Raw genomic sequence first — 115,343 nt, 5'->3', positions numbered from 1 at the left:
CTAACTTTTTACAATGGATTGGTTTTTTTCTAATTATTTTTTCGGTCCTATTGTATTCAAAAATAGGAAAAAAAGAAGGTATTCATTTTAAAAGTAACAAATGGATCTACGCCATCATTGCGGCTACATTTTTAGGAGCATCTAGTGGTTTGTATGATAAATTTCTCATTCAGACTTTACATTTAAATCCACAAACATTAATTTTTTGGTTTTGCTTTTATGTTATTATTATTTTACTGGTAATTTTATCCATAGTATGGTTTCCTTATGCTGAAAAAAGAAGGGCTTTTATATGGCGATGGTCTATTCCGGCCGTTGGTATTTTATTACAAGCTGCTGATTATTTCTATTTTAAGGCGCTACAAGATCCCGATGCTTTAATAATGTTATTATCGGCAATTAAAAGGAGTCAAATATTAATTGCCGTTGTGGTTGGTGGTCTCATTTTTAAGGAACAAAATAAACGCAAAAAGTTAGTTCCCCTAATAGGTATTTTATTGGGGGTAGGTTTAATTTTATACTCCAATTAGAGATAGAAATGGATTGAAATTCGGATTTTAGTACATTGTTTTAAGAATCCTTTCTTAAGAACAAAGCACATTAAACCCTTTATTAATCCACTATTTTAGTCATTTCATTTAAGGTTACCGATGCTACTGCTCCTTCGGTTGCTTTTTGAAATGCAGCGATATGACTGTTTTTCATATGTTCTTGCCACAGGGCCCTGCTTTCCCAATTCTCAAAAAACAAGAATACATTTGGATCTTCATTGTCCTGATGCAAATCATAGTCAATGCAGCCCTTTTCTACCTTAGTAGCTGCTATTAGTTTTAGCAATTCCGATTTTACAAGTTCTCTTTTTTCTTCCTTTGCGAATATCTTAGCGACAATAGTTAAAGGTGTGTTTTTCATGTTGTAATAAATTTTAGAATTAGAAGCCTATAAAGGTATGAGACATTTTTTAAAATGTAATACTAAGCTTCTTATAAAATTGATATTAAAGGTAACTAAGGCTAAAGCTTCAAATTTTAATTTACTCCATTGCAGCACAGACCATTTTATGTAAGAAATATTCCTACCCTATTTTTAAAAATGGAGAACAAAAAACCCGGCTATTTGATAAAATAACCGGGTACTTGTGTGTAAAACTACCGTAGTTCGCTTTATAAAGTGGACCTAAATCCCATTCATTTAATCTTGCAAATAATTTGTTGCTGCCGCAGCTCGTGCCGTTGCGTGATTGTTTAATTCGCTTACTGCTGCTTGAAAATCTGAACTAGAATTCAAGAATGTATAGCCAGAAACTTCAGTGGTAGCATAAGGCTCTAACAAGCTAGCGTATGTTGCATAGGTAGTTTGTGTGCTATTCGATTCAAAAGAAGTTTCAATGGTATTTTGCACATAGGCATCATAGGTCGCCTTATATGTCGCGTCCTGATATAAATATCCAATTAATGGCCATTCTGTTGTGTTTAAATCAGTGAAATCTAAAGCAAGGGAACCCTCCATATTACCATCTTGCAAAGCTTCATTATTGTCCCATGGAATCCAAGTCAGTTGTTCCGTATCAGGGCTGTTATACAAGAAATAATTATGGGTCATTCTGCCATAGGTATCCCAATTCTGTATGACTGTGTTTACAGCCAAATAATTTAAAAAGGTATCCGTATCAAAAATTGCTTCTAGATTAGATCTCCAAGCTTCAGGGTCTGAAGTTCTATTTTCTGCATGTAATACCTCAAACAAGCTTTGAATATCTGTAAAATCGGCTTCATCTTCATTTGTTTTCTTTACAAAAACATCCTCAGAAAATGTGCCTACTGCAAAACTAGCACCAGTACCATCTGGTTTATATAAATTACCATTGTCACTAGAGAATTGCGTATCTATAACCGTATCATCAACTTCTTCTACCAAAGTATATACACCAAAATATATAGGACCTTCTCCATGATCTACGTATACGGTATAAAAAGCAGTATGTGAACTTGCTAAACCGGCATTTCTAAAAACATCCGCTGCTACTTTCTCTCGCAACATAGACTTGTCTAAATAGTTATTTTTAAGACTCAACTTTTTAAAGCCGTAAAAACGTTGGTTTTTTATTTGAGGATAATAGTCTTCAAATTCATCAAAATCCAGTTTCATTGAGAGTTTTAAAATACCACCAGACCAACTAGATTGCAAGCTTGAGTTTCCTTTAAAGCGCACACCTACCTTATACCATTCATTTCCTTCATAAAAGACTTGTGCAGGAACAAATATTGGGTTTTCCTCGAACTCAATTAAACCGGCTCCACCACCATTACCTCCAGGAGGTGGGCCTCCACCAGCATTTCCTCCAGTATTTCCACCAAATTGACCATATGTTTCGGTCATATCGTCTAGCATACTTTGCCAACGTGCGGCTGTAATTACAATATCTAAACGCTTTACGGCAGCATCTTCAAATACTTCATCAAAATTGGGATCTCCATCTTTGCTATGGCTAGATACCGTCCAATCTGTTGCCTCAAAATCTGCATCGGCATAAGTTTCTTCATACACCTCTTGCTCTTCTGTTGCTACGATTTCATCGGTTGCATTCGCTTCATCTTTTGAACAAGAAAATAAAAATAATACGGGTATTGCAAGTGCAACTAGTATTCTGATATTTTTCATTTTTAATCTATTATTTAGGGTTAAAATTATAATCCAAAGATGCACATAAGAACATTGCCAAATTTAAAAAATCAGTGAATTGGGTGCTGCTTTCAGCGAAGTCATAGATCTATTCAACATAAAAAAAGGAGCTATTAATATATTTTTAACCTAAAGACTTTGGCCAAGATGTAACAATGCTTAAAAATGGAGGAATAACATAAATTTAAGCCTATGGTTTACTATTTTGTATAGTAATAAAAGTAGTTTTACCCTCTTAAACTAAAAAATAAGGGCTAATTTCTAAAACAAAAAAAGAGGCTATTGCTAGCCTCTTTTGTATTCCTAAAATAAGTTGCCTTATTTCTTTTCTTTCTTACCGCCTTTACCTTTGCCTCTATTTTTCTTTTGGTAGGCCTTAATTTCTTCAAGACTTAAATTTGCATCTTTATCCGTATCTATTGCAGCCCAATTTTCTGTGAATCTTTTTTCCATTCGAGATCCTTTTAGTTCTTCTTTGCTTAATTTTTTATCTTCATTTTTATCAAGCTTTGCAACCATTTCTTCTAAGGTTGGACGTTCTTTTTTTTGTTCCTCTTGCGCAGTAACGCTTCCTACTGCTAACAAACAAACTACAGCCAATGCTAATCCTTTAATTTTTTGTGCTTTCATAATTTTATTTTATTTGTTTAATAATTACCGTTTGAGAATAACTTAAAGATCCTGTTAAAATATTCTACATTTATAAGACTTCAAAAGTTTAAAATAGTTTAATCCCAATGCTAAAAAATTATCCTTCTTTTTGTAAAGTTTTAATATCCGTTATAAGTTGTTGTATAGCCGCTTTATTTAGCCCGTTGTAAATACCTCGGATATGTTTGTTTTTATCGATGAGCACAAAATTTTCGGTATGGAGAAAATCATCTTCTGTTTTTATTTCCCCTAAATCCTCTTCCACAAAATAAGATTCGCGACCTAAACTGTAAATTTCACTTCTATCTCCGGTCGCTAAATACCATTTGCTGGCATCAACCCCTTTTTCTTCAGCATACTTTTTTAATACAGCTACTGAATCTATTTCAGGTGTTACGGAATGCGACAATAGTAGCACGGTATCATCTGCTTTAAAGGCTTCTTGTAACACAGCCATATTTGAGGTCATTTTAGGACAGATTCCTGGACAGGTTGTAAAGAAGAAATCGGTCACATAAATTTTATCTTCAAAAGTTTTATCTGATATGATTGCGCCATTCTGACTCAAAAGTTTAAAACCAGGTATTTTATGAAAATTAGCTAATGCTTGATCATCAGCTGTGAACCATTCTGGAGTAAAACTGGCGTCCTTATAATACGGAAGGGCGTCTACTCTACTTGTTTTTTCTGCATTTTTTTTGCATCCCATTGCGAGGATAACTAGAAAAAAAATTGCTACTATTTTAATTGTACTGTACTTTTTCATCTTTTAATTTATAACATAAATTTGATCTTTTCAATCCAAAAAAACGACCATTTTTAGCTTCGTAATTCACATACAAGCTTCCGTTTTCTAACCATGCTTGTTGTAGCCCATTTTCTTTCCCATTCGCAAATTGTGTTTTACGAGCAAGTTGTCCACTGGCATACCATTTTTGTTGCTCCCCTTGACGCACACCTTTTTTATAGAACGATGTTTCACTTTTAGTGCCGTTGGGCCACCAGCTCGTAAGGGTGCCGTCTAACTGATTTTCTACATATTTAGAAGTCCTTAAAAGCGTACCATCTTCATACCAATATTTGGTAGTGCCTTGCTTTTTTCCGTTGTAATACCCAATTTGTTTTGCTAGGGTTCCATTTGGATGATAACTGACTGCATATCCATTAAATGGAGTTTGCTTATAGTACCACTTCCCTTCAAGAGGTTGTAAGCGTAATTCCGTAGCTGCTACTTTTAAGTTGCTAATCTCTTTAGAATTAGCAACTTTAGTAGTACAGCCAGTTAATACCATTACGCCAACACCTAAAATAAATTTAGTTAATAGAACTTGGCGTACCCTGGTAATTCCCTGGAAAAATAATATAGTATTGATTGAGATATAATTCATTTTCTATATGGTAATGATATTCTGCTTCCGTTGTATGTTGTGTTGTACTTGTATGACCTCCAGAGGCATCCAAATCTGTTGGATACGTTGCTGTTGCATTGCATTTTCTGCCATAAATGAAAAATCCATCGGCTAAAATTCCAACCAGCTTTTCATCATCATTTGTCCAAGCCTTTGGCTCCAAATGGTAGTGGTATTCATGTGGACCAATGTGCCCCCCAGTATAATCTAAACTAGCCGCTGCCTGATCTAATGCCCCATTACCTTCTTGATCGTTAAAAATTGCCGCTCCACTTACTGCAATTCCAATAGCTCCCAATTGCGTTGCTGTTGAGGAACTTGCCAATTGAGGATTTTGAGAAACTGTTAAAGTCGCTATTCCCTGATAATTAGGAATAATACTCGGTGTTAAGGCCACTTCGGGTTCTTCTATATACAAACTATGCCCTTCACCCCAATATACAGAGGTATGGTTTGGATTACCAGTAGCTTCAATGACAACATTACTGCCACTTAGGTAAATTGAAGTTTCATCGGTATCAAATGCTGCAAATGCTGCATGCAGTTCTCCGGTTGTCAATTCGTCTACATCATCATTGGCATCACTACTACAGGCAGCAAAAGCAACGATGCTAAAAACTATCGTGCTCACTATTCCTATTCTATATTTATTTGTTTTCATCATGTTGTGAATTCAGTAATTGTATGTTATTCATTATTTTTTTGGAGGTCTTTTTCCATCGGGCTTGGGTGCTTTTTCCATTTCTTTTTTTGTAATAAACCCGTCTTTATCCGTGTCTATTTTGGAAAAATCATCTTTTATTGGACCTTTAATTTCTTTTTTGGAGAGCTTTCCATCTTCATTGGTATCCATCTGTTTAAATAATTCATCAATTGTAGGTCGTTGCTTAGGTTTTTCTTGGGCATTAACTCCCATAACTTCAAATGTTACCATAACGGCTACCAATACTCCTTTTCTAACTATTGCATTTTTCATTTTTATATTTTTTAAAGATTATACAGGTCAAAGATGCAGTTTAGATGAATACAGTAATTGCGTTTTCTGTGAGTGCCAGCAACTTTTCAGTGAATGCAGTTTGTAAGCGGTTGGACAGTTCTTTAGCCTAATTAAATACCATTGGTTTTACAATTTAATTGATTTTTATTTCGCTTTATTTGTAGTATGAAAGCAACAAAACGTTTTATTTTACAGATTCTATTTTGGCTGGTTATATGGTTAATTCTTTGGTCTCAACAGCAATGGGATAGTAATTTTATAAGCAACAATGTATTTGTATTTATTGCGCAAATTCTACTGGTAGGCTCCTTAATTTTTTATGCTGTTCCTAAATTTTTGTTTTCAAAGAAGTACACAATCTTTGTATCCTTTTCCATACTTATAGTAATAGCATTTTCTTTTTTAGCGATTAAGTCACCCCAGCATCCAATTCCATTAAATGATTTCCCACAGAACAGGATGCCTCCCTCTTCTATGACACCCCCAAGAATGGATGCTAATCGTAATAGCCTTGAACAAAAACAAACCAGAAAGCCACCTTCTCATGAATTCACAATGGTTTTATTATTGGTTACTTCCTATAGCTTGGCCATTGTAATTGAAATATTATTGTTTGCCCGAAAAAAAGAAGAAGAGGTTATCCTTAGTAAAAATGAAAATTTACAAACAGAACTTAAGCTCCTAAAATCACAGATTAATCCACATTTCCTTTTTAACTCTTTAAATAATATTTATGCCTTATCTGTGATAGATTCTAACAAGACACAGGAAAGTATTAGTAATTTATCTAACATGTTACGCTATGTCTTGTATGAGTGCGAATTGCCTTTTGTCCCATTACAAAAAGAAATAGATTATATTGAGAACTACATCAAATTATTTTCATTAAAAAGCAGTACTGCATATCCCATAAATACCATATATAAGGTTACAAATCCACAAGCTAAAATAGCTCCCATGATCCTTATCCCATTTGTAGAAAATGCCTTGAAACATAGCAATATTGAACGAATAAAGGATACTTTTATCAACTTGGAATTGACAGAAACTGAAGGTTTAATTACCTTTAGTCTAACAAACAGTATTGCAGCAACTGCAGTGTCAAAAGATAGCGTTGGCGGTATTGGTTTAGAAAACGTAAAAAAGAGATTGCAGATTATTTATCCTCATTCGCATTCATTGGCAGTTGAAGCGGAAGCTACTGTTTTTAAAATCGATTTAAAACTGAATATAAATGGCTAAATGTATTATTATAGACGACGAAGAGTTGGCAAGGGTATTGCTTAAAACCTATGTGGATAAATTAGATTATTTAGAATTGGTCGCGTCATTTGACAATCCGTTGGATGCTATTTCTACACTGGAATCTGAGCCTATTGACGTGGTTTTTTTAGACATTCAAATGCCCGATTTAAAGGGTACTGAATTTGCAAAAATAATTCCAGCTGCAACTAAAATAATATTTACAACAGCTTATTCTGAATATGCCTTGCAAGGCTACGAGCTTAACGCATTAGATTATTTGGTAAAACCAATAACTTTTGAACGTTTTTTGCAAGCAGTAGCTAAAGTAAAGGCACATAGCGGTACGGTAGTTTCCCCTTCCAAGGAAGGGACTATAACGGTTAAATCGGGTTATGATTTACACAAATTACTCTTGGAAGATATTACACATATTGAAAGTGATAGTGAATATGTACTATTCCATACTACCGATAAAAAAATAATGAGTCATCAAACATTAAAGTCTCTCGAAAAATCTTTAGATTCTTCACAATTTATGCGTGTTCATAGGTCTTTTATTGTAAATAAGGCTAAAGTCACTGGTCTAAAAGGAAGAGACTTGATACTTACAACTATTACCATACCTGTAAGCGATAGTTATTATGATTTGGTTAAACGAGAATTGTTTGAAAGCTAAAACTATCTTAAAAAAATTCCCTTGTTTAAGGACTCAACTATTTGGTTAATACATGCTCAAATGTTTTGGAAGAAGCGGCAACTACAGCTCGTTCCCAGTTCTTTGGTAATTTTTCTCTAAGAAGGTCCCCTGGTTTAAGTGCTGGATAAATTTCTCCGTAATGCTTTATGACAGTAAAATCTGTTCTACGCATTCTATGCCAAGGTCTTAATTGTCGTGTAGAATGTAAGCCCATAGACCCAATCATTTCCGCTACACTATACATCGTTTCCTCATGGTAAGAGGCTGTTCTTTTTGCCTTATGATCAACATCTAGGCCTTTTACTAATTTAGGATCTTGAGTAGCAACACCTGTTGGACAGTCGTTTGAATTACAACGTAGGGCTTGTATACACCCAATGGCCAACATCATTCCTCTTGCAGAATAACACAGGTCTGCACCTATAGATATATTCTTAATAACATCAAAAGCTGTAATAATTTTACCGCTACAAATTATTTTTATCTTATCGCGTAAATCGTATCCAACCAAAGCATTATGAGCAAAAATAAGAGCTTCTACCAAGGGAGTACCAACACTGTCTGAATACTCTATAGGAGCCGCACCAGTACCACCTTCTGTACCATCAATAGCGATATAATCTGGCATAATATTGGTTTCAACCATTGCCTTACAAATTGAAATAAATTCTCTACGTTTTCCTATACACAACTTTATTCCAATGGGTTTACCTCCTGATAAATCGCGCAATTTTTTTATGTAATGCATCATTTCCAAGGGAGTTTGAAAAGCAGAGTGTCCAGGAGGGGAAGCTACTGTCTTACCTATTGGAACGTTCCTAATTTCAGCAATTTCTGCCGTTACTTTCTGTCCTGGTAATATTCCTCCATGACCAGGTTTGGCTCCTTGAGAAAGTTTAATTTCAATCATTTTTACATTCGTATGCTTCGCCTTTTGCGAAAACAAAACCTCGTCAAAATTACCTTCAAGGGTACGGGCACCAAAATATCCTGTACCTATCTGCCAAATAATGTCTCCTTCGTATTCCAAATGGTATTTTGTTAATCCGCCTTCCCCTGTATTATGAGCAAAGCCTCCCATTTTTGCGCCTTTGTTTAAGGCCATTACTGCATTTTTACTCAAAGATCCATAACTCATGGCTGCAATATTTAAAATACTAGAATCATAAGGTTGCTTACAGTCTGGACCTCCTATGGTTACACGCAAACTTTTAGGGGCTACGCTAACAGAACTCAGGGAATGGTTGACCCATTCATATCCAACCTCATAAACGTTTAACTGAGTTCCAAAAGGCAAGGTAGAAAGCTCTTTCTTTGCCCGTTGATATACTATGGAGCGCGATTGTCTTGTAAAGGGTACCCCACTGAAATTTGTTTCAATAAAATATTGGCTAATCTCAGGTCTAATGCTCTCCAAGATGTATCTAAAATTTCCAATTAGTGGGAAGTTTCTACGGATTGTATGTTTTTTTTGATAAAGATCTTTTATCCCTATAATAAGTAAAGGGCCTATTAGCAAGAAACTCCATAAAATAGGGGGCCAAAAGATGGTAATGCCAAATATCACCAAAATTATTACAGTCGAATAAATAATAAATTCTCTTCTCATACAAATATTTTTTAAATGAAAAATAGATTGCAAAGGTAGCGAAATAAAGGAAAATAAATACTTGAAAATAGGGCTTCCGCTTCCCTATAAGCCTTATTCCTAATTATTTAATCGTTTGCCAGAATTACTAATTTCTTTCTCGATTTGCAGGAAAAAAACGGCAGTATTCTCTTCCTTTTTTTAATTTTCATAAAATAATGGCAAACCACTTTTTGTTTCTATGCTAATGAATTAGTTAAAAAGTACTTTATTTTTTGTTTTTTACCAGCAATTGTGATTTAGAATTAATGTACTTTAGAGGTTTATGGATCTCGTCTCAAAATATATACAACTACAATTTCAAGGGTATACAAATACACCCGCGCTATGGGTGGAGGATGTTGTTTGTGGGCTCTCACAGTTTGAATGGAATCGTAAAAAAACGATGCTTTTTAATGAGGCCTTAGCTGATAGTTTACGTCTTGGAAAACGCGTAGAACGCTTTGTAAGTGCAGAATTAACGAATGATAAAGAAATTACAATCCTCGCAGAGAATGTACAAATACAGGACAATAAGCTTACTATTGGAGAAATTGACTGCCTTTTAAAAAAGGGTCCTATTGTTTTTCATATTGAAGTTATATTCAAATTTTACTTGTATGATAAAAATGTGGGAACTACCGAAATTGGACATTGGATTGGACCAAATAGAAATGATACGCTGCTTAAAAAATTAAATAAATTAAAAGAAAAGCAATTGCCTTTATTGTATAATACCCATACAGCTTCCGTTTTAAAAGGCATAGGAATTGCTGCTTCCGAAATACAACAAAGTGTTATTTTTAAAGCGCAATTATTTATTCCCTATAAAACAAAAGAAGACATTGAATTTAGTTTAGTTAACAAAGACTGTTTAACCGGTTTTTATATTCACTTTTCCGAGCTTTTTCAATTGAATAGCTGTAAATTTTACATTCCGGAAAAAATAAATTGGCTGTTAGACGTACAAACCCAAGTAAATTGGATGCACTATCCTGAATTTTACATTAAAATGGAGGATAGTGTGCTTCATCAAAGGTCTCCACTCTGTTGGATAAAATTCCCTAACGGTAGTTCCAAAAAAATGTTTGTAGTCTGGTGGGATTGTTAAGCGTAATCAACAACCACTACGCAAGGGAATGATGTATGATTCTAAAAAAACATTTTATATTTCCGAGGCAAGCCTCGGCCAATTAAACCCTCAATGAGGTATTAAAACTCTCGCTTACCAAATTCACTATCAATAAACTTCGATTTGTTCTTAGCTGCGTTAAAGGTGTAGGAGAGGTTTAAAGAAACCATATCTACCTCATATCGATAATTGGTAGTGGTGTAAAATTGTCCGGGTCTCGATGTAGTAATACGTTGTTCATTGGTATTTAAAAGCCCCATATCTATATTCTGCCACTGCAAAGTAGCTGACAATTTATCATTTAAAAACGATTTTCTAAATGTTAGGTTTGGCGAATAAAACCTAGAGTCTTCGCCCATTGCTGTATTTCTATCAGATAAATAATTAAAAGAAAATTGTACAGCGGCATTTTGCCAAAACGAATAGGTAGAATTTAAGTTTATAGAATAAATAGTTGCCTTAGTGTCAATTGCATACGATCTTTCTACTCCATCTCTGTGTCTAAAATCTAAGGAACCCGAAATATCATAAGTGTATATATTAGCCCCAATAAAATTGGTCCAGTTTTCTGTTGGTTTTAAGGTTGCACCGATCTCTAAGCCAAGAGAATTACTCTTACCTACGTTTGAGTATACTCTATTAATAATACTATCTAGAACTGCTCCGTCTGATTCATAGGCCAAGGTATTTACACGATTAATTACATTTTCTACATGTCGGTAATACGCAGTTGCAAAAATAGAATTTCCTTTTTCTAGCTTCTTGGTTACTCCTACTTCAACTAAATCTATAAATTCTGGTTCTAAAGTATTATCACCCTGCTCAAAAACTTCAGAATGTTCCCGTTCTGCAAAACTATTCATTTTAAATGTTGTGGTTCGCTCTACCCTTTTACTATACGCAGCCTTCCAATTGGTTTTTTCACTAACCGAATACTGTACAGATGCAGAAGGAAACAATTTCACAAAATCGTAGTTATAAACATTGGGTGTTGATTCACTTCGTAAGGACTCTGTATATTCACGATCCATAGCTTCCAATCGTGCACCAGCAGCATAATTCCACTTATTTTTTGCACCCGTTAATTGTGCATATCCAGAATGTAAAATTCTTTTTAAAGATACATCACTTGAAAACTCAGGAACCAAAACAGCATCACGCTCGTATACAAACTCCCCAGTATGGTCTAAATCACGGTATTGATACCCTGTTTCTAGTAAACCAATTGAAAATGGTTTCCATTGGTAGTCCAAGTTAATACGGGTACCATATAGTGGATTATCGTTGGTATTGTACTCTTGTTGGTATACGATACTATGGTCTGGATGGCCTAAATTATCATTTACCGTTGGTCCGCCTAAAAATGTATATTCGTATAAAAAGGAGGTCGATAATTTAGACGCATTAGAAAATTGATGAGCGTAATCAAAACTACCCAAGGCAAAATCACCCTTTCTAATTCTCAAATTGTGATTGTAGTAATCAAAGGTATATAACCTAGTATCACTATTTATAGGAGAAACAGCGTGATTGTCATAATACACAATATCGGCAAGTCTATCCTTAGTGTGTTTGCCTGCAAAAAAGCCTATGGAATAGGTGTCGGCCTTATTAGGAGTATAATCAACATTAAACCTTCCATTATAACTTATTTCATCAAAACTACGCTCCCCATCTGACGGTAAAAAAGTTGTTTTGTTTTCGGCTTCATTGATTATGAACATATCTCCTTCCCTTCTACCGGTTTTATCATTCCGTTGATAACTAGCACCTAATGATATATTCCAGATATCGGTTCGCTTATTTAAGGTAGCATCTATTCCGTATCTTTGGGCAGCAACCTTAGTATCATACGGTTCAATGGAGGGTAAACCTCCCCGAACATTTATTTGTGTAAATACACCATTGGTTGCTCCTTTTTTTGTGATAATATTTAAGATTCCCCCTTTACCTTCAGGATCGTATTTTGCAGATGGTGCGGTAATTAACTCTACTGATTCTAATGCATTTGCCGGTAATTGCGCTAAAATTGCTGTAGCATCTCCTTGGGTAGGTTTTCCGTTGACTAAAACCGCAAAACCTTGACTGCCTCGAACACTTATTTCCCCTTGGCCGTCTACGGTAACAGATGGTAAATTTTTAATCACATCTACGGCAGTACCACCTTCACTATTTTGATATTTTTTGGTATCAAAAACTTGCCTGTCAATTTTATGCACCACAGTTAAACGATCTCCTTGTACTACCACTTCATCTAACTGATTCCCTAAGTTTAATTGTATAGTTCCTAAATCTTTAGCCGCTCCTTTATTAGCAATACGAATTGCTTCTATTTTTTTGGTATCATACCCCATAAATGAAGCTTCCAAAAAATAGGTTCCAGCTTTTATATTAGGAATAGAAAATGTTCCATCTAATTCTGTTATAACACCTGTTACCAATGTTCCGTCCTGTGTTTTATACAAGGCAGCAGTTGCATATTCTAGCGGTTCACCGTTATTGGCGTCTGTAATTTTCCCACTAATCTGGGCTGAAGTTAGTTGTACGATAAAACAGAATACGATAAAGAATAGAAAATTTTTTAATTGCATCAAAAAGTATATTTATAATTTTTGGCTAATATAATACGCCTATATATAATGAAATGGTTTATTTGAAAATAAATTGGTTTAATCCCTAACCTTGAGATTTTTTATACTGCAAGGGTGTTTGTTTTACAAAACGTTTGAAATATTTAGAAAAATGAGAAGTATCTTTAAAATCTAGGTCGTAAGCAATGTCACTAATAGGTCTACTAGTGTACAATAGTTGCCTTTTTACTTCTTTAATAATATGCTCGGCAATAACATCGGATGCCGTTTTATTAAAAACACGATTACATAAAGCATTTAAATTTTGTGATGTTGTATGTAACTCATTAGCATAAAAAGCTACATTATTTTTTAACTTTTTTGATAACAATTCTAGAAATAGGGTTGCATTATCCGTAGTTTCAATTGAAGAAACTGAAGCATAGTTAACAAGTTTCGCTAAAATAGCTTTTATACCACCTTCTACAACTTCTTTATTAATAGATTCCTGCTTTATTTCCCAACACAATGCTTTAAATAAATTACCTAAGGACTTATCCTTTGGTGCAATATTAATCTTTTGTACATTTTGCAATTTCATCAATTGGGAATTTATAAACTTATCTAATGTTTTTTCAAGAAAGGATTCCTTTATTATAATAACAAAACCTTTGGGCACTATATCTATTTCCCAGTTATGTACTTCATCTTTTTTAATTAAAAATACGACAGGGGGTTTTATTTCAAAACTTTTAAAGTCTATATGATGAAAACCGGTTCCTTGTACAAAATAAACTATTTCTAAATATTTATTGTGTCTATGCGGTTTAGTATACCGCTTTCTAATATCGAAGACTTCTATTTTAACATCAATCTGTGAAGTAATTTTATTATATGTACTTATTGTATTAATCAATTTTTATTGCATTAAAGTATGGTAAGTAAATCTAGACAATTATGAGATGAAATAGCGCTGATTATCATTTATGATTTAAGTTGTGATATTTTTTTATCCCCCAATTGCTTATAAATCAATGGTAGACATTATATTCTTCATAAAAAAAAGTAAAAATTCCTATAAGAAGTAGTATTTTCATTGCATAAAACCAATAATTGAACCCATGAAATATAAGTTATTATGCCTCGTATTCGGGTATTTATCTATGGCAAGTTCCATAACCCTATTTTCTCAAGACAACTATCGAACCCACCAAACAGTTACTGCCAATTTAAAAACGTTAGTGGCCCAAAATGCAGCGAATGCAACTATGGTGTCTTTAACAAAAACCATTGGAGGCAAAGATATTTGGTTACTTACATTATCTAATGGAAAACCAGATAGTAACCCGGCAATGGCGGTTGTTGGAGGTGTAGATGGCTCCCATCTTTTAGGCGTTGAGTTAGCTGCTAAATTTGCTGAAAACGTACTTCTTCACCATAAAGAGGTCCTTGAAACAACTACATTTTACATTTTTCCAAACATGAGTCCAGACGCCTCTGAACAATATTTTAGCGCTCTAAAGTATGAGCGACAAGCCAATGCAAAAAAAACGGATGATGATAGAGATGGTGCTATAAATGAAGATGGATTTGAAGATCTAAACAAGGATGGGTTAATTACAATGATCCGAATTGAAGACCCCACTGGAGCATATATACCCTTGGAAGAAGATCCTCGAATTATGGTAAAAGCAGATGCTAATAAAGGAGAAAAAGGAAGTTATAAAGTATTTTCAGAAGGGATAGATAATGACAAGGACGGTGCATTTAACGAAGATGGTGTAGGGGGCGTTTATTTCAACAAAAACTTTACCTATGATCCTCCGTATTTTAAGAGCGGTGCTGGAGAACACCCTGTTTCCGAATTGGAAAATAGAGCCCTCTTAGACTTTTTGTATGAACGGTGGAATTTGTACAGTATTTTTACTTTTGGCCCTACCAATAACTTATCAGAACCCTTAAAATACAACGCTGCTAGCGCCAAAAAAAGAGTGGTTTCTAGTATTTTGGAAAATGATGCCAAACTAAACAAACAGCTTTCAGAGAAATATACCAAAATCATAAAAGCTAAAAATGCACCAGCTTCAGGCACACAAGGAGGTGGATTTTTTGAATGGTCTTACTTCCATTTTGGAAGATTAGCAATGGGAACCCCTGGCTGGTGGGCTCCTAAATTTGAAGGAGACTCTATTAATAAAGCCCCAAAAAATAAGGATGCAAACTTTTTAAAATGGGCAGAACAAGAAAATATTTCCAATGCCTTTGTTGCTTGGAAATCGATTTCTCATCCTGATTTCCCAAATAAGAAGGTTGAAGTTGGTGGTATTTCACCATTTATTCAAAAAAACCCACCTTACGCTATGGTAGACAGCATTGCCACGAAGCACACTGCGTTTATTTTAGAGGTGGTTAAAATGCAGCCCAGTTTATTATTTACTAACCTAAAGGAAGAACAGTTAGGATCTGGACTTACCCGTATTTCAGTAGACTTACATAACCATGGGATGCTACCTTCACATACAGAAATGGGAGCTAAATCTAGATGGGTGCGTAAAATAAATGTCTCTTTAGAATTAGCCAAGGGTCAAGAAATTATATCTGGTAAAAAACGCCAAGTGATTTCAAAAATTAATGAAGATAGTAGTATCCATCTCAGCTGGTTAATTAAAGGCAGAGGAAAACTGAGTGTAAAAGCAGGAGCGCCGCAAACAGGAACCAATGAAATAACCATAAACCTATAAAATACTTATAATGAAATCATATATCTATTTAATGGCACTCGTAGTTTCTGGGTTAACGTCCGCTACTGTAGAGGCTCAAAACGTCAACGATTTTTTCAGGGCTGCTGGCTCGCCTCATAACCCAAAAGTAAAAATTGCCTTTAACAAATATTATACGTCAGAGGGTTTGGCTGCCATTAGCAAACAAATAGCAGATGCACATCCCAATTTAGTGAAAAGGAAATCAATCGGGAAATCTACCCAAGGTAGAGATATTTGGATGCTTGCAATTACTGATTATTCTGTTGGTGATGCCAACCGAAAACCAGGGTTTTATGTAGATGGAAACATTCATTCCAATGAAATACAAGGGGGTGAAATATGCACCTATACAGCATGGTATTTAACTGAAAGTTTTGCGGATGTTTCCTATATTAAAGAAATGCTCAAAGATCGGATCTTTTACATTGTACCAACGATAAATCCTGATGCTCGAAACAATTATATGAAAGAAGGAAATACAGCGCACAGTCCAAGAGCGGGTATGATTGCCTTGGATGATGATAGTGATGGGTTGTTTGATGAAGATGGGTATGATGATCTCGATGGCGATGGTTCTATCACCATGATGCGTAGAAAAAATCCAAATGGAAATATGATCGTAGACCCTTTAGATCCCAGAAAAATGATTCAAATAGGACCTGATGATATCGTTACTACCCAGCGCTATGAATACTTAGGAGGTGAGGGTTTAGATAATGATGGTGATGGTCGTATTAATGAAGATGTGCCTGGATATTATGATCCAAATAGGGATTGGGCTTGGAAATGGCAGCCAGATTATGTGCAGCGCGGTGCTTATAAATACCCCTTTTCTGTTCCAGAGAATAGAGCTGTTGCAGATTTTGTACTCAGCAGGCCAAATATTGCAGGGGCACAGAGCTTTCACAATTCTGGTGGAATGATTTTAAGAGGGCCCGGTGCGGAAGAAGATGTGGCTACCTACAACCGGGCAGATGTAAGAATCTATGATGCCATAGGAAATAAAGGTGCTGAATTACTGCCAGGATATCGATACATGACCGTTTACAAGGATTTATATTCAGTTTTTGGTGGCGAGTTAGATTGGTTTTATGGAGCAAGAGGGGTTTATACATTTACCAATGAAATCTTTACCGGATTTGCGTATTACAAGAATAAAGATGGCGACCGAGATCAAGCCTATAAAGCGGAGAAAGACCTGCTATTAGGAGATGGTTTTACCAACTGGAGTACTTACAACCACCCAACATTTGGCGAAATAGAAATTGGCGGTTTTAAAAAGAATGTGGGCAGGGCTACTCCTGGTTTTATGTTGGAAGAAGAAGCACATCGGAATATGGTCTTTACGTTTTATCACGCACACCATATGCCCTTATTGTCTGTAAACAGTATTACGGAGAAATCATTAGGAAACGGGTTAAAAGAAATTACAGCCATTATAAAAAATGAACGACTTATGCCTACTCACGCTAGTCAAGATCTAAAGTATAAAATAGAACGCCCAGATAATATCTCTCTCTCTGGCGCAGATGTTTTGGCAGGAATGATTGTAGACAGTGATGACTTTAATATAACTACAGAGCAAAAAAATAATCCCAGTATACTTAAAGTGTCGAACATTCCCGGGAATGATGTTATTAAAGTGAGGTGGATTGTAAAAGGCGGTGGTAAAGTTACAATTACCGTAGACAGTGCAAAAGGAGGGTTAGTTTCTAAAAAACAAAGTTAAATAGGTTCTCATACAACCACACAATAGCCCCTTATATTACGGGGCTATTTTTTTGTTACAATTAATAAAGGATAAACTTGTCCGTTATTAAAATATGTTTTAATTTTGCCTGTATAAATATAGTGTATGTTTTCAAAATCTTGCGAATACGGACTTAGGGCAGTACTCTTTATTGCGCAACAATCTACAGTTAATACTAAGGTTAGTTTAACGACAATTGCTGATTCAATTGATTCACCCCAAGCATTTACGGCTAAGATTTTACAACAATTGACAAAAAGTGGTCTGGTGCAGTCTTCTAAAGGACCATATGGTGGGTTTTTTATAGAAATAGAGGCCTTGTCTACTATAAAATTAAGTGATATTGTCGCTGTCCTAGATGGTGATGCCATCTATACTGGCTGTGGCTTGGGCTTGCAACAATGTAACGAAAAAGAACCCTGCCCTCTTCATTTTAAATTCATTAAAATCAGAGACGATCTAAAACAGATGTTAGAAACCAACACCCTTGCTATTGTTGTTAAGGATATGGATTCTGATTTATTTCATCTTAAATTATAATACTTTTATACTAATACCGGATAAAAAGGTATTCTTATCCCTTAAATACAATTAAACCCTATAAAAATTAAAATTATGAAAACAGCTTCCTTAACAAATGACAAAATTTACAAAGAAGACAAACCTTCCTTACAACTCCTTATGGAAACAGAAGTAAGCAAAGAGATTCGAATATTGATGCGCAAAGATCAAGTTATGAAAGAGCACAAAGCACCCCACCCTATTGTGGTTGAATTGTTTGAAGGCGAAATAGAGTTTGGGGTTAACGGTGCCATTCTACATTTAACAAAAGGCGATTTAATAAGTCTAGGCAGTAATGTACCCCATGATCTAGTATGCAAAGCAGATGCCATAATTAGACTGTCTATTTCTAAGACCGATTCTATAGATAGAGTACAAAAAGTAGTAAACAATTAAAGTTAATTAAAGTCAACTAAACAGTTATACAATGAGAAAAATTTGGATCGCCTTTACAAGTGTGGTTACACTGTCTTTTATAGTCCTCATATGGATTGGAACAGAGATTTATCAGACGCAACCCCCACTACCCGATCAGGTAGTTGTAAAAGAAACAGGAGAAGTGTTTTACAGCAAAGCAGATATACAAATAGGACAAAATGTTTGGGAATCTATTGGCGGTATGGAAGTTGGCTCCATTTGGGGACATGGAAGTTACGTAGCGCCAGACTGGACAGCCGATTGGATACACAAAGAAGCTGTGTACTTGCTAGAACATTGGGCTCAAGAAGACTTTAATACCAATTATGCCAGTTTGGATGTAGAAAAAAAGGCAGCCTTAAAAGCACGTTTAATTAAAGATATAAAAACCGACTCCTACAACCCAGAAACAAGGACCATTACCATTTCTAAGGCTCGTGTTGCGGCAATTCAACAAAATATAATACACTACAGTGGCATTTTTGCCAATGGTAATGAGCGGTATGCCATTCCTGTAGGCGCCTTAACCGACGAAGCTAAGCTAAAGCAGTTGAATGCTTTTTTCTTTTGGACCTCATGGGCCGCTAGTACCAACAGGCCTGGTAAAGACTATACCTATACCTCTAACTGGCCTCATGAGCCATTAATAGATAATGAAATTACGGACGACTCGCTTATTTGGTCGGGTTTATCTATTGTATTGTTGCTCCTATTTATTGGGATTCTTACCTATTATTACTTAAGAAATCACGAAAAAGGAGAATCGGTTACCAAACCCGATAGTGATCCGTTGACGGGATTAATAATGTCTAAATCACAAAAAGCCGTTTTAAAATACTATTTAATAATTTGTTTCTTAATTGCATTGCAAGTTATTTTAGGAATCATAACGGTACATTATACGGTGGAAGGTCAAGCTTTTTTTGGATATGATTTATCTAGCTTTTTACCCTATTCAATTACCAGAACCTGGCATACACAATTGGCTGTATTTTGGATTGCTGCAACCTGGCTAGCCACGGGATTATTTTTGGCTCCTATGATTTCAGGAAAAGAGATGAAATACCAAGTATTTGGTACAAACTTCTTGTTTGTTGCCTTATTGGTTATTGTTCTAGGTTCTATGTTAGGAGAATGGCTTGGTGTTCATCAGTTTTTAGATCTAACAACCAATTTTTTCTTTGGCCACCAAGGATACGAGTATATGGATTTAGGTCGGTTTTGGCAGATTTTCTTAGGAATTGGACTTGTGCTCTGGGTAGTTATGGTCAGTAGACATATTCTGTTTGCCATTAAGAAGAATGATGAATCTAAGCACTTATTGATCATATTACTTTTGTCTGTAATTGCAATTGGTATGTTCTTCTTTTCTGGATTAATGTATGGTGAAAATAGTAGTTTGCCTGTTATTAATTATTGGAGATGGTGGCTAGTTCACCTATGGGTTGAAGGTTTTTTTGAGGTTTTTGCTACTGTAGTTATTGCATTTATATTCGCTAGAATGAAAATTATTTCTACAAAAACAGCGGGAAGAGTATCTATTGCCTCTGCCACGATATTCTTAGCAGGAGGTATTATAGGCACCTTACACCACTTATATTATTCTGGGACACCAGTACAAGCAATCGCTTTAGGAGCTACTTTTAGTGCACTAGAGGTGGTACCACTAACATTAATGGGATTTGAAATTAGAGAACATTGGAATTTATTAAAAAGTAAAGATTGGATACAGAAATACAAATGGCCTATATTTTTCTTTATTGCTGTAGCATTTTGGAACTTTGTTGGCGCAGGAGTTTTTGGTTTCTTAATTAACCCTCCTATTGCATTGTATTACATACAAGGTCTAAATACTACTGCCGTGCATGCCCATACAGCCTTATTTGGTGTTTATGGTATGTTAGGCATGGGGTTCATTATTATTTGTTTGCGTTTTTACTCGGACAGAAAGTGGAACAGCACCAAACTAAAAAGAGCCTTTTGGTTTTTAAACATTGGATTGGTTGCTATGGTTTTACTAAGCATGTTGCCTATAGGAATTATACAGGCATACACGTCCATCACACAAGGATATTCGTTTGCTAGAGATTCTGATTTGTTGTATTCCCCAACAATACAAACTTTAAAATGGCTTCGTATGGTGGGTGATACCATATTCTCTGTCGGTATTTTTTACTTCTGTTGGTTTACCGTAAAAGAGACCCTATATTGCTTTAAAAAAAAATAGAATTACAAACTTCCAACACATAAAAAAAGGAGCCTTTAACGGGCTCCTTTATAGGTATAGGTAAAAAGGTTTATTGTAGGCCCCTTGCCTTTAACATAGGTTCTATTTTAGGATCGCTCCCGCTCCAATCCTTATACATTTGTTCTAAATCTACCGTATTACCTCTAGACAATATCATATCTCTAAATCGTTGCCCATTTTCACGTGTTAAACCCCCATTGTTTTCAAACCAATTGTAGGCATCATGATGTAGCATTTCTGTCCATAAATAAGAGTAATACCCAGCAGCGTATCCACTACCAAAAATATGTGCAAAATAGGTAGATCTATAACGTGGTGGTACGGCACTTACAACATCTAATTTTGTTTTGTGTAATGCCTCTTTTTCAAACTTATTAGCATCTATAATAGTTGCATTGGAAGCTATAGTATGCCACTGCATATCCAAATTAGAAGCTGCTAGGTTTTCCGTTAAGCTATACCCTTGGTTAAACGTAGCTGCTTTTTTAATTTTATCTAATAAAGCCTGTGGTATTTGTTCTCCTGTTTTATGGTGTAAGGCATAATTCTTTAAGATCTCTGGGTATAAAGCCCAGTTTTCGTTAAACTGAGAAGGAAATTCTACAAAATCCCGAGCTACCGCAGTTCCGGATAAAGAAGGATATTCCTGATTAGCAAAAAAACCATGTAAGGCGTGTCCAAATTCATGAAATAGGGTACTAACTTCATCATAGGTCAATAAAGCTGCATCTCCCTCGGCAGGTTTAGGATAGTTACATACATTATAGATCACGGGTTTTTTATCATACAAATGAGACTGGGTTACAAAATTACTCATCCATGCGCCACCACGTTTACTTGGTCTAGCAAAATAATCGCCATAAAATAAGCCTAGCTGCTCCCCATTTTCTTCAAACAACTCATATACCACTACATCTTTATGGTAAGTTGGTATGTCTTTACGTTCTTTAAAAGTAATACCGTATAGTTTCTCTGCAGCGTAAAAAACACCTTTCTCTAATACCGTTTTTAACTCAAAATAAGGTTTAATTTCATTCTCATCTAAATCGTATTTTTCTTTTTTTACCATATCAGCATATCGATTCCAGTCCCAAGCTTCTAACGTAAAATCTTGACCATTTTTGGCAATCATATTTTGTATGTCCTCAGCTTCATTCTTTGCCTTAGCCGTAGCAGCAGGTATTAAACCGTTAAACATATTAAAAACATTTGCTGGTTTTTCTGCCATTGTTCCTTGCAAGCTCCATGCTGCATAACTATCAAACCCCAATAAAGCTCCTTTTTTAGCTCTTAAGGTAGCTATTTCGGTAATTATTGCTTTGGTATCTTGATTTGATCCATCTGCTCTCATCCAAGCAGCCATAAATATTTTTTCTCGTGTAGCTCTGTTTTCTAAACTTTGTAATAACGGCTGTTGTGTTGTATTCAGTAATGGAACTTTCCACCCTTTACCCTCTTTATTTTCTAAAGATTTTAATTGGACATCAGATAAACCAGCTAAATCAACTTTATTTTCAAATACCAAAGCGCCATTATTATTAGCTTCTAATAAGGTTTTGTTGAACGAATTTATAAGTGTCGCTATTCTGGTATTGTAAGATTTTAATGTTTCCTTATCGGCAGCACTTAAATTTGCACCCGATTTTTCAAAGTTTTCAAAATAAGTCAACAATAGTTTATAAGATTCAGGATCTAAAACTAAATTATCTCTTTTTTCATACAATTCTTTTACACGCTTAAATAAGTCATCATTTAAATAAATACCATCTTGTAATTCAGAAAATTTCGGGGCCATCTCCTCTTGCACATTTTGTAAGCTATCATTGGTATGTGCAGCCGTTAGTCCAGAAAACACTTGCTGTACATTCTCTAATTGAGTACCACTTTTTTCTAAGGCTAATATGGTATTGTCAAAGGTTGCAGGTTCTGTATTGCTCGCTATTTTGGAGACAATCTCCTTTTGTGTAGCGATACCATGTTCTAAGGCAGGCATAAAGTGTTTGTTCTTAATTAATCGAAAGTCTGGTGCACCATACGGCAATTTGCTTTCTACCAATAAAGGATTTTCTGAGTTATTCATAGTGTTTGGAGTTGTCGTTTCTGTTTTAGCATCTTTACAAGAGGCAAACATAATAGTAACGAGTGCTACTGTGTATATTTTTTTCATTACAGTGCCATTTTAAAGTGGGTTATAAAGATAGCGTTGTTCCCAAAATTACCCTCTTAAAATTTACTTAATATTTGGTTTGACCTAAAGGATAGCGCTAATTGCAACGAAGGTCTAATATTCTTATTATTTTTACATTTTATTTTAAGTATGCAAAAAAAGAACCACCTTCATTACAAAATGTACAAGCCTTATGGGGTTCTTAGTCAGTTAGCTACGAATGACCACAACCAACTCAAAAAGAAATTTCTATCAGAATGCTATAATTTTCCAGAGGGTACAATGCCTATTGGACGTTTGGATGAAAAATCAGAAGGATTACTATTACTAACTACAGATGGTAAGCTAAGCGATACCATCAATAGAAAGGGTATAGAAAAAGAATATTTTGTACAGTTGGATGGATTAATTACCGATGAGGCTATACACGCTTTATCCCTTGGTGTACAAATTGGCATTCATGGAAAGAAGTACACCACCAAACCTTGCGAAGTAAAAAACAGTCAATCTCCTTCTACCCTCCCATTTCCGGATCCTGCAATAAGAATTGCACGACACAGACCCAGTTCTTGGATAAGTATTACCATCACCGAAGGGAAATTTAGGCAAATTCGAAAAATGACGGCTGCGGTAGGATTCCCTACATTACGTTTGGTTCGCGTACGTATTGCCGATATTACTTTAGACAACCTAAGGGTTGGGGAAGTAAAGCCTATGCAGCTATAATTATACTTTTAGGGCAATATTGTTAATTCCGTATTAAATAGTGTTAAAAAAAAGAATGAACATTCATTTTTATGTAACTTTGTCAAGAATTAAGACAATTATGGCCAAATTACAGAAAAGTATAGACAAGCGTAACGCACTTATTAAAGCAACAATAGCCCTTGTAAATAACAATGGGTTTCATGCAACACCAATGTCTAAAATAGCGAAAATGGCAAATGTGTCGCCTGCAACTATTTACTTGTATTTTGAAAACAAGCAAGATTTAGTAAACAAAACTTATATCGAGGTAAAGGAAAAATTTACAGCCCATGCTTTTAATCACTATAAAGCAGATATGCCTGTAGCAGCAGGTTTTAAATTGATTTGGAATAGCATAGCCGATTTTAAATTCAATAATTGTGAAGAAGCAATTTTTTTAGCGCAATGCGATAATACACCCATGGTTGATGAACCGAGTAGACAAAAAGGAATACAACATTTTCAAACCCTTTTAGAATTATGGGAACGCGGTAAAGAAGAAGGTATCATTAAGCCTATGTCCAATTATTTACTGTATGCTTATACAATTATACCCTTATCGTTTTTAATTATTTCTCAAAGAAGAGGTGCCATACAACTCACCAAGGACCATGTAGAAGAAGCCTATAACGCCGCATGGAATAGTATTAAATTATAACTAAAATTAAAAAGAACACAAAGCAAAATATATGGAATTATTAGATAAATTAAATTGGAGATATGCTGCCAAAGCTATGAATGGCGAAAAAGTAGCTGAAGAAAAAATTGACAGAATTATTGAAGCTGCCCGCTTGGCTCCTACTTCCAGTGGATTACAACCCTTTGAAATTTTTGTAATAAAAAATCAAGAGGTAAAGGAAAAAATTAAACCCATTGCTTGGAACCAATCTGTTATTTCAGACTGTTCCCATTTATTGGTTTTTGCTGCCTGGGATACTTATACTCCAGAACGCATCAATTATATGTTCGATTTAACTAACGAAATCCGTGGTTTTAAAAACGAAGGTTGGGAAAATTACAGACAAATGTTGTTGGATACCTATCCTCAAAAAGACGCAGAAGAAAACTTTAATCACGCTGCAAAACAAGCCTATATTGCTTTTTCACAAGCCATAAGTGCAGCCGCTTTTGAGGGTGTAGACGCAACTCCCTTGGAAGGCTTTGATCCTTCGGCCGTTGACGAGATATTAGGTTTACGTGAAAAAGGATTGCGCAGTGCCGTTTTATTGCCCTTAGGCTATAGAAAAACAGAAGAAGATTGGTTGGTAAACCTTACTAAGGTACGTAAGAGCACTGAAGATTTGGTAACCGTAATTGCATAAATTAAAAATATGACACAGACAATATTATTAAAAAACAGACCTATTGGTAAGCCTTCAGTAACAGATTTTGAATTTGTAACTGATGAGTCAGAAATAGCGATTAGCGATGGCGAATTACTTCTAGAAACCACCTACGTATCTGTAGATCCCTACCTAAGAGGAAGAATGAGTGACGCCAAATCATATGTCCCTCCTTTTGAATTAAACAAACCGGTGCATTCAGGCATAATCGCTAAAGTACTTGCTTCTAAAAATGAAAATTTCGAAACAGGAGATTTTGTTTCTGGCATGTTAGATTGGAAAACAAAACAAGTTGCTACAGGCGAAGGCCTTTTAAAAGTGGCTGCTTCAAAAGCCCCTTTAAGTGCATATTTAGGGGTTTTAGGAATGACAGGTTTAACAGCTTACTTGGGTTTAACCCAAATAGGGAAGCCTAAAGCTGGTGAAACCCTTGTTGTTTCTGGTGCGGCAGGTGCCGTTGGTAGTGTAGTTGGACAAATAGGAAAGCTTCTTGGACTTAGGGTTATTGGTATTGCAGGTTCCGATGAAAAAATAGCCATGTTAACTTCTAAATTTGGCTTTGACGCTGGTATAAACTACAATAGCAGTACAGATATAAGAGCAGACATTGCAAAGGCTGCACCAAATGGTGTTGATATTTATTTTGATAATGTAGGCGGACCCATCTCTGATGCCGTACTTTTTAACATCAATAAGTTTGCTCGGATGATTATTTGTGGCGCAATTTCTCTGTATAACAATACAACACTACCACAAAGTGTTAGTGTACAGCCTTTTTTAGTTAAAAACAGTGCTTTAATGCAAGGGTTTATTGTATCTAACTATGCAGATAAGTTTCCAGAAGCAATAAAGCAACTATCAAGCTGGTTAACAGAAGGAAAACTAACCTATACGGAAACAATAGTAGAAGGTTTTGAGAACATTCCGAATGCTTTTATCGATTTATTCGATGGGAAAAACAAAGGAAAAATGATTGTTAAAATTTAAGAAGAATAATTTTTTATCAACTTAAAAAACAAAAGAAATGAACAATTTTGAATATAAAAACCCAACTAAAATAATATTTGGGAAAAATACAATAGAAAAATTAACTACAGAAATACCCGCAGATGCTAAAGTTTTAATGCTTTATGGTGGTGGTAGCATTAAGAAAAACGGAATTTACGATCAAGTAAAAAAGGCATTAGCTACCGTAGATTTTAAAGAGTTTGGAGGGATTCCGGCAAACCCTGAGTATTCCATTTTAATGGATGCCTTAAAGGTCATAAAAGAAGAAAAGATCACTTATTTATTAGCCGTTGGTGGTGGTTCTGTAATTGATGGCACTAAATTTTTAGCAGCTGCTGCCTTGTATGAAGGCGCAGAACCATGGGATATGTTCAAAAACAAAATCCGTCCAAGTGAAGGATTGCCTTTTGGAACGGTATTAACATTACCTGCTACAGGTTCTGAAATGAATTCAGGTTTGGTGGTATCTCGAAAAGAAACCAAAGAAAAACTTTCAATAGGAGGGCCGGCATTATTCCCTGCCTTCTCCATATTGGATCCACAAGTCATCCAATCTATTCCTCAACGTCAATTGGCCAATGGGATCACAGATGCCTTTACACACGTTTTAGAGCAATACATGACCTACCCTGCTGGCGGCTTACTACAAGACCGTTTTGCAGAAAGTATATTACAAACTTTGGTAGAAGTTGCACCTACAGTAGTAGAAGATCCTACAAACTACGAGGCAGCATCTAACTTTATGTGGAGTTGTACCATGGCACTAAATGGTTTAATTCAACAAGGTGTTCCTGGAGATTGGGCGATACATATGATGGGGCATGAATTAACGGCCTTGTTTGGAATAGACCATGCAAGAACATTAGCTATAGTAACTCCTAGTCATTACAAGTACAATTTTGAAGCTAAAAAAGAAAAGTTAGCACAGTATGCAGAACGTGTTTGGAACGTAACCGAAGGTAGCCAAGAAGACAAAGCATATGCCGCAATAGAGAAAACAGAAAACTTTTTCCATGCATTAGGTATAGATACTAAACTATCTGACTATACAAAAGATTACAAAGGTACTGCCGAAGAAATTGCTAAACGTTTTAAAGAACGTGGTTGGAAATTAGGAGAGCGTCAAGCTTTAATGCCTGAAGATGCTGAGAAGATTGTAAAAATGGCATACTAAATAAGTGAAATGAATTTTATTAAAACAACTGTTCTTGCACTCCTAATACTAACGGTTACAGCTTGCAATAATAAAAAAGAGAAACAATCTTCTGAAAAAGTTTCAGTAGAAAAAACAACACTTAAAAAAGATAAAAAAATGAAAGTATTATTTGAATTAACATCTCATGATAAATTAGGAAATACGGTTAAAAAAACGGGGTTCTGGGTTGAAGAATTTGCAAGCCCTTACTACAGTTTATTAGATAAAGGAGTTACAATTACCATAGCAACACCAAAAGGAGGAGCAGCACCAATAGATCCAAGTAGTGCTGCCCCTGATGCAGCTACGGAGGCAACAGCGCGATTTAACAAGGATGAAGTTGCCAAAGAAAAAATTGCAAACACCGAGGTTTTAGCGGATATGAAGTCAGAAGATTTTGATGCCGTATTTTATCCCGGTGGACATGGGCCATTGTGGGATTTGGCAAACGATGCGAATTCTATTGCATTAATCGAAAAATTTAATGTAGAAAAGAAGCCAATAGCATTTGTATGTCACGCTCCTGCTGCCTTAAAAGGGGTTAAAGGAATTGATGGAAATCCATTAGTAAAAGGGAAGAAAGTAACTGGATTTACAAATACTGAAGAAGATGCTGTACAACTTACAGCGATAGTTCCATTTTTAGTTGAAGATATGCTTACAGCAAATGGCGGACTCTACTCTAAGGCAGCAGATTGGTCTGCATATGCCATACAAGATGGAAATTTAATTACTGGGCAAAACCCAGCATCATCTGAATTGGTTGCTGAAAAATTAATTGCTGCGTTAAGCAATTAAACCATTATAATTTATAAAAAAAAGCCTGTAGACCATTTGTCTATAGGCTTTTTTTATTTCTTACAAAACAATAAAAAAAGCTATTATATAGATATTAATATTCTATATAATAGCTTTTTATGAAATAAATATAAACTAATACATTAAGATACTTCTTGAGTTGTTTTCTTCGATTTACGATACATATAGGTACCAAAAATATTTCGTTTTGCAAAACGGTAAATCTTGTCTGAATTGATCATTTTTATATACACCTTTTTTGGTACTCCAAAATATTCGTAGGTAGTTCCATCCAAAAAAGTTATTTCTAAAAGCAGACCATTGTGCTGAAAATCTAAAATACCGGAAACAGAAGTAAGTGTTTTATACTCCTCCGCATTCGTTGCTTTAGTTTCAGGAGCAATACTCACTAGAAAATGATAGCCATCTATAATTTGCCTACTCTTTATCTCTGCCTCTTCACGTTTGGCATCTCCTTCTTGAAATTTATCTGGGTGCCATTCTTTTACTAAATTTCTATAACTAGATTTTAATGATTTTAATTCTATGTCATTTTCAACAGAGAACATTTTTTTATATTCATTAATACGCTTCATAAAGGTGCTTTTTTTAAACCAGCCGCGAAAGTACACCTTTTTTAATTGACAAACACTAATTATAGATTATGCTTTAAATTCGTTTTCTTTTTTAGCAAACGGTCTTATTATTAACCCCAAGGGTTTATCATAGGTAAAGTAACTTGTCATCCACCCAATAAATGCCGATAGTTTATTCCTAAAACCCACGAGCGACATTATGTGTATAAACATCCATACCAACCATGCAAAGGTTCCCTGAAATTTCCATTTGGGCAAATCTACTACTGCCTTTTTTCTTCCAATGGTAGCCATTACCCCCTTATTTTTAAAAATAAAAGGAACCAAGGCTTTACCAGAAACTCTATTTAAAATATTCTTTGCCAACTGTTTTCCTTGCTGTTGGGCTACAGGAGCTAGCATGGGCAATCCATGCGGATTATCTTCGGATATACAAGCAGCAACATCTCCAATAGCAAAAATTGATTCTGTTTGCATCACTTGGTTGTATGCATCTACAGCAATCCTATTTCCTCCTATGATAGCATCCTTAGGTAAACCATTAATTGGTGCTCCCTTTACCCCTGCCGTCCAAATAACAGTATCCGTATCAAAGGTAGAACCATCTGCGAGTTCTAACTTACGGTCTGTATACGAACTAACCCTAGCATTTAAATTTACATTTACCCCAAGATTTTTTAAATACTCTAAACTTTTAGCAGAAGCTTCTGCTGACATAGCATTTAATAAATTGGGGGAAGCTTCGTACAAATTAATACTCATTATTGAAATATCTAGGTCTGGAAAATCCTTGGGAATCACATGTTTTTTCATTTCTCCAATGGCCCCAGCCAATTCTATCCCAGCAGGCCCACCGCCAACAATGGCAATATTTAAAATTTCATCCAATTGTTTGGATTCTTTACTTGCCAATGCCTTTTCTAAATTTTGAAAAACAAAACTACGCAGGTTTAAAGCATCAGGAATAGATTTTAAGGTTAATAGGCTATCCTTTACAGGTTCAAAGTTGAAGAAGTTTGTCTGACTTCCTGTGGCAATAACCAAATAATCATATTGAATATTTCCAATAGAAGTGATTACTTCCTTTGCTTCCATGGCTACAGAAGTGACCTTGGCCATTCTAAAAGTTATATTTTTATAACCTCTAAAAATACGACGTACTGGGTAGGCTATACTATCTGGCTCTAAACCCCCAGTGGCAATTTGATACATTAAGGGTTGAAAATTATGGTAGTTATTCTGATCGATAAGAAGAACGTCGACCTCCTTGTTTTTAAAAGATTTTGCAATGGATATTCCACCAAAACCAGCGCCAATAATCACAATTTTTTTTCTATCTGCCATACCTTTAAAATGTAAAGTAAAGATACGAAACTATGTACTTTTGTACATTTAAAGTGGAATCTATTTTTAAGATATTGGTTATGGAATTCTTCCGAATTTGCCATAAAAAAAGAGCCTATCCAAATTGGATAGGCTCTTGGTACAAAGCTTTAGCGTATATGTTATATAACTTTTACGTTTACTGCGTTTAAACCTTTTTTGCCTTCTGTAAGATCAAATTCAACTTCGTCACCTTCGCGAACTTCGTCAATTAATCCAGAAATGTGTACAAAATGGTCTTTTTCCGAACCTTCTTCAGTGATAAATCCAAATCCTTTAGAATCGTTGAAGAATTTTACTGTTCCTTTACTCATTGTAATGTAATTTAAATAATTTAATAAGTTGCAAATATACAACGAAACCACCAGTGTACCAAAATTAATTTAAATAACTTAAAATCAGTTAACTTAAAGTTAATATAGAAACAATATTCATGTTCTACATTGTAAATTTATTAGCCTTAAATCTTTTACAAATGAACCAATTAAGTATAAGGCTAATTTAATTGTAGCTTCAAAATAAACTAAGCCTCTCCCCTTGCAGGATAATCTGCTTTTAAAATATAATCTATTCCTCCTAAAACAGCGGGAAATTCTGGTCGGCCAAAAGGCATAGATTGAATTGACTCCCAATATACGGTTGCATCTGCAGCTAAAAGGAATAATCCGGGCTCTGTAAAATATTCTGGTTCTTGTTTTATTCCTTTGGAAATAAATAAACCCCATTTTCTAGCCTCGTCTATTGGTTAACCATAACCTAATGGAATATCTTTTATAGCCCATTCCTTAAACGTTTCTTTAGCGACTTCTTCTGTATCAGAACTAACTGCTATAACATTAACACCACGCTCTGTAAATTTAGTAATAGTAGCCTGTAGATCTTCTAATTGCTTTTTACAAACTGGGCAATGCTTACCTCTAAAAAAAAGGATCATTGTGAAATTTTTGGGTGATTGCTCACTTAATTTCCAACTTGTATCATTTACTAATTGAATATTTAAATCGGGTGCTTTTTCTCTTGGTTTTATCATAATTAACTATCGTTTTATTACTAATAGAATTAACAATTTGATTTTCAAATTGTACTTAAACTTAATGAAAACCAAGCACTGTATCACCCTGTTTAACTAAACCTAACAGAACTTTAACACACTTTAGGAATACTCCTTTTTTACCTATTTACCAGTCAATGGGTCTGTAATCCTTTAAGAATTTACCACTCCAATGTTTCCCTGTATTTATCCCGTCAATTAAAGGATCCATCACCCTTGCCGCTCCGTCTACAATATCTAAAGGCGGTTGAAAATCATGCAACTCTACTTTCTTTTTAGATAATTCTGCGGGGTCTTCATCTGTTACCCATCCTGTATCAACGGCATTGATATAAATACCATCTTTTGCTAAACTACCCGCAGCTGTATGCGTAAGCATATTTAAGGCGGCCTTCGCCATATTGGTATGTGGATGGCGATCTTCTTTAAAGAATCTATGGAATTTACCTTCCATAGCAGATACATTGATAATGTGCTTTTTACCTGTATTTTCTTTCTTCATTACTTCCGAAAGCCGATTGCACAATACAAAGGGGGCAACAGAGTTCACCAATTGAACTTCGATCATTTCGGTAGTTTCAATTTCACCCAGCCTTAAGCGCCAGCTATTGGTTTTACGTAAATCTACTTGCTGTAAATCTGCATCTAATTCACCTTCTGGGAAAACTTCCGCTGCTTTTAATGAGTTATCAAAGCTATACGGAATTTGAGACAATTTTGCAGAAGCTCTTATCCCTATTCCAGGTTCTGGTCCATGCCAGGTTACCGGCATATTTTTATTGGGCGATGCTCCAGTTGTCAATGTTTTAAGCTCTTGCATACAACCCACGTGATCTTGCAAAAGATCTGCCGCATACTTGGGTAGATCAGCAATAGGCCGATCTTCATTAGCCATTAAATGCGTATAAAAACCTGCTGGCCTACGTACAGTTTGTGCTGCATTATTTATTAAAATATCTAAATTCTCGTACTTCTGTTCTATAAAATTACAGAAAATTTCCACACTGGGTATGTGCCTTAGATCTAGACCGTGAATTTTTAGTCGGTGACCCCATTGCGTAAAATCATCTTCCTTTGAAAAACGCAAAGCAGAATCTATAGGGAACCTTGTGGTGGCCACTACGGTTGCCCCTGCTCGCAACAACATTAAAGTAATATGATAGCCTATTTTTAAACGGGATCCTGTAATAACTGCTGTTTGCCCCTTTAAATCGGTAGTTTGAAATCGTTTTGCGTAATTAAAATCACCACAACTGCTACACATGGTATCATAAAAATGATGTAGTTTGCTAAACATCTCCTTACAAACATAACAGTTTCTAGGGGATTGCAACTCTTGTTCTTCTCTATTAGACAGATCGGCTTGTGGTAATAATTTGGGGGCGACAAAAACTACCGCTTCACGTGCACTACGAATACCTGTCACTTTGCGGGCGTTTCTATCTCGTGCATCTTGTTTCCGTTTTTGTGCTTTTTTAGCATCCTTTTTTCTACGTGAAAATTCCTCCCTACTGGGTCTAGAAAATAAACCTGCTGCCTTTATTAAGGCCGTTCTTTTGCCTTTAGGAATCTCAAAAATTTCATCCGTATTTTCAACCAAATATTCGAGTACAGAAATACACCTTTCAATCTCTTCTGTACTTAATGCTTGCACCGCATTATTTTGTTCTTCACTCATCCTATATAATGCTAATTCTAACCTTCTTTTTCTTTAACCTTGTATTATTTAATTCTTCAACTAGTTTTGGTGCTATTGCCATTGGTACAGATACAAAAGTACAGTCTTGTTTTAACTCTATAACCCCCAATTGATCTTTGCTGATTTTTCCTTGTTTAAAAAATAAACCTGCAATATCTCCCTTTGAAATTTTATCTTTTCTACCTCCCGAAATAAACAAAGTCGTCCAATACGGCGCCTTTCTTGTATTGGTTTTTGTTAATTTTTGAACCCCTACATTTTTAATAAAATCAGGTAAATTTTCTTTGTCCCATTTTAGTATGTACGCTGTACCTTTAGAGTTTACCCGGGCCGTTCTTCCGTTTCGATGTATAAATTCTTCATTTTTAAACGGAAGTTCATAGTGAATTATATACTTCATTTCTGGAATATCTATACCACGAGCCGCTAAATCTGTAGCTACAATTACATCATAGGTTCCGTTTCTAAACTTAAGCAACGCCCGTTCCCGATCTTTCTGCTCCATATCGCCATGAAAACAACCATGTGTAATATTATTTTTATCCAAAAAAGTACTAACCCCTTTTATACTATCTCTTAAATTACAAAAAATAATGCCTGGGTTATTTCCAATCTGATTTAACAACTGCAAAAGTGTTCCCAGCTTATCTTTAGAGGGTGATACCACAATTTTAGTGGTTAACTTGTACGATATTTCTTTGAGGTAATTTATGGTTTTCGCCTTATCTAAACGCACAAAACTTGGAATAGAAACCCCTTGAGTTGCAGAGGTTAAGATACGTTTATTTAAACTAGGTAATAAACTAATAATATATTTCATCTCTTCCTCAAAACCGGTTTCTAAGGATTTATCAAATTCATCTAAAACAAGGGTTTTAATAAAGTCAGTAGAAAATCGTTCATTGTCAAAATGATCTGCAATTCTGCCAGGTGTTCCTATAAGTATAGCTGGCGTATGTTTTAACTCAATTTTGTCTTTAGACATTGCTCTACCACCATAAACCGCATTTACTTTGTACCCAGAACCCATAGAGCGTATTACTTGTTCTATTTGTATAGCTAGTTCTCTTGATGGTACCAAAATTAAAGCTTGGATTTCTTCAAGTTCGGGATCTAACCTATCTATTAAGGGCAACAAAAATGCAAGTGTTTTCCCAGTTCCTGTTGGTGATAACAATACCGTATTGGTTGTGTTTTCTATAACAGACAAGGCTTCTTCTTGCATAGGATTTAACTGCTGAATATTCAACTTTTGTAAAATATCTGCCCTATTCTTAATTGTATTTGCCATACTCGTTTTGTGCTATTAAAGCGTGATTTTATTATCTTCTGTTGAATTAGAACCTATATTTTTAGTTTGTCCCAAATGATGTGCTAGTAATTTATCAATTAATTCTTCCTTGGTTAAATGATGAAATACAGTGTGTATTTTTTCTCTGAATGCTGAGGGAATGGTATGATTGGGTTTTGTTTTAAAAATTTTCTTAGCCCAAAGCAAACTATTATTTTCTTCTATACTCGCTGCATCTGCTTTTTTAAACTTGGTAAAAGTTAGACCAAGTTCCTTTTCAAATTCAGGAATATCTTTTTCTTCTTCTTTTTGCAATACGGTTAACGAAAATCCGCTTGCCCCTGCTCTAGCAGTACGCCCACTTCTATGAACATAGGTCTCATAAACATCTGGCAAATGGTAATTTACAACATACGATATTTCTTTAACATCTAAACCACGAGCTGCTAAATCTGTAGCTACCAATATTTTTATATGGCCTTCTCTAAACTGACCCATAATTCGGTCTCTTATAGGTTGCGTTAAACTACCGTGCAAAGCTCCTGAAGGGAATTTATGAATCGCTAAATTTTTGGCTAATTTATTAACGGCAGCCTTTGTTTTGCAAAAAATAATACCACTCTGCCCTTCTTTTGAATTCAAGAAATGCATTAACACTTCTAACTTTTCAATAGGTTCTACCACCACATATTGGTGATCTATGGCGGTATTACCAACCACCTCCATATTTACACTAACATGAACTACGTGCTTAGACAAGTAATTTTGCACCAATTGTTTTATGGTACCGGGCATGGTTGCCGTAAATAAAATGGTTCTTTTTTCTTTAGGCAAGGCGGCCACAATAACATCCAATCCCTCTTTCAGTGAAGTCACCATTTCATCGGCTTCATCTAAAACCAAATACTTTGCATTTTTGATGCTTATTGCGTTTCGTTTTAACAAATCGATTAAACGACCAGGGGTTGCAATTACTATATGAGTCTTTTCGGTTAAGCGTTCTATTTGTGGTTTTATAGGAGTTCCTCCGCAGACAGACGCTATAGAAACTTGCGGCACATACTTACAAAAGGAAACTAAGTTGGCATAAATCTGTTGCCCTAATTCTCTTGTAGGCACCACTATAACCGCTTGTATAGAATCATTATCAGTATCTATAAGTTGAATTAACGGCAAACCAAAAGCAGCAGTTTTTCCTGTTCCCGTTTTGGCAAGCCCAACAAAATCCTTATTAGATTCTAATAAAACAGGTATAGATTTTACCTGAATTTCTGTTGGCGTCGTAATTTCTAAATCGGCTAAGCTTTTTTGTAGCTGAGAACTAACACCTAGCTTAGAAAAATGTTTTGACATAATTTAATTTTGCGCAAAGATAGTTACTATTTTTTGCTACAAAGCATAAAAAAAGGGGGATCTTTTAGATCCCCCTTTTTACAAATTGGTACTCGTATATGTTATAAAACTTTTACGTTTACTGCATTTAAACCTTTTTTGCCTTCTTCAAGATTAAATTCAACTTCATCGTCTTCACGAATTTCATCTACTAATCCAGAAATGTGTACAAAAATGTCCTTGTTTGAACCTTCTTCTTTGATAAAACCAAAACCTTTGGCATCATTGAAAAATTTAACTGTTCCTTTACTCATTGTAATCTATTTAATTTATTAATTATTAGATACTATTCAAATATGATGCCAGTAATTATTTATCCACTTACATTTGCAATAAATTAGTGTATTGCATATTAGAAACATACATAACAATCCATATCCTTTTAAGGAACTCTGTAGTGCCAACCCACTACTGAAGAACTTTGTATTTGTAAACAATCACAATACCTCTACCCTAGATTTTTCCAATCAACAAGCGGTATTAGAACTAAATAGAGCGCTATTAAAGTGGTATTACAAGGTAGATTTATGGAGTATCCCCAAGGGATATCTTTGTCCGCCTATTCCTGGACGCGCAGATTATATTCATCATATCGCTGATATTTTAAAGGAAGGCCAATTAGAGAAACCCATAAAAGGCTTAGATATTGGCGTAGGTGCAAATTGTATTTACCCAATTTTAGGCAGTCAGATCTACAATTGGAAAATGGTAGGTTGCGATATTGATACCCAAGCTGTAGCTTCAGCAAAACAAAATGTAAGCAACAATGTTAAGTTAAAAACTGAAATTGATATTAGACAGCAGGGAGATAAGGCAAACATTTTTGAAGGGATTATCAGAACTGATGAATATTTTAGTTTTACAATGTGCAACCCTCCTTTTCACGCATCCGAAGCAGAAGCGAACAAAGGAACAATACGTAAATTGAAAAACTTAGGTATTCCTATAAATAGGGAACTTAATTTTGGAGGAATGGCTAATGAACTTTGGTGCAATGGAGGGGAAGCCTTGTTTTTAAAACGGATGATCAAGGAAAGCGTATCCTTTAAAAATAGGGTTCACTATTTTACGAGTTTGGTATCTAAGAGTGAACATCTTCCGAAACTAGAAAAACAACTCACAAAATTAAAAGCGACCTATTTTACAGTCCCAATGGCACAAGGCCATAAAAAAAGTAGAATTCTTGTTTGGAAATTTTAAACAACCTATTCCCTGAAAAGAAAAAAGTACCTAAAAACAGTTATGTGCTTCTAAGTACTTTTATATAACGTAAATCTATTTATTTTACTCTTCTGGTGGGTACCCGTGGATTTTTTCAAAATCTTCGTCAAAATTTTCACGCAAATACGTCATCAGCCTCTTTTTATAATCGTCCTTTAACCAACTTAGAAAATTAAAGGTACTTCTGCTAATACACTTGGCATACATTTGAATACGGTGATCAATATCATCATCTAACAGTTTAGCCAATGCTAAGGCATCATAAACATCTTCACTATTTTCGATACATATTTTAGCATGTTGCTCAATGGAGCGTTCCAAAACAACCTTTGATGATTCTCCACCAGAAACTGCATCGGTATAGGTTGCTTTAATGTCAAAATAAACTTCTTCAGATTTTTCAAACTCTTTACGGAGTTCTTCTGGCATCTCATGCCTAAAGGTACTTTCTATATCTTCGTCGTTCTGTAAACGATCCATATAGAAATTAGGGTTACTAAAGATGGTTTGCCAATCTAAATCTGCTCCCCAAGGTCCAAACCTATGATAGTTATTCCCTAAATCTATTACTGTAAATTTAGATTTGTTATTTAAAATACGAGACCCACGCCCTATCATTTGATAATACAAGGTTAAGGACTTTGTTGCTCTGTTTAATATAATAGTGTCTATGGTTGGCTCATCAAAACCAGTAGTTAAAATACTAACAGATGTCAATATAGCGTCTGGCGTTTCTTTAAACCATTTTAATATTTGTTTTCGTTGCTTCTTGGTCGCTGTATTATCCAAGTGCATTACTGAAAAACCAGCATCCTTAAACGTATGATATACCTGAATAGAGGTATTAATACCATTATTGAAAATTAAAGTCTTTTTGTGTAAAGAATTCATTTTATAAGCTTCCAATAATTTATCTAGCATAGCAGAACTAGAATATAAATCTTCGGAAGATTTTACCGTATAATCCCCATTAGACCCAATTTCTAAGGATGTTAATCCCATATTGTATTGGTACACTTCTGCACGAGCTAAAAATTCGTTTTCAATAAGGGAACCAATACTTTCACCAGCAATTAATTCGTCGTAATTATCTTTCATTGGTAAGTTCTTGTTAGAACTCAAGGGAGTAGCTGTAACCCCTAATACGAAGGATTTATCAAAGAATTTAAAAAGTTTTGTAAAGGAGTTGTAGTGTGCTTCATCAATAATAACCAATCCAATATCCGAAATATCCAACATATCGTCATTCAAACGATTGTTTAAGGTTTCTACCATAGCCACAAAACAACTGTAGCGTTCCTGGTCATCTAAATTAGCGGTACTATTGATAACTTTGCTAATGACTCCAAAGCTGGTAAGCATTTTAGACGTCTGATTACAAAGTTCTACTCGGTGCGTCATAATAAGCACCTTTTTTTGATGGTGTTTAAGATACTGTCTTACTATCTCAGAAAAAATAACAGTTTTTCCACCTCCGGTTGGTAATTGATACAATAAGTGATGGTCGTCTGGAGCAGTTTCAAATCGTTCGAAAATTTCATTTAAAGCCCCTTTTTGATAACTATAAAGCTCTTTATCCGTCTTTTTTTCTTGTAATTCGAAAGCAACCTTCATCATAATATCCATTTCTTGTAGGCTGCAAAAATAAGGCCTTTACTAGATTTTAAACGTATAAATAATAAAAAACTGTAATTATTTTTAAAATTTCAACATTCATCTTATTTATGATGACTTTTGTCCAATTTTACTTGAAAATCTAGAAAAAATCACCATTTTTTTCTTGGTATTTATAAAATAAACACCCGTTAAAAGAATACCGGCAGCAATTACAGACTGTAAGGTGATCTGCTCTTCTAAGAAGTACCAACCTAAAACCAAGGCTATAATAGGATTGACATAGGTAGAGGTGGCAACTTTTTCTGGTGACACAATTTTTAATAAATAATTAAAAGAAGTAAAAGCAATAATACTCCCAAAAACAATTAATAAAACCATTGAAATTTGTACCCCACTACTCCATACAGCAGGTGAAGACCACGACTCTCCAAAGAGCATACTAGCTATTAGAAGCAAAAGGCCCCCACTAATCATTTGATACCCCGTATTCACAAAATAGTTGGATGGTAAATCGGCCTTTGAGACAAATAAACTGCCATAACCCCAACTAATCATACACACAAATATCATAACCATTCCTAGAATAGAATTTTCCTGACTTACAATTTCCTTTTGACTCACCAACAAATAAATTCCAATGACTCCTAAGATAACTCCTACGATAGACATGGGTTGTATTTTTTTTCCTTGGAGAATAAGCATTAACAATAATACAACCAAAGGTTGAGCTGATATCTCTAATGCTGCAAAACCACTATCCACATACTTTAACGCCCATACCACTACGCCATTGCCAAAAGCAAGGAATAGAAAACCCGCTATTATAGTATTAATCAACTGTTTTTTAGTAATTGCTATACTTAGTTTCATCACCTTACATATACAAAATATTAAAACCCCTGCGGTAATAAAACGTATTGAAGCTAACATAAATGGTGGTAGTTCTGCTACCGCAATTTTATTTAATAAATAGGTAGATCCCCATATTACATAAATAGAAAAAAAAGCGAGTACAACCAGTGTTGTATTTGAAGATTTACCCATGAAACTATTTCCAATTTTATACTGGGGCAAAAATACGGATAACTTTCTGTTATAGAAACTATAAATTATAGGAGCTTCTATTTTTAGCTTTCTTATCATACATCAATGCGCACTGCATTTTTGTAATTTATCTTTGTTAAAAACAGAAGCCTTATGGATTATAAAATTTATAATAACACTGATAAAAAAAGGTTTGAAGTGCATAGCAATGGATTCATTGCTTTTGCTGAGTATAAACTTGCAGGTAGCATTATTTCTTATACGCACACAGAGGTTCCCAAAGAACTTTCCGGAAAAGGGATTGGTTCTTTTATGGCCAAAGCTGTATTGGACTATGCCTTAGACAACCACTTAAATGTTAAACCCTATTGTCCTTTTATAAAGGCCTATATAGATAAACATCCTCAATATCAGGAAAACTCAATTTTTCACAATAAAAATTTAAAGTAATGAGTACAAAAAAAGTTGAATTGGTAGCGGCACCAAGAGCGCCACATTTTGTTGGAGACGGATTTCGAGTACACAATTTTATACCCAGTGGGTTTCGGTTAGATATGGAACGTATGAGTCCTTTTATAATGTTGGACTATAATTCCAAATTTTATTTCCCTCCGTCAGAAGAACCCAAAGGTGTAGGTGTCCACCCTCATAGAGGTTTTGAAACCGTAACAGTTGCCTACAAAGGCAAAGTAGCTCACCACGACAGTAGTGGCGGTGGCGGGGTAATTGGTGAAGGCGGTGTTCAATGGATGACAGCTGCATCTGGGGTATTGCATAAAGAATATCATGAAGAAGAATTTAGTAAAGCAGGAGGAGATTTTCAAATGGTACAATTGTGGGTTAATCTACCCGCCAAAGACAAAATGAGTAGCCCCAAATACCAAGGTTTCTCTAAGGAACAAATTAACAAACACACCCTAGATGATGAAGCAGGGGTTGTTGAAGTTATAGCCGGAAACTATAAAGGTACCGCTGGATCTGCGAGTACATTTACACCCTTACACATGTACAATGTAAAACTTGGAAAGGACAAAACTGCCCATTTTTCGTTTCCTGCTGAATACAATACGGCTCTTCTCGTAATAGAAGGGAGCATCCTTGTAAATGACCATGAAAAAGTACCTACAGATCATTTGGTTTTACTAGAAAATAAAGGCGAAGAATTTACAATTAAAGCCATTGAAAATTCCACAGTTTTAGTGCTAAGTGGAGAACCAATAAACGAACCTATTGCGGCACAAGGGCCTTTTGTGATGAATACAAGAGAGGAATTAGTACAAGCCATAAACGATTTTAATATGGGGAAATTTGGCTATTTAGAAGATTAAAAAATAGAACTATGAAAACAATACTACATAAAGCAAACACAAGAGGACAAGCAAATCACGGTTGGTTAAACTCTTTCCATTCTTTTAGCTTCGCTAATTATTATGATCCAGAGCGTATGCATTTTGGTGCATTACGCGTATTAAATGATGATACCGTAAGTGAAGGCAGAGGATTTGGCGCACACCCACATCGCAATATGGAAATAATTTCTATTCCACTAAAAGGCGATTTACAGCACCAAGATGATATGGGAAACGCTACTATTATTAAAGAAGGTGATATACAAGTTATGAGTGCTGGTACGGGAGTAACCCATAGTGAATATAATAAAAACAGGGATCAGGAAGTACAGTTTTTACAGATTTGGGTAGTTCCTAATACAGAAAATGTAACACCGCGCTACGGTCAAATTTCAATGGTAGAATTGTATAAAGAAAACCAATTGTACCAAATTTTATCACCCAACAAGAATGATGTCGGCGTTTGGATTTATCAAGATGCTTGGTTTCATTTGGGAGAATTTACAAGTAAAACTGTAACCAACTATTCGCTACATAAAAAAGGGAATGGAATATATGCCTTCATTCTGGAGGGCTCTATTGAAATTGAAGGTCAAAAATTAAATAAGCGCGATGGTTTTGGTATTTGGGAAACAGATAGCATTTCTTTAAAAGCAAGTGCAGACAGTGAAATTTTACTTATGGAAGTTCCAATGGAATTTTAGTAAATTAGATGGTATAACTTAAACTTTAAACAAATGTCCAATACCCTATTAATAATTGAAGAACGGGCTGCTAGTATTGGCAACTTTATGGTGGGTCGTCTATTGCCATTTCGGCAAAAAAGGGCTGTAGGTCCTTTTGTTTTTATTGATCATATGGGCCCAGCCACTTTAAACGAAACTGAAAATTTAGATGTTCCTCCCCATCCACATATCGGCTTATCTACCCTAACCTTTTTATTTGAGGGTAGCATAATGCATAGAGATAGTTTGGGCACTGAAATGGAAATAAAACCTGGCGCTGTAAATTGGATGACCGCAGGCAAAGGGGTGGTACATTCTGAACGCACACCTGTTTATTTGAGGAATAAAAATAAAACCATACACGGACTTCAAATATGGATTGCATTACCCAAAGAACTAGAGGCTATAACGCCCAGTTTTTTTCATATCAACAAGGAAAACCTTCCACATTGGAAGGAACATGGCGTATCTATTAAACTAATTGCTGGTGAAGCCTTTGGAAAACAATCACCCGTACCTGTGCACAGTAATTTATTTTTTATAGAATTAAAAAGTACACACAAACAATCTATGGATATAAGCCAACATTTGTTTGGAGAAAGTGCTTTGTATATCTTAGAAGGAAGTATTACCAATGATGGACACAGTTATGGACCTAAACAAATTTTGGTTGCCAAGGAAAGCAATTTATGCGCCTTTGAAATGAATAAAAACACTACCGTATATATTTTTGGAGGCGATCCTTTTCCTGAAGAACGTTTTATCCATTGGAACTTTGTTTCCTCAAGCAAAGAAAAAATAGAACAAGCAAAAACAGATTGGAAAAATCAAAAATTTCCAAAAGTACCTGGAGAAACAGATTTTGTTCCTTTACCAGAAGTAAAACCAACAAAAAAAAACTAATAGTATGAAAACAGGAAGATTAGAAGCTTTTAGTGACGGTGTATTAGCCATTGTAATTACCATTATGGTCTTAGAAATGGGAGCTCCCGAAGAAACGACCCTAGAAGGGTTATTATCTGTTGCTCCTGTGTTTGTAAGTTATTTGTTGAGTTTTATTTATATTGGAATTTACTGGAACAATCACCACCACTTACTACAGGTTACGCAAAAGGTAAATGGGACTATTTTATGGGCAAATTTACATTTGTTGTTTTGGTTGTCATTGGTGCCATTTGCAACCAGCTGGGTAGGTGAAAACTATGAGTCAGCCTTACCTGTAGCGCTATATGGGACTGTCCTTTTAGGAAGCGCCATTGCCTATGCTATTTTAGAAGTTTGTCTTATCAAAAACCACGATGAAAACTTTCCATTGCGAAAAATAACAAAAAATGGCCTGAAGGAATATGCCTCTATATTGATATATTTAGCCTCCTTGCCTCTTGCGTACGTTAATACTTGGATTGCAATTGGCTGTTTTGCTCTTGTTGCCATCTTATGGTTGATTCCCAGTAAAAAAATAGAATCTGCAATAACTAATTAATAGGGCGCAAAATTTTCCTTGGCCAGATCCTTTCGGATACGGCTTAAGCTCTCTGGGGTAATTCCAAGATAGGAAGCAATCATCCATTGTGGTACACGCAACATCACATCAGGATACATTTTTATAAACTCTAAATACCGTTTTTTTGCAGAAGCCCCTAAAAGCAAATGGATCCTTTTGTTTAAATGTCGAATATGATTGTGTAATAATTTTTCATTCTTTTTCCGAAAGGACGGTGTTACCCTAGCTAGTGATTCAATAAATTCTTCATCCAACAGAACCACCACAGCATCTTCTAAAGCGTCAATATAATAGTTTGATGGTTCTTTAAAATAAACACTATCACGATCACTTACGAGCCAGTTTTCCGTTCCAAATTGTAGTATGTTTTCTTTTCCGGCTTCATCCAAACCAAACAATCGCAATATCCCTTTTTCAACAAAAAATGTATATTTACAAATATCCCCTGCTTGCAACAATTGTTGATTTTTGTTTACAGAAATTGATTTAATAGATGGGTGTATTTGCTGATAAGCAGCCTCATCAACCCCCATATTGTCAATTAGATATGTTTTGAAATTTTGCAGCATAACTCAAAGATACTATAAAAGTTATTTCAAACCCACTTAAAAGCGAAACAGCCATTGTAGTTAGCTCCATTGCATTCGTTGTAATCTAACCGCATTTAATATAGCTAGGAGAGCCACCCCTACATCGGCAAATACAGCCTCCCACATAGTAGCCAATCCGACAGCTCCTAAAATTAAAACAATTGCTTTCACTCCAAAAGCTAAGGCAATATTTTGCCATACAATTTTTCGAGTAGATCTACTTATTTTTATTGCCGTAGCCACTTTTAAAGGTTGATCTGTTTGAATGATAACATCTGCGGTTTCTATAGCAACATCACTGCCTAATCCCCCCATAGCAATGCCTACATTACTCGCTGCCAAAACTGGGGCATCATTGATACCATCACCCATAAAAGCAACCTTGTTTTCAGGGTTTTGTTTTAATATTTCAACCTCTCTTAGTTTATCTTCAGGTAACAATCCACCTTTGGCATTTTTAATATGTAATTGGGATGCCACTTTTTGAGTAATGGAATCCTTATCACCAGAAAGCATCACTATATTTTTAACCCCAATTTTATGCAAAGCGTTAATCGTGGCTATTGCATCGTCCTTTAATTCATCTGCCAGAACAACATAACCAGCAAAAACATTGTCTATAGCTACTAATACCATAGATTCAACAATACTATCAACTTCTTCTAAAATCTTTATATTATTGGAGGTCATGAAGACTTTATTGCCTGCTAAAACTAGTTTTCCATTTACAGTGCCTTTTAATCCTTTTCCGGCTAGTTCCGATACTTCGGTAGCTTTAAAGTCTATTCCTTCACTTGTATATTCCAAAATAGCTTTAGCAATAGGGTGTGTAGACTGTTCTTCTATAGCTATAAGATACTTCATAAATTCTTTCTCATTCCCATAAATTGCTTTAATTTTTGTGATTTTGAACACACCTTTAGTCACCGTACCCGTCTTATCTAGTACTAAGGTGTTTATTTTGTTCATCGCCTCCAAAAATGAAGCACCTTTGAATAAAATTCCGTTTTTAGAGGCTGCCCCCAAACCACCAAAATAACCCAAGGGAATGGAAATAACCAAGGCACAAGGACATGATATCACCAAGAAAATTAAAGCTCTATACAACCAATCTCGGAACACATATTCTGTTACAAAAAAATAAGGAATCAAAGTTAGGCCAATCGCTAAAAAAACAACTATAGGGGTGTATATCCGAGCAAACTTCCTGATGAATAATTCGGTTTTAGATTTACGAGCCGTGGCATTTTGAACCAAATCTAATATTCTAGCGATAGAACTGTCTTTAAATTCTTTAGTAACTTCAACAGTAATTACTTGCTCTAAATTAATACTCCCGGCATAAACATTGGCTCCTTTGACAATTGTATCAGGCTTACTCTCACCAGTTAAGGCCGCCGTGTTTATTGTAGCCATATCAGAAATTAAAACACCATCAAGGGGGATTTTTTCACCCACTTTAATTTGAATATTCTCGCCAATTGCTACCATTTCCGGGCGAACACTTACAAGGTTTCCCTCTCTAAATACAGTTGCCTCTTTGGGGCGTACATCTAGTAGAGCTTTAATGTTTCCTTTCGCCTTAGTTACTGCTGCACTCTGAAATAGTTCGCCTACGGCATAAAATAGCATTACCGCTACACCTTCAGGATATTCTCCAATTGCAAAAGCCCCAAGGGTTGCTATTGTCATTAGAAAGAATTCCGTAAAAATGGCACCTTTTAATATATTCTTTACGCCTTCTTTTACTACGGGTAGTCCTACGGGTAGATAAGCTATAAAAAACCAAATTAATGGAATCCTATCCTTAAAAAAATAGACCTCAAAATAGTCTAAACCAATGCCTATCATAAGCAACGTAAAACTCAGAATGGCAGGGACATACGGTTTTCGTTCACCTGTTTGACTAGTATGGGTATGCCCATCATTTTGATGGTGTACAGCCTCCGTATTTGGTTTTATATCCTTTAAGTTCAGTTTCTTTTTTTTCATACTAAAAATTATACCTGCTAAAATGCAATTTTAACGCATGCAATGGAAGTGCATTAGTGCCCGCTACATTTATCGCAAATGCCCTTTACTACTAAATTTACATTTTCTGAAACAAAACCTTTGGGTACTTTTATTTGTGGAATTTTATGTGCTGTTAAACAAACAGTCTCGTTGCAGTTGTTACAGTGGAAGTGCAAATGCAAATCGGTCTCTATTTCACAATTACACCCTTTTTCACATAAGGCATACTTAGTGATTCCTGTACCATCGTCTATTTGATGCACAATAGCTTTCTCTTCAAAGGTTTTAATGGTTCTGTACAAGGTAGTTCTATCTGCCTTGTCAAAGGCATTTTCAATATCACTTAAGGTTACAGCTACTTGCTTTTCTGCAAGAAACCTATAAATTAACAGGCGCATAGCAGTGACTCTTATGTTTTTTGATTCTAATAGTTGTTCTATTGTTTCCATAATTAATGTGAGTGTTCTGCCTCCCCTTTCTTCATTTCTGCCATAAGGTAATACGCATTATTATACGCAAATTTTGCTGTAGTATCAATAGGATTCAAGAAATTTACAGCTACCCAGTGGTCTACCGTATTTCCTTTTCTTACTTCCATCGGTTTAAAACTCCAAGCATCATTTTCTTTCGCTACCATAAATACAAAGAATTTACCACCATCTTTAACCAGTGCACCCTCCGGTAAAACCTTACTTCTTTTTGAATTAATTTCTATTTTTCCTTGTATATACATTCCTGGTATTAGGTTGTCTTTTTTATTTTGAATTTCTGCGTGAATGTGAACAGCTTTTGGGTTCTCTTCAAAAGTTTTACCAACGGATACTATGCTGGCAACCAACTCTTCATCCGGCATAGATTGAACCTTAAAAGTAACATTTTGCCCTTCTTTTACTAGATGTACATCTTTTTCAAAAACCATTAAATCTGCATGGATATGATGGGTGTCTACTACTTCAAAAAGCTCAGTTTGGGGGTCAACATATTGTCCGGTTTTGATATTTACTTTTTGCACAAACCCATCTATGGGACTCAGCAAAGGTATGCGTTGAAAAATAGTTCCACTCCCAACACTAGCAACATTTATATTTAACAATTTAAGTTGAGCTCCTAATCCGTTCTCCATTGCCTTGGACACCTTATATTCCGACTCAGATTTTTGATAATTGGATCCAGAACCAACCCCAGCCTCATACAATTTCTTTTGGCGATCAAACTCTTTTTTTAAGAAGATGCTGCGACTATATGCATTGAGGTAATTGGTTTGCATTTGAACAATTGTTGGATGTGATAAATAGGCAACCACTTGCCCCTTGTTAACTTTATCCCCTTCAATAACATCAATAGAAACAATTGTAGCACCTATGATTGCAGTGATAGCCGCTTCATTTTGGGGTGGTACTTCCAATTGGCCGTTGGCTTCTACAAAACCGCTCATGGCACGCTTAGACAACACATTAGTTTCCATTTGTAATGTATTGAATTGTTGCGCACTTAACATCACCTCTTTACCATGACTTTGTTGTCCTTTGGCTTCCCCTTCTGTGGTATCTGCAGTTGCTTTTGTAGTGTTGTTGTTATTTTTACAGGCCGTAAAACTACTTACTAGTAGTATTGCTATATAATAATATTTTTTCATCGCTCTATTTATTGATTGTAATATTGGATTTGAAATAAACTCTTTGTGTAATTTTTAAAGGCGGTTTGCGCAGCTAACTCAAGTTCAATTGTCTCTTTCATAAGTTGCGAAAACTCGGTATAATCAATAGCCCTTTCCCTATAAGCAAACAAAGCTCCCGCACGTTGTTCTTTAACCAAGGGTAAAACTTCTGTATTGTAAAACAACCAAGACGATTTCCATCTTTTGAAGTTTTCTAAAGCCTGATCGTATTTGGATTGAAGTTTCTTTTTTTCGTAGTTGGCTTTAGATACAGCTATTTCCTTATCTACTCTTGCTATTTTTATTTGTGCCTTGGTACTACCTGATAAAAAAGGAACAGAAACACCCGCTTGATAACTATAAAACCCAGACTGCCCCTGTACGCGCTGTACACCTCCCTGAAGGCTAAACTTAGGTAGACTAGAGGCTTGGGCTACTTTTAAATGAGCTTCAGCTACCTTTTCATCCGTTTCTAATGCAGCAAATAAAGGGTGATTTTTTAAGGTTGTTTTCTCAGGTTCTAGGCTAGCATTAAATGTATTAGCAACTCCGTAATACACTTCTGACGGCAACCATAAATTTAATTTTGAAAGTGCTATATGGTATTCGCTTTTCGCCGTTTGCTTTGCGTTATTAATCTGTAAAACCTGACTTTTAGCTGCCATAAATTCTAACTTCGAAATTATTTCGAGCTCATAATTTAAAGTTACAGCTGTTGAGAAATTAGCATATATGGAATCTAATTCCGTATAGAGTTCCAGGTTTTTCTTTGCTTGAAAAGCTTGTACCCAAGCCAACTTTAGCTGCTGTTCTACCTGCAATAATGACAAATCATATGAATTTTTAGCACGTTGCAGATGTTGGGCTTGCAGTTTCCTTTTTGGTGCAATACCAAATACATCAATATTAGATTGTCCAACACCAACAAGGGTGTAAACGCCAACACCATCATAAATCTCTTCACCTCCAGTAAAAATGGCTGTAGTTCCTAAATCTACAGCTGTACTTTTTAATGCGTTTTCCTTAAAAATCTCTAGCAAGCCCTGTTTTAACAATGGATAATATTCTTTAGATAATTGTACAGCTTCCTCCAATTTAAGCTCTTGCTGTGGCACCTTAGAGTCCTGTGCTTGTACCCCAAATAAGCATGTAAAGAAAAACACAATAACTGCACTTACCCTAATTGACTTAGTTTTGAAATTAATTTTAAAGACTCCTTTTTCTACCCAATGGTATAAAATTGGTAAGACAAATAAGGTCAAAAATGTTGCTGTGAGCAAACCTCCAATAACAACCGTTGCTAAAGGTCTCTGTACCTCTGCCCCTGCACCAGAGGAAATTGCCATTGGCAGGAACCCTAATACATCCGTAAAAGCAGTAAGCATAATAGGTCTAATCCTTCTTTTTGTGCCTTCAATAATACGATCGTTTAAATTAGTAACACCTTCTTCTTTAAGTTCATTTAAACCACTAACCATAACCAAACCATTTAAAACAGCCACTCCAAAAAGCACAATAAAACCTACCCCTGCCGAAATACTAAAAGGCATATCTCTAAGCCATAAGGCAAATACACCTCCTATGGTAGCCATAGGTATCGCTACGTAAATCATCAATGTTTGTGGGATCGATTTTAAGGCAAAATAAATAAGTACAAAAATCAACAACAATGCAATTGGCACAACCGTCTTTAACCTATTGCTTGCCCGTTCCAAATTTTCAAAAGCCCCACCATAACGGATGTAATACCCCGGCGGTAATTGCAATTCCGCATCCAAACGCCCTTGTATTTCCTCTACAACCGACTTAACATCTCGATCCCTAATATTAATACCAACATAAGTTCTACGGTTGGTATTGTCCCTACTTATTTGCATTGGACCGGGTTTATAACTTATTTCTGCAACTTCTCGCAATGGTATTTGAGAACCAGAAGGTAGCATCACAAACAAATCCTTAATATCTGAAATTTCATTTCGGTTTAATTTATTTAACCGTACAACCAAATCAAATCGTTTTTCACCTTCAAAAATAACTCCTGCTTTTTTCCCTGCAAAAGCAGTTTCAACGGTATTATTTAAGTCAGAAATATGTAGTCCATATTGTGCTAATTTATTTCTATTGTAGTTTATTGATATTTGTGGTTGCCCTGTGGTTGCTTCCACCTTCATATCTGCAACGCCTTCTATATTAGCTATTAGCTTCCCAATTTCTTCAGCCTTTGAGGCTAATACATCTAAATCATCACCAAATAACTTAATGGCAACATCTTCTCTCACTCCCGTTAGCAACTCATTAAATCGCATTTCTATAGGTTGGGTAAATTCAAAATTAACACCTGGAACAAGACTAACTTCATCTTTAATTTTAGACACTAAGTCCGCCTTGGATGATGCTGATGTCCAATCTGATGGCTCTTTTAAAATGACAAAAACATCGGCAATATCCATAGGCATAGGATCTGTAGGAACATCTGCTACACCAATTCTACTAATTACAGATAGTACTTCTGGGAATTTAGCCTTTACAATTTGTTCAATTTTTGTAGTTGTTGCAATGGATTCGGTGAGTGAACTCCCTGGTTTTAAAATAGCATGAAAGGCAATATCACCTTCATCTAACTGCGGAATAAATTCGCCACCCATCCTCGTGAACATAAAAATGGCAACTAAGAAGAAAGCCACTGAAATGCCAAGAATAAGTCTCCCTTTTTGTAGTGATTTGGTGAGTAAAGGCTGGTATTTGGCCTCTATCCAATAAACAAACTTGTCGCCATACGATACTTTATTCGTAGTTGATGCTCTTAAAAACAAAGCAGAAATCATAGGAACATAGGTTAAACACAAGATCATGGCTCCTATCATGGCAAAAATAAATGTGAGGGCCATAGGCCGAAACATTTTACCTTCTACTCCCTCCAAAGCAAGAATAGGAATAAATACAATTAAAATAATTAATTGTCCAAAAAAAGCGGCATTCATCATTTTTTTTGAAGAATTACTAGCTATTTTGTTTCTTTCTGCTGGGTTTAAATTTTTCTTTTTATAGAGCTGTGATGCCATTAAAAAAACCATACTTTCTACAATTATAACAGCGCCATCTACAATAATACCGAAATCAATTGCCCCTAAACTCATTAAATTGGCCCAAACGCCAAAAACATTCATTAAAATAAACGCAAATAACAAGGAAAGAGGAATAGTAGAAGCCACGATAAGTCCGCCACGCCAATTCCCTAAAAGCAAGACCAATACAAAAATGACGATAAGACCACCTTCCAATAAATTGGTGGTCACTGTACCTGTAGTTTTCGCTATTAATTCACTTCTATCTAAAAAGGGTTTTATAATAACCCCATCTGGCAAGGATTTTTGAATTTGAGAAATACGTTCTTTTACATTGGCAATTACATCATTGGAGCTTGCGCCTTTTAGCATCAAAATCATTCCGCCGACAGTTTCTCCCTTTCCATCCTTTGTTAAAGCCCCGTACCGTACAGCATTTCCTATGGAGACAGTTGCAATATCTTTAATTTTAACTGGAATATTATTCTCGTTTTTTACTAAGATTTGCTCTATCTCTGAGATCGACTTTAGAAGTCCTTCTCCCCGTATAAAATTAGCCTGATGATTTTTTTCTATATATGCCCCTCCTGTATTTTGATTGTTATTTGCTAAGGCCGTAAATATATCGGTAATTGTATATCCAATTGCAGCCAACTCCCCGGGGTCAATTGCAACCTCATATTGTTTAATTTTTCCTCCAAAGGCATTAACTTCAACGACACCAGGAACCATTGCCATTTGACGTTTTACGATCCAGTCTTGGATAGTTCGTAATTCTATAGCATTATATTTGTCTTTATAGGCTTCTTCTACTTCCAGAGTATATTGGTAAATTTCACCCAAACCCGTAGATATAGGTCCCATAGTTGGTTTTCCAAAACCTTCTGGAATTTGTTCTAAAATCTCCGGTAGTTTTTCTGATACTAATTGCCTGGGCAAATAAGTACCTACTTCATCATCAAAAACAATAGTCACTACAGATAATCCAAACCTAGAAATAGAACGAATTTCTTTGACGTCTGGTAAATTGCTCATTGCCAATTCCACAGGGTAGGTCACAAATTGCTCTATCTCCTCTGTTCCCAAATTGGGTGCTTGTGTAATGATTTGTACTTGGTTGTTTGTAATATCTGGAACCGCATCAATGGGTACTTGCCTAATACTCCAAATTCCAACTCCTATAATAGCCAGTGTAAACAAGCCAATTATAAATTTATTGTTGATTGAAAAATCAATTATTTTATTAATCATAAAAATGTATAATACAGTGAAACGAATTGACCAATTTTTGTTTTTTCAAAAAATTAATCAATCTAAAAACCTAACAGATAGGTGATTAAATTATATAGTTATCCTATAAAAAAGTATTATACCCTTGGAGGTTGCAAGATCGATTTAGAAATGTCTTTTCCTAAACCTTCAAAATGAAGAAAAATAGTAGTGTCAATTTCATGAGTATCTAATGATAGCTCTGCTACTTTAAAAAATGTAGTTTGTATATGACAACATTGACACTGGCAAAATGGGGAACACATATCTATATGCCCGTGATTATCATTTGCGCTATGTACAATTTCAATTTGCATTTCATGAGAGAACACTTCACCATCTTCACAAGGAATAAAGTTCAATGTTAAAATATAAAACGACAATATGAAAGTTACAAATTTCATTCCGACAAAGATATCATTAATTTAGTGCAATGGTATTGCAAAAATCACTTTCTTAAAAAAGCCAATTGAATTAGAATTTTGATTCTAAATTGTAAAATTCCTATACTTGAAAATTTAATTAATTTTTGTGATTTAGAATGAAATTACTTTAGCATGAAATGTTAAATTTGCAAATTAAAACAAATCAATAGTGCTTATAAATTATATTATTGCAATGTTATGGAGTATATCTCCCTTTGGGGAGGCCAAGGTTGGGATTCCGTATGGAATGCTAAATGGGCTAAACATATACCTTGTTTTTGTAGTTTGTTTTTTATCCAATTTATTGGTTTTTCCAATGATGTTGTTTTTCTTAACCAAGATTAATCAATACCTATTAAATTGGAGGTTTTATAAAAAAGGAGCCATCTATGTAGCTCGGAAGGCAAAAACTGGATCTGGAGATAAAATAAAAAAATACGGATTTTGGGGGCTTATCTTTTTTGTAATGTTACCTATACCTGGAACTGGAGTATATGCAGGAACAATTGCAACGTATTTATTTAAAATAGAAAAACGAAAAGCATTTTTAGCAAATGCCATCGGTATTTTCTTTTCTTCTGTTATTATATGGCTAGCTACTTATTTTGCGATGCAAGGGATGGCATAACTTTATTTTATTCGTTTTTTTAGTTCTTCCATTGATTCTTGCAACTCTTTTAACAATCCTTTTTCTGTGGTTGCATCTAAGCCAAATGTAATTTTACTATTTACCTGCCATAATTCTTGTATTTGCTCAATATCTACTTGGTACGGAGGATAAGTCTCATTTAAAGAAATTAAGGACATCGTATTACTGCTGGGCACTTTTTCTAGTTTTTTAACCAAAACCGCATCGTAAAGCACAACCACATACATTTTATTGGGGTTAATATCCTCTATACTTTCAATGGCTTTCGCCAAAACCCATTCATTGGGATATAAATTGGGAAGCATACTATCTCCTTCCACTTGAAAACCTCTATAGGTTGCATTTCTGAATTCTGGAATTGGTAAGTCAAAAGCGGGTAATTGTTTGTACCAACTTGCATCTTGAATATTTTGTGGGTAGCCAGCAGCAGCTTTGGCATTCACCAATACCATATTTTCGTTTTCAGAAGCATCTACTGTAACAAATTTGGGGATAACACTATTGATAGCCCCTACGGATAGGTATTGTTGATTACTATCTCCAAAAATCCATAAGGGGTTTATTTTAAACTGCTTTAATAATTCTGCAACTACCTTGCCCGAAAGCTTTGTTCTACCCCGTTCTATGTCTGCAGTTGTACTCGGTATTCCAAGAAGTTTTGCAAATTCTGTTTGTGTAAACCCTAAGTCTCTACGAACCGCAATAAAGCGCTTTACCTCTACTGTATTTTCATTTCCCATGCGCTAATATACAACATATGGATTATATCCAACATAAAATTGGAAATAATCCTAATTAAGACTTACTGCGTTCTCCAATAAACTGATCGCTCTTACTTTTAAACAATACATTAAATGAAGTAAGACTACCATAGATACGGGTTATGTATTGTTGAAGGTCTACTTTTTCATGATCATCCAAGTTTTTAGTTGCTTTAATTTTTTGTTCCATCACTCGAATACGGTCACGCACCATAACTATTTTATGAAAAAAAATATCTATCGGCATTTCTTTGTTAGACAATTTGCCATCTCCAGATTCTAAAACTAGGTTTCCCCCTTTCCATTTGTCTGCTATAGGGGTAATACTGCTAGCATCACTCCAACGTTTTAAAATAGAAATTAAAGATTGTTCTACCTCAGAAAAACTAACAGTGTCTACTTCATCTTCAACCGCTTCAATGGTTTCAAAATCAGAATCAATTGCAATAGTTTCCAATCCATTTTCTATAAAAGTAACCCAGTAATGTTTAGACGTTACATTGGTTACAACACCTTTTCCGAATTCTTTATGGGCTATTCTAGAGCCTATTCCTAATAGTTGCATTCTTGTTTATTTTATTTTAGAGCTAATGTATACTTCTATTGGGAATTAACAAAAACTAAATAGTGACACCCTTAGAATTTAATTCCAAAATTGTAACTTCGCAACTTTGCCAAATACGTAAATGATTACATACGAAGAAAATATAGAGGTTAAAGGTGCACGTGTACACAACCTTAAAAACATTGATGTTACTATACCTAGAGAAAAACTAGTTGTGATAACAGGACTCTCTGGTAGTGGAAAATCGTCCTTAGCTTTTGATACCATATATGCTGAAGGTCAGCGAAGGTATATTGAAACCTTTTCTGCTTATGCCCGCCAATTTTTAGGTGGCTTAGAACGTCCGGATGTTGATAAAATTGATGGGCTTTCTCCTGTTATAGCTATAGAACAAAAAACAACTTCAAAATCGCCCAGATCCACGGTAGGCACCATCACAGAAATCTATGATTTCTTAAGACTGTTGTTTGCACGTGCAGCGGATGCACATAGTTACAATACCGGAGAAAAGATGGTTAGCTACAGTGATGCGCAAATAAAAGAACTGATCACAACGGACTTTAAGGATAAAAAAATTAATGTCTTGGCTCCGGTAGTTAAATCTAGAAAAGGACATTACCGAGAATTGTTTGAGCAAATTGCCAAACAAGGTTTTGTAAAAGTTAGAGTTGATGGGGAAATAAAAGATATTGTAAAGGGGTTAAAATTAGATCGCTACAAAAACCATGATATTGAGATTGTAATTGATCGTTTAAAAATTACGGATACTGCAGATTTAGACAAGCGGATTACAGAGACTATAAACACAGCGATGTATAGTGGGGACAATGTTTTAATGATTCTTGAAGAAGGGAAAACTGAACCTCGTTATTTTAGTCGAGATCTCATGTGCCCTAGCACAGGAATATCCTACCCAAAACCAGAACCTAACACCTTTTCTTTTAATTCACCTAAAGGAATGTGTAACAGTTGTAATGGATTGGGACATAAATACGAGGTCAATGATAAAAAGATTTTCCCAAACACAAAACTCTCCATAAAAGATGGCGGTATTGCACCCTTAGGACCACATAAAAACTCTTGGGCTTTTAAGCAGTTAGAAACTATTGCGCAACGGTACAATTTTAAGCTAACGGATGCTATTTCAAAAATTCCAGAAGAAGCTATGGCCATTATTTTACATGGAGGCAATGAAAGTTTTGAAGTGGATTCAAAAACATTGGGTATAAAACGGAATTATAAAATTGAATACGAAGGCATTGCTAATTTTATAGAAAGTCAGTTTAACAATTCAGGTTCTGCACCTATAAAGCGTTGGGCAAAAGAATTTATGGACAAGGTTTTGTGTCCTGAATGTAATGGTTCTAGATTACAAAAAGCATCTTTAAATTTTAAATTAAACGATAAAAATATTGCCGATTTAGCCAATATGGATATTGTAGACTTGTTTTCCTTTTTTGACAAGATTGATAAAAAACTTACTAAAAATCAGCTTAAAATAGCAGAAGAAGTTATAAAAGAAATTAAGGCCAGACTTCAATTCTTATTAAATGTAGGTTTGGATTACTTATCTTTAAATCGAGGCTCAAAGTCCTTGTCTGGTGGGGAGGCACAGCGTATTCGTTTGGCAACACAAATAGGTTCTCAATTGGTTGGGGTGCTGTATATTTTAGATGAACCAAGTATAGGTTTGCACCAAAGAGATAACGAACGTCTAATAACGTCATTAGAGGCTTTACGCGATATTGGTAATTCTGTTATTGTTGTAGAGCATGACAAAGATATGATAGCGCGTGCAGACCACGTTATAGATATTGGCCCTAAAGCAGGGAAACACGGCGGCGAAATCATCTCTGAGGGAAAACCAGAAGATTTAAAAAACTACCAAACGCTGACAGCCGATTATATGACTGGCAAGAGAAAAATTCCTGTGCCAGAAACACGGAGAGCTGGCAACGGTAAAAAAATAACACTTACGGGCTGTACCGGCAATAATCTAAAAAATGTTTCTGTTACACTACCTCTGGGTAAAATGATAGGTGTTACTGGTGTTTCCGGAAGTGGAAAATCTACTTTAATTAACGAAACCCTCTACCCTATTTTAAATGCGTATTACTTTAACGGTGTTAAAAAACCAATGCCGTATAAAAAAATAACTGGACTAGATGATATTGATAAGGTCATAGATATTAATCAATCGCCAATTGGTAGAACACCACGATCTAACCCAGCTACCTATACCGGTGTATTCAGTGAAATTAGAACCTTATTTACTAAAACTCCAGAAGCCGCTATTAGAGGTTATAAACCAGGTAGGTTTAGTTTTAATGTTGTAGGTGGACGATGTGAAACTTGTCAAGGTGGCGGATTACGTGCCATAGAAATGAACTTTCTGCCCGATGTTTACGTAGATTGTGAAACATGTAATGGCAAGCGTTTTAATAGAGAGACCCTAGAAATTAGATACAAGGGTAAATCTATTGCGGATGTTTTGGAAATGACGATCAACGAAGCCGTATCGTTTTTTGAAAAAATTCCTAAAATTAATCGCAAGCTAAAAACCATACAAGATGTAGGTTTAGGGTATATTTCTTTAGGGCAGCAATCTACGACCTTATCGGGTGGTGAAGCACAACGTATTAAACTGGCAACCGAACTGTCTAAAAGAGATACAGGAAATACATTTTATATTTTAGATGAACCTACAACAGGGTTACATTTTGAAGATATAAGAGTGTTAATGGAGGTTTTAAATAAATTGGTAAACAAAGGCAATACAGTGCTAGTCATTGAGCATAATATGGATGTTATAAAAATGGTAGATTATATCATAGATATTGGGTATGAAGGCGGTCGTGGCGGTGGAATGGTTGTAGCAGAAGGAACACCTGAAGAGGTTGCAAAAGACACTAAAAGCTATACCGCAAAATTTTTAAAAAAAGAACTTTAATTAGAGGTAATGGCTATTTCTAAATTAAAAAATAAATTTAAATTAAACTCCTTTAATGGCTAATATCTAGGGTATTCATGAAGTAAAAAATAATACCTTTTAAGAGTAGAATCTAAGATTGCAATAGTACAACTTGCTACTTTTAGACATTAAACGAATAAACAATAAAAGAATGAGAGCAGAAAAACACCCCAAAGGCTGGAATGAGATAAAAACAAATGATTCCTGGGCACTTTTTAAAATAATGGGCGAATTTGTAAATGGTTTCGAAAAAATGAGCGCCATAGGTCCATGTGTATCAATTTTTGGATCTGCTAGAACTAAAGAGGATGATAAATATTACCAACTGGCTATAGAGGTAGCAAAAAATATTGCAGAGGCTGGTTATGGCGTAATTACTGGTGGTGGTCCAGGAATAATGGAAGCTGGGAACAAGGGAGCAAATTTGGCAGGTGGCACCTCGGTTGGATTAAACATCGATTTGCCTTTTGAGCAGCATGACAATCCGTATATTGATCCTGATAAAAGTTTAGATTTTGATTACTTTTTTGTCCGAAAAGTAATGTTTGTTAAATATTCTCAAGGTTTTGTTGTGATGCCGGGTGGCTTTGGAACCTTAGACGAGCTTTTTGAAGCCATAACCCTGATCCAAACCAATAAAATTGCAAAATTCCCTATTATTTTAGTAGGGACTGCATTTTGGTCGGGCCTCATTGAATGGGTAAAAAATACAATGTTAACAGAAGGTACCATCAGTGCTAAAGATTTAGATCTTGTTAAAATAGTAGATACTGCCGAAGAAGTAGTTGAAATTATAGATGTATTTTACAAAGGGCGTGATTTAAGTCCTAACTTTTAAGCAATTTATGGCATCATTAAAATTACATACTTACCTATTTCATTTGGCCTGTGCGTTCCTGATCATTTTTAGTACACAGTTACAGGCACAACACCAAAATAGTGTTCATGCTACATTAGATGAAACATGCAATGAAATAGCTATTCAACAAGAGTTTAGTTATACAAATAACTCCAAAGACACCTTAGACGAACTCTATTTTAATGATTGGGCAAATGCCTATGCTAGTAAAAATTCCGCATTGGCAAAGCGGTTTGCAGAAGAGTACAAAAAGAGCTTACACCTAGCTAAACCTAAAGAAAGAGGTCATACAAACTTAATAAGCGTTGTAGATAACAACCACAATGGTCTAGAATGGACCCGTACCAAAGGCACAGACATTGTTAAATTTATTTTAAACACCCCATTGGGGCCAAATGAAAAAATAACCCTATTTATTACATACAAGGTACAATTACCCCCCAATAAATATACTACCTACGGTTACGATGATGAAGGGGGCTATTATTTAAAGGACTGGTATATGACTCCTGCTGCTTATACCGGAAACTGGCAATTATATTCCAATAAAAATTTAGAAGATCTACAAACGGATATTACAAATACAAAAATAAGTTTCACCTTTCCTCCTAACCTGTATATTTCATCAAACCTAGATCAGACAAAAGAGGTTATTATAGACTATAAAAAGACGGTCCTTTTTCAAGGAACCAGCAGAAAAAGTGGCGAAATATTCCTGAGTCCTGAAAAAAAATTCATTACCCATATCACGCCAGATTTAACTGTTGAAACTGATTTTTCTTCCCCAAAATACGAAGAAATTCTACAAGGTATCTCCATCAATAAAGTAGCTAATTTTATAGTGAAAAATTTAGGAGAATTTCCACATAAGAAAGTGCTGGTAAGTGAACTGGATTATCAGAAAAACCCTTTGTACGGCATCAATCAACTTCCTTCTTTTATTGTACCCTATTCTGAAAATTTCAATTATGAGTTAAAATTTTTAAAAACAACACTGTATACTATTTTAAATGAAAGTATATATGTGAACCCTAGAAAAGAGAAATGGGTCACAGATGCCATTGTTAACTATTTAATGATCACCTATGTTAATGAAAATTATCCCGACCAAAAATTATTGGGTAAATTATCAAAAATATGGGGAATACGCAGTTTTGAGCTAGCTAAAATGGATTTTAATGATCAGTATGAGTTGCTTTCTATGCTTACTACTAGAAAAAATTTAGGGCAGCCACTTACCACCTCCAACGATTCTTTAATTAAATTTAATCAGCAAATAGCCAACAGCTATAAAGCAGGATTGGGCCTAGCCTATTTGTCTGAATATATAGGGTATAATAAAGTAGCCAAAGGCATTAGAGAATTCTATGAATTATACCGGGCTCAGCCAGTTACAGCAGAGGATTTTGAAACCATTCTAAAAAATGAAACAGAGGAGGACATCAGTTGGTTTTTTACTGAATTTATCGCTACCAATGATAAGATTGATTTTAAAATAAAGAAAGTCATAAAAAAACCAGATTCTTTAGAAGTTATTATAAAAAATAAAACTTCTGCAAACATCCCTATTTCATTGTTTGGTCTAAAAAATGATTCTGTGGTTTCCAAATATTGGATTACCAATGTCAAAGAAATTTCAACGTTTACCATCCCAAAGAATGGCGAAGATAGATTGGTATTAAATTATGATAAGAAAATACCTGAATTCAATCAAAGAGATAACTGGAAGTCACTGAAAGGATTTTTTTCAAGTAATAAAAAATTAAGATTACAGTTTTTTAAAGATGCCGAAAATCCGTATTACAATCAGGTTTTTTACAACCCAGAAATTAGCTTCAATGCCTATGATGGTTTAACACCAACCTTAAAATTGCATAATAAAGTACTCTTAGACCGTCCTTTTCTCTTTGCAATAGCCCCGGCCTATGCTATCAAACAAAAGTCTTTTGTAGGTAGCGGTAAGTTTAGTGTAAAAACCTACCATAAAAACAAAAACCTATACCTTTCTACCTATTCCTTGAGTGCTTCTTCTTTTCACTTTGAAAAGGATTCAAGATACTCAACCATTACTCCTTCCTTTGGATTAGGGTGGCGCCAAAAAAATCTTCGTGCAAACAGAAATCAATATTTCTTTATGCGTTACATTAATGTGTTTCGGAATTTTGACGAAAACTTGATGATAGACACAGACCCTGATTACAGCGTATTGAACGCACGATTTATTGATTCTAATAACGGAATGATAAATTACTTTTCTTGGTTTGTAGATGCGCAATACGCGGGTAACTTTTCTAAAGTATCCTTTGACCTAGAGTACCGGAAACTGTTTCAAAACAACAGGCAATTCAACCTGCGTTTTTTTGCTGGTAAATTTTTAAGAAATACAACGGATTCTAATTTCTTTAGTTTTGCCTTGGACAGACCCACTGATTACTTATTTGACTATAGTTATCTCGGCAGATCTGATGCATCGGGAATCTACAGCCAACAAATTATTATTGCAGAAGGTGGCTTTAAATCCAAATTAGAAAACCCCTATGCCAATGATTGGATTACTACCGTAAATACCAGTACCAATATTTGGAGGTGGATTGAGGCCTATGGCGATTTAGGTTATATAAAAAACAAAGGTTTCAATTCTAGGTTTGTTTACGATGCAGGCATACGCTTAAACCTAGTCACAGATTACTTTGAACTCTTTTTACCGATGTATTCCAATAATGGCTGGGAGGTATCTCAACCCAATTACGCCGAAAAAATACGATTTATTGTTACCTTAAACCCCAAGTCATTAACGGGACTTTTTACTAGGAAATGGTTTTGATTTAATGAAGGATAACACAATTTTGTCTACAAAATTTGAACATATCGTAAATTTTACTTCTATAATTAGGAATTAATTATGAAATAACCAATAATATATAACTCCTATAAATTGCATAGATGAATCAATTTTGATACTTTTGTATGATATAACTTCTAGTAATGAGCGTAAAACCACAAACCGAGGATAATATTTCATTTGATGATTTTAAAATACAGATCGTTAAGGATTATGAAATAGCAGTTACCAGTAGGGAATGTAGTTTATTAGGAAGAAGAGAAGTATTAACGGGAAAAGCTAAATTCGGAATTTTTGGAGATGGCAAAGAATTGCCCCAATTAGCAATGGCACGTTCCTTTAAGGATGGCGATTTTAGAAGCGGTTATTACAGGGATCAAACGTTTATGATGGCTATTGGAGCATTAAATTCCAAACAGTTTTTTCACGGTTTATACGCCACTACAGACATTAGCAAAGATCCTATGAGTGCTGGCAGACAAATGGGAGGGCATTTTGGAACTCATAGTTTAAATAAAGATGGTAGCTGGAAAGACCTCACTGCTCAAAAAAATAGTAGTCCAGATATTTCTCCTACAGCAGGACAAATGCCAAGATTATTAGGTTTGGCACAGGCATCTAAAATATATAGAAATGTTTCGGGTATTGATGCCACTAATTTTTCTAAAAAGGGAAATGAAGTTGCTTGGGGAACCATTGGGAATGCGAGTACAAGCGAAGGACATTTTTTTGAAACCATTAATGCAGCTGGAGTATTACAAGTACCTATGGTTATTAGTGTTTGGGACGATGCCTTTGGGATCTCAGTTCCTGCGAAACACCAAACAACAAAAGAAGATATCTCTGAAGTTCTTAAAGGTTTTCAACGTGATGAAAAAAACGAAGGATATGAAATTCTAAAAGTAAATGGTTGGGATTATACAGCATTAATTCACGCTTATGAAAATGCTTCGGATATAGCTAGGGAAGCACATATTCCTGTTCTCATACACGTTAAAGAACTTACGCAACCACAAGGACATTCTACTTCTGGTTCACATGAAAGATACAAAACCGCAGAACGATTAGCCTGGGAAAAAGAAAACGATTGCAACAAACGGTTTAAGGAATGGATCCTAGAAAAGAACATTGCAACAATTGATGAGCTTACAGAAATTGAAAAAAATGTTAAGAGACAGGTGCGAACAGCTAAAAAAGAAGCTTGGCTAGAATTTATACAACCCAACAAAGAAAGAAAAAAAACATTAGTTGTTTTATTGGACAATGTAGCCAATAAGAGTCCTAATAAAAATTTTATAATCAAGTTAAAGAACGATTTAATTGCCATAGAAGAGCCAATTAAACGAGATTTAGCCTCATTTTCTCGGAGAGCACTGCGGTACTTAATCGGAGAAGATACCCCAGAAAAATTAGCATTAGCCAAATGGATTACAAACTATTTGGCAGAAATACAGCCTAAGTATAGTTCGCATTTGTATAGTGAATTAGCGAACAATGCAACCAGTATTGATAGCGTTCAGCCAACATTTGATGACACATCAGAAATGGTTGATGGCAGGGTAATTTTACGAGACAATTTTGACATACTTTTTGCAAACAATCCTGAATTGTTAATTTTTGGCGAAGATGCCGGAGCAATTGGCGATGTAAATCAAGGATTGGAAGGCTTGCAAGCCAAATATGGCGAATTAAGGGTTGCCGATACAGGTATAAGAGAATCAACCATTATAGGGCAAGGTATTGGTATGGCCTTAAGAGGATTACGCCCTATTGCTGAAATACAGTATTTGGATTATTTATTATATACTCTGCAAACCCTAAGTGATGATTTAGCCACTTTACTATACCGTACCGTAGGCAAACAAAAAGCGCCTTTAATAATTCGTACGCGAGGTCACCGATTGGAAGGCATATGGCATTCAGGATCCCAAATGGGTGGTTTTATTCATTTGCTAAGAGGACTATATGTTCTTGTTCCTCGGAATATGGTTAAGGCTGCTGGTTTTTACAACACCTTATTAAAAACAGATGAGCCTGCTTTGGTAATTGAATGTTTAAACGGCTATCGATTAAAAGAAAAAAAACCAACAAATCTTGGACAACATTGTACACCTATTGGGGTGGTAGAAACTGTAAAAGAAGGTCATGATATCACTGTACTCTCGTATGGAGCCACCTTGCGTATCGTTATGCAAGTTGCTAAAGAATTACAAGAAGTAGGTATAGATATTGAAGTCATTGATGCACAAAGTTTATTGCCCTTTGATCTCAATAAAGACGTTGTAAAAAGTATAAAAAAAACCAATCGATTGCTGGTAATTGATGAAGATGTTCCCGGTGGCTGTTCTGCTTACCTTATACAAGAAATATTAGAAAAGCAGGGAGCTTATGTACATTTAGATAGTATGCCACAAGCATTGACAGCAAAACAACATAGACCCGCTTACTCAACAGATGGTGATTATTTCTCCAAACCAAATGCGGAAGATATATTTGAAAAAATATACAGTATCATGAATGAAGCAGATCCAGTTAGTTTTCCTACCCTACGCTAAGTGGTATTCATCAAATTAGCTCTGTGGTTTTATTTAATAGGGTTTATTAAAAAATAATTTCTACATTTGAATTGTAAATATCCCAAAATCGAACATGAAAAATTCTATTAAAACAAATATTGGGTTGGCCTTATTACGCATTGCTCCTTCCCTTATGTTACTTACGCACGGAATACCTAAATTAGAAATGCTTTTTGGGGGTGGTGAAATAAAATTCGCAGATCCCATTGGTATCGGGACCAGTCCATCTTTATTTCTTGCTGTCATAGGCGAAGTAGTATGCCCTCTTTTTTTAATTCTGGGATATAAAACCCGATGGTTTGCAATCCCTTCTGCCATAACAATGTTTGTTGCCGCTTTTATACAACACGGTGCGGATCCATTTGCGACAAAAGAAATGGCATTCCTCTATCTTTTGGTTTTTGTTGTTATCTTTCTTCTTGGTCCTGGGAGATACAGTGTAGATCGGAAATAATAGTTTAGAATATTTTAACCAATAATTCTTTCAACAAATCGGATTGACTCATATTGGCTCCTCCTACTCCTTTTCCTTTTAGGTCTAAATCGCGCAGTACAGAGATTATTCCGCTTACTTTTTTCATTGGGAAATTTTTCGCTGCAATTTGGTATTCCCCAACAAAAAATGGATGAACTCCTAAAACCTTAGCAACATTACCTTTAGAATGGTCCTTTAAACCATGATATTGTAAAATTTGTGTAAAGTAAGTGTGTAAGATGGTAATAGTTACTACAAACGGATTGTCTTTTGGGTTCTGTGCAAAATAATTTATGATCCTATTTGTTTTAATAACGTTGCGCTCACCTATTGCTTTTTTAAGTTCAAAATTATTAAAATCCTTACTAATCCCTATATGCTCTTCAATTGCTGCTGGCGTAATTTGAGTTTCTTTAGGGATCACCAATTTCAGTTTCTCTAATTCATTATTTATTTTACTGAGATCCGTGCCTAAAAATTCGACCAACAATTGTGAAGCAATAGGGGTAATTGTATACCCTTTTCCCTGCAATACCTTCCTAATCCAATCTGCTACCTGATTTTCAAATAATTTTTTACTTTCAAATAGAACACTTGTTTTTTGTAACGATTTGTACAGTTTCTTGCGCTTATCAAGTTTGGCATATTTGTAACAAATCACCAATACTGTAGTGGGTTGTGGATGATCTACATAACTACTTAAGTTGTCTATGGTCCGTGATAAATGTTGAGCTTCTTTAACAATTACCACTTGTCTTTCGGCCATCATAGGGTATCGCTTAGCATTACTAACAATATCATCTATAGTTACATCCTTACCGTATAGGACCATTTGATTGAAACCACGCTCTTCTTCTGTTAGAACCGATTTTTCAATATATTCAGAAATCTTATCTATATAATAAGCCTCTTCTCCCATTAGAAAATATACAGGTTTTATATTTCCGTTTTTTATGTCTGAGATTAGCTTTTTTACTTCATCCATTGAAAAAAAATCATCAAATTTGTAGTATGCAGAAGCTTAATTTTATTCCTTATAACTTCCGTTTCAAAAATAGCGAAAATAAAATCTATATTTTTGATATCATCCGAAAAAAATTTGTGGTACTCCAACCAGAAGAATGGGTGAGACAACATGTAGTACATCATTTAATTCATCAAAAAAAATACCCTAAAAGTCTTATAAACGTTGAAAAACAGCTGCTCGTAAATAATTTAAAAAAAAGGTATGATGTTGTGGTCTTCAAGTCTGATGGGTCAATAGCTATTTTAATAGAATGTAAAGCACCGGAAATTGAAATATCCCAAACTACTTTTGATCAAATTGCCACCTATAATATGCAATTGGATGCAAGTTTTTTAATGGTGACTAATGGATTGCATCATTTCTATTGTAAAATTAATTCGGCCGACAATAATTATGTTTTTTTGCATGACATTCCTGATTTTAACCGTTAAATTTGCTTTCAATATCCTTATAGTAAATATGTATGTCTAAAATTGCCGTGGTTATCTTAAATTGGAATGGTGTGAAATTATTGGAGCAATTTTTACCTTCCGTGATAGAGCACTCTCAAGACCATCCTATATATGTAGCGGATAATGCCTCTACCGATGATTCTGTGGCATTTGTTAGCGCTAATTACCCTTCAATTACCATTATAGAGAATAAAGAAAATGGAGGATATGCCAAAGGATATAACGATGCACTTTATTATGTTGATGCTGATATTTTTTGTTTATTGAACTCTGATGTGGAAGTGACCAAAGATTGGCTTACACCTATTGCTGCTCATTTTAATTCCAGCCCTGAAACTGTAATCATTCAACCTAAAATATTAGATTTTAAAAAGAAAACACATTTTGAGTATGCTGGAGCCGCCGGCGGCTTTATAGACGCCTTGGGTTATCCCTATTGTAGAGGAAGAATTTTTGACACCTTAGAGAAGGATGAAGGGCAATACAATGATGATACGCCGATCTTTTGGGCCAGTGGGGCCTGTTTATTCATTAGAAAGGAAACATTTAATCTTTTGGAGGGTTTTGATGAAGATTATTTTGCCCACCAAGAAGAGATTGACTTATGTTGGAGAGCCCAAAATAAAAAATTACACATTATGTACATAGGGTCTTCTATTGTATATCATAAGGGAGGATCTACACTAAGTGAAATGAATCCAAAAAAAACTTTTTTAAACTTTAGAAATTCCCTTTTTAGTATCCTAAAAAACATACCCCTTAGAAAGGCTTTTTTTATCATTATGGCACGCTTATTGTTGGATGGTATAGCTGGTGTACGCTTTTTGGCTACATTCAAGTTTTCCCATTTTTTTGCAATACTACAAGCGCATTTTAGTTTTTACTGGAATGCTCCCAAAATGTTGAGAAAAAAAGGAAATAATTTAAAATATGCCAAGTATTACGTGATAAAATCTATAGTCTGGGCCTATTTTTTAGATCATAAGAAGAAATTTAACAATTTAGTAAAAGATTAACTATCTTTTATGAGCATTACATAGAACATTTTAATTATTTTTGAATCAAATAACTATTAATAGTAACACAATTATGAAAAAGATTTTTTTAGGCTGTATTGGAGCAACCATTTTATTATCATCTTGCGTTTCGCAAAAGAAATTTTCGGATTTAGAAGCAAAACATAAAGAATCTCAAGATTTATTAAATTCTGCTACAGTTAAATTAAATAGTTGTATTGAAGAAAAAGCGACAGCTACAGCTAGATTAAGAACTTTAGAAGACCAAAATGATTTCCTAAAGGCAAACAACCAAATATTGGTTGACAACATGGGTAATTTAACAGATTTATCTGCTAAAGGTGCGCAGAACCTTGAAAAATCATTAGAAAGTTTACAAGAGAAAGATTTAACTATTCGCAAATTAAATGATGCCATTACACGTAGAGATTCTGTGAATCTTTCATTAGTACAAAGTTTAAAAGGTGTTCTTGGTAACTTGGATGATGAAGATATTGAGATCAGTGTAGAAAAAGGTGTAGTATTTGTATCTATATCTGATAAATTATTATTCAGCAGTGGTAGCTACAATGTAGCAACAAGAGCAAAAGAAATTTTAGGTAAAGTTGCTCAAGTTGTAAACAACAAGCCAGATTTTGAATTTATGGTTGAAGGACATACTGATAATGTATCTTACAGAAAAGGTGTTTTGTTAGACAACTGGGATTTAAGTGTTAAACGTGCAACTGCGGTAGTACGTATTTTACAAAATGATTATGGTGTAGATCCTAAGCGTATGACTGCAGCTGGTAGAGCTGAGTATGTACCAGTATCTTCAACAGATAAAGCTAGAAACAGAAGAACTAGAATCGTTGTTCTTCCTAAAATTGATCAATTCTATAGTATGATTGAAGAAGGAATGAAAGATCCTGCTATCAACAACTAAGTAGAAAATAAATATTTGGAAAGCCACAACTTGATGTTGTGGCTTTTTTTTTTGCATTATATTTTTATTTAGGGTAACATTTTTTTGATTTGGTTGATATACTATTAACGATAAAACTCAAAAAAATGGAAACAGATAATAGAATAGAAAAGGTAATATTAGCATTCTTTGTTATCAGTCTACTTTTAATTTATAAAGGGATTGGACAAGAAGCAAAGGAGAATAATACTCAATTTAACATTTCTTCCCATATTGGATATGATTTTCCAACATATGCGAACAATACACCATTTATAAATTACGATGGGGGAATGGATTTAGGGTTATCCTTAGATTATTATTACCATTGGATTGGCATTGGAGCAGATGTAGATTATATAGCTAATAGCCCAAGAAATACCTATCCAACTACAAACTTATTTAACTCTAGAGGAATTCCCTTAGAAGACATAAACCTAGATTATGAAGACATAACTAGATTTTTTTATGGATTAGGTCCCAATTTTAAATACACAACGAAATCCAAAAGGTTTACTGCTGAAATAAATACGCGTATAGGGTTTGCTGCAATTAAAGGAGGTAGAACATCACTAACACATAGTGGTGGGTTTCCTCTAAATTTTCACGCTGGGTACAATGCGAAACAAATACTTTCTGCAAAAGGACAACTAAGATTTACTTATTTTTTCAATGACCATTTAGGTTTTAATTTAGGTGGCTATTATTTAAACCATTTCAAAACTCCTGAATTAAATGAAAGTGGAATTACATCCATGTATGCTCCATTTACAGAGAAAGTAGAACAAGATGAAACTAGTTCATACATATTAGAAGACGGCAACCCTGTGTCACAAATAAACCCTATTGATCATTCGGTTTGGTCCGTAGGAGCATTTGTAGGGTTGACTTACAAATTCACAAAAAAAACTAAATTATGCAAAATTTGTGGTTTGGATCATAAGCCCCATTGTATAGAAAAATCTACATGCAATATCACTATTACTGTAAAAGATAAATACTCAGGTGAAATTTTAGCCAATGCCAATGTGCTTTTAGAAGACGCTCAAGGAAACATTATTAAAACCGGTATAACCAATCTATATGGCACTGTAATTTTTGAAGATATTTCTGTAGCTAAGTATTTTATTAAAGGAAAGTTTTACAGTAAAGAGTTAGACAAAATGGAGGTTTCTGTGGAGGATTTCAAGAATTGTTCAGTTCATGGTAATTCTATTCAAAAAGACTTAGTTTATAGCGATCAAAATTTTATAATGAAGGGAGTAGTTATAGAGTGTAATGATATTACCAAGATAGAAGGGGTCAATATTTTATTGAGAGACAAAGTCTCTTCCTTACAAAAAAATACCATCTCTACATTAGAAGGAGAATTTACATTCTACTTAAATAAAACCTCAATCTATATATTAAAAGGTGTTAAAGATGGTTATTTTTCAAATGATATAGAAGTCAATGCAAAAAACTTTAACCGCAAGGAATCTTTGTTTATTGATTTGGAAATGTGTGTAGATCCCTGTGGAAAAGCTATAAAATTAACCAACATAAATTTTGAATTAGCGAAATGGAACATAGACAATAATGCTCAAAATTCCTTGCAATACATTATTACTTTAATGAAAGAAAACTCAAAAATTAAGGTAGAAATGTCATCGCATACAGATTCTCGAGGAAGCAAAGAATTTAATCAGGTACTATCTCAGAAAAGAGCACAATCTACTGTAGATTATATAGTTTCACAGGGAATAGATAAAGACAGATTGATAGCTCGGGGTGCTGGGGAAACAGAATTACTCAATTATTGTATGGATTTTGTTTCTTGTACCGAAACGGAACATGCCGCAAACAGGAGAACAGAATTTAAAATTATCTGCTCCGATTAAACAAATAAAACCAGTGGGTGTTTACTCACTGGTTTTATTTTATACGTACTTATAAGATATCTAAACTCCCTTTTCCTTCTCGGAGCACCTCTGGTTCACCCTCAGATAAATCTATGATGGTAGAAGCTATATTATCGCCATATCCTCCATCAATAACAATATCAACCAAATTATCCCATTTTTCATAGATCAATTCTGGATCTGTAGTATATTCTAACATCTCATCTTCATCCCTAATAGACGTAGAAATAATGGGATTACCCAAAGCCAATACAAGTGCTTTGGCTATAGAATTATCCGGCACACGAATTCCAACGGTTTTTTTCTTTTTAAAATCTTTCGGTAGGTTGTTATTTCCAGGAAGTATAAAGGTATAGGGACCCGGTAACGCCCTTTTTAATATTTTAAAAGTCGCAGTATCTATTTGTTTTACATATTCAGAAAGGTTACTTAGATCGGCACAGATAAACGAAAAATTTGATTTCGCCAATTTCACACCTTTAATTCGAGCTATTTTTTCTAAAGCTTTAGTATTGGTAATATCACACCCCAATCCATAAACTGTATCCGTAGGATAAATCACTAACCCACCCTTTCTAAGGATATCTACCACCTTTTTTATTTCGTTGGGGTTGGGATTTTCAGGATATATTTTAATAAATTGAGCCATAATACGTTATCATATTGAATACTGTAAATTTACTAAATAATAATTATGAAAAAATACACTTCCTCTATAATTATACTATTCAGCATTTTTTGGTTTAGCGCTTGTACCACAGATGAATCTACCCAAGCTCAAACCAATTTAGAATACAGAGCAGAAACAAACGTAAAATATGGACTTGATGCGCTGCAAGAATACGATATATACCTACCAAAAAATAGAACGTTAGATACCAAAACTCTAATTTTAATACACGGTGGCGGGTGGAATTCTGGGAGTAAAAATGAAATGAATGCCTTTAAAGATTTTTTACGCGAACAACTGCCAGACTATGCCGTTGTTAATATGAATTATAGATTAGCGGATGCCAATAATACGCCTTATCCCATGCAGATTAATGACATTAAAGCCGTAGTTAATCACTTAAAAAGTAATAAGAGCGATTATGTCATTTCTGATAAAATTGGATTTATTGGTGCTAGTGCAGGTGGACATTTAGCACTATTATACAGTTACGAACAGGAGAACGCAAACAATATAGAACTGGTTTGCAGTATTGTTGGACCTACAAATCTGGCAGATGAGGCCTATATAAATGCCACCGATGCTGATTTAAGAGCGATGTTAGATCAATTTGGTGATGATATTGACTTTCTTAAAGAAGTGAGTCCGTTATACCAAGCCAAAACCTCTTCCCCCCCAACCCAGTTATTTTATGGCGGACAAGACCCTTTAATCCCAAATTCACAAGGAAGGGATTTGAATTTGAAACTAAAAGAGTTAAATGTACCCGTTGAATATACCTTTTATCCCAATGAAGCACATGGCTGGATTGGGTTAAGTTTATTTGATACTTCTATTAAATTAAAAGCATTTATACAAAAACACATGTAAAACTTTATCTCTGGATTTATGCTAATATTTCAAGTTTGGCAAAACGCAATAGCAATTTTTTAATATCACCTTTATCAAATTGAATTTCTGCCTTTTTATCGTTCCCAACTCCATCAATCTTTATAATAACCCCCTTGCCAAACCGTGTGTGGTTTACCACGGTACCTTCTACTAAATTTGAATCTAATTGAACAGAATTACCAATTGGGTTTCCTAATTCTGGCTTTAGTTTTCGCAACTTTCGCAATTGGTTTTCATTGGGTTTTGACTTCGCTGGAGCAATTCCGGAAACAGGTTTTATTTGCCGTAATTTACTTTTATCAACGTCGCCAAATATATCCGTATCAATTAATGACTTGTATTTGTAGGTGTTTACAGGCGTTAGATTTTCGATGTATTTTTCATCTATTTCATCAATAAACCTACTGGGTTCAGCATCTACAAGTTTTCCCCATCGATACCTACTCTCTGTATAAGTTAAGTAGGCTTGTTTTTCTGCCCTGGTCAATGCAACATAGAATAGTCTCCGTTCTTCTTCCAATTCACTTCGCGTATTCATACTCATTGCAGACGGAAAAAGATCTTCTTCCATACCCACTATAAAAACGTGAGGAAACTCTAGTCCCTTAGCCATATGAATGGTCATCAGGGCCACTCTATCATCATCTCCCTTATCATTATCTAAATCAGTTGCCAAGGCAACATCTTCTAGAAACTCTGCAATATTACCCGTTGCATCTGCTAATTCCATTTGCCCTTCCACAAAATCCTTGATACCATTTAAAAGCTCTTCTATATTCTCCATTTTGGCAATTCCTTCTGGAGTGCCATCTTTTTTAAACTCTAAGAGTATCCCTGTTTTTTTTGCAACATGTTCTGATAGTGTAAAGGCGTCAGCACCTTTATTCATAATCTGAAAGCTCTTAATCATATTGACAAACTCAGACAATCTACGCTTGGTACCGGCATTAATTTTTAAATCTATTTTGTCTATATTTTCCATTACTTCAAAAATAGAACGCCCATAATGATTTGCTGTAACGAGTAATTTATCTAAGGTTGTTTGTCCTATTCCTCGCCCTGGGAAATTAATGATGCGCTTTAAAGCTTCTTCATCCTTGGGGTTAATAACCAGTCGTAAATACGCCAATACATCCTTAATTTCTTTGCGTTGGTAAAAAGATAATCCGCCATAGATTCTATAAGGAATGTCTCTTTTTCGCAACGCATCTTCAATGGCTCTTGACTGTGAGTTGGTACGATATAAAACTGCGAATTCTCCGTTATGCATCTGTTCATTCATACGGGTTTCAAAAATGGTACCCGACACAAACCTGCCCTCTTCTGCATCCGTGATACTGCGATGCACTTTAACCATTGGACCGTCATCATTAGAAGTCCAAACTACTTTCTCTAATTGGTTTTTATTCTTTTCTATAATGGAATTGGCAGCGTTTACTATATTTTTGGTAGAACGGTAGTTTTGTTCTAGCCTGTACATAGCAACATTGTCGTAATCTTTTTGAAAATTTAATATGTTATTAATATTTGCACCTCGAAAAGAATAAATACTCTGTGCATCATCACCTACCACACAAATGTTTTGAAATTTATCAGACAGTGCCTTTACAATTAAATACTGCGAATGGTTGGTATCTTGATACTCATCTACCAATATATACTGAAACCTGTTTTGGTATTTTTGTAATACTTCTGGAAAAACATTTAAAAGTTCATTGGTTTTTAATAACAAATCATCAAAATCCATTGCTCCAGCCTTAAAACAACGATCTACATAATTTTTATAGATTTCCCCGGTTCTAGGGCGCTTTGCCATAGCATCTGCCTCTACCAATTCAGGATTATTAAGGTAGGCCTTAACAGTAACTAAATTATTCTTATACGACGATATTCTATTTTGTATTTGCTTGTATTTATAGATATCCTTGTCCAATTGCATTTCTTTTATTATCGAAGAAATAAGTCGTTGGGAATCTTGGGTGTCATAAATTGTAAAATTATTGGGGTACCCTAATTTGTCTGCCTCAAAACGTAACAATTTTGCGAAAATAGAATGGAAAGTTCCCATCCATAAATTTTTAGTTTCTGCATACCCAGCGATATCTCCTATCCTCTTTTTCATTTCTCGGGCTGCCTTATTGGTAAAGGTCAGCGCCAAAATATTAAAAGGATCTATACCTTGTTGCATTAAATAGGCAATACGGTAGGTAAGCACCCTTGTTTTACCAGAACCAGCCCCAGCAATAACCATTAATGCTCCCTTTTTGTGCAATACAGGTGCTTTTTGGGCCTCGTTTAATTCTGAAATAAATTCTTCCAAATCTCTAGTTGTGTTTTGTTAAAAGGAAATGTAAATTTAACCATAAATACCACCAAATGGGGCATCTCCATTTAATAATTATAAACAATACACCGATATTCATTCCTATTTTAAATATCTTTAAGGGTATACTACAATGAATAAATACAAACTTTAGATTGGAAGAAATTAAAATCAGATTGGCTACCTTAGAAGATATTCTCATATTAAAGTCTTTTGAACAAGGGATTATCCAAGCGGAACGTCCGTTTGATGAAACACTAAAACCAGATCCTATTTCATATTACAGCATAGAGGATTTACTCAAAGACGATAAAACAGCGGTGGCAGTTGCTGTCTTAGAAGATAAGCTTATTGGCTCGGCTTATGCAACGATTACCCCCGGCAAACCACATTTAAAGCATAATATGTACGCCTATTTAGGTTTTATGTATGTAGATCCAAAACAACGTGGTATTGGCATAAATAAAAGTATTATAGACTTTTTGTTTGAATGGATAAAAAAGCAAGGCATCACTGAAGTGCGATTGGATGTTTATAATGAAAATACAGTGGCAATAAAGGCTTATGAAAAAGCGGGATTTAAAAAACATGTGGTAACTATGAGAATGAAAGTATAATTTTAAGATAAAAATAAATCAATAACTAATCAACAAAACAATCCATGAAAACAAAGTGTAATTTAATTTTAGGGTTCGTGATCTGCTGCTTTACAATGCAAGCACAGAATTACAATTTGGACAGCGAATACAGAAACATTGAAGAAAAAGTGATTGAATGGCGGCACCATTTTCATCAAAACCCTGAACTTTCTAATCGGGAATTTAAAACTGCCGAAAAAATTGCAGCTCATTTACAAGCTTTAGGGATTGAAGTACAAACGGGAGTTGCCAAAACAGGAGTAGTTGGACTTCTAAAAGGGAACAAGCCAGGAAAAGTAATTGCTTTGCGCGCAGATATAGATGCTTTGCCCGTTACAGAGCGCAATGATTTGCCTTTTAAATCAACAGTATCCTCAGAATTTATGGGTGTAGAAACAGGAGTTATGCACGCTTGCGGTCACGATACCCATACAGCAATTTTAATGGGTGTAGCCGAAATTTTAGCAAAAAATAAAGACAAGATAAACGGGACTGTTAAATTTATTTTTCAGCCTGCAGAAGAAGGGCCTCCACCAGGTGAAGAAGGCGGTGCACCTTTAATGATTAAACAAGGGGTGCTCCAAAACCCTAACGTAGATGCTATCTTTGGTTTGCATATTAATTCTGGTACAGCTGTTGGGGTAATAAAATATAAAACAGAAGGTATTATGGCCGCTGTAGAGCGCTTTGTAATTAATGTTAAAGGCAAACAAACCCACGGCTCTCAACCTTGGTCTGGTGTAGATCCAATTCTTATTTCAGCAAAAATTATTGACGGTTTACAAACCATAATTAGTAGGGAATCTAACTTAACACAAGAGGCTGCTGTAATTACCGTTGGTAAAATTACAAGTGGTGTCCGTTTTAATATTATTCCAGAAAGTGCAGAACTAATTGGTACAGTGAGAACATTAAATCCTGAAATGCGGGAATTAATTATTCGTAGAATGAAAGAAATGACAGAAACCATTGCGAAGGCCTATGGTGGCGAAGCTACTTTTCAAATAGAAAGTCAGACTACTATAACCTATAATGACATCGATTTGGTTCATAAAATGCTACCTACAATGCAACGGGTTGCAGGTACCACCAATGTACAAATTATGAAAGCAACAACGGGAGGCGAAGATTTTTCTTATTTTCAAGAAGTAGTTCCAGGGTTTTATTTCTTTTTAGGGGGAATGACTCCCGGAAACACCCAGTCATTTCCACACCATACACCAGATTTTAAAATTGATGACGCAGGAATGCTATTGGGTGTAAAAACACTAACAGAAATGAGTTTAGACTTCTTGAATAACTAAATGCTTAGCATTGGAGTGAATTAGTAGCCTAAGCCCTACTCCAATGCTTTTACTAATTTTTGAGCCTTAGAATACGTATCGGCTGATTCAGGTATGGTGTTTAAGATCTTTTTACAGCTGTCGTATTCTTTTTGCTTTAGTTTACTTAGCGCAAGATACCACACGGCTTCATTGGCATAAACGGAGGTACCTTTGCTTAAGCGAGTTAAACTATTTTCAGCTTCCATATATTCAGACAATTCTAGTTGGGCAATTGCCTTGTAAAATAATAATTCTGAGTTGGTTGTATCCTTAACTAAAATTTGATCTAAATAATTTTTTGCTTCAGTAAAAGATTGTTTGTTAAAGGCATTTTCAGCCTTTTTAAGCAGTTCTGAATTAGAACTTCTTTCAACGATATTTATTTCTGAAATAGTATTTAAATCCTCATAACTAGGAATTCCTGATATGGAATTGAAGTAAAAGAATAATCCAGAAAACAAGAGTAAACATGCCGCTGTTGCATATTTCCAAGGTTGAAACTTTACAAGCTTTGGTGTCGCTTTTTTAAAGTGATCGGTAGCGGTGGTTTCCAAATTATTTTTAAAAGCTAAGGTCTCTTCTTCCCTTGCAAATTTATTTTTAAAATGGTTTGTGGCTTCCTTATACAAGTTGAAAGATTCTAAAAAAGTAGCATCTGTTTTTAACCTACTTTCAAATGTTAATTTTGCAGCTTCAGACATCGTTTCTTCTAAATAATCTTCAAATAATAAATAATCGTTTTCGTTCATCATTACAAGTTAAAAAAGGTTGTTGTAATTTGGTGCATTACGCACCTTATTCGTTAATTCACCAATACACAAGGATTTCTTTTTACGCACATAAGCATAGGTAAAACCCAAGGAGGCAGCAACTTCTTCCATTGATTTTATCTTAAAAGTTGCCTTTAGTAAATCCTGACACGCTTTCCCTAATTGTTGAAACATTTCATTAAACAGCTCTTGCTTCTGACTAAAAATAAAAGTTTCATCTGCCAGTTCTTCAGCATCGTCTCCCTTAGATACAATTTCTTCATTAATTGTTACCTTTTTCAACTTAGGTTTTTTGAGCTCATTCAACCACTTCCGTTTGCACAATAGAAAAAAATAGGCATCAAAGGGACAGGTAAGTTGTAATTTTTTGTCCTTTCCTTGGTGATATATGGTTACCAATACTTCCTGGATTAAATCTTTGGCCAAAAATTCATCACCGCTATTATTCTTTATATAGTTTACCACTTTGGGTACATATTTATTATAAATCTCCTTGATAATAATAGAATCATTGGCTACCAACCCATTGATATAGATTTGATCACGGTGCGGATTTTTAGTACTCATAAACCTTGATATTTTAAACGAATTTAAAAAAACTTTATTGATCGGGGTAACAAAATTTAGATAGTGTTGATATAAGGGAGAAGAACTTAAAAATAAGTTAGATAATAAAATTTAGAAATTATGAAAAACATGAAATCAATTTTAGGAATGTTGTTATTAGGATCAACATTATTTACATCCTGTGTGATGAATGACGATGATGATTTTGAAAACATCCTTATGCCACCAACAGCACAAGAATTTTCTGCTATTAAAGAAATTGCCTTAGAAGGGATAACTCAGGATTTTAGCTTTGATGTGAGTGTAGGTACCGGAGTGTTTACTACAGATAATGGCGTTTTATTATCAATTAATGGTGCTTGTTTAACTAACAATGGAACGGCAGTAACAGGAGTTGTAGATATTGAGTATGTTGAAATTTTTGACAAAGGAAATATGCTTACAACCAATAAGACAACTATGGGGCTCTTGCCTGATGGAAAAAAAGCATTACTTATTTCTGGTGGTGAATTCTATGTAAATGCCACTCAAAACGGTGAACAATTAGCAACTAGTTGTGGAATTAATGTACAAATTCCTACCAGTCTAACTGGTGGTGAAGATTATGATATGACATTATGGAAAGGCATAATTGACCCAGAAACGGGTGATTTAGCTTGGGATGAAGAAGTTAATGCTGATGGTAATGGTGAGAATTTAGAGGTAGGAGAAAATAATGGAGGTACAATTTATTATGCGCAATTTGGTGAATTTGGATGGACAAACGTTGATAGATTTTATAATGACCCAAGACCTAAAACAACAATTTTAGCTGCGGTTCCTGATGGTTATACCAACGAAAACTCTGCCATTTATCTATCCTATGATGGTGAGTTACCAGCATTGGCAAAATTAGATACTTATGATGAAATTACTAAAATGTTTAGTGAGCATTATGGACAAATTCCAATTGGATTAGAATGTCATGTAATCTTTGTATCTGAAGAAAATGGTGCCTGGAGATATGCCATTAAAGCAGTAACTATTTCTGCAAATTCAGTAATTACCTTTTCGCAAGGAGAAACTGCGGTTGTAACAGAAGCACAACTAAAAGATATAATGAGTATGTTACCATAATTCTGTTTTTATAGTGTTCAAAAAAGTGGTGGCCATAATAGCCATCACTTTTTACTGTTTATATTTATTGCTGATACCAATCAATGACTGCATTTAAACTTCATAATTGCTATATTTATAACCAAACAATTTAAAAAGATGAAAAAAACCTTACCATTTCTAGTATTACTTCTTATTCAAATAAGTGTCTTTGCTCAAATAGAGCAGTCAATTGACACGATTGTACGCGAAGCCAAAATTGGATATGATGCAAATGGTAACTTAATTTCTTTTATCCCCAATACACCTCCACTACAACAAATAGCAGGAGCCCCAACTGCCTTCTATTCGTATTACTGGGAATTTGGAGACGGATTTTATAGTACCGATAAAGAGCCAAAACATCATTATAAGAAAAAAGGTGATTATAAAGTTTCGTTATGGGCAACAAACAATTATGGAACAGAAAGACCTCCTGCTACTAGACCTACAACCCTAAGCATTAGGCAAACGGCAGAGGATGTTGAGGATACTTCTTCCATGCAAGAAGATTTTACGATAAAAAGAAACAGGGAACCAATGGTCAACGAAGAAATGGTAATTATTCTTAGTTACAAAAACACCTTAAATTATGTGGCTTCTGGAAAAATCCATCTATTTTTTAATGAATCGCAATTCAAAGCAGATAATTTTGAAACCCCTGAGATAAGAACACACTATGGTGAGAATATTCTAGATGCCAACAACACTTTTGTACTCCATACACAGGGTAATGATGAGGCTACTTTTTTGGCAGATAGGTCCTTGTATACAAATCCATTAGCCTATGAAACAGCCCAAGACTCAACGATAAAAACTAATTTACCATTATCCTTGGAAGAGGCTAAACTTAAGTACAGAGACCAAAGTGTTATTGAATTTAATGGTATAAGCCCGGGCGAAGAGCGAAATATTTTTTTAAGTATGCGTACTACTCCAGAAATGATAAAAGATACAAGTGCTATAATTTCTGTACGAGGTGTGTATGTCCCAGATAGCAATTATGGCAACCATAAGATTAAGGATATGGAAATGGAGATTGTTACCTCTCATGATCCTAACAAAATGTCATCTAATGGAAGTATAATGAATTACAGGTTTGTTCGGTTTAAAAGGTTGAACTATAAAATTAAATTTCAAAACAATGGGGAAGGGCCTGCACGTACAATTCGATTGGAAACAGATATTCCTGAAATGTTAGATATGGCAACCTTAGAAATTGAAGATCAATATCCTGAATGCCCCATTTGTCCTAAAGAACCAGTGACCTATAGTTGCTTAGATACAACCTTCACTAAAAATCAAGCTATTTTTACTTATAAAAACATTTATATTCCTGGCAGCGAGCAAAAAAATGTACAAGAAAAAGATTCTACCAAAGGTTTTGTAAAATACAGTATTAAATTTGCCAAAGATTTTCACAAGAAAAAAACGAAAAGTAGAACAGCTATTATTTTTGATAAGAACGAACCAATCATTACCAATTATGCAACAACTCGTTTTTTACCCGGTATATCCATTGGGGTGAAATCTGGCTATAATTATTATCCTGATTTAGAGGATTCTAAAAGTTATTTTATAGGAGCTACTATTTCTCCATACAAAGCCTATCGTTGGTATTTACAAGCTGAATGGACTAGTAATTTTAATTCCTATTCAGATACCAATTCATTTGATGAAATAGTAGATAATAGTCAAGGAACACGACAATTGCAGCGAACTACAACAGTAAATGAACAACAAAATGTGAATTGGGAAGTACCTGTTTTACTGCGTTACAATATTAATAACTACATAGGTTTAGGTGCTGGTATACAAGGAAATTTTAATTTTAGCGAAAAACAAACTACGACTTTTACTGTTAATTTATATGAAAACGACAAAGATGATTTTTTGATGAGTAGTACTTCCAATACTGATGAGTTTACGGATTCATTTTCAAATATTAGAAAAGGTATTTTGTTTGATGCTACCTTTGGAATTGCCCGTATTGGACCAAGTTTAGGCGCCAGATATGTATTAAATTTTGAGGAAGACTTTAATTATTGGCAATTCTATGCCATTTGGAAATTCTAAATCATTTTATGAAAAAACTTATTGGGGTATTTTTTATTTTTTCAATTTCATTCTCTGCAGTATCTCAGCATTTGGAAGGTGAAATTTATGAACATCTAGATGCGTTTACAAAAAACCCTTCAACCACTACCCTATCCCTATTATCTAACAAAGTAGCTGTATTATCTAAGAAAGCAAATACTGAAAATGAACATATAGCTGTCGTCATTACCTATTGTAATTTGGGGTATTACAACAACCTCTATAGCAATCAGAATGAAAGTATAACCGCCTATGAAACTGCTTGGAAAATCTATGAAACCTATCAATTTACCAATTACGACATTACGAGTAACTGTTTAATTCCTCTTGCAAATTTATATACAAAGACTGGGGACTTTATTAAAGCAGAAAATACCATAAAAACATATATGGTAAAGGCTGAAGAGAATAATAATAGCCTTCAGATAATTGATGGAATCATTAATTTATCCAGTTTATATAATAGTACAGGAAAGTATAATGCGGCAATTAAAACAATTTTAAAAAGCGAGAATCTAGAAATTATTGAATCAAGTGAGTTACAAAAATTACAGAATAACTTAGCGACTAGTTATGTAGGTTTACTAGATTATGATACCGCAAAAAAAACACTACAGCAAAGTCTTATTCAATTTAAAGAAAATCATTTAACAACCTATAAAAGTTTGGCTTTTATAGCATTGCAAGAAAAAAATAGGGACGAAGCACAACAGTATTTCAATTTAGCAAAGGAAGAACTTCTTAAACAGAAAGAATTTTCAAGTAGAGCACTTGCATTGTTATACCTTGAAGAAGCGCAATTATTTTATCAATTGGATGAAATAGAATCTACTAAAAAAAGCTTGGCAAAAGCACTACAAGCCTTACTCCCATTTTACAAGGAAAAGACCTTCCCTAATGAAAATGAATTGTATGCAGAGGCAATCTTTACAAGTATTTTTGATTTAAAAGCCAAAGTAACTGAAAATCCTGTAGATGCCTTGACTTGGTATGAACTAAGCTTTTTTATACATAAGAAAAGATTTAGAAGTTGGACATCCCAAGAAAATAAAATACTACACCAAGCAGAACAAAAAAATAGGACAGAACAATGCTTAGCATTGTTGTATGCTTTGTATAAAAAAACCAAAGACAAGCAATACCTTATTGATGCTTTTCAATTTACAGAAGAAGTAAAATCTAGTGTTTTAGCTGAGCGCTTGCTAAAAAATAATCGTATTAATGAAACCCTAGACCCACTTTTAGTTCAAGAGCAGAAATTAGAACAACGTCAGGAAATTATCATTGATGGGTTAGTTAGATCACAGCTCCTTAAAATTAAGGATACAAAAGAATTAAACGAAGATTTAAACAAAATTGCCTTACAATTAACAAGCCTAAGAAAGGATATTAAAAACAAATACCCCGCCTTAAATTCAGAAATATCGGTTACAAAATTACAGCAAAAATTAAAAAAAGACAATGCGGTAATGCTTTCCTATTTTTATGGAAATGAGCATCTCTATGTATTCAAATTAAATGAAGCTGCCATTAGCTTAGATCAGGTAGAAATAACCGCAGATTTTAAAACTACACTGCAAGAGTTTCTTCATTTCTTTGATACTCCTTCTGCTATAAATAACAATATAAACAGCTATACCCAAGCAGCATTTAACGTCTATAGTAACATCTTATTTCATAAAGTAGAAAGTTATACTAATGTTTTGGTAATTCCTGACGGATTATTAAGTTTTGTTTCTTTTGAATCTTTAGTGAGCAAACCCGTATCCACAATAAACTATGCCGAAATGCCATTTGTAGTTAAAGAACATAATCTTGTTTACGCTACAAACGCCACCCACTATTTTAATTGGAAAAAGACTAGAGAAAAACCATCAGTCTTGGGTGTTTTTCCTGTTTTTCCAGATAGCAATCAAAATTTATCATATTCCATTAAGGAAGCAGATTACATAAAAAAATCTGTTACTGCCACACTTTTATTTGAGAAAAAAGCAAGTAAAGCTAACTTCTTAATTACAATGCAAAATTATAATGTATTACACCTTTCTACCCATGCAAATAGTGGCAATTTTGTTATTCCCGCAAGCATAGATTTTTATGATGATTCCCTATTTATGAATGAAATATATGCCACAAATTTTTCCTCTAAAAGTATTGTTTTAAGTGCTTGTGAAACAGGTATTGGAAAGTTGCAAAAAGGAGAAGGCCCCTTGAGTTTAGCAAGGGGATTTCAATATGCAGGTGCCGCAGAACTTTTGTTTACCCTGTGGAAGGTTAATGATAAAAGTAGCTCTGAAGTGATGCACTTTTTTTACAATGAGTATCAAAAAACAAATGCTATGGCTATAGCAAATACAGCCGCTAAACTACATTACTTATATGATTCTGAAATAAGTAATGCTAAAAAATCTCCTTACTACTGGAATGGATTTGTGTATTACGGAGGTTTTGATAAACCAGTTAAAACGGTTTCTTTTACCTATTTAATTCTTACAGGTATAGCATTCATAAGTACTTTACTGCTTTTTTACTTTAGAAGAAAAAGGAATTAATAAAGCCGAAGGTTTTAAACTCCGGCTTATAAAATTTTTATAAAAAATTTATCTAGTATTCTATACCATAATAGTCACAAACAGCTTTGTAATCTTTTACATCTACACCAGCTTGAATAAGCTCATTAAGAACCTGCTCTTTTTTGTTAGTTGAAGTGCCTTTTAAAGCCGTTGTACTTGTAGCCTCTATAATAATGACTTTACCTGAGGTTAAATCTCCTGCAGAAATAAATACGTTTTGACCAGCGGCATCTGCAAAATCAAATTCAATCAATCCAATAGACAAAGTTACAAATACAGCATGGTCAAACTCATAACTATCAACTGGACAAGGTACCTGGAACCAAAAATTGTCATCATTTGTTAAGTATGTTAGAATAGCGTCATTAGCTAAAACATCCGAAGTTAATTGAGTGATAGTAAGTTCTCCAATTGAACCAGACCAAGTAGAGGCGTCAAAGGTAAAGTTTCTCACATTTGCATTACCATCTGCACCGTCAGTTCCATCTTCCCCATCTGCGCCGTCAGTGCCATTTGTTCCGTTTTGACCATCTGCACCGTCAGTACCGTTTGTTCCGTCAGCACCATCTGCTCCAGCTATTCCTTGCTCACCTTGAGCACCTTGTAGTCCGTCCATTCCATCTTCCCCATCTTCTGAAGAACAAGAAAATTGAACAGAAATTAACAATACTAATAGGAAGTAAACAGATCCTTTTAAAATTTTTCGAATTGATTTTGTTGAAGTTACCATAAGTATTCATTTTTATAATTTATGGTAATAAATATCCTAATATTTCATTCCGACAGGACCATTATTTGTATATCTAACACTTTAAAATGTATAAACCACTAAAAATCAAGTGTTTTACATAGAGTTAGTAGTATGCAAATAATTTGAATGTATTAATAATACTATTTATTTGTATATAAAAATAAACCAGTCTTATACGTGGTATCTATTTGCTGTAAATTTCCAATATGTTCCTCTGGAAAATCTTTCATTCTTTTTTTAGATGATAAGATATAGAGCTTATCATATAGCTTTAGTATGGAATCAATTTTAGCAGGTTCTTCAGCCTCAATAACATTTCCTTTATTGTAAAATTGACTGGAGTATGATTTTGTTCGATAATACAATATAGGAGGGTTTTGTTTTAAATTCAGAACTTCGGTCTTCTCAATTAATAATTTATCAGAATTCATATAGGTTTTCCACTGGTCTGTAAAAATAGCCCCTACTGCAATTAAGAATACGAGTACGGGAAAAACAGCACATGCTATCAAGGCTTTTCTTTTATGTTTGTATTCTGGCCACCAATGTGCAATTAACAAAGCCATTGGTATGGTTGAGGGTAGAATATAAGTATGTAATATATTTTTAGAAATTGTAAAAAAGATAGGCGTCCAAAATAGCCATAACAATAAGAAAACAACATATTTGTCTTCTATTATCCTCTTTTTAAGGTGTACCAATTTGGCAATAACAATATAAAACCAAGGCAGTGCAAAAACGAGCATAAATGCCCAAATAAGACCTAGGGGCTGCGATTTAGGTTTCCCGTATAAATCGCCACTCCAACCTGGTTTTAAAAATCTATTAAAATGTTCTCCTACTATGAAATAATCGATAAACCCAGGCGAACGCTGCTCTGTAAGTAAATACCAAGGTAAAGCTATGAGAATGGTAATTAGAATACCCACTACCCATGGGAGTTTATTTAAATTGGAAAAAAAGCTTCTACGATCTAGTAATAGCCATAAAAAAACAGGAGGTCCTGTTAATACCAAAACCAAGGGTCCTTTGGCAAGAAAACCTAAGCCAAGACCAACAAAAAAAAGGTAATTCCAAATCGACTTTTTTTCTGTTGAAATAGCTTTCCAAAAAGACAGCATAATTAATAGAACACTAAAACATAAGGCGGAGTCTGTTGAAACTACCCCCATATGGATTAAAAATTCTGGTGTTGTAACTAATACCAATGCTGGTATAAAAGGTGACACCTTTGTTTTTTTAACAAAATAGCCTAAAATAATCAACATTGCTAGCCCTAATAAAAACGAGGGCAAGCGTGCCGTAAGTTCATTTACGCCAAACAATTCAAAACTTGCTGCAGAAAGCCATGTTGATAAGGGAGGCTTAGCCCAGAATGGTACTGCATAGTCTATTTGTAAAACTACCCACTCCCCTGTTTCTTGCATTATTCTGGCTATTTCTGCATATCTCGCTTCCGTCTTGTCCAATAATGGTAATGCTCCAGTTAATATAAATCTAAAAATAATAAGAGAAATTACTCCTATCATTATATAATTAAAAGTGTTTTTTTTATCTGTCATTATCTACTTTAATAAATTTATTGCGTTTTCGCACTTAATTTACAAATCTTATTTATTTTATATAAATCCAACCAAAGTTGAAAAAAATAGGAGGTTTTAACCTTAGAATCCCCTTGATCTACCCAGCGTATAAGAGGTATTTCTAACATTTTTGTCAATGCTTTTTCTTTTCCGTACAAGACTAAAATTCTATTAAAAATCTCAACATCAAACAACCAACGAGAAACAAATGGTTTTATAAAAATTTGTTCTGCTAGTTCTTTAGTGAATATTTTACACCCACATTGCGTATCATAGACTTTTAACCCAAGGATCTTAGAAATCAGGGTTGCAATAAACCTACCTATAAAAAAACGAGACAATTTACGCTCTATAGTAGAACCAATTTTCATAATTCGTGAGCCAAAAACAAAAGTGATTTCTCCCTTTACAAAATCCGTTAAAGTATAAAACTCTTCCAAGGAAGTAGCCAAATCTGCATCTAAATACCCTACCTGTTCAAAATTGTAATTCTTGCAAACATAGTTGATACCATTACGTACGGTTTCTGCTTTCCCTAAATTCTTACTGTTTTTATAAGCAATTACTTTTGTTGGATATCGTTTTTCCAACATTTGTAATTCTTCATAGGTGCCATCCGAAGAACCATCGTCTACAAAACAGATAAACGTATCTGTCTTTTTAACTATAAAATTGTCATAAACCTTGTTTTTTAACTCCTTTACTTCGTTATAACAGGGAATTACAATACATATTTTATTGGATAATTTGGTCACCTTGGTTTATTTTGGCTTGCAAGATATTAAAAAAGCACGTCTTAATTGTTATGCGAGATAACTTATCTATTTCTGTTTCATTTTATAGTAATTTGGTTATAAATCTTTGGTAAATTTAACAACAAGGACCAAAATTAAATCAGTAGATTTGCTTTTTTAATTTATAAATAGCTTATGAAAAAAATTACATTATTAACTTTTGTTATTCTTATGATTACTTCTATTTCTTTTGCCCAAAAGAAAAGTGATCTTTTGTTTCAAATTGAAAATTTAAAGGATAGTATTGCTAAAACCAATACGTCTCTTGCAGAGGCTAAAAAAAGCGAAAAAGTAAGTCTTGCAAAATCAGAGTTATTCGAGAGTCAGGCTACAGAATTACAAGAAGCCAACAAATCTCTTTTAAATAATCTTAAAAGTTTCACACAAGTATCTAGCCAGAATTCAAAAAATATGGAAAGAACTTTAGTGGCATTACAAACCAAAGAAGCTCAATTGTCTATTTTGGAAAGTACTTTTAGTAAAAATGATTCTACGGCTATTGTCATCCTTACCAATGCCAAGCAAACTTTAGGTGAAAATGCTAGTGTTACCGTAACAAATGGCGAAGTAGTAATAACAGAAAATACACAAAATTTACTGGATGCTTCAAAATCTAAAGTAAGTGTAAATGGGGAATCTTTCTTAGAAAAATTAGCTAAAATCCTATTGGCCAATCAGAATTCACAATTAACAATTACCGGCAAAACAGATGGATTAATGCAAATAACAAATGCCTTAATAACCACCTATAGCATTGTACCTGAAAGAATTTCTTTAAATTTTGTCAGTACCGAAGTAGCACCGGTATTATTTAAAATTAATCCTAATTACCCTAGTTTTTACACTAGAGTTAGAGAGCATGTAAAAAAGTTAAAATAGTTTTTTAGCTATTGAAATTTTTTATTCTGTATAATTTTTGTGAAAAATGTACGTTTTAAATCCGTATTCAAACTTAATAACAAACCAATATGAATGAAGATTTAATCCTACAAATGTTTGCTTATTTATTACCGAGTGTAGTAACAGGCCTTGTGGCCTTTTATTTTTTTAAAATGCACACTAAAAATGAAGAAGGTAGACGACGTTTTTTATTACATAAAGACATACAGAAAAACACCCTACCAATTCGATTGCAGGCCTATGAGCGCATGGCATTGTTTTTAGAGCGTATTTCCATACCAAGCTTGGTTGTACGTGTTGCTCCAATTGGAACGGATAAAGACGCCTATGAAAATCTTTTGATTAAAAATATAGAAAAAGAATTTGATCATAATTTATCACAGCAAATATACATAACTGATGATTGTTGGAACATTATTAAAACTGCCAAAAGTGCTACCATTCAAATGATTCGCAAGGCTAGTATGAGCCATGCAGATTCTTCTGATAAATTAAGAGAAGTTATTCTGAATGAAACAATGGACAAACAATCTCCATCTACTACAGCCCTATCGTATGTAAAGAAAGAAATAGGAGAATTGTGGTAATCAAACATTAGGATAAATTTATTCTACTTTACTTAAACCGCTAGTTTTTATAAACATTTGTTTTAATTTTTATTGAGTAATAGCAGGACTTGTGGAAAAGATGTTTCCCCTGTGGTAACAATCATTTTGCTCATTTCTTTAATATTATATAAAAATGAACCAAGCATTATATCAGGAAGGTTATCATTATTAAAATCTCCAACCTCCATAGTTAACCATTTTCCATATTTTGCTTCTGGTAGATAGGATGGTGTAAACTCTAGTTCACCATTATTGGAAAGATAGACAAAACTCTCGCTGGGGTTCTCTAAATCTGAATAAAAGGAAGTGGCCGCTATATCTAAATCTCCATCATTGTCAAAATCTACCGCCACAGCATTACTACAACCATACATTGGGAAAAAATATTTTTCTTCAAAATTATTTCTTTTATCATTAATATAGATACGCAATCCATGATAGGGTTTATCAATTGATGAATAATCCCAATTATCTCCATTGGTAATTAAAAGATCATCATAACCATCATTATTAAAATCTGCAAGCTCAAAATTACTAGCGCCATAAACAGGAGAAAATTCGAGTATATTTTTTTCTTCAAATACAGCATTGCCCTTATTAAAATAGATCACAAACTTTTCATAGGCCTGTGCCATCAAAGCAATGATATCTAATTTACCATCATTATTTAAATCTTTAAGTATTACTTTTCTTGCGCCTGGCAAATTACTCAAAACATGTTCTTTAGAGGTATCATAATCATCATACCAAGCCAAGGTTCCTGTATAATTACCAAAATTAGAAACAATAACATCATCTTTTCCATCCAAATTTAAATCACCACTGGCAAAGTAAACAGGTCTTTGTAAACTTGCTAGGTTTCTATTTTTTAGATTACTTTCGGTTGGAACTAATTGTGCCAATCTGCCCAGTTTTTGGTCTGAAGGAGAAAATTTTCCAATAGTTAAGAGTAAGGGAGATGTATTTTCTTTAAATTCCATATGAACGGCAGGGCTGTTTAATTTCCAGACACCACTAAACTCTCCATTGCTTTTAAGTGCATATAAATTGTCATTATCTCCAATATAGAGTTCACCAGAACCTCTATTGTATTTTAACAAGCTAACTTGTGGTAATTTTTCATCTCCAATACGTATGTATTGTGCAGAAAAAGGCGCTTTAACACTATGTTCTGTAGTCTTTATAATCGGTAAATTTTCTGGAGCATTTGAAACATAATACCCTACAATTTTATCCCAATCCTTTTTAGCAATCAAAGGTTCGTTCGGGTAAATATTCAGTTTTTCAACGATACTTTTATCAATGGGGTCTAAATCTTCATAGGGATCTACATCTTTTACTTTAATACCCAACCGCATTCCCATATTGGGTAATACACTATTCTGCCATGTAATTTTATCCAATTCGTGGGGCTCTGGTGCTAAATGGCACATTTTACAGTACTGCATTGCCAATTGTTTGCCAGATTGCGTAGCATTGGGTATGCTTCTGTTTGGAGGATAAGAATCAGTCAATCTAATAAAATAAGTAAACCCCAGCAGAAATGGTACCGTTAGAATGCTAAGCGTAATAAATGTGGTTTTTTTCATTATAACTTTAGATCGTAAAAAAAGTGACTCCAAGATACAATTTTAGGTGACTATCTAAAATGAAGCTACCTTACGTTGATTCGCCTTTTTTTCAGCATAATTAAATCCTTGCGCCCACCATTTTGTCATAAGCTTTTTATTAAAAACCAAGGAATTTTCTGTAAGCTTAGTAGGTGTATAGTATAAATTTAATTTTACCCCTTTGTGTTGTGCATAAATGACCCCTTCCGAGATATCATGATATTCTATTTGATCCAATACAAAGCCATAAATACTAAGCATTAGAGAAAAAGGGTTTTTTCCAAGAACCTTATTGTGATCCATGTTTTCTGATTCCAATATAATGGCATCAACCTCAGTTGCACCACGCTCTATAGCTTCCCTAATTGGCAAAACACAGCCCAGACCACCATCACCATATTCATAACCATCTTTTGTTACCAAAGACATAAAGGGTATGTAATTACAAGAAATCCATATCCAATCGCAAAACTCTTCATAGCTCAAATCTCTTATAGACTTATACTCTACCCTATTTTTAGATAAGTTAGATACGGTCACAACAACATCCTTGGTGGTGTTTTCTATAATTTGATTGTAGTCTGATTTTGTGAAATTTTTCTTAATTGTGTTACGCAAAGATTTACTCTCCCCAAAAGTTCTTTTACGTTTTATAAATTGCAATAAAACATTAAAATAGTTAATAGTTACAAATTCGCGACCATCTTTTCTTTTTACAATAAATGGATTTAGACTAAATATCTTGCGTTGTGTTACATTGGTATATAAATCATATAGTAAGCCTACATTGTTCAAAGCCAACTGAGTTATTAACAAACTACCTGTGGAAGTGCCCACAAGTATGTCATAATCTCTTTTTTCGGTTTCCATTAAATATTGAGCTACCCCACCGGCAAAAGCACCTTTACTACCACCTCCACTAATTACTAATGCTTTCATTCTATCTCTATATGGTTTGTGTCAATATTCATATTTTCTGCAAAATCATAACCACTTTTCCACCAGGTGGTCATTTTTTTCTCTTCAAAAATAAGTGAATTTGTAGTTAAAACGGTTGGTGTAAAATAAAAATTAATAATGGCATTATTATTACTCGCTACATATTTACCTATACGTATGTTTTGTTGTTCAATTCTATCCAACATAAAGGCAAACATATTGGTTAATAATGAAAATGCATTTTTAGATGGCATTCTGTTAAACAGTGTTGTTTCTGTTTGTAAAATAATAGCATCCACAACCGTAGCTCCTCTTCGTATGGCTTCTTCAATAGGCACCATACTCCCCAATCCTCCATCAGCATATTCACAACCATTCTTTTTTGCAAGGCTCATAAACGGCGTGTAATTACAAGAAATCCAAATCCATTCGCAAAATTCATCGTAGGTACAATCACTTATAGATTTATACTCGACCTTGTTTAAAGACAAATTAGAAACCGTGATAACAATTTCCGTGTTTTGCTCCTTTAAAAGGTTAAATTCTTCAATTGTTAAAGAATCTTTAATCAATTTTAAAAGATTATAACTTTCTCCAAAGGTTTTACTCCCTCTTAAAATATTCTTCAATACATTAAAATGATGAATACCTATAGTTTCAATACCATTTTTTTTATGGGTAATATAAGGGCAAGAACTAAAAATACTCTCCTGATTTACCGAAGTATATATTTTTTTAATCTTATCTATTTTCTGTAATGCCAAATGTGAAATAAGCAAACTTCCTGTTGAAGTGCCTATAAACATATCGTACTTATGCTTTGCCTCTTGCAACAAAAATTGAGCAACGCCACCCGCAAAAGCACCTTTACTACCACCACCTGAAATTACCATTGCCCTCATACTTAGAGTTTACTTTTAATATAACGAAATTCCGCTTCCTTTATTTGAAATTCCAAAGTTTCAAATGCTTGCTTATATTGTTCATGCTTGACTAATTCATCTACCAAATTCCGTGCAAATTTCTTAAACTGCCAAACTGGGTGGCTAGTCGCATTAGCGAGGTCTTTTAAGTTTTCTTCGGTCAAATAAAACAAGTCATTTATATAGGAAAAGGCCAACTGACGGGTTTCAAAATATTCGGTTTTGCTTGTATAGGACTGTAATTCTCTTAGGTACTTTTGTTTGTTTTGAAGCTCATATTCTTTGGTCATAATTGCCAAAGCTAACCATAATAAACGTACATTTTTATTTGATAATCCTATTACACCTTTGGTTTTATCTAAATACTTAAATCGTTCTTCTGGATTATAAATCCATAGTTTATACAAAATATTTTCTATGGTTACATAACTTTTGTCTTCTAAAAAAGGCATAAAATAATCCGACTCTTCCGTTGTAATTTTTTCTGTTGCCAAAACCAAAGCCTGGCGTAGAGACACATTGTCTGATCGTAGAATAGATTCTTTAATTGTATTGGAAAGGAATTTTGTATAAAACTGAACAATCCGTTTTTTTAATTCAATGGAGGAATTATCTTTCCAATACCTGTCTATTATAACCGAATTATTTTCTTTACTTACACTTAATTCTCGTTGTAATTTATAAAAGGTTGCTATGGATGGTGACGTTTCTTTTAAAATTCGTTTTGCTTCAGCTATGGGAAATACTGTATTTAATAACCAAACCTTTTTAAAGTTCGATAAATCCTGCTGACTTGCCTGTTCCATTTCTGATAAAAATTTTGGAATCGTAACATTAGAAAATTGATTTTTGTTGAGATAGGCTTTAATTCCTTTTTTAAAAGCTTCCGCCCCTATTTGCTGTTGTAATGCCATCAATGCCCATGCTCCTTTTTCATAAAATGTAAGACTACTAGCTTTTGGGTTTGATAATGCCTCCCCAGTATTATTTTTCGAACTCTTATCTAACTCAATTGCTGTACTATGAAATTTCCAATAGAAATGATCTGCTCCAAACAATTCTTTCTCTGTTAAATAAGCATAGTAGGTTGCAAAACCTTCATGTAACCAATGATGGTTGCTGTCTACCTCCGTTACTAAATTACCAAACCATTGATGCGCTAATTCATGGGCATTAATCGTTATATAGTTTTTATCATTAAACCCAATAGAATCTACTATATAAGCATCAGAGAAAATAGTAGCAGTGGTATTTTCCATCCCAGCATACAAAAAGTCGCGAACAGGAATTTGCTTGTACACACCCCAAGGGTACGGCACTCCAATTTCCTCTTCTAAAAAATTAAAAATTTGTTTGTTGTACCTATAAGTTGGTTCTGTTTTTGTTGAATCACTTGGGTAGTAATACAGCTCTAAGGGCACACCAGAGCTAGAAAATTGCTCTATCTTTCTATAGTTACCAATGGCAAAAGCCAATAAATAGCTAGACATTGGATGGTTCATATTAAATTCCCATGTTTTCAAATCATTAGAAATAGAAGTCTTTTCTAAATTTCCGTTTGCAATTACCTCATACTCTTTAGAAAATGTAATGGATAAATCAAATTCTACCTTTTCATTCATATCGTCAAAACTAGGCAACCAATGACTGGTATATTTCCCTTGTCCTTGTGTCCAAATCTGATTGTTTGTACTATCCTCCTTATTCCATCCAAAAAAATAAAGCGTTTGTGTTGGCTTGGTAACGTAGTGTAAGCTTAGTTCGTATTCTTTACCTTTCTTTAATTTTTTATAAATACGCAACATTTTTGAATCCCCAGTGAATTTCACCTTTTTATTGTTTAAAACAACTTTAGAAAACTGCATATTTTTAGCATCTAAAAACACTGAATCTGTTTGTTGGAGTACCGTAAATCTGTAGGTAACTTCTCCGCGCAACTCTGAAGTCTGTTCATTTGGAAACAAACGAACCTTAGCTGTTAAAAAATCAACCTTATCTTGTTCTTGTGCAATTAAAAAACTAGAATGCAAGCAAATAAATAGTACTGTAAAAAATCGATAAAAAATCATTATTATAATTTTGAACCAAAATAAGCAATTTCATCTTTTGCAGTTGTTTAGATTCGGTTTATTTTAGTCGAATGAATCCTAACTATTTACAAACTCCCATTGCTTATTTAAAAGGTGTTGGTCCAAACCGGGCCGAAACCTTACAGGGAGAGTTGGGTATTTACACCTATCAAGATCTTATTAATCTTTTTCCAAACCGCTATTTAGACAAAACGAAATATTACAAAATAAGTGAGTTACAGCGGAATAATTCAGAAGTTCAGCTCATTGGAAAAATAACACATCTTAAATCTGTCGCCCAAAAAAAAGGAAACCGACTCGTTGCTTCTTTTACCGATGAGACTGGTACTATGGAATTGGTTTGGTTTAAAGGACAAAAATGGATTCGAGAAAACACAAAACTAAATGTACCCTATGTACTTTACGGCAAAACAAATTGGTTTAATGGTACCTTTTCTATGCCCCATCCTGAAATGGAATTGCTTGAAGCACATAAAAAAGGATTAAAAATTAGTATGCAACCCGTTTATCCTTCAACGGAAAAATTAAGCAATAAAGGAATTACTAATAGGGTTACCAATAAATTAATGCAGCAATTGTTTCTGGATACCAAGGGACGGTTTGTAGAGACATTACCTGATTATTTACTATCAGAGCTTAATCTGATGAACAAAAGCAATGCTCTTTTTAATATTCATTTTCCAAAAAATCAAGAAGAATTAGCCAAGGCACAGTACCGTTTAAAATTTGAAGAGCTTTTTTATATTCAACTACAGCTGATTACGAAAAAAATCATTAGAAAAAATAAAATTAAAGGCTATCCATTTACCGCGGTTGGGGAGTATTTTAGTGAATTTTACAAAAATCATCTCCCTTTTGAATTGACAAATGCACAAAAAAGGGTAATTAAAGAAATTAGGTCAGATTTGGGTAGTAATGCACAAATGAACCGATTGTTGCAAGGTGATGTGGGTTCAGGAAAAACTATAGTTGCCCTAATGAGTATGTTACTTGCTTTAGACAATGGTTTTCAAGCCTGTTTAATGGCTCCTACTGAAATTTTAGCCACCCAGCATTTTAACGGAATTAAAGAATTACTAGAAAAAACAGACATCAACCTTGCCTTATTAACAGGTTCCGTAAAGAAATCTGCGCGCAAAATAATTCACGAACAACTAGAAAATGGTGAACTCCATATTTTAATAGGTACCCATGCCCTTCTAGAGGACAAAGTACAATATAAAAATTTAGGGCTGGCAATCATTGATGAACAACACCGGTTTGGTGTGGCGCAACGTGCTAAATTATGGCATAAGAACGAGGTGCCACCACATATATTGGTGATGACAGCAACACCTATTCCTAGAACTCTGGCGATGAGTTTGTATGGGGATTTAGACATTTCTGTTATTGATGAATTGCCTCCAGGAAGGAAGCCCATAAAAACCGTACATCGTTATGATGCCAACCGTTTAAAAGTATTTCGGTTTATCAAAGATGAAATCAAACTAGGACGTCAAATCTATGTTGTATATCCTTTAATTCAAGAATCTGAAGCTTTAGATTATAAAGATTTAATGGATGGTTATGAGAGTATTGTACGTGATTTTCCAATGCCTAATTACCAAATATCTATTGTACATGGTCAAATGAAAGCCGAAGACAAGGAATTTGAAATGCAGCGTTTTATCAAAGGAGAAACACAAATTATGGTGGCCACTACCGTTATTGAAGTAGGCGTTAATGTTCCCAATGCTTCTGTGATGATAATTGAAAGTGCAGAACGTTTTGGTTTGTCGCAATTACACCAGTTAAGAGGCCGTGTTGGTCGTGGTGCAGACCAGAGTTATTGTATTTTAATGACCAGTCATAAATTGTCTTCAGATGCAAAAACACGATTAGAAACTATGGTGCGAACCAATGATGGTTTTCAAATTGCAGATGTAGATTTAAAACTGCGTGGTCCAGGGGATATTATGGGCACGCAACAAAGTGGTGTGCTCAATTTAAAAATTGCAGATATTATAAAAGACAATGATATTTTAAAAACGGCTAGGCATTATGCAATACAAATTCTCACCAATGATCCAAGTCTAAGTAAATCCAGTAATACCGTGCTTTTATACGCCTACCAACAGTTGGTTAAGTATAAGAATATTTGGAATTATATAAGTTGAACATCGTAATTTTTAAGTAAACTAGAACTACAACTTTATTAAATTCTATACTTTTGAGAGTTGAGGTCTTAATAGCTCAAAAATTAGTATGATCTAAAGGATTTCTATTAAATTTTTACCGATATTTTTATTCAAACAAGAAGAAGAAAACGATATAATACATGAAAACACTATTTGACAAAGTGTGGGATTCCCACGTAGTAAGAAAAATAGAAAACGGACCAGATGTTCTTTTCATAGATCGCCACATGGTGCATGAAGTAACAAGTCCTGTTGCATTTTTAGGAATTAAAAGTCGTAACATAGGGGTAAAACATCCTGAAAAAACATTTGCAACTGCAGATCATAATACGCCAACCATTAACCAGCATTTACCAGTAGAAGATCCTTTGTCTGCAAAGCAATTAAAAGCATTGGAAGAAAATTCTAACAATTACGGTATTAGTTATTGGGGATTGGGACATGAAAAAAATGGTATTGTTCATGTTGTTGGTCCAGAATATGGGATTACCCAACCAGGAGCAACAATTGTTTGTGGAGATTCACATACCTCTACCCATGGTGCCTTTGGTGCCATCGCTTTTGGTATAGGTACTTCTGAAGTAGAAATGGTTCTCGCAACCCAATGTATCATGCAGCCCAAGGCTAAAAGTATGCGCATTAATGTGAATGGTAATTTAAGCAAAGGGGTTACCCCAAAAGATGTGGCCTTATATGTCATATCCCAACTTACAACATCTGGCGCAACTGGATATTTTATAGAATATGCTGGAAACGTTTTTACAGATATGAGTATGGAGGGCCGTATGACGGTTTGTAACTTAAGTATTGAAATGGGAGCCCGTGGTGGAATGATTGCCCCCGATGAGAAAACAATAGCTTTCGTAAAAGGAAGAGAATTTACACCAACCGGTGCCGCTTGGGATAAGGCAAAAGCATATTGGGACACTTTATATACGGATGAAGGTGCAACGTTCGACAAAGAACTTACTTTTAATGGGGCAGATATAGAACCAATGATTACCTATGGTACCAATCCTGGAATGGGAATGGGAATTGGTAAGGATATACCCAATGCTGAAAATTTAGAAGGTGGTGTGGCAACCTATAAGAAGTCGTTGCAATATATGGCCTTTAATGAAGGGGATACTATGATTGGTAAGCCCATCGATTTTGTATTTCTTGGGAGTTGTACCAACGGTAGAATTGAAGATTTTAGAGCATTTACTGAGATTGTAAAGGGAAGAAAAAAAGCGTCTAATGTTACTGCTTGGTTAGTACCTGGTTCGCATCAAGTAGAAACAGCAATCAAAGAAGAAGGTCTATTGGATATTTTAACCGAAGCTGGTTTTGAACTAAGAGAACCTGGTTGTTCTGCTTGTTTGGCTATGAACGATGATAAAGTACCTGCCGGTAAATATGCTGTAAGTACATCCAACAGAAATTTTGAAGGAAGGCAAGGTCCTGGTTCAAGAACGCTATTAGCTTCTCCCCTAGTTGCAGCAGCAGCAGCAGTGACAGGAAAAGTTACAGACCCAAGAGAATTAATGAATTAGTTGATAGTTGTTAGTTGTCCAACTTAGGAAACGACGACAATATTTTAACTATCAACAAACAACTATAAACGAACAACTATTTTACAATGGCATACGATAAATTCAATATAATAAAAAGTAGCATTGTACCGCTACCAATAGAAAACGTAGATACCGATCAAATAATCCCTGCAAGATTCCTTAAAGCTACAGAGCGTAAAGGTTTTGGAGATAATTTATTTCGTGATTGGCGTTACAATACAGACAATTCTCCTAAAGAAGATTTTGTATTGAATCAAGATAAATACACAGGAAAAATATTAGTTGGTGGGAAAAACTTTGGTTCTGGCTCTTCTCGTGAGCATGCAGCTTGGGCTGTTTATGATTACGGATTTAGATGTGTGGTTTCTAGTTTTTTTGCTGATATTTTTAGAAATAACTGTTTAAATGTTGGAGTACTTCCAGTGCAAGTATCAGCTGATTTTTTAGAGAAAATTTATGCAGAAACTGAAAAAGATCCTAAAGCAGAAGTAGAAGTAAATCTACAAGAACAGTCCATCACAATTGTAGGCACAGGGGAAAAAGAATCGTTTGACATAAATGTTTACAAAAAAGAAAATATGCTCAATGGTTTTGATGATATTGATTACTTGCTAAATATGAAAGAGGAAATTACGGCCTTTGCCGAAAACACTCCTTTATAAATAGAAATATATCATATTAACCCGGCTAAATTAACATGAAAAGAAAGATTGAAATAATGGATACCACACTCCGTGATGGTGAACAAACCTCCGGTGTGTCCTTTTCTGTTTCAGAAAAATTAACGCTCGCTAAATTATTATTAGAAGAGTTAAAGGTAGACAGGATTGAGGTAGCCTCAGCTCGGGTTTCTAACGGAGAATTATTATCAGTTCAACAAATCACAAGTTGGGCGGCAACCACTAACTATTTAAATAAAGTTGAAGTACTTACCTTTGTTGATAAAGGAGTTTCCATAAAGTGGATGATAGAGGCTGGTGCTAAGGTTCAGAATCTTTTAACAAAAGGTTCATTAAATCACCTTACCCACCAACTTAAAAAGACACCAGAGCAACATTTTAGCGAAATTGAAGCAACAATTAAGCTCGCGCAACAGCACAAAATAGAAACCAATGTCTATTTAGAAGATTGGAGCAACGGAATGCGAAATTCAAAAGCCTATGTTTTTCAGTTTTTAGATTTTTTAGCGACACAACCCATCAAACGTGTTTTACTGCCCGATACACTAGGTATTTTAACACATACTGAAACTTTTGAATACATTTCTAGTTTAGTTGATAAATACCCCGATCTTCATTTTGATTTTCACGGTCATAACGATTATGATCTAAGCGTAGCTAATGTAATGGAAGCCCTGAAAGCGGGTTGTCACGGACTACATTTAACGGTAAACGGAATGGGAGAACGCGCTGGTAATGCACCCATGGCCAGTGTAGTTGCAGTCATCAATGATTTTTTACCAGATATAGATATTTCACTAAAGGAAACTTCACTCTATAAGGTAAGTAAACTAGTTTCTGCCTTTACAGGGGTTGGAATTCCTGCAAACAAACCTATTGTGGGTGATAATGTTTTTACCCAAACAGCCGGAATTCACGCAGATGGCGACAGTAAAAAGAACTTGTATTTTAACGACTTATTACCGGAACGTTTTGGTAGAAAAAGGCAATATGCCTTAGGAAAAACATCTGGTAAAGCAAATATTCTTAAAAATTTACAGGAGCTAGGACTCACACTTAATGATGAAGACCTTGGTAAGGTAACCCAACGAATTATTGAATTAGGGGATAAAAAAGAGAAAGTTACCCAAGAAGATTTACCCTATATAATTTCTGATATTTTAGATAGTGGCAGTTATCAGGAAAAAGTAAGCATAAAATCATATGTGCTTACACATTCAAAAGGACTAAAACCATCTACAACTGTGGCTATAGAAATTGAGAATGAAATGTATGAAGAAAATGCGCAGGGCGACGGGCAATACGATGCTTTTATGAATGCCATTACCAAAATTTTTAAATCTAAAAAGGTACAACTACCAACGCTTATAGATTATGCTGTACGAATTCCACCTGGGAGTAGTTCCGACGCATTATGTGAAACTATAATTACATGGAAGAGTGAAACTAAAGAATTTATAACGCGGGGTCTAGATTCAGATCAAACAGTATCTGCTATTAAAGCAACAGAAAAAATGTTGAATATTATTTAGCCCAACAATCGAAAGAAAAATAAATAACAAAAAGAGAATACCACATGAAATTAAATATTGCAGTTTTAGCAGGAGATGGCATTGGACCAGAAGTAATGGAACAAGCACTAAAAGTTTCTGACGCCATAGCAAAAAAGTACAATCATGAAATTACCTGGACACCGGCATTAACCGGTGCAGCTGCAATTGACGCAGTAGGAGAACCGTATCCTGATGACACACATGCTATTTGTGAAGCAGCCGATGCCGTTTTATTTGGTGCTATTGGTCACCCAAGGTTTGATAATGATCCATCAGCTAAAGTAAGGCCAGAACAGGGGTTGTTAAAAATGCGTCAAAAATTAGGCTTGTTTGCCAATGTTAGACCAACCTTTACTTTTCCTTCTTTAATTGATAAATCGCCCTTAAAAAGAGAACGTATTGAAGGGACAGACCTGATTATACTTAGAGAACTTACAGGTGGTGTTTACTTTGGAAAAAGAGGTCGGTTAGACAACGGCAATACTGCTTTTGACACCATGACTTATACCAGAGCAGAAATTACACGTTTGGCAAAAAAAGGATTTGAACTTGCCATGACGCGATCAAAGAAATTGTGTTGTGTAGACAAAGCCAATGTACTGGAATCATCTAGGTTATGGAGAGAAACGGTACAAGCAATGGAAAAAGATTATCCTGAAGTAGAAGTATCGTATGAGTTTGTAGATGCCGTAGCCATGCGTTTGGTGCAATGGCCAAAGGCTTACGATGTGATGATTACTGAAAATTTATTTGGAGACATACTAACAGATGAGGCATCCGTAATTTCTGGTTCAATGGGATTAATGCCATCAGCTTCAGTGGGTGAAAAAAATAAATTATACGAACCAATTCACGGATCTTATCCGCAAGCAGCAGGTAAGGATATTGCTAATCCGTTGGCAATGGTATTATCCGCAGCAATGTTATTTGAAGATTTTAATCTGACGGAAGAAGCCGCAACCATTAGAGCTGTCGTAAACAAATCCTTGGAAGAAGGAATAGTTACGGAGGATTTATCTGAAAACGGAAAAGCCTATAAAACGAGTGAAGTTGGGGATTGGTTGGTAAAAAACATCTAATTATATCAAGATTTAAAACTAAAAGAAAGCCTCTTAATAAAATAAGAGGCTTTTTTGCTTCTATTTAAAAGCCAAACGCCTAAACCTGGTTTTTAAGATGCCTTTCTTATTTTTAACAATTACAATCGTCACCGCAATTAATACCCCTGTTCCTGCAAGAACTGCACCTATATAACTAGCGGAAGTAACTCCAAACCCCATTGCAATTGGTAAACCTGCCAAATAAGCCCCAGATGCATTCCCCATATTAAATGCACTTTGATTCATAGATGAACCTAACATTTCAGAACCTTTTGAAGCATTAATGATTGCCATTTGCAAAGGTGTAGAAACACTAAATGAAATCATTCCAATAATAAAAGTTAACACTAAAATGCCTATAGGATTATGGGCAACTACGGTATTTATAAGTAAAACAACAACCATCATCGATAAGCTAATTACCACAGCTCGCATTGGAGTAAACATTTCAGTCATTTTAGCACCGAGAAAATTACCGACAACCATTCCCAATCCAGCTAATATCATAGCATAACTTACCATACTTTCCGGATAACCAGAAACATTTGTAAGTAGAGGAGCTATATAACTATACCATGCAAAAAATCCGCCAGTACCAACGGTTGTCAATAAAATTAAAACCCAAAGTTCTCTTCTTTTAAAGACTAACAAATCCTTTTTTAACCCTCCAGTAGAAGTTTTCGGGATACTAGGCATCCATCTATACACGCTAAACATAGCCATTATTCCAACTATTCCTACCAATATAAACGAAATACTCCAGCTAAAGTGATGCCCTAAATAGGTACCTAGAGGTACACCAATTACATTGGCAATTGTGAGTCCCGCAAACATAATTGCAATGGCTTGTGCAGATTTACCAGGGGCCGCTAATTTACCAGCCACAACAGCTCCTATCCCAAAAAATGCGCCATGCGGTAAACCAGATAAAAATCTAAAAAACAAGAGACTGTTATAACTTTCCGCGAAGGCCGATAATGTATTAAAAATTGTAAACCATACCATAAGTCCCAATAGTAATTTATGGGCTGGCCATTTACTACTCAAACTCGTAAGTATTGGAGCACCTACTACTACACCCAAGGCATAAGCTGCAATAAAATGTCCGGCTTGCGGAATTGTTATATTTAATGCGCTTGCAACATCTGGTAAAATTCCCATAATCACAAACTCTGTCATTCCTATTCCAAAACCACCAATGGCTAGGGAAATAAGTGCTTTTTTATTTGATGTTTTCTTGCCCATAAAAATTTCATATTTGCAGGGTTGTAAGGCACTGCTATTATTTTCTAATTTACAGGACAAAATTAGATAGATATCTATTTTAAAAGCTATGTATTTTTACCCTATTTATGCGCATATCTAACCAAAGTTATGGTTGAAAAAAATAGCAATGGGATACAATTAAAAAAGCCCCTTAAAATTAAGAGGCTTTTTTTTAGATGAAATTTGACACCTATAATATATAATCTGTACTAATAAAGTTGGACAGTCTGGTTTCTAACAACTGTTCTATAATTTCATTGTTTAATTCATTGTCTTTAGATGCAACAAAAGTACGTACCGAAAAGGAACGCAGCGCATCGTGTACACTTAAGGTTGCTTGAGCTGAATCTTTCCTACCTGTAAATGGATATACATCTGGTCCACGTTGACAAGCACTGTTTAAATTAACACGACAGACCAAATTAACCAAGGTATCTATTAAAGGCGCTAAAGTATAAACATCCTTGCCAAACAAACTAACTTGTTGTCCGTAATTAGAGGCAGCCATATCATCTAAAGGTTCTTCAATATTACTAAAGGAAACTATAGGTATAATTGGTCCAAATTGTTCTTCTTGATAGACACGCATCTCTTTAGTTACTGGATATAAAACGGCAGGCCAAATATAATTATCAGCTATTTCACCTCCTTTTTTGTTTAGTATTTTTGCTCCTTTTGCCTTGGCGTCTTCAATAAGGCCTTGAATATATGCTGGCTTATCCGGTTCCGGTAATGGCGTAAGCTGAACACCTGATTCCCAAGGGTTTCCAAATTTAAGTTCATCAACCCGTTTCGAAAAACGTTTGTTAAATTCAGCTGCGATGCTTTCATGAACATACACCACTTTTAATGCGGTACAACGCTGCCCATTAAAAGATAATGTACCAGATATACATTCATCTATGGTTAAGTCTAAATCTGCATCTGGTAATATAATAGCTGGATTTTTAGCTTCTAATCCCAACACCAAACGCAATCTATTGCTTTTTGGGTGTTGGTCTTGCAAGGCATTAGCCGATTTACTATTTCCAATTAATGCAAGGACATCTACTTTCCCTGTTTTCATTATTGGACTAGCAACAGCTCTACCCCTACCAAAAATAATATTTACAACTCCATTTGGGAATGAAGATTGAAAAGCTTCCAACAAGGGTGTAATTAAAAGTACCCCATGCTTTGCAGGCTTAAAAATGGTTGTATTCCCCATAATTATGGCCGGAATAAGTAATGCAAAGGTTTCATTCAAGGGGTAATTATACGGCCCTAAACACAAAACCACGCCTATGGGTCCTCTGCGAATATGTGCATATACACCACCACTTTTTTGAAATTTTGCGGCATCCCTATCTAACTTTTTATAATCTTCAATGGTATCATTGATATAATCTACCGTACGATCAAACTCTTTTTCTGAATCTGGGAGCGATTTTCCAATTTCCCACATTAAGAGCTTAACAATTATATCTCTTTTGGTAATCATCGCGGCTACAAACTTATCCATACAATCGATACGCTCTTTTACGCGCATGGTTGGCCAGGCACCTTGTCCTTGGTCATAGGCCTTAAGTGCGGCATTAAGAGCGTCTAAAGCTTCTGGTTCTCCCATATCTGGAATCGTACCCAAGAGTGTAGGCTTGTATGCTTCCGTAGAGGAAATCGTAGAATATATTTCTGTAGTGTTGCCACTCCAATTTTTTAAATCTCCACCTACCAAATATTTTTTTTGATCAATACGATCTGTAATCTGAAATTCTTGCGGTATACTCATTTGCTTTCGTTTAAAAGTTAAAACTTACCCAGGTTAGTAAAGTTACAAAAAACTACTTCTACCCAAATGTGTTAAAATAGGAAAATGGGACGTTTTGATAGCAAAAACGTTTTTTATCCACTTATTTCATAAAAAGAAAATAAATTGTGATTTCTTAAACCAAATATTGAAACAAATCTGGTTTATCATTTAAATAATCCCCAAAAAAGTTATTTTCCTTCATTCTATTAATCAGCGGTTTAAGGTCATCCGGACTTTTCAATTCGATACCCACCACAGCAGGAGCATTTTCTTTGCTAGACTTTTTGGAATATTCAAAATGCGTAATATCATCTGTTGGACCTAAAATTTCTGCAACAAACTCCTTTAATGCTCCAGGACGCTGTGGAAAACGAACAATAAAATAATGTTTCAAATTTCCGTACAACAAGGCGCGTTCCTTAATTTCTGCAGTTCTAGTAATATCATTATTACTGCCGCTTACAATACAAACTACATTTTTGTTTTGCAGTTTTTGGGCATATTGATCTAATGCCGCAATAGTCAATGCTCCGGCAGGTTCTACTACTATGGCATCTCTATTGTACAGATCTAAGATGGTTTGACAAACCTTACCTTCTGGTACGGTAATAACTGCATCTAAGTGATCCTTACAGATATCAAAAGTGAGATCCCCTACTCTTTGTACGGCTGCCCCGTCAACAAACTTATCAATCTTTTTTAATTCTGTATTTTTCCCGTTTGCTATGGATATTTTCATAGACGGTGCTCCTTCTGGTTCAATCCCAATAATTTTTGTGTGTGGTGACAAGGCTCTAAATACACCACATAATCCAGCGGCTAAGCCCCCACCACCAATTGCAACAAAAATATAATCTATAGGTGAAGTGCTTTGCTCTATTATTTCCAAACCTACGGTAGCCTGTCCTTCAATTATTTTTGGATCATCAAAAGGATGTACAAATACTTTACCCTGTTCTTGACAAGTTTTCAACGCAGCTTTATAAGAATCATCAAAAGTATCACCTTCAGAAACAAGAGTAACCCAATCTCCCCCAAACATTTCTGTTTGTTCTATCTTCTGTTTTGGAGTTACAGTAGGCATATAAATAGTTCCCTTTATACCTAAGTGATTACATGCAAAGGCCACCCCTTGCGCATGGTTACCTGCACTAGCACAAACAACACCTTTACTGCGTTCTTCTGCTGATAAAGAGCTTATCTTATTGTAGGCGCCCCTAATTTTATAGGAACGTACCCTTTGTAAATCCTCTCTCTTTAAAAGAATGGTAGCGTTAAATTGTTTGGAACATCGAATGCTCTCCATTAATGGAGTTACCGCAGCAACGGCACTAATAGTTTTAGCAGCTGCACGAATATCTTTAATGTTTGGGAAATATGACATTGTTTGATAAATAAAAAGCCTGTCTAGTTTCAAAGAAACCTGACAGGCCTAAGAATATAATTAAAAAATTTAAACAATTGGCTTCATAGCTGTCATAGATGCACGTAATCTTGCTCCTACTTTTTCTACGGGATGCTCTCTTAATGCTTTATTAACTGCAATTAATTTGGCATTATCTACACCATTATCATCGCCTACACTATATTTCTTACCAATAACAGAGGTATCAACTGTTTCCATAAAATCTTTAAGCAAAGGCTTGCATGCATGATCAAACAAATAACAACCGTACTCAGCAGTATCAGAAATTACTCTATTCATTTCAAATAATTTTTTTCTTGCAATAGTATTTGCTATTAATGGCGTTTCATGTAAGGACTCATAATAAGCAGATTCAGCAATAATACCAGATTCTGTCATAGCTTCAAAAGCAAGCTCTACTCCGGCTCTCACCATTGCCACCATTAACACACCATTATCGTAATATTCTTGTTCCGAAATTTCTTGACTACCAGCAGGTGTTTTTTCAAAAGCTGTTTCTCCCGTTGCGGCACGCCAATCTAATAAGTTTTTATCATCATTAGCCCAGTCTTCCATCATGGTTTTTGAAAAATGACCTTCCATGATATCATCCATATGCTTTTGAAACAACGGACGCATAATATCTTTTAATTCTTCTGATAATTCAAAAGCCTTAATTTTTGCTGGATTAGACAAACGATCCATCATGTTGGTAATACCACCATATTTTAAACCTTCTGTAACAGTTTCCCAACCGTACTGAATTAGTTTAGAAGCATAACCAGCATCAATTCCTTCAGCAATCATTTTATCATAACAAAGAATAGATCCTGTTTGTAACAAACCACAAAGTATAGTTTGTTCTCCCATTAAATCTGATTTTACTTCAGCTACAAACGAAGATTCTAAGACACCTGCCTTATGTCCTCCAGTTGCTGCTGCATATGCTTTTGCTTGCTCAAATCCCTTACCTTCTGGATCATTATTTGGATGTACAGCAATTAAGGTTGGTACTCCAAAACCTCTTTTATACTCTTCTCTAACTTCAGAACCAGGACACTTAGGTGCAACCATAATAACGGTTATATCCTCACGAATCTGCATCCCTTCTTCCACAATATTAAAACCATGAGAATACGAAAGGGTTGCCCCTTTTTTCATTAATGGCATTACTGTTGTTACCACATTAGTATGCTGCTTATCTGGCGTTAAGTTGATTACAACATCTGCACTTGGCACTAATTCTTCATAGGTGCCAACCGTAAATCCGTTTTCTGTTGCATTTTTATAAGAATCTCTTTTTTCTTGAATTGCAGCAGCTCTTAAAGTAAATGAAATATCCAAACCAGAATCTCTCATATTTAAACCTTGGTTTAAACCTTGTGCTCCACAACCTATAATTACTATTTTTTTACCTTTTAAGGCCGTTACACCTTCTGAGAATTCCGAAGAATCCATAAATCTACATTTTCCCAATTGGGTTAATTGATCTCTAAGTGATAACGTATTAAAATAATTTGACATTTTCTTGTACTCTTTTTTATCCCAATAATTTTAGGATTGATTAATTAATTATGTTGAAACTCTTCTAATAAACTACTGATGCGCATTTCTGCTTTACTTACTGCTATTCTACCAGACCTAACAAATTGCATAATACCATAAGGTTCTAGCTCGCTGTGCATTTTATCAATCTCATCTCGTTTTCCTGATTTGGATAAAACAAAGAAATCGCGTGCCACGGTTACAATCTGTGAATTGTTGTCTTTTATAATGTTTTGTATTTGGCGTTCATCAAACAACAAATCTGAAGAGATTTTAAACAAAGCAGATTCTTGGTAAATTATTTCATCGTCTGGATGATAAAAAGCTTTAATAACCTCTATTTGCTTTTCTATTTGACCCACAATATTTTGCACCCATTGTTCTGTTGTATGAATGACAATAGTAAATTTAGAAACCCCATCAATTTCTGATTTAGAAACATTAAGTCCTTCTATATTTATATGTCGCTTTAAAAATATGCCTGATATTCTGTTTAACAAGCCAACGTTGTTTTCAGAATAAACCGATATGGTATACCAATTATTTTCCATTTTCATATTGCTCCGAACCTCGAATCTCAAGGTGAAAAATCGGATTTATTTAATTAATATTTATTTTAATCGCACTTCTGAAACCGAAGCCCCTGATGGAATCATAGGGAATACATTATCCTCTTTTTCCACCTTTACTTCTAAGAAGTATGCCTCCTTAGATGCCATCATTTCTGCAATGGTTGATTGCAATTCACTACGTTCACTAATTCGTTTAGATTTGATATGATAGCCTTCAGCAATTTTTACAAAATCTGGATTTACCATAACCGTTGAAGCATATCTTTTTTCAAAAAATAATTCTTGCCATTGCCGAACCATCCCAAGATGATCATTGTTGAGAACCACAATTTTAACGGGTACTTTGTGCTGAAAAATGACACCCAGTTCTTGTATAGTCATTTGATAGCCTCCATCTCCTATTATAGCAACTACTTCTCGATCCATTCTTCCCATTTTTGCGCCAATAGCAGCGGGTAAGGCAAAACCCATTGTACCTAAACCACCAGAAGTAATATTACTTTTACTTTGATTGAATTTAGCATATCGGCATGCTATCATTTGGTGCTGACCAACATCTGTAACAATAACGGCACTGTTATTAGAAGCAATATTGATTTGCTCTATAACTTCACCCATTGTTAACTTTTCCTTGGTGGGGTGAATATCCTTATTAATAACAGCATCAAACTCAATTTTATATTTATCCTTAAATTGGTTGTGCCAAGTAGTATGCTCAGTTTTATTAATTAAAGGGAGTATTAACCCCAGCGTCTCCTTAGAATTTCCAAGAACGGCAACATCTACCTTTACGTTCTTATTTATTTCAGCAGGATCTATATCAAAATGAATAATTTTGGCTTGCTTTGCATAGGTGTCTAAACTACCAGTAACACGATCATCAAAGCGCATCCCAATCGCAATTAAAACATCACATTCATTGGTTAACATGTTGGGAGCATAGTTACCATGCATACCTACCATACCAACATTTAATGGATGGTTTGTATCTAATGCGGATAGTCCTAAAATTGTCCAAGCTGCTGGTATTCCTGCTTTTTCAACCAATGTTTTTAATTGTTCCTCGGCTTCTCCTAAAATAACACCTTGACCAAAAACGATTAAAGGCTTTTTAGCATTGTTTATTAATGCTGCAGCAGCTTCAATTTGGGTTACATCAGGCTTCGGAAAAGGGTTATAACTGCGTACTCCTGTACATGGCGTATAACTAAAATCGAATTCATCTATTTGGGCATTTTTAGTAATATCTATTAATACAGGACCTGGACGTCCAGATCGTGCAATATAAAATGCCTTCGCTAATATTTCTGGAATTTCTTCTGCCCTTGTTACTTGATAATTCCACTTGGTAACAGGTGTAGAAATACCAATAATATCTGTTTCTTGAAAGGCATCTGAACCTAATAAATGACGTGTTACTTGCCCAGTGATACACACCATAGGTGTAGAATCTATCTGCGCATCTGCCAAACCTGTCACTAGATTAGTGGCACCAGGTCCAGAGGTTGCCATGGCCACTCCTACTTTACCCGTTACCCTTGCATACCCTTGGGCAGCATGGGTAGCCCCTTGTTCATGGCGGGTTAAAATATGGGTTAATTTGTCTTGAAACTTATAAAGCTCATCGTAAACGGGCATAATAGCCCCACCTGGGTAACCGTATAATAAGTCTACACCTTCGGCTACTAAACAATGTATAATTGCTTCAGCCCCACTAATTTTTAGTGTTGTCTTGCTTTTTACTGAAGTCTTTCTTTCTTTTAATGTCTCCATTTTAAAAAATTCAAGTTAAAAGAATCTGTATCTATTTAAAAGCCTTTAAAATGCTACAGCTACTTTTGTATTTTTTGATTTTATTTTTAGTTAAAATTCATCTGTAACACAACCTTGTGAAGCAGATGATACAGAACGTGCATATTTATACAATACACCTTTTTTAAATTTTAATGCTGGGGCAACCCAAGCTTGTTTGCGTTTTGCGAGTTCGGCATCGGTAACATCTACATTGATCGCATTTGTTTCTGCATCAATGGTGATAATATCCCCATCTTGAACCAAGGCAATAGTTCCACCATCTTGTGCTTCAGGAGAAATATGTCCTACTACAAATCCGTGGGTACCACCAGAAAAACGACCATCTGTAATTAAAGCAACTTCTTTCCCTAGTCCAGCACCCATAATAGCAGCTGTTGGTTTTAGCATTTCCGGCATTCCTGGTCCCCCTTTGGGGCCTTCATAGCGAATAACAACCACATCACCTTTTTTAACCTTACCGTCGCGAATACCATCATTGGCATCATATTCACTATTAAATACTTTCGCTGTACCTTTAAATAATAAGCCTTCTTTTCCAGTAATTTTAGCCACAGAACCATTCTCAGCTAAATTTCCGTAGAGCATACGTAAATGTCCGGTTGCTTTAATAGGATTATCTAAGGGTCGAATAACATCCTGACCTTCAATTAAATCTGGAACATCCACTAAATTTTCTGCTAAAGTTTTACCTGTTACTGTTAAGCAATCTCCATGCAATATTCCATTTTTCAATAAATATTTTAAAACTGCTGGAACACCTCCAATACGGTGAATATCTTCCATTAGATACTTTCCACTTGGTTTTAAATCTGCTATAAACGGTGTTGTATCACTAATATGTTGAAAATCTTGTAAAGTAAAATCGATATCAGCAGCCCTAGCGATAGCTAAAAAGTGAAGCACTGCATTTGTGGAGCCTCCCATTATTGTAACCAAACGAATGGCATTTTCTAAGGATTTCCTAGTAATAATATCTAAAGGTTTAATATCGTGTTCTAGCAAATAATACATTTGCTTTCCAGCAGCTATAGATTCTTCCTTTTTCTCTTTACCCACAGCTGGATTAGAAGAATTATAAGGCAAGGACATACCTAATGCTTCTATAGCAGAGGCCATAGTGTTTGCCGTATACATACCGCCACAAGCACCAGCACCAGGAATTGCTTTCTTTATAATACATCCAAATTCCTCCTCTTTCATGGTGCCCGCCACTTTTTCACCCCAGGCTTCAAAAGCAGAAACAATATCTAATTTTCTATCGTTATGGCAACCCGAAGCTATGGTTCCTCCATATACTAAAATTGAAGGTCTGTTTAAACGAATCATCGCCATTAACGCACCAGGCATATTTTTATCACAACCCACAACAGTTACCAAACCGTCATAAGACATCCCTTGAACCACGGTTTCCATAGAATCTGCAATAATATCTCTTGAAGGTAAAGAAAAACGCATGCCCGGTGTTCCCATAGAAATACCATCACTAACACCAATGGTATTAAATATTAAACCTACAGATTCATTGGAGTTTACCCCAGCTTTCACATCTAAAGCCAAATCATTTAAATGCATATTACAAGGGTTTCCCTCGTAACCAGTACTTGCAATTCCAACAATTGGTTTTTTAAAATCTTCATCTTTAAAACCTATTCCGTACAACATGGCTTGTGCAGCGGGTTGTGTAGGGTCTTGTGTAACGTTCTTACTATACTTGTTTAATTCCATTTATATTATTTCTTGCAATTCTTGATTCCTGTTGAAAATACTATATCATTCAAATATAATTCTTTAAGATTCTTCATTTTTTTAACATTGTTTTTTTGTATAAATTCAACTTCCTTTAAAATGGATTAAACATTTGATTATCAAACAAATAAACCCATAAAAGATATCACATCCATCTATTTTTTTTAGCGATATTTAGATCGTTTTTTAAGTGAATAAAAAAGCCTGTGTCATTTTGATATGACACAGGCTTCTTAAAATCAATATAAGACCGTATCACCCCCCGAAAGTGGTAAGAATGACTTGTATTATATTAAATTTGTTCTTCATTGCTATGGCAATATTACTTAAAAAATTTAAATATGCAAAACATTACCATTTCTTAAATTAGTTTAAAAGTAATGGTATCTCCTGTTTTCTTTTGTGCCAATATATGTATGGATTCTTCCGATAATTGCAAAGCTCTAGTATAGCCTCCTGTAGTTTGACCATCTTTCATTAATATGATTAACTTTCCAGCAGGAGTTAGTTGTACAGTACCAGGTAATGTTGCAGACGTTAACATTGACAATTGATGTGCCTCTAATAATTCATTGAGTTGATATGCCATTCGGTTATTTTCTTTTGCTATTGTAAAACCTTTAGAAAATAAGCGTCCTTGTTGTTCCGCTGATAATTGATCAAATTCGGGGCCCTTATAAACCGTTAATTCTTTATCTAATAAGTGCGATTTTAAAGTTACCTCACTGAGTAAAGGTGAGAAAAGTGTTTCTGGGGTGTATGGAATTTTATCATTTTTAAGAAATGAGCCCTTGGTTGTTACCGGCTTAAACCATGATCTACTACCCAATATTTCATCTGTTTTAAATCCGCCTTTTATAGCCAAATAACCTCTGTAGCCCTTAATGAGCGTTCCATAACTAAGTACATCGCCTTTCCCAATTTTATGAATTTTATGATCTTTTACAGGGATTCCGTTTAATTGAACATCAAATTCTGCGCCGCCAAAAGCGATATAAGTATCTTCCGTAAACTCTAAGGTTGGACCTGTAATTGTAATTTCTAAGACCGCCGCATTTTCTTCATTTTCTAAAAGCTTGTTTAAATGGGTAACCGCATAAGAATCCATTGCTCCAGAAACAGGAATTCCTTGACTCCTATGGTGAAACCGTCCTAAATCTTGTATACTAGTATAAAAACCAGCTTTAAGCATTTTAACCATTCGCTAACATATTTTTAGTAGTAAAAATTCCGATTTCAATTTCTATTTTTAATAGATCATATTCCGATTTTGATATGGCATAAAACTGAATTTTATCCCCAACGCTTACAAAGATTGGAATTTCAACTTTGGCATCAAACAAGGGAAATGGACAATTGCCTATAATATTCCATCCTCCGGGCGACTCTTGTGGATAAATTCCTGTCTGTTTTGACGCTAGGCCAACAGCACCTTTCAACACTTTTAAACGAGGAACTTCCCTTCTAGGTACCTCCATTTCTTTAGATAATCCTCCCAAGTACATAAACCCAGGTAAAAATCCTATACCATACACTGTATATGTAGTACTTGTATGGTTTTTAATTACTTGTTTTGGGGTCATCCTCAATTTTTGGGCCACCTCTAAAAGGTCCACTCCAAACTCCTCATCATAACAAACAGGGATTTTCCAAACAGAATTTTTAAAAAGAATTTGCTGCTCTTCATTTTTATAACAGCCTAAAAGAAAATCTTTGGTTTTATTAAAATTAAAATTGGTATCATAAAAGATCAGTGTTAATGAATTATATGCAGTTACCAATTCAAAATTGTTGTTTTTTAAATAGTTTGCTTTAAGACTTGTACTAAATTGAAGTATGTCATTTAAGATAGCTTCTTCTACGTAATGAGGCCATTCTATGATAATAGCTTTTTCTCCAAATTGTTTTATACTTACGGGGTATTTGTACATTTTTTTATGGAAATGGAATGTTTGGGTAATTCATTATAAAGATACAATAATATACTACTACTGTTTTCGGTATCACTGTGAATACAATACGTATTTGCATTAAATCTAATACTTTTTTTTGAATTAGTAATTACTATATTATTCTTTATCATTGGTAAAATATGATGGAGGACTGCCCTAGAATTTTTAATCATAGCATTAGGCTTAAAACGCTCAACTAAACTTAGGTCATCGTTATAATTTCTATCCATAAAAGCTTCATAACTTATTTTAAATCCTTTTGTAACTGCAAGACCAGCTATTACAGAACCATAGGGCACATAAAGCACAGTTGTTACCTTATAGCCTTCAATAGCCTTTAAAAAAGTGGTAGCCAATTTTTTATTATTTGCAATATCATTGTACAAGGCACCATGAGGTTTTATATGGTGCAAAGTACTGTTATGCTCCTTAATAACAAGTTCTAAATTTTTAATTTGAAGTTGAATACTTTGAATCAATTCATCTTCAGATATAAGCATGGATTTTCTACCAAAATTAATAGGATCTGGATAAGATGGGTGTGCCCCTATTTTTACTCCATTTTTCTTAGCTAATTGTACCATTTCAACCATTTGCTGAAGCGTACCGGTATGGCCGCCGCAAGCAATATTACAGGATGAGATATAAGGGAAAATACGGGTTTCATTCCCAATACCCTCACCAACATCACAATTAATATCGATTTGAAATATATTCTTCTTCATCTCTTTTCCGCATTTAAATTTTTTTACCTCTAAGGTTTCCAATTTATCAATAGCAATAAATTACAAATTCATTTTGAAGGATGGTGTTTAACTAAGTTACCGGAATAACTTAGTTAAGCGGTTTACAATAGGATAAATAGAGCTACCTAACCTTAAAAAATTTCTCAATGGAGATAGCCTTTCCATTTTGCATAAACCCTTCTAAAACCACTTTAAAATCACCTTCTACATCGGAAGTATAAAAGCTAATTTCTTGTGTTTCATGAGCTTTAGTATACAAATGAGGTTCCCATAAAAGTTGGCTCCTAAAATCAGGAAAACGTTTCGTTCTGTTTTGATTTTGAGTGGAGTATTCTTGTTTAAAATAACTTTTATTTTTTTCGGGATAGATTAGTTTTCTTCTCAGAATATAAGCTCCTTGATCTTGCAACATAAAGTCCCCAGTTTTAGTTTGTATTAAAATAACCCCTTGATAGATACGATCCCCATAAACATACTTATCTCTAATAACACTAATGGTTTTAACCTTTCGTGCATCATAATTAATAACCGTATTATAATCCTGTACAAAAACTCCATCAACAAGAACCAAGGGATCTTCACTCTCTGTACTTAATGCGTTACCGTAATAGGTACTTCTCTGCCTAACACGAAGTACATTTTTTTCGTTTTCTTTGGTTGCCCATACATGCTCTATAATTTCTACTAATGTCTCTTTTACTGTATTAAACCGAGTATAATCATCCAAATCAAAAACGAGTACATCCCTTCCATTAAACAAAAATTCTGTTTGCTTTTCAACTATAGAATCTGGCTTTACACTGAAATAACTATTTTCTATTTGGTTATAAACACTCCGTTGCTTAATTAATTTTTCCATTGCCGGACTAATACTGAATTTCTCAAAGTTTAAATCTGAATAATCCAATGTAACATTAGCATCTAACTCAATTTTATACAATTGCTTATGCTTGTGAATTACTTGAAAAACAGCTTCCACTTCAGAATAAAATTCTTCAGATATATTAAAGTAAAAATCACCCTTATTATTAGTATTCGCTATTTTTATAAAGCCATTAATTTTATCCGGGATTGATAAGGATATATTAATGTTTGATACTTTTAAGGTATCATTAATGGGTATAATTTTTCCACTAATAATTTCTCCTCTTACTTCAGGAAGCCAAATAGAATCTCTCTTCAGTTTAAATGTATTAGCGCTAGGTTTATCCTTTAAAACACCTGTTGCACTTTGTTGGGTTGCGTTGGGTTTAATTGGGCTAATATTTCCTACAGTCATTGACAGATTCGCTGCAGAATTAGATCTGTTAATCATTTTAAGGGTAACCTTACTGCGCTTTTTAAAGGAAGTTTTGTCCATAAGCAGTTCAAAATTATCGTCTAGCTTATTTCTTAATTGTGGTTTTTCTAGCCTTAATTGCACATCGTTTTGCTGTAAAATAGCTTTTTGATTTTCTTGATAGGGATTAATTATACTGATATCTTCCTGAAAAAATGAATTCTGGTTTACCATCCACTTGGTGTATCCAATAATTTTATAATTCCCAGACGGTATGGATACTGGAATAAATAGATCACTAGATGCCATTCCTTTTTCTAACTTCAATTTTTGCTTAAGAACCACGATCTTATCTTCAGACACCAATTCAACATATCCAATATCACTCAATGAACTTAAGTTATCCGTGTCTCCATTTAAGCAATAAAAGGAATAGTAAAGTGATTCCCCTACAAATAGCAATGAGGAGTTCATATGAAGATAGACTTTTTCTGTTGGAATCTTGGACCGAAATAATTGATCAGTAGGACTATTCGGTATACTTTGCCCCTTAACACTGCTTATGGCACTGATGATGATTACAATTCTATAGATTAATTTTTTCATTCGCATTTTTATTATTCTTCCCAAAATTCGGGAATAACATTGGTTCCAAACGTTGTACAATCACCACACTCTAAATAAGTTACCTCATATGGTCCTTGTGGATTGTCAGGACCAAAATCACAATCAATTGGCGGGTCAGCTGTTAAGCATGGATTTTCTTGTGAGTAAACTACTCTATTTTCTTCTATCATTGGCACCAATTGGTAAGGCCATGGCGTAATTCTATCACAACTATAGGGGTATTCTGGACCGTCACTATTTGGATAAAAATCTTGATAGTTAAAAAATATTCGCTCCGATCTCGTGACAGCAGAAACATCAAAAAAACCAATGACATTATTCTCATTATTTTCAGCGTAGATATTGCCTTTTATGAATCCCGGTTGTACCTGTGAAAATAGATTTTGAGAGCCCGAAAAATCATTTAAATTTTTATAAAATGCATAAGCCTCCCGCGAAACGGAATATTGTTTAACTACGATAGAATATCTGTTAGCAAGTACATAATCTGTAATTGGAATAAAACGAATTTGAGTTTTACGTATTCTATCTGTATTTAAATCTACTCCCGACTCTAGAATATTGGATATAGAATAGTTGGTTACATAACATTCTTTTTTTTGTTCTGTTTTTTGAACCAACTCAAAAGTTATTGGATTTTGAGACACCAAAATTAAAGTGGAATCATTGTACTTTGGAACAATTACCTTATGTGTCTCTTCATATTCATACCTGTAATAACCCTTTTCACCAGAAGGATTATAACTATCTAAAAAAACTCCGACCCCTAGGGCACCATCTTCATCTGTTTTTGCTTCTGCATAAACATTTTCTATCTGTGTGTCTTGTGGTATAATTTCAGATTTGGTTGTATACTTTTCACCGCTATCTGTTTCTATAAAAAGCGTATATTCTATAGTAGGTTGCGCACTAAATTCAACCATAGAATTATATATTCCTGGGGCAGTTTCCGAAAACACAAATTCATTATTCTGATTGTCCTGTATACGAACAACAGCCCTTTGTTCTGCGGCTGCATCATACTCTTCAAACCGGAAGGTTCTACTTAATCTAATTTCATGGTTTTTGTGTTCATCCGTTAAAACAGCCTCTACCACTAGTAAACTTTCAAAAGATTCAGTTTTAGCATTAAATTCTTCAATGCAACCAATAGCCAAAAGAAGTATAAACATACTTAAAATAATATGTTTCTTATGGTTAAAAAATTGTTTTAAATTGAATTTCATTTCTACTTTTTATAATTAGTCTATCCAAAAATTAGGTTTAATATTAGTTCCGATTACAGTACAGTCTCCACATTCTTTAGATACAAATAAATACGGTCCTTGTGGAATGGTAAAATCACACTCGATTGTTGGGGCTATAGTACAGTAATTAATACCAACATAAACATAACCCCAATCTATTAAATTTTT

At 34.7% G+C, this 115,343-nt stretch carries 98 protein-coding genes (2 of these 98 running past the window's edge); 44 read left to right on the top strand and 54 right to left on the bottom strand.

Translation table 11 applies throughout. The features are described 5' to 3' along the window. A protein-coding gene (locus tag MWU65_RS06315) for an EamA family transporter (RefSeq protein WP_247076338.1) crosses the window boundary here: on the top strand, positions 1 to 530 show its 3' portion. Its footprint begins 373 nt before the window's first position; the window shows 530 of its 903 coding nt (coding positions 374-903); its start codon lies beyond the left edge, outside the window; the stop codon is at positions 528 to 530. 82 nt (positions 531 to 612) lie between these two features. Here MWU65_RS06315 and MWU65_RS06310 read toward each other — a convergent pair whose 3' ends face one another. From MWU65_RS06310 to MWU65_RS06280, 7 genes are all read right to left on the bottom strand, one after another. Further along, positions 613 to 912, bottom strand: coding sequence for a putative quinol monooxygenase (locus tag MWU65_RS06310; RefSeq protein ID WP_247076337.1), 300 nt, complete (start codon positions 910 to 912; stop codon positions 613 to 615). 279 nt (positions 913 to 1,191) lie between these two features. Continuing rightward, on the bottom strand, positions 1,192 to 2,661 hold the full coding sequence (locus tag MWU65_RS06305; RefSeq protein WP_247076336.1) for a CotH kinase family protein: 1,470 nt from the start codon (positions 2,659 to 2,661) through the stop codon (positions 1,192 to 1,194). 339 nt (positions 2,662 to 3,000) lie between these two features. Further along, positions 3,001 to 3,312 carry an EF-hand domain-containing protein gene (locus MWU65_RS06300; protein ID WP_247076335.1) on the bottom strand — a complete coding sequence of 104 codons (312 nt, stop codon included), beginning with the start codon at positions 3,310 to 3,312 and terminating at the stop codon, positions 3,001 to 3,003. 118 nt (positions 3,313 to 3,430) lie between these two features. Then, positions 3,431 to 4,099: an SCO family protein gene (locus MWU65_RS06295; protein ID WP_247076334.1), complete on the bottom strand. Its 669-nt coding sequence runs from the start codon at positions 4,097 to 4,099 to the stop codon at positions 3,431 to 3,433. Further along, positions 4,077 to 4,625, bottom strand: a complete 549-nt coding sequence (locus MWU65_RS06290; RefSeq protein WP_247076333.1) for a toxin-antitoxin system YwqK family antitoxin — start codon at positions 4,623 to 4,625, stop codon at positions 4,077 to 4,079. Before MWU65_RS06290 ends, MWU65_RS06295 begins: the two co-directional genes overlap by 23 nt. A gap of 22 nt (positions 4,626 to 4,647) precedes the next feature. After that, entirely contained in the window at positions 4,648 to 5,373 is a 726-nt protein-coding gene (locus MWU65_RS06285; RefSeq protein ID WP_348646026.1) for a YHYH protein, read from the bottom strand. Between the two features lie 63 nt (positions 5,374 to 5,436). Further along, complete coding sequence (locus tag MWU65_RS06280) at positions 5,437 to 5,718, bottom strand: EF-hand domain-containing protein (RefSeq protein ID WP_247076332.1); 282 nt, start codon at positions 5,716 to 5,718, stop codon at positions 5,437 to 5,439. Between the two features lie 186 nt (positions 5,719 to 5,904). Here MWU65_RS06280 and MWU65_RS06275 point away from each other — a divergent pair, with 186 nt between their 5' ends. Beyond that, positions 5,905 to 6,981, top strand: a complete 1,077-nt coding sequence (locus MWU65_RS06275) for a sensor histidine kinase (protein ID WP_247076331.1) — start codon at positions 5,905 to 5,907, stop codon at positions 6,979 to 6,981. Next, positions 6,974 to 7,660 carry a LytTR family DNA-binding domain-containing protein gene (locus MWU65_RS06270; protein ID WP_247076330.1) on the top strand — a complete coding sequence of 229 codons (687 nt, stop codon included), beginning with the start codon at positions 6,974 to 6,976 and terminating at the stop codon, positions 7,658 to 7,660. Before MWU65_RS06275 ends, MWU65_RS06270 begins: the two co-directional genes overlap by 8 nt. Before the next feature lie 37 nt (positions 7,661 to 7,697). Here the strand turns inward: MWU65_RS06270 and MWU65_RS06265 are convergent, their stop codons facing one another. Further along, positions 7,698 to 9,290 (bottom strand): FMN-binding glutamate synthase family protein, encoded by a 1,593-nt coding sequence (locus tag MWU65_RS06265; protein ID WP_247076329.1) that lies wholly within the window; start codon positions 9,288 to 9,290, stop codon positions 7,698 to 7,700. 304 nt (positions 9,291 to 9,594) lie between these two features. Between MWU65_RS06265 and MWU65_RS06260 the strand changes: the two genes are divergently transcribed. Then, entirely contained in the window at positions 9,595 to 10,419 is an 825-nt protein-coding gene (locus MWU65_RS06260; RefSeq protein WP_247076328.1) for a DUF1853 family protein, read from the top strand. A gap of 101 nt (positions 10,420 to 10,520) precedes the next feature. On the opposite strand, the gene MWU65_RS06255 is transcribed toward MWU65_RS06260, so the two are convergent. Next, complete coding sequence (locus MWU65_RS06255) at positions 10,521 to 13,031, bottom strand: outer membrane beta-barrel protein (RefSeq protein ID WP_247076327.1); 2,511 nt, start codon at positions 13,029 to 13,031, stop codon at positions 10,521 to 10,523. Between the two features lie 85 nt (positions 13,032 to 13,116). Continuing rightward, on the bottom strand, positions 13,117 to 13,926 hold the full coding sequence (locus MWU65_RS06250; protein ID WP_247076326.1) for a helix-turn-helix transcriptional regulator: 810 nt from the start codon (positions 13,924 to 13,926) through the stop codon (positions 13,117 to 13,119). A gap of 205 nt (positions 13,927 to 14,131) precedes the next feature. Here MWU65_RS06250 and MWU65_RS06245 point away from each other — a divergent pair, with 205 nt between their 5' ends. The 5 genes from MWU65_RS06245 (at position 14,132) to MWU65_RS06225 (ending at position 20,727) form a co-directional block, all read left to right on the top strand. After that, the gene (locus tag MWU65_RS06245; protein ID WP_247076325.1) at positions 14,132 to 15,751 is read left to right on the top strand and encodes a M14 family metallopeptidase; all 1,620 of its coding nucleotides are present in this window, start codon (positions 14,132 to 14,134) and stop codon (positions 15,749 to 15,751) included. A gap of 10 nt (positions 15,752 to 15,761) precedes the next feature. Beyond that, the gene (locus MWU65_RS06240) at positions 15,762 to 17,501 is read left to right on the top strand and encodes a M14 family metallopeptidase (protein WP_247076324.1); all 1,740 of its coding nucleotides are present in this window, start codon (positions 15,762 to 15,764) and stop codon (positions 17,499 to 17,501) included. 126 nt (positions 17,502 to 17,627) lie between these two features. Continuing rightward, the gene (locus tag MWU65_RS06235; RefSeq protein ID WP_247076323.1) at positions 17,628 to 18,062 is read left to right on the top strand and encodes an Rrf2 family transcriptional regulator; all 435 of its coding nucleotides are present in this window, start codon (positions 17,628 to 17,630) and stop codon (positions 18,060 to 18,062) included. Positions 18,063 to 18,137: 75 nt separating this feature from the next. After that, positions 18,138 to 18,479, top strand: coding sequence for a cupin (locus MWU65_RS06230; RefSeq protein ID WP_247076322.1), 342 nt, complete (start codon positions 18,138 to 18,140; stop codon positions 18,477 to 18,479). Between the two features lie 31 nt (positions 18,480 to 18,510). Next, positions 18,511 to 20,727, top strand: coding sequence for a nitric-oxide reductase large subunit (locus tag MWU65_RS06225; protein ID WP_247076321.1), 2,217 nt, complete (start codon positions 18,511 to 18,513; stop codon positions 20,725 to 20,727). A gap of 70 nt (positions 20,728 to 20,797) precedes the next feature. Here MWU65_RS06225 and MWU65_RS06220 read toward each other — a convergent pair whose 3' ends face one another. Beyond that, the gene (locus MWU65_RS06220; protein ID WP_247076320.1) at positions 20,798 to 22,915 is read right to left on the bottom strand and encodes a M3 family metallopeptidase; all 2,118 of its coding nucleotides are present in this window, start codon (positions 22,913 to 22,915) and stop codon (positions 20,798 to 20,800) included. Positions 22,916 to 23,065: 150 nt separating this feature from the next. On the opposite strand from MWU65_RS06220, the gene MWU65_RS06215 reads away from it, so the two are divergent. The 6 genes from MWU65_RS06215 (at position 23,066) to MWU65_RS06190 (ending at position 28,006) form a co-directional block, all read left to right on the top strand. Then, entirely contained in the window at positions 23,066 to 23,641 is a 576-nt protein-coding gene (locus MWU65_RS06215) for a pseudouridine synthase (RefSeq protein ID WP_247076319.1), read from the top strand. Positions 23,642 to 23,741: 100 nt separating this feature from the next. Then, the gene (locus MWU65_RS06210; protein WP_247076318.1) at positions 23,742 to 24,320 is read left to right on the top strand and encodes a TetR/AcrR family transcriptional regulator; all 579 of its coding nucleotides are present in this window, start codon (positions 23,742 to 23,744) and stop codon (positions 24,318 to 24,320) included. A gap of 31 nt (positions 24,321 to 24,351) precedes the next feature. After that, entirely contained in the window at positions 24,352 to 24,984 is a 633-nt protein-coding gene (locus MWU65_RS06205) for an NAD(P)H-dependent oxidoreductase (protein ID WP_247076317.1), read from the top strand. Positions 24,985 to 24,993: 9 nt separating this feature from the next. Next, positions 24,994 to 25,992 (top strand): NADP-dependent oxidoreductase, encoded by a 999-nt coding sequence (locus tag MWU65_RS06200; RefSeq protein ID WP_247076316.1) that lies wholly within the window; start codon positions 24,994 to 24,996, stop codon positions 25,990 to 25,992. 37 nt (positions 25,993 to 26,029) lie between these two features. Then, the gene (locus MWU65_RS06195; RefSeq protein WP_247076315.1) at positions 26,030 to 27,187 is read left to right on the top strand and encodes an iron-containing alcohol dehydrogenase; all 1,158 of its coding nucleotides are present in this window, start codon (positions 26,030 to 26,032) and stop codon (positions 27,185 to 27,187) included. 9 nt (positions 27,188 to 27,196) lie between these two features. Next, complete coding sequence (locus MWU65_RS06190) at positions 27,197 to 28,006, top strand: type 1 glutamine amidotransferase domain-containing protein (protein ID WP_247076314.1); 810 nt, start codon at positions 27,197 to 27,199, stop codon at positions 28,004 to 28,006. A gap of 143 nt (positions 28,007 to 28,149) precedes the next feature. On the opposite strand, the gene MWU65_RS06185 is transcribed toward MWU65_RS06190, so the two are convergent. The 8 genes from MWU65_RS06185 to MWU65_RS06150 form a co-directional block, all read right to left on the bottom strand. Beyond that, positions 28,150 to 28,602, bottom strand: coding sequence for a KTSC domain-containing protein (locus MWU65_RS06185; protein WP_247076313.1), 453 nt, complete (start codon positions 28,600 to 28,602; stop codon positions 28,150 to 28,152). A gap of 66 nt (positions 28,603 to 28,668) precedes the next feature. Continuing rightward, the gene (locus MWU65_RS06180) at positions 28,669 to 29,946 is read right to left on the bottom strand and encodes an NAD(P)/FAD-dependent oxidoreductase (RefSeq protein ID WP_247076312.1); all 1,278 of its coding nucleotides are present in this window, start codon (positions 29,944 to 29,946) and stop codon (positions 28,669 to 28,671) included. A gap of 161 nt (positions 29,947 to 30,107) precedes the next feature. Then, on the bottom strand, positions 30,108 to 30,299 hold the full coding sequence (locus MWU65_RS06175) for a cold shock domain-containing protein (protein ID WP_247076311.1): 192 nt from the start codon (positions 30,297 to 30,299) through the stop codon (positions 30,108 to 30,110). Between the two features lie 431 nt (positions 30,300 to 30,730). Further along, positions 30,731 to 31,015 (bottom strand): redoxin domain-containing protein, encoded by a 285-nt coding sequence (locus tag MWU65_RS17795; protein ID WP_348646025.1) that lies wholly within the window; start codon positions 31,013 to 31,015, stop codon positions 30,731 to 30,733. A 148-nt stretch (positions 31,016 to 31,163) separates the two neighbouring features. Continuing rightward, on the bottom strand, positions 31,164 to 32,714 hold the full coding sequence (locus MWU65_RS06165) for an SDR family oxidoreductase (RefSeq protein ID WP_247076310.1): 1,551 nt from the start codon (positions 32,712 to 32,714) through the stop codon (positions 31,164 to 31,166). 1 nt (position 32,715) lies between these two features. After that, a complete protein-coding gene (locus tag MWU65_RS06160) occupies positions 32,716 to 34,026 on the bottom strand; it encodes a DEAD/DEAH box helicase (protein ID WP_247076309.1) in 1,311 nt (436 codons plus the stop codon). Positions 34,027 to 34,041: 15 nt separating this feature from the next. Beyond that, positions 34,042 to 35,379 (bottom strand): DEAD/DEAH box helicase, encoded by a 1,338-nt coding sequence (locus tag MWU65_RS06155; protein ID WP_247076308.1) that lies wholly within the window; start codon positions 35,377 to 35,379, stop codon positions 34,042 to 34,044. A gap of 101 nt (positions 35,380 to 35,480) precedes the next feature. Then, a complete protein-coding gene (locus tag MWU65_RS06150) occupies positions 35,481 to 35,672 on the bottom strand; it encodes a cold-shock protein (protein WP_247076307.1) in 192 nt (63 codons plus the stop codon). Between the two features lie 91 nt (positions 35,673 to 35,763). Between MWU65_RS06150 and rlmF the strand changes: the two genes are divergently transcribed. After that, a complete protein-coding gene (gene rlmF, locus MWU65_RS06145) occupies positions 35,764 to 36,618 on the top strand; it encodes a 23S rRNA (adenine(1618)-N(6))-methyltransferase RlmF (RefSeq protein WP_247076306.1) in 855 nt (284 codons plus the stop codon). An 84-nt stretch (positions 36,619 to 36,702) separates the two neighbouring features. Here the strand turns inward: rlmF and MWU65_RS06140 are convergent, their stop codons facing one another. Then, positions 36,703 to 38,265 carry a DEAD/DEAH box helicase family protein gene (locus MWU65_RS06140; protein ID WP_247076305.1) on the bottom strand — a complete coding sequence of 521 codons (1,563 nt, stop codon included), beginning with the start codon at positions 38,263 to 38,265 and terminating at the stop codon, positions 36,703 to 36,705. Positions 38,266 to 38,361: 96 nt separating this feature from the next. Next, a complete protein-coding gene (locus tag MWU65_RS06135) occupies positions 38,362 to 39,300 on the bottom strand; it encodes an EamA family transporter (protein WP_247076304.1) in 939 nt (312 codons plus the stop codon). Positions 39,301 to 39,453: 153 nt separating this feature from the next. Between MWU65_RS06135 and MWU65_RS06130 the strand changes: the two genes are divergently transcribed. Genes MWU65_RS06130 through MWU65_RS06110 form a run of 5 tightly spaced genes read left to right on the top strand, consistent with a single transcriptional unit; the run spans position 39,454 to position 42,857 of the window. Further along, the gene (locus tag MWU65_RS06130) at positions 39,454 to 39,750 is read left to right on the top strand and encodes a GNAT family N-acetyltransferase (RefSeq protein WP_247076303.1); all 297 of its coding nucleotides are present in this window, start codon (positions 39,454 to 39,456) and stop codon (positions 39,748 to 39,750) included. Then, on the top strand, positions 39,750 to 40,628 hold the full coding sequence (locus MWU65_RS06125; protein ID WP_247076302.1) for a pirin family protein: 879 nt from the start codon (positions 39,750 to 39,752) through the stop codon (positions 40,626 to 40,628). Before MWU65_RS06130 ends, MWU65_RS06125 begins: the two co-directional genes overlap by 1 nt. An 11-nt stretch (positions 40,629 to 40,639) precedes the next feature. Further along, on the top strand, positions 40,640 to 41,353 hold the full coding sequence (locus MWU65_RS06120) for a pirin family protein (RefSeq protein WP_247076301.1): 714 nt from the start codon (positions 40,640 to 40,642) through the stop codon (positions 41,351 to 41,353). 33 nt (positions 41,354 to 41,386) lie between these two features. Beyond that, positions 41,387 to 42,277, top strand: a complete 891-nt coding sequence (locus MWU65_RS06115) for a pirin family protein (protein ID WP_247076300.1) — start codon at positions 41,387 to 41,389, stop codon at positions 42,275 to 42,277. 4 nt (positions 42,278 to 42,281) lie between these two features. Then, on the top strand, positions 42,282 to 42,857 hold the full coding sequence (locus tag MWU65_RS06110) for a TMEM175 family protein (RefSeq protein WP_247076299.1): 576 nt from the start codon (positions 42,282 to 42,284) through the stop codon (positions 42,855 to 42,857). Here MWU65_RS06110 and MWU65_RS06105 read toward each other — a convergent pair. The 6 genes from MWU65_RS06105 to MWU65_RS06080 all read right to left on the bottom strand — a co-directional run bounded on the left by MWU65_RS06105 (position 42,854) and on the right by MWU65_RS06080 (position 51,876). Next, on the bottom strand, positions 42,854 to 43,447 hold the full coding sequence (locus MWU65_RS06105; protein WP_247076298.1) for a Crp/Fnr family transcriptional regulator: 594 nt from the start codon (positions 43,445 to 43,447) through the stop codon (positions 42,854 to 42,856). The genes MWU65_RS06110 and MWU65_RS06105 overlap by 4 nt on opposite strands. A 60-nt stretch (positions 43,448 to 43,507) precedes the next feature. Continuing rightward, on the bottom strand, positions 43,508 to 45,460 hold the full coding sequence (locus MWU65_RS06100; protein ID WP_247076297.1) for a heavy metal translocating P-type ATPase: 1,953 nt from the start codon (positions 45,458 to 45,460) through the stop codon (positions 43,508 to 43,510). 53 nt (positions 45,461 to 45,513) lie between these two features. After that, positions 45,514 to 45,930 (bottom strand): transcriptional repressor, encoded by a 417-nt coding sequence (locus tag MWU65_RS06095; protein ID WP_247076296.1) that lies wholly within the window; start codon positions 45,928 to 45,930, stop codon positions 45,514 to 45,516. A 2-nt stretch (positions 45,931 to 45,932) separates the two neighbouring features. Continuing rightward, entirely contained in the window at positions 45,933 to 47,117 is a 1,185-nt protein-coding gene (locus MWU65_RS06090) for an efflux RND transporter periplasmic adaptor subunit (protein ID WP_247076295.1), read from the bottom strand. 8 nt (positions 47,118 to 47,125) lie between these two features. Further along, positions 47,126 to 51,454, bottom strand: a complete 4,329-nt coding sequence (locus MWU65_RS06085) for a CusA/CzcA family heavy metal efflux RND transporter (protein ID WP_247076294.1) — start codon at positions 51,452 to 51,454, stop codon at positions 47,126 to 47,128. Between the two features lie 116 nt (positions 51,455 to 51,570). Then, complete coding sequence (locus MWU65_RS06080; protein ID WP_247076293.1) at positions 51,571 to 51,876, bottom strand: DUF6660 family protein; 306 nt, start codon at positions 51,874 to 51,876, stop codon at positions 51,571 to 51,573. 190 nt (positions 51,877 to 52,066) lie between these two features. On the opposite strand from MWU65_RS06080, the gene MWU65_RS06075 reads away from it, so the two are divergent. Then, positions 52,067 to 52,525, top strand: coding sequence for a small multi-drug export protein (locus MWU65_RS06075; protein ID WP_247076292.1), 459 nt, complete (start codon positions 52,067 to 52,069; stop codon positions 52,523 to 52,525). 2 nt (positions 52,526 to 52,527) lie between these two features. Here the strand turns inward: MWU65_RS06075 and MWU65_RS06070 are convergent, their stop codons facing one another. Continuing rightward, positions 52,528 to 53,286: a LexA family transcriptional regulator gene (locus MWU65_RS06070; RefSeq protein ID WP_247076291.1), complete on the bottom strand. Its 759-nt coding sequence runs from the start codon at positions 53,284 to 53,286 to the stop codon at positions 52,528 to 52,530. 55 nt (positions 53,287 to 53,341) lie between these two features. Continuing rightward, positions 53,342 to 53,872 carry a hypothetical protein gene (locus MWU65_RS06065; RefSeq protein ID WP_247076290.1) on the bottom strand — a complete coding sequence of 177 codons (531 nt, stop codon included), beginning with the start codon at positions 53,870 to 53,872 and terminating at the stop codon, positions 53,342 to 53,344. 121 nt (positions 53,873 to 53,993) lie between these two features. Between MWU65_RS06065 and uvrA the strand changes: the two genes are divergently transcribed. From uvrA to MWU65_RS06040, 5 genes are all read left to right on the top strand, one after another. Beyond that, positions 53,994 to 56,822, top strand: a complete 2,829-nt coding sequence (uvrA, locus tag MWU65_RS06060) for an excinuclease ABC subunit UvrA (protein WP_247076289.1) — start codon at positions 53,994 to 53,996, stop codon at positions 56,820 to 56,822. 172 nt (positions 56,823 to 56,994) lie between these two features. Beyond that, positions 56,995 to 57,681, top strand: a complete 687-nt coding sequence (locus tag MWU65_RS06055; protein WP_247076288.1) for a TIGR00730 family Rossman fold protein — start codon at positions 56,995 to 56,997, stop codon at positions 57,679 to 57,681. Positions 57,682 to 57,688: 7 nt separating this feature from the next. Next, the gene (locus MWU65_RS06050; RefSeq protein WP_247076287.1) at positions 57,689 to 60,526 is read left to right on the top strand and encodes a metalloprotease; all 2,838 of its coding nucleotides are present in this window, start codon (positions 57,689 to 57,691) and stop codon (positions 60,524 to 60,526) included. A 161-nt stretch (positions 60,527 to 60,687) separates the two neighbouring features. Continuing rightward, a complete protein-coding gene (locus MWU65_RS06045; protein WP_247076286.1) occupies positions 60,688 to 63,099 on the top strand; it encodes an alpha-ketoacid dehydrogenase subunit alpha/beta in 2,412 nt (803 codons plus the stop codon). 94 nt (positions 63,100 to 63,193) lie between these two features. Continuing rightward, the gene (locus MWU65_RS06040; RefSeq protein WP_247076285.1) at positions 63,194 to 63,574 is read left to right on the top strand and encodes a DoxX family protein; all 381 of its coding nucleotides are present in this window, start codon (positions 63,194 to 63,196) and stop codon (positions 63,572 to 63,574) included. Positions 63,575 to 63,578: 4 nt separating this feature from the next. On the opposite strand, the gene holA is transcribed toward MWU65_RS06040, so the two are convergent. Next, a complete protein-coding gene (gene holA / locus MWU65_RS06035) occupies positions 63,579 to 64,580 on the bottom strand; it encodes a DNA polymerase III subunit delta (RefSeq protein WP_247076284.1) in 1,002 nt (333 codons plus the stop codon). Between the two features lie 26 nt (positions 64,581 to 64,606). Here holA and MWU65_RS06030 point away from each other — a divergent pair, with 26 nt between their 5' ends. From MWU65_RS06030 to MWU65_RS06015, 4 genes are all read left to right on the top strand, one after another. Next, entirely contained in the window at positions 64,607 to 65,053 is a 447-nt protein-coding gene (locus MWU65_RS06030) for a type I restriction enzyme HsdR N-terminal domain-containing protein (RefSeq protein WP_247076283.1), read from the top strand. A gap of 32 nt (positions 65,054 to 65,085) precedes the next feature. Beyond that, positions 65,086 to 66,090, top strand: coding sequence for a glycosyltransferase family 2 protein (locus MWU65_RS06025; protein WP_247076282.1), 1,005 nt, complete (start codon positions 65,086 to 65,088; stop codon positions 66,088 to 66,090). Positions 66,091 to 66,163: 73 nt separating this feature from the next. Next, the gene (locus tag MWU65_RS06020) at positions 66,164 to 67,015 is read left to right on the top strand and encodes an OmpA family protein (protein ID WP_247076281.1); all 852 of its coding nucleotides are present in this window, start codon (positions 66,164 to 66,166) and stop codon (positions 67,013 to 67,015) included. Positions 67,016 to 67,140: 125 nt separating this feature from the next. Further along, positions 67,141 to 68,913 carry an OmpA family protein gene (locus MWU65_RS06015; RefSeq protein WP_247076280.1) on the top strand — a complete coding sequence of 591 codons (1,773 nt, stop codon included), beginning with the start codon at positions 67,141 to 67,143 and terminating at the stop codon, positions 68,911 to 68,913. Between the two features lie 49 nt (positions 68,914 to 68,962). Here MWU65_RS06015 and MWU65_RS06010 read toward each other — a convergent pair whose 3' ends face one another. Then, positions 68,963 to 69,583 (bottom strand): L-threonylcarbamoyladenylate synthase, encoded by a 621-nt coding sequence (locus MWU65_RS06010; protein ID WP_247076279.1) that lies wholly within the window; start codon positions 69,581 to 69,583, stop codon positions 68,963 to 68,965. A 45-nt stretch (positions 69,584 to 69,628) separates the two neighbouring features. Here MWU65_RS06010 and MWU65_RS06005 point away from each other — a divergent pair, with 45 nt between their 5' ends. Continuing rightward, complete coding sequence (locus tag MWU65_RS06005; protein WP_247076278.1) at positions 69,629 to 70,474, top strand: alpha/beta hydrolase; 846 nt, start codon at positions 69,629 to 69,631, stop codon at positions 70,472 to 70,474. Positions 70,475 to 70,490: 16 nt separating this feature from the next. On the opposite strand, the gene MWU65_RS06000 is transcribed toward MWU65_RS06005, so the two are convergent. After that, positions 70,491 to 72,815, bottom strand: a complete 2,325-nt coding sequence (locus MWU65_RS06000; RefSeq protein ID WP_247076277.1) for a UvrD-helicase domain-containing protein — start codon at positions 72,813 to 72,815, stop codon at positions 70,491 to 70,493. A gap of 158 nt (positions 72,816 to 72,973) precedes the next feature. On the opposite strand from MWU65_RS06000, the gene MWU65_RS05995 reads away from it, so the two are divergent. Together MWU65_RS05995 and MWU65_RS05990 are read left to right on the top strand one after the other, a co-directional pair. Then, positions 72,974 to 73,435 carry a GNAT family N-acetyltransferase gene (locus tag MWU65_RS05995; protein ID WP_247076276.1) on the top strand — a complete coding sequence of 154 codons (462 nt, stop codon included), beginning with the start codon at positions 72,974 to 72,976 and terminating at the stop codon, positions 73,433 to 73,435. A gap of 44 nt (positions 73,436 to 73,479) precedes the next feature. Continuing rightward, positions 73,480 to 74,760 (top strand): amidohydrolase, encoded by a 1,281-nt coding sequence (locus tag MWU65_RS05990; RefSeq protein WP_247076275.1) that lies wholly within the window; start codon positions 73,480 to 73,482, stop codon positions 74,758 to 74,760. A 35-nt stretch (positions 74,761 to 74,795) separates the two neighbouring features. Here the strand turns inward: MWU65_RS05990 and MWU65_RS05985 are convergent, their stop codons facing one another. Then, the gene (locus MWU65_RS05985; protein ID WP_247076274.1) at positions 74,796 to 75,533 is read right to left on the bottom strand and encodes a tetratricopeptide repeat protein; all 738 of its coding nucleotides are present in this window, start codon (positions 75,531 to 75,533) and stop codon (positions 74,796 to 74,798) included. Between the two features lie 6 nt (positions 75,534 to 75,539). Next, on the bottom strand, positions 75,540 to 76,118 hold the full coding sequence (locus MWU65_RS05980) for a sigma-70 family RNA polymerase sigma factor (protein ID WP_247076273.1): 579 nt from the start codon (positions 76,116 to 76,118) through the stop codon (positions 75,540 to 75,542). Between the two features lie 120 nt (positions 76,119 to 76,238). On the opposite strand from MWU65_RS05980, the gene MWU65_RS05975 reads away from it, so the two are divergent. The 3 genes from MWU65_RS05975 (at position 76,239) to MWU65_RS05965 (ending at position 81,901) form a co-directional block, all read left to right on the top strand. Further along, a complete protein-coding gene (locus tag MWU65_RS05975) occupies positions 76,239 to 77,234 on the top strand; it encodes a hypothetical protein (protein ID WP_247076272.1) in 996 nt (331 codons plus the stop codon). Positions 77,235 to 77,372: 138 nt separating this feature from the next. Then, positions 77,373 to 79,328: a PKD domain-containing protein gene (locus tag MWU65_RS05970; RefSeq protein ID WP_247076271.1), complete on the top strand. Its 1,956-nt coding sequence runs from the start codon at positions 77,373 to 77,375 to the stop codon at positions 79,326 to 79,328. Between the two features lie 8 nt (positions 79,329 to 79,336). After that, the gene (locus MWU65_RS05965) at positions 79,337 to 81,901 is read left to right on the top strand and encodes a CHAT domain-containing protein (protein WP_247076270.1); all 2,565 of its coding nucleotides are present in this window, start codon (positions 79,337 to 79,339) and stop codon (positions 81,899 to 81,901) included. Positions 81,902 to 81,953: 52 nt separating this feature from the next. Here MWU65_RS05965 and MWU65_RS05960 read toward each other — a convergent pair whose 3' ends face one another. From MWU65_RS05960 to MWU65_RS05950, 3 genes are all read right to left on the bottom strand, one after another. Continuing rightward, positions 81,954 to 82,652 (bottom strand): collagen-like protein, encoded by a 699-nt coding sequence (locus tag MWU65_RS05960; protein WP_247076269.1) that lies wholly within the window; start codon positions 82,650 to 82,652, stop codon positions 81,954 to 81,956. Positions 82,653 to 82,813: 161 nt separating this feature from the next. Then, the gene (locus MWU65_RS05955; RefSeq protein WP_247076268.1) at positions 82,814 to 84,235 is read right to left on the bottom strand and encodes a glycosyltransferase family 39 protein; all 1,422 of its coding nucleotides are present in this window, start codon (positions 84,233 to 84,235) and stop codon (positions 82,814 to 82,816) included. Between the two features lie 17 nt (positions 84,236 to 84,252). Beyond that, entirely contained in the window at positions 84,253 to 85,011 is a 759-nt protein-coding gene (locus MWU65_RS05950) for a glycosyltransferase (RefSeq protein WP_247076267.1), read from the bottom strand. A gap of 174 nt (positions 85,012 to 85,185) precedes the next feature. Here MWU65_RS05950 and MWU65_RS05945 point away from each other — a divergent pair, with 174 nt between their 5' ends. Next, the gene (locus tag MWU65_RS05945; RefSeq protein WP_247076266.1) at positions 85,186 to 85,929 is read left to right on the top strand and encodes a hypothetical protein; all 744 of its coding nucleotides are present in this window, start codon (positions 85,186 to 85,188) and stop codon (positions 85,927 to 85,929) included. 89 nt (positions 85,930 to 86,018) lie between these two features. Then, on the top strand, positions 86,019 to 86,537 hold the full coding sequence (locus MWU65_RS05940; RefSeq protein WP_247076265.1) for a hypothetical protein: 519 nt from the start codon (positions 86,019 to 86,021) through the stop codon (positions 86,535 to 86,537). 62 nt (positions 86,538 to 86,599) lie between these two features. On the opposite strand, the gene MWU65_RS05935 is transcribed toward MWU65_RS05940, so the two are convergent. From MWU65_RS05935 to MWU65_RS05920, 4 genes are read right to left on the bottom strand one after another with little or no spacing between them, the layout of a single operon-like run. Beyond that, positions 86,600 to 88,147, bottom strand: coding sequence for a VCBS repeat-containing protein (locus MWU65_RS05935; protein ID WP_247076264.1), 1,548 nt, complete (start codon positions 88,145 to 88,147; stop codon positions 86,600 to 86,602). Between the two features lie 54 nt (positions 88,148 to 88,201). Next, positions 88,202 to 89,107, bottom strand: a complete 906-nt coding sequence (locus MWU65_RS05930) for a patatin-like phospholipase family protein (RefSeq protein WP_247076263.1) — start codon at positions 89,105 to 89,107, stop codon at positions 88,202 to 88,204. After that, a complete protein-coding gene (locus MWU65_RS05925; RefSeq protein ID WP_247076262.1) occupies positions 89,104 to 90,009 on the bottom strand; it encodes a patatin-like phospholipase family protein in 906 nt (301 codons plus the stop codon). Before MWU65_RS05925 ends, MWU65_RS05930 begins: the two co-directional genes overlap by 4 nt. 2 nt (positions 90,010 to 90,011) lie before the next feature. Beyond that, complete coding sequence (locus MWU65_RS05920) at positions 90,012 to 92,099, bottom strand: M1 family metallopeptidase (RefSeq protein ID WP_247076261.1); 2,088 nt, start codon at positions 92,097 to 92,099, stop codon at positions 90,012 to 90,014. Between the two features lie 71 nt (positions 92,100 to 92,170). Between MWU65_RS05920 and recG the strand changes: the two genes are divergently transcribed. The 5 genes from recG (at position 92,171) to leuB (ending at position 99,165) form a co-directional block, all read left to right on the top strand. Continuing rightward, entirely contained in the window at positions 92,171 to 94,276 is a 2,106-nt protein-coding gene (gene recG, locus MWU65_RS05915) for an ATP-dependent DNA helicase RecG (RefSeq protein ID WP_247076260.1), read from the top strand. A gap of 161 nt (positions 94,277 to 94,437) precedes the next feature. After that, a complete protein-coding gene (gene leuC / locus MWU65_RS05910; protein WP_247076259.1) occupies positions 94,438 to 95,832 on the top strand; it encodes a 3-isopropylmalate dehydratase large subunit in 1,395 nt (464 codons plus the stop codon). A gap of 86 nt (positions 95,833 to 95,918) precedes the next feature. Next, positions 95,919 to 96,515: a 3-isopropylmalate dehydratase small subunit gene (gene leuD / locus MWU65_RS05905; protein ID WP_247076258.1), complete on the top strand. Its 597-nt coding sequence runs from the start codon at positions 95,919 to 95,921 to the stop codon at positions 96,513 to 96,515. Between the two features lie 35 nt (positions 96,516 to 96,550). Then, positions 96,551 to 98,065 carry an alpha-isopropylmalate synthase regulatory domain-containing protein gene (locus MWU65_RS05900; RefSeq protein ID WP_247076257.1) on the top strand — a complete coding sequence of 505 codons (1,515 nt, stop codon included), beginning with the start codon at positions 96,551 to 96,553 and terminating at the stop codon, positions 98,063 to 98,065. 44 nt (positions 98,066 to 98,109) lie between these two features. Next, positions 98,110 to 99,165, top strand: a complete 1,056-nt coding sequence (leuB, locus tag MWU65_RS05895; RefSeq protein WP_247076256.1) for a 3-isopropylmalate dehydrogenase — start codon at positions 98,110 to 98,112, stop codon at positions 99,163 to 99,165. A gap of 60 nt (positions 99,166 to 99,225) precedes the next feature. Here the strand turns inward: leuB and MWU65_RS05890 are convergent, their stop codons facing one another. The 13 genes from MWU65_RS05890 to MWU65_RS05830 form a co-directional block, all read right to left on the bottom strand. Further along, the gene (locus tag MWU65_RS05890; RefSeq protein WP_247076255.1) at positions 99,226 to 100,431 is read right to left on the bottom strand and encodes an MFS transporter; all 1,206 of its coding nucleotides are present in this window, start codon (positions 100,429 to 100,431) and stop codon (positions 99,226 to 99,228) included. A gap of 211 nt (positions 100,432 to 100,642) precedes the next feature. After that, positions 100,643 to 102,220, bottom strand: a complete 1,578-nt coding sequence (locus MWU65_RS05885; protein WP_247076254.1) for an NADP-dependent glyceraldehyde-3-phosphate dehydrogenase — start codon at positions 102,218 to 102,220, stop codon at positions 100,643 to 100,645. A gap of 154 nt (positions 102,221 to 102,374) precedes the next feature. Next, positions 102,375 to 103,625 (bottom strand): threonine ammonia-lyase IlvA, encoded by a 1,251-nt coding sequence (gene ilvA / locus MWU65_RS05880; RefSeq protein WP_247076253.1) that lies wholly within the window; start codon positions 103,623 to 103,625, stop codon positions 102,375 to 102,377. A 69-nt stretch (positions 103,626 to 103,694) separates the two neighbouring features. After that, positions 103,695 to 105,170: a ketol-acid reductoisomerase gene (gene ilvC, locus MWU65_RS05875; protein WP_247076252.1), complete on the bottom strand. Its 1,476-nt coding sequence runs from the start codon at positions 105,168 to 105,170 to the stop codon at positions 103,695 to 103,697. 44 nt (positions 105,171 to 105,214) lie between these two features. Then, positions 105,215 to 105,742, bottom strand: coding sequence for an acetolactate synthase small subunit (gene ilvN, locus MWU65_RS05870; protein ID WP_247076251.1), 528 nt, complete (start codon positions 105,740 to 105,742; stop codon positions 105,215 to 105,217). Positions 105,743 to 105,802: 60 nt separating this feature from the next. Beyond that, on the bottom strand, positions 105,803 to 107,536 hold the full coding sequence (gene ilvB / locus MWU65_RS05865) for a biosynthetic-type acetolactate synthase large subunit (protein ID WP_247076250.1): 1,734 nt from the start codon (positions 107,534 to 107,536) through the stop codon (positions 105,803 to 105,805). Between the two features lie 90 nt (positions 107,537 to 107,626). Beyond that, entirely contained in the window at positions 107,627 to 109,303 is a 1,677-nt protein-coding gene (gene ilvD, locus MWU65_RS05860) for a dihydroxy-acid dehydratase (RefSeq protein ID WP_247076249.1), read from the bottom strand. 382 nt (positions 109,304 to 109,685) lie between these two features. Then, positions 109,686 to 110,525, bottom strand: a complete 840-nt coding sequence (locus MWU65_RS05855) for a biotin-dependent carboxyltransferase family protein (RefSeq protein ID WP_247076248.1) — start codon at positions 110,523 to 110,525, stop codon at positions 109,686 to 109,688. Then, entirely contained in the window at positions 110,518 to 111,255 is a 738-nt protein-coding gene (gene pxpB / locus MWU65_RS05850) for a 5-oxoprolinase subunit PxpB (RefSeq protein ID WP_247076247.1), read from the bottom strand. Before pxpB ends, MWU65_RS05855 begins: the two co-directional genes overlap by 8 nt. Continuing rightward, positions 111,237 to 112,001: a 5-oxoprolinase subunit PxpA gene (gene pxpA, locus MWU65_RS05845; protein WP_247076246.1), complete on the bottom strand. Its 765-nt coding sequence runs from the start codon at positions 111,999 to 112,001 to the stop codon at positions 111,237 to 111,239. The genes pxpB and pxpA overlap by 19 nt, the downstream gene beginning before the upstream one ends. 142 nt (positions 112,002 to 112,143) lie before the next feature. After that, the gene (locus MWU65_RS05840; RefSeq protein ID WP_247076245.1) at positions 112,144 to 113,907 is read right to left on the bottom strand and encodes a hypothetical protein; all 1,764 of its coding nucleotides are present in this window, start codon (positions 113,905 to 113,907) and stop codon (positions 112,144 to 112,146) included. Positions 113,908 to 113,918: 11 nt separating this feature from the next. Beyond that, a complete protein-coding gene (locus MWU65_RS05835) occupies positions 113,919 to 115,154 on the bottom strand; it encodes a DUF4249 domain-containing protein (protein ID WP_247076244.1) in 1,236 nt (411 codons plus the stop codon). A gap of 15 nt (positions 115,155 to 115,169) precedes the next feature. Then, on the bottom strand, positions 115,170 to 115,343 hold the 3' portion of the coding sequence (locus tag MWU65_RS05830) for a DUF4249 domain-containing protein (protein WP_247076243.1). The gene runs 1,044 nt beyond the window's last position; only the last 174 of its 1,218 coding nucleotides appear in the window; its start codon lies off the right edge, out of view; it ends in the stop codon at positions 115,170 to 115,172.

Origin of the sequence: Cellulophaga sp. F20128 (assembly GCF_023015805.1) — a bacterium.
In the GTDB taxonomy this organism is placed as follows: domain Bacteria; phylum Bacteroidota; class Bacteroidia; order Flavobacteriales; family Flavobacteriaceae; genus Cellulophaga.
This window is presented reverse-complemented; position numbering and strand designations above follow the sequence as displayed.

What these genes read in the sequence shown, in the direction of transcription:
- MWU65_RS06310 (WP_247076337.1), bottom strand. Translation starts at nt 912, where the DNA reads ATGAAAAACACACCTTTAACTATTGTCGCTAAGATATTCGCAAAGGAA.
- MWU65_RS06305 (WP_247076336.1), bottom strand. Translation starts at nt 2,661, where the DNA reads ATGAAAAATATCAGAATACTAGTTGCACTTGCAATACCCGTATTATTT.
- MWU65_RS06300 (WP_247076335.1), bottom strand. Translation starts at nt 3,312, where the DNA reads ATGAAAGCACAAAAAATTAAAGGATTAGCATTGGCTGTAGTTTGTTTG.
- MWU65_RS06295 (WP_247076334.1), bottom strand. Translation starts at nt 4,099, where the DNA reads ATGAAAAAGTACAGTACAATTAAAATAGTAGCAATTTTTTTTCTAGTT.
- MWU65_RS06290 (WP_247076333.1), bottom strand. Translation starts at nt 4,625, where the DNA reads ATGGTATTAACTGGCTGTACTACTAAAGTTGCTAATTCTAAAGAGATT.
- MWU65_RS06280 (WP_247076332.1), bottom strand. Translation starts at nt 5,718, where the DNA reads ATGAAAAATGCAATAGTTAGAAAAGGAGTATTGGTAGCCGTTATGGTA.
- MWU65_RS06275 (WP_247076331.1), top strand. Translation starts at nt 5,905, where the DNA reads ATGAAAGCAACAAAACGTTTTATTTTACAGATTCTATTTTGGCTGGTT.
- MWU65_RS06270 (WP_247076330.1), top strand. Translation starts at nt 6,974, where the DNA reads ATGGCTAAATGTATTATTATAGACGACGAAGAGTTGGCAAGGGTATTG.
- MWU65_RS06265 (WP_247076329.1), bottom strand. Translation starts at nt 9,290, where the DNA reads ATGAGAAGAGAATTTATTATTTATTCGACTGTAATAATTTTGGTGATA.
- MWU65_RS06260 (WP_247076328.1), top strand. Translation starts at nt 9,595, where the DNA reads ATGGATCTCGTCTCAAAATATATACAACTACAATTTCAAGGGTATACA.
- MWU65_RS06255 (WP_247076327.1), bottom strand. Translation starts at nt 13,031, where the DNA reads ATGCAATTAAAAAATTTTCTATTCTTTATCGTATTCTGTTTTATCGTA.
- MWU65_RS06245 (WP_247076325.1), top strand. Translation starts at nt 14,132, where the DNA reads ATGAAATATAAGTTATTATGCCTCGTATTCGGGTATTTATCTATGGCA.
- MWU65_RS06240 (WP_247076324.1), top strand. Translation starts at nt 15,762, where the DNA reads ATGAAATCATATATCTATTTAATGGCACTCGTAGTTTCTGGGTTAACG.
- MWU65_RS06235 (WP_247076323.1), top strand. Translation starts at nt 17,628, where the DNA reads ATGTTTTCAAAATCTTGCGAATACGGACTTAGGGCAGTACTCTTTATT.
- MWU65_RS06230 (WP_247076322.1), top strand. Translation starts at nt 18,138, where the DNA reads ATGAAAACAGCTTCCTTAACAAATGACAAAATTTACAAAGAAGACAAA.
- MWU65_RS06225 (WP_247076321.1), top strand. Translation starts at nt 18,511, where the DNA reads ATGAGAAAAATTTGGATCGCCTTTACAAGTGTGGTTACACTGTCTTTT.
- MWU65_RS06220 (WP_247076320.1), bottom strand. Translation starts at nt 22,915, where the DNA reads ATGAAAAAAATATACACAGTAGCACTCGTTACTATTATGTTTGCCTCT.
- MWU65_RS06215 (WP_247076319.1), top strand. Translation starts at nt 23,066, where the DNA reads ATGCAAAAAAAGAACCACCTTCATTACAAAATGTACAAGCCTTATGGG.
- MWU65_RS06210 (WP_247076318.1), top strand. Translation starts at nt 23,742, where the DNA reads ATGGCCAAATTACAGAAAAGTATAGACAAGCGTAACGCACTTATTAAA.
- MWU65_RS06205 (WP_247076317.1), top strand. Translation starts at nt 24,352, where the DNA reads ATGGAATTATTAGATAAATTAAATTGGAGATATGCTGCCAAAGCTATG.
- MWU65_RS06200 (WP_247076316.1), top strand. Translation starts at nt 24,994, where the DNA reads ATGACACAGACAATATTATTAAAAAACAGACCTATTGGTAAGCCTTCA.
- MWU65_RS06195 (WP_247076315.1), top strand. Translation starts at nt 26,030, where the DNA reads ATGAACAATTTTGAATATAAAAACCCAACTAAAATAATATTTGGGAAA.
- MWU65_RS06190 (WP_247076314.1), top strand. Translation starts at nt 27,197, where the DNA reads ATGAATTTTATTAAAACAACTGTTCTTGCACTCCTAATACTAACGGTT.
- MWU65_RS06185 (WP_247076313.1), bottom strand. Translation starts at nt 28,602, where the DNA reads ATGAAGCGTATTAATGAATATAAAAAAATGTTCTCTGTTGAAAATGAC.
- MWU65_RS06180 (WP_247076312.1), bottom strand. Translation starts at nt 29,946, where the DNA reads ATGGCAGATAGAAAAAAAATTGTGATTATTGGCGCTGGTTTTGGTGGA.
- MWU65_RS06175 (WP_247076311.1), bottom strand. Translation starts at nt 30,299, where the DNA reads ATGAGTAAAGGAACAGTAAAATTCTTCAACGATTCTAAAGGATTTGGA.
- MWU65_RS17795 (WP_348646025.1), bottom strand. Translation starts at nt 31,015, where the DNA reads ATGATAAAACCAAGAGAAAAAGCACCCGATTTAAATATTCAATTAGTA.
- MWU65_RS06165 (WP_247076310.1), bottom strand. Translation starts at nt 32,714, where the DNA reads ATGAGTGAAGAACAAAATAATGCGGTGCAAGCATTAAGTACAGAAGAG.
- MWU65_RS06160 (WP_247076309.1), bottom strand. Translation starts at nt 34,026, where the DNA reads ATGGCAAATACAATTAAGAATAGGGCAGATATTTTACAAAAGTTGAAT.
- MWU65_RS06155 (WP_247076308.1), bottom strand. Translation starts at nt 35,379, where the DNA reads ATGTCAAAACATTTTTCTAAGCTAGGTGTTAGTTCTCAGCTACAAAAA.
- MWU65_RS06150 (WP_247076307.1), bottom strand. Translation starts at nt 35,672, where the DNA reads ATGAGTAAAGGAACAGTTAAATTTTTCAATGATGCCAAAGGTTTTGGT.
- MWU65_RS06140 (WP_247076305.1), bottom strand. Translation starts at nt 38,265, where the DNA reads ATGGATATTATGATGAAGGTTGCTTTCGAATTACAAGAAAAAAAGACG.
- MWU65_RS06135 (WP_247076304.1), bottom strand. Translation starts at nt 39,300, where the DNA reads ATGGGTAAATCTTCAAATACAACACTGGTTGTACTCGCTTTTTTTTCT.
- MWU65_RS06130 (WP_247076303.1), top strand. Translation starts at nt 39,454, where the DNA reads ATGGATTATAAAATTTATAATAACACTGATAAAAAAAGGTTTGAAGTG.
- MWU65_RS06125 (WP_247076302.1), top strand. Translation starts at nt 39,750, where the DNA reads ATGAGTACAAAAAAAGTTGAATTGGTAGCGGCACCAAGAGCGCCACAT.
- MWU65_RS06120 (WP_247076301.1), top strand. Translation starts at nt 40,640, where the DNA reads ATGAAAACAATACTACATAAAGCAAACACAAGAGGACAAGCAAATCAC.
- MWU65_RS06115 (WP_247076300.1), top strand. Translation starts at nt 41,387, where the DNA reads ATGTCCAATACCCTATTAATAATTGAAGAACGGGCTGCTAGTATTGGC.
- MWU65_RS06110 (WP_247076299.1), top strand. Translation starts at nt 42,282, where the DNA reads ATGAAAACAGGAAGATTAGAAGCTTTTAGTGACGGTGTATTAGCCATT.
- MWU65_RS06105 (WP_247076298.1), bottom strand. Translation starts at nt 43,447, where the DNA reads ATGCTGCAAAATTTCAAAACATATCTAATTGACAATATGGGGGTTGAT.
- MWU65_RS06100 (WP_247076297.1), bottom strand. Translation starts at nt 45,460, where the DNA reads ATGAAAAAAAAGAAACTGAACTTAAAGGATATAAAACCAAATACGGAG.
- MWU65_RS06095 (WP_247076296.1), bottom strand. Translation starts at nt 45,930, where the DNA reads ATGGAAACAATAGAACAACTATTAGAATCAAAAAACATAAGAGTCACT.
- MWU65_RS06090 (WP_247076295.1), bottom strand. Translation starts at nt 47,117, where the DNA reads ATGAAAAAATATTATTATATAGCAATACTACTAGTAAGTAGTTTTACG.
- MWU65_RS06085 (WP_247076294.1), bottom strand. Translation starts at nt 51,454, where the DNA reads ATGATTAATAAAATAATTGATTTTTCAATCAACAATAAATTTATAATT.
- MWU65_RS06080 (WP_247076293.1), bottom strand. Translation starts at nt 51,876, where the DNA reads ATGAAATTTGTAACTTTCATATTGTCGTTTTATATTTTAACATTGAAC.
- MWU65_RS06070 (WP_247076291.1), bottom strand. Translation starts at nt 53,286, where the DNA reads ATGGGAAATGAAAATACAGTAGAGGTAAAGCGCTTTATTGCGGTTCGT.
- MWU65_RS06065 (WP_247076290.1), bottom strand. Translation starts at nt 53,872, where the DNA reads ATGCAACTATTAGGAATAGGCTCTAGAATAGCCCATAAAGAATTCGGA.
- uvrA (WP_247076289.1), top strand. Translation starts at nt 53,994, where the DNA reads ATGATTACATACGAAGAAAATATAGAGGTTAAAGGTGCACGTGTACAC.
- MWU65_RS06055 (WP_247076288.1), top strand. Translation starts at nt 56,995, where the DNA reads ATGAGAGCAGAAAAACACCCCAAAGGCTGGAATGAGATAAAAACAAAT.
- MWU65_RS06050 (WP_247076287.1), top strand. Translation starts at nt 57,689, where the DNA reads ATGGCATCATTAAAATTACATACTTACCTATTTCATTTGGCCTGTGCG.
- MWU65_RS06045 (WP_247076286.1), top strand. Translation starts at nt 60,688, where the DNA reads ATGAGCGTAAAACCACAAACCGAGGATAATATTTCATTTGATGATTTT.
- MWU65_RS06040 (WP_247076285.1), top strand. Translation starts at nt 63,194, where the DNA reads ATGAAAAATTCTATTAAAACAAATATTGGGTTGGCCTTATTACGCATT.
- holA (WP_247076284.1), bottom strand. Translation starts at nt 64,580, where the DNA reads ATGGATGAAGTAAAAAAGCTAATCTCAGACATAAAAAACGGAAATATA.
- MWU65_RS06030 (WP_247076283.1), top strand. Translation starts at nt 64,607, where the DNA reads ATGCAGAAGCTTAATTTTATTCCTTATAACTTCCGTTTCAAAAATAGC.
- MWU65_RS06025 (WP_247076282.1), top strand. Translation starts at nt 65,086, where the DNA reads ATGTCTAAAATTGCCGTGGTTATCTTAAATTGGAATGGTGTGAAATTA.
- MWU65_RS06020 (WP_247076281.1), top strand. Translation starts at nt 66,164, where the DNA reads ATGAAAAAGATTTTTTTAGGCTGTATTGGAGCAACCATTTTATTATCA.
- MWU65_RS06015 (WP_247076280.1), top strand. Translation starts at nt 67,141, where the DNA reads ATGGAAACAGATAATAGAATAGAAAAGGTAATATTAGCATTCTTTGTT.
- MWU65_RS06010 (WP_247076279.1), bottom strand. Translation starts at nt 69,583, where the DNA reads ATGGCTCAATTTATTAAAATATATCCTGAAAATCCCAACCCCAACGAA.
- MWU65_RS06005 (WP_247076278.1), top strand. Translation starts at nt 69,629, where the DNA reads ATGAAAAAATACACTTCCTCTATAATTATACTATTCAGCATTTTTTGG.
- MWU65_RS05990 (WP_247076275.1), top strand. Translation starts at nt 73,480, where the DNA reads ATGAAAACAAAGTGTAATTTAATTTTAGGGTTCGTGATCTGCTGCTTT.
- MWU65_RS05985 (WP_247076274.1), bottom strand. Translation starts at nt 75,533, where the DNA reads ATGATGAACGAAAACGATTATTTATTATTTGAAGATTATTTAGAAGAA.
- MWU65_RS05980 (WP_247076273.1), bottom strand. Translation starts at nt 76,118, where the DNA reads ATGAGTACTAAAAATCCGCACCGTGATCAAATCTATATCAATGGGTTG.
- MWU65_RS05975 (WP_247076272.1), top strand. Translation starts at nt 76,239, where the DNA reads ATGAAAAACATGAAATCAATTTTAGGAATGTTGTTATTAGGATCAACA.
- MWU65_RS05970 (WP_247076271.1), top strand. Translation starts at nt 77,373, where the DNA reads ATGAAAAAAACCTTACCATTTCTAGTATTACTTCTTATTCAAATAAGT.
- MWU65_RS05965 (WP_247076270.1), top strand. Translation starts at nt 79,337, where the DNA reads ATGAAAAAACTTATTGGGGTATTTTTTATTTTTTCAATTTCATTCTCT.
- MWU65_RS05960 (WP_247076269.1), bottom strand. Translation starts at nt 82,652, where the DNA reads ATGGTAACTTCAACAAAATCAATTCGAAAAATTTTAAAAGGATCTGTT.
- MWU65_RS05955 (WP_247076268.1), bottom strand. Translation starts at nt 84,235, where the DNA reads ATGACAGATAAAAAAAACACTTTTAATTATATAATGATAGGAGTAATT.
- MWU65_RS05945 (WP_247076266.1), top strand. Translation starts at nt 85,186, where the DNA reads ATGAAAAAAATTACATTATTAACTTTTGTTATTCTTATGATTACTTCT.
- MWU65_RS05940 (WP_247076265.1), top strand. Translation starts at nt 86,019, where the DNA reads ATGAATGAAGATTTAATCCTACAAATGTTTGCTTATTTATTACCGAGT.
- MWU65_RS05935 (WP_247076264.1), bottom strand. Translation starts at nt 88,147, where the DNA reads ATGAAAAAAACCACATTTATTACGCTTAGCATTCTAACGGTACCATTT.
- MWU65_RS05930 (WP_247076263.1), bottom strand. Translation starts at nt 89,107, where the DNA reads ATGAAAGCATTAGTAATTAGTGGAGGTGGTAGTAAAGGTGCTTTTGCC.
- MWU65_RS05925 (WP_247076262.1), bottom strand. Translation starts at nt 90,009, where the DNA reads ATGAGGGCAATGGTAATTTCAGGTGGTGGTAGTAAAGGTGCTTTTGCG.
- MWU65_RS05920 (WP_247076261.1), bottom strand. Translation starts at nt 92,099, where the DNA reads ATGATTTTTTATCGATTTTTTACAGTACTATTTATTTGCTTGCATTCT.
- recG (WP_247076260.1), top strand. Translation starts at nt 92,171, where the DNA reads ATGAATCCTAACTATTTACAAACTCCCATTGCTTATTTAAAAGGTGTT.
- leuC (WP_247076259.1), top strand. Translation starts at nt 94,438, where the DNA reads ATGAAAACACTATTTGACAAAGTGTGGGATTCCCACGTAGTAAGAAAA.
- leuD (WP_247076258.1), top strand. Translation starts at nt 95,919, where the DNA reads ATGGCATACGATAAATTCAATATAATAAAAAGTAGCATTGTACCGCTA.
- MWU65_RS05900 (WP_247076257.1), top strand. Translation starts at nt 96,551, where the DNA reads ATGAAAAGAAAGATTGAAATAATGGATACCACACTCCGTGATGGTGAA.
- leuB (WP_247076256.1), top strand. Translation starts at nt 98,110, where the DNA reads ATGAAATTAAATATTGCAGTTTTAGCAGGAGATGGCATTGGACCAGAA.
- MWU65_RS05890 (WP_247076255.1), bottom strand. Translation starts at nt 100,431, where the DNA reads ATGGGCAAGAAAACATCAAATAAAAAAGCACTTATTTCCCTAGCCATT.
- MWU65_RS05885 (WP_247076254.1), bottom strand. Translation starts at nt 102,220, where the DNA reads ATGAGTATACCGCAAGAATTTCAGATTACAGATCGTATTGATCAAAAA.
- ilvA (WP_247076253.1), bottom strand. Translation starts at nt 103,625, where the DNA reads ATGTCATATTTCCCAAACATTAAAGATATTCGTGCAGCTGCTAAAACT.
- ilvC (WP_247076252.1), bottom strand. Translation starts at nt 105,170, where the DNA reads ATGTCAAATTATTTTAATACGTTATCACTTAGAGATCAATTAACCCAA.
- ilvN (WP_247076251.1), bottom strand. Translation starts at nt 105,742, where the DNA reads ATGGAAAATAATTGGTATACCATATCGGTTTATTCTGAAAACAACGTT.
- ilvB (WP_247076250.1), bottom strand. Translation starts at nt 107,536, where the DNA reads ATGGAGACATTAAAAGAAAGAAAGACTTCAGTAAAAAGCAAGACAACA.
- ilvD (WP_247076249.1), bottom strand. Translation starts at nt 109,303, where the DNA reads ATGGAATTAAACAAGTATAGTAAGAACGTTACACAAGACCCTACACAA.
- MWU65_RS05855 (WP_247076248.1), bottom strand. Translation starts at nt 110,525, where the DNA reads ATGGTTAAAATGCTTAAAGCTGGTTTTTATACTAGTATACAAGATTTA.
- pxpB (WP_247076247.1), bottom strand. Translation starts at nt 111,255, where the DNA reads ATGTACAAATACCCCGTAAGTATAAAACAATTTGGAGAAAAAGCTATT.
- pxpA (WP_247076246.1), bottom strand. Translation starts at nt 112,001, where the DNA reads ATGAAGAAGAATATATTTCAAATCGATATTAATTGTGATGTTGGTGAG.
- MWU65_RS05840 (WP_247076245.1), bottom strand. Translation starts at nt 113,907, where the DNA reads ATGAAAAAATTAATCTATAGAATTGTAATCATCATCAGTGCCATAAGC.
- MWU65_RS05835 (WP_247076244.1), bottom strand. Translation starts at nt 115,154, where the DNA reads ATGAAATTCAATTTAAAACAATTTTTTAACCATAAGAAACATATTATT.